Annotated in this window: 96 protein-coding genes, 5 tRNA genes and 6 pseudogenes; 47 read left to right on the forward strand and 60 right to left on the reverse strand. The window is 40.1% G+C overall.

What is annotated here, in order from left to right; all coding sequences use genetic code 11:
• The 7 genes and pseudogenes from tnpB (CZ367_RS04605) to CZ367_RS14820 form a co-directional block, all read right to left on the reverse strand.
• The coding region (gene tnpB, locus CZ367_RS04605) for an IS66 family insertion sequence element accessory protein TnpB (protein ID WP_077195818.1) at positions 1–233 on the reverse strand (233 nt) is incomplete at its 3' end.
• A 279-nt stretch (positions 234–512) separates the two neighbouring features.
• Positions 513–1,346: a hypothetical protein gene (locus CZ367_RS04610; protein ID WP_237581540.1), complete on the reverse strand. Its 834-nt coding sequence runs from the start codon at positions 1,344–1,346 to the stop codon at positions 513–515.
• A 124-nt stretch (positions 1,347–1,470) separates the two neighbouring features.
• Positions 1,471–2,880 (reverse strand): IS5 family transposase, encoded by a 1,410-nt coding sequence (locus CZ367_RS04615; RefSeq protein ID WP_077195819.1) that lies wholly within the window; start codon positions 2,878–2,880, stop codon positions 1,471–1,473.
• A gap of 91 nt (positions 2,881–2,971) precedes the next feature.
• Positions 2,972–4,234, reverse strand: coding sequence for an antiviral reverse transcriptase Drt3b (drt3b, locus tag CZ367_RS04620; protein ID WP_237581541.1), 1,263 nt, complete (start codon positions 4,232–4,234; stop codon positions 2,972–2,974).
• The gene (gene drt3a, locus CZ367_RS04625; protein ID WP_237581542.1) at positions 4,231–5,280 is read right to left on the reverse strand and encodes an antiviral reverse transcriptase Drt3a; all 1,050 of its coding nucleotides are present in this window, start codon (positions 5,278–5,280) and stop codon (positions 4,231–4,233) included. Before drt3a ends, drt3b begins: the two co-directional genes overlap by 4 nt.
• Positions 5,281–5,328: 48 nt before the next feature.
• Positions 5,329–6,207, reverse strand: a pseudogene (locus tag CZ367_RS04630) (IS30 family transposase); the annotation flags it as partial.
• 171 nt (positions 6,208–6,378) lie between these two features.
• A pseudogene (locus tag CZ367_RS14820) lies at positions 6,379–6,798 on the reverse strand (IS1380 family transposase); the annotation flags it as partial.
• 417 nt (positions 6,799–7,215) lie between these two features.
• Here CZ367_RS14820 and CZ367_RS04645 point away from each other — a divergent pair.
• Positions 7,216–7,401 (forward strand): type II toxin-antitoxin system HicA family toxin, encoded by a 186-nt coding sequence (locus tag CZ367_RS04645; protein ID WP_077195821.1) that lies wholly within the window; start codon positions 7,216–7,218, stop codon positions 7,399–7,401.
• Positions 7,402–7,488: 87 nt separating this feature from the next.
• A complete protein-coding gene (locus CZ367_RS04650; RefSeq protein WP_077195822.1) occupies positions 7,489–7,890 on the forward strand; it encodes a pilus assembly protein HicB in 402 nt (133 codons plus the stop codon).
• A 297-nt stretch (positions 7,891–8,187) separates the two neighbouring features.
• On the opposite strand, the pseudogene CZ367_RS04660 reads toward CZ367_RS04650, so the two are convergent.
• A pseudogene (locus tag CZ367_RS04660) lies at positions 8,188–8,610 on the reverse strand (IS1380 family transposase); the annotation flags it as partial.
• A 217-nt stretch (positions 8,611–8,827) separates the two neighbouring features.
• Between CZ367_RS04660 and tnpB (CZ367_RS04665) the strand changes: the two are divergent.
• Entirely contained in the window at positions 8,828–9,172 is a 345-nt protein-coding gene (gene tnpB, locus CZ367_RS04665; RefSeq protein WP_077195478.1) for an IS66 family insertion sequence element accessory protein TnpB, read from the forward strand.
• Between the two features lie 783 nt (positions 9,173–9,955).
• Here tnpB (CZ367_RS04665) and CZ367_RS04675 read toward each other — a convergent pair.
• The 5 genes from CZ367_RS04675 to CZ367_RS04695 all read right to left on the reverse strand — a co-directional run bounded on the left by CZ367_RS04675 (position 9,956) and on the right by CZ367_RS04695 (position 15,861).
• The gene (locus CZ367_RS04675) at positions 9,956–11,002 is read right to left on the reverse strand and encodes a hypothetical protein (protein ID WP_237581544.1); all 1,047 of its coding nucleotides are present in this window, start codon (positions 11,000–11,002) and stop codon (positions 9,956–9,958) included.
• 92 nt (positions 11,003–11,094) lie between these two features.
• Positions 11,095–12,504 (reverse strand): radical SAM peptide maturase, encoded by a 1,410-nt coding sequence (locus CZ367_RS04680; RefSeq protein WP_077197364.1) that lies wholly within the window; start codon positions 12,502–12,504, stop codon positions 11,095–11,097.
• Positions 12,505–12,791: 287 nt separating this feature from the next.
• Entirely contained in the window at positions 12,792–14,141 is a 1,350-nt protein-coding gene (locus CZ367_RS04690; protein ID WP_237581545.1) for a lantibiotic ABC transporter, read from the reverse strand.
• Between the two features lie 33 nt (positions 14,142–14,174).
• Entirely contained in the window at positions 14,175–14,555 is a 381-nt protein-coding gene (locus CZ367_RS16200) for a hypothetical protein (RefSeq protein ID WP_237581546.1), read from the reverse strand.
• Between the two features lie 4 nt (positions 14,556–14,559).
• Positions 14,560–15,861, reverse strand: coding sequence for an ATP-binding domain-containing protein (locus CZ367_RS04695; protein ID WP_077195826.1), 1,302 nt, complete (start codon positions 15,859–15,861; stop codon positions 14,560–14,562).
• A gap of 54 nt (positions 15,862–15,915) precedes the next feature.
• Here CZ367_RS04695 and CZ367_RS15815 point away from each other — a divergent pair, with 54 nt between their 5' ends.
• Positions 15,916–16,146: a hypothetical protein gene (locus tag CZ367_RS15815; protein WP_202613113.1), complete on the forward strand. Its 231-nt coding sequence runs from the start codon at positions 15,916–15,918 to the stop codon at positions 16,144–16,146.
• Between the two features lie 341 nt (positions 16,147–16,487).
• Positions 16,488–17,387, forward strand: a complete 900-nt coding sequence (locus tag CZ367_RS04700) for an Abi family protein (RefSeq protein WP_077195827.1) — start codon at positions 16,488–16,490, stop codon at positions 17,385–17,387.
• A 135-nt stretch (positions 17,388–17,522) separates the two neighbouring features.
• On the opposite strand, the gene CZ367_RS04705 is transcribed toward CZ367_RS04700, so the two are convergent.
• On the reverse strand, positions 17,523–18,317 hold the full coding sequence (locus tag CZ367_RS04705; protein WP_144005936.1) for an IS3 family transposase: 795 nt from the start codon (positions 18,315–18,317) through the stop codon (positions 17,523–17,525).
• Positions 18,278–18,592 carry a transposase gene (locus CZ367_RS04710; protein WP_077195696.1) on the reverse strand — a complete coding sequence of 105 codons (315 nt, stop codon included), beginning with the start codon at positions 18,590–18,592 and terminating at the stop codon, positions 18,278–18,280. Before CZ367_RS04710 ends, CZ367_RS04705 begins: the two co-directional genes overlap by 40 nt.
• A 562-nt stretch (positions 18,593–19,154) precedes the next feature.
• On the opposite strand from CZ367_RS04710, the gene CZ367_RS04715 reads away from it, so the two are divergent.
• Positions 19,155–20,495, forward strand: coding sequence for a DUF389 domain-containing protein (locus CZ367_RS04715; protein ID WP_077197365.1), 1,341 nt, complete (start codon positions 19,155–19,157; stop codon positions 20,493–20,495).
• 65 nt (positions 20,496–20,560) lie between these two features.
• Here CZ367_RS04715 and CZ367_RS04720 read toward each other — a convergent pair whose 3' ends face one another.
• Positions 20,561–21,415: a hypothetical protein gene (locus CZ367_RS04720; RefSeq protein ID WP_077197366.1), complete on the reverse strand. Its 855-nt coding sequence runs from the start codon at positions 21,413–21,415 to the stop codon at positions 20,561–20,563.
• Positions 21,416–21,799: 384 nt separating this feature from the next.
• Here CZ367_RS04720 and CZ367_RS04725 point away from each other — a divergent pair, with 384 nt between their 5' ends.
• Entirely contained in the window at positions 21,800–22,825 is a 1,026-nt protein-coding gene (locus tag CZ367_RS04725; RefSeq protein WP_077195829.1) for an FAD:protein FMN transferase, read from the forward strand.
• A 106-nt stretch (positions 22,826–22,931) separates the two neighbouring features.
• Entirely contained in the window at positions 22,932–23,591 is a 660-nt protein-coding gene (locus CZ367_RS04730) for a Crp/Fnr family transcriptional regulator (RefSeq protein WP_077195830.1), read from the forward strand.
• Positions 23,592–24,132: 541 nt separating this feature from the next.
• Here the strand turns inward: CZ367_RS04730 and CZ367_RS04735 are convergent.
• From CZ367_RS04735 to CZ367_RS04770, 8 genes are all read right to left on the reverse strand, one after another.
• Positions 24,133–26,166 carry a M13 family metallopeptidase gene (locus tag CZ367_RS04735; protein ID WP_077195831.1) on the reverse strand — a complete coding sequence of 678 codons (2,034 nt, stop codon included), beginning with the start codon at positions 26,164–26,166 and terminating at the stop codon, positions 24,133–24,135.
• A gap of 33 nt (positions 26,167–26,199) precedes the next feature.
• Positions 26,200–28,167 (reverse strand): ABC-F family ATP-binding cassette domain-containing protein, encoded by a 1,968-nt coding sequence (locus tag CZ367_RS04740; protein WP_077195832.1) that lies wholly within the window; start codon positions 28,165–28,167, stop codon positions 26,200–26,202.
• A gap of 280 nt (positions 28,168–28,447) precedes the next feature.
• Entirely contained in the window at positions 28,448–29,989 is a 1,542-nt protein-coding gene (gene guaA, locus CZ367_RS04745) for a glutamine-hydrolyzing GMP synthase (protein WP_077195833.1), read from the reverse strand.
• A gap of 45 nt (positions 29,990–30,034) precedes the next feature.
• Complete coding sequence (locus CZ367_RS04750; RefSeq protein ID WP_077195834.1) at positions 30,035–30,829, reverse strand: nucleotidyltransferase family protein; 795 nt, start codon at positions 30,827–30,829, stop codon at positions 30,035–30,037.
• 350 nt (positions 30,830–31,179) lie between these two features.
• Complete coding sequence (locus CZ367_RS04755) at positions 31,180–31,785, reverse strand: transposase (RefSeq protein WP_077195835.1); 606 nt, start codon at positions 31,783–31,785, stop codon at positions 31,180–31,182.
• Positions 31,786–32,112: 327 nt separating this feature from the next.
• Positions 32,113–33,738 (reverse strand): chaperonin GroEL, encoded by a 1,626-nt coding sequence (gene groL, locus CZ367_RS04760; RefSeq protein ID WP_077195836.1) that lies wholly within the window; start codon positions 33,736–33,738, stop codon positions 32,113–32,115.
• Between the two features lie 54 nt (positions 33,739–33,792).
• On the reverse strand, positions 33,793–34,062 hold the full coding sequence (locus CZ367_RS04765) for a co-chaperone GroES (protein WP_077195837.1): 270 nt from the start codon (positions 34,060–34,062) through the stop codon (positions 33,793–33,795).
• A 1,055-nt stretch (positions 34,063–35,117) separates the two neighbouring features.
• Complete coding sequence (locus tag CZ367_RS04770) at positions 35,118–36,398, reverse strand: DUF3078 domain-containing protein (protein WP_077195838.1); 1,281 nt, start codon at positions 36,396–36,398, stop codon at positions 35,118–35,120.
• A 233-nt stretch (positions 36,399–36,631) separates the two neighbouring features.
• On the opposite strand from CZ367_RS04770, the gene CZ367_RS04775 reads away from it, so the two are divergent.
• From CZ367_RS04775 to CZ367_RS04790, 4 genes are all read left to right on the forward strand, one after another.
• Positions 36,632–38,239, forward strand: coding sequence for a CTP synthase (locus CZ367_RS04775; RefSeq protein WP_077195839.1), 1,608 nt, complete (start codon positions 36,632–36,634; stop codon positions 38,237–38,239).
• Positions 38,240–38,242: 3 nt separating this feature from the next.
• The gene (gene yidC / locus CZ367_RS04780) at positions 38,243–40,165 is read left to right on the forward strand and encodes a membrane protein insertase YidC (protein WP_077195840.1); all 1,923 of its coding nucleotides are present in this window, start codon (positions 38,243–38,245) and stop codon (positions 40,163–40,165) included.
• A 7-nt stretch (positions 40,166–40,172) separates the two neighbouring features.
• On the forward strand, positions 40,173–42,338 hold the full coding sequence (locus CZ367_RS04785) for a dipeptidyl-peptidase Dpp5 (protein WP_077195841.1): 2,166 nt from the start codon (positions 40,173–40,175) through the stop codon (positions 42,336–42,338).
• A 78-nt stretch (positions 42,339–42,416) separates the two neighbouring features.
• Entirely contained in the window at positions 42,417–44,039 is a 1,623-nt protein-coding gene (locus CZ367_RS04790; protein WP_077195842.1) for an MFS transporter, read from the forward strand.
• 171 nt (positions 44,040–44,210) lie between these two features.
• On the opposite strand, the gene CZ367_RS04795 is transcribed toward CZ367_RS04790, so the two are convergent.
• Complete coding sequence (locus CZ367_RS04795) at positions 44,211–44,720, reverse strand: IS66 family transposase (protein ID WP_262500742.1); 510 nt, start codon at positions 44,718–44,720, stop codon at positions 44,211–44,213.
• Between the two features lie 358 nt (positions 44,721–45,078).
• Here CZ367_RS04795 and CZ367_RS04800 point away from each other — a divergent pair, with 358 nt between their 5' ends.
• Entirely contained in the window at positions 45,079–45,549 is a 471-nt protein-coding gene (locus CZ367_RS04800) for an RNA recognition motif domain-containing protein (RefSeq protein ID WP_077195843.1), read from the forward strand.
• A gap of 102 nt (positions 45,550–45,651) precedes the next feature.
• Here CZ367_RS04800 and CZ367_RS04805 read toward each other — a convergent pair whose 3' ends face one another.
• From CZ367_RS04805 to CZ367_RS04825, 4 genes are all read right to left on the reverse strand, one after another.
• Positions 45,652–46,599: an aldose epimerase family protein gene (locus tag CZ367_RS04805; protein ID WP_077195844.1), complete on the reverse strand. Its 948-nt coding sequence runs from the start codon at positions 46,597–46,599 to the stop codon at positions 45,652–45,654.
• A gap of 783 nt (positions 46,600–47,382) precedes the next feature.
• The gene (locus tag CZ367_RS04815; RefSeq protein ID WP_077195846.1) at positions 47,383–48,606 is read right to left on the reverse strand and encodes a uracil-xanthine permease family protein; all 1,224 of its coding nucleotides are present in this window, start codon (positions 48,604–48,606) and stop codon (positions 47,383–47,385) included.
• 169 nt (positions 48,607–48,775) lie between these two features.
• Positions 48,776–49,792: an iron ABC transporter permease gene (locus CZ367_RS04820; protein WP_077195847.1), complete on the reverse strand. Its 1,017-nt coding sequence runs from the start codon at positions 49,790–49,792 to the stop codon at positions 48,776–48,778.
• 44 nt (positions 49,793–49,836) lie between these two features.
• Complete coding sequence (locus CZ367_RS04825; RefSeq protein ID WP_077195848.1) at positions 49,837–50,964, reverse strand: ABC transporter substrate-binding protein; 1,128 nt, start codon at positions 50,962–50,964, stop codon at positions 49,837–49,839.
• A 132-nt stretch (positions 50,965–51,096) separates the two neighbouring features.
• Here CZ367_RS04825 and CZ367_RS04830 point away from each other — a divergent pair, with 132 nt between their 5' ends.
• The gene (locus CZ367_RS04830) at positions 51,097–52,563 is read left to right on the forward strand and encodes an SLC13 family permease (protein ID WP_077195849.1); all 1,467 of its coding nucleotides are present in this window, start codon (positions 51,097–51,099) and stop codon (positions 52,561–52,563) included.
• 179 nt (positions 52,564–52,742) lie between these two features.
• On the opposite strand, the gene CZ367_RS04835 is transcribed toward CZ367_RS04830, so the two are convergent.
• Entirely contained in the window at positions 52,743–53,567 is an 825-nt protein-coding gene (locus tag CZ367_RS04835) for a DUF5715 family protein (protein ID WP_077195850.1), read from the reverse strand.
• Between the two features lie 112 nt (positions 53,568–53,679).
• Between CZ367_RS04835 and CZ367_RS04840 the strand changes: the two genes are divergently transcribed.
• The 19 genes from CZ367_RS04840 (at position 53,680) to CZ367_RS04925 (ending at position 74,379) form a co-directional block, all read left to right on the forward strand.
• The gene (locus tag CZ367_RS04840; RefSeq protein WP_077197367.1) at positions 53,680–54,630 is read left to right on the forward strand and encodes a PhoH family protein; all 951 of its coding nucleotides are present in this window, start codon (positions 53,680–53,682) and stop codon (positions 54,628–54,630) included.
• A 25-nt stretch (positions 54,631–54,655) separates the two neighbouring features.
• Positions 54,656–55,606: a phosphoribosylaminoimidazolesuccinocarboxamide synthase gene (locus CZ367_RS04845; RefSeq protein WP_077195851.1), complete on the forward strand. Its 951-nt coding sequence runs from the start codon at positions 54,656–54,658 to the stop codon at positions 55,604–55,606.
• A gap of 59 nt (positions 55,607–55,665) precedes the next feature.
• The gene (gene ubiE, locus CZ367_RS04850; protein WP_077195852.1) at positions 55,666–56,400 is read left to right on the forward strand and encodes a bifunctional demethylmenaquinone methyltransferase/2-methoxy-6-polyprenyl-1,4-benzoquinol methylase UbiE; all 735 of its coding nucleotides are present in this window, start codon (positions 55,666–55,668) and stop codon (positions 56,398–56,400) included.
• 12 nt (positions 56,401–56,412) lie between these two features.
• A complete protein-coding gene (locus CZ367_RS04855) occupies positions 56,413–57,159 on the forward strand; it encodes a shikimate dehydrogenase family protein (RefSeq protein WP_077195853.1) in 747 nt (248 codons plus the stop codon).
• A 32-nt stretch (positions 57,160–57,191) separates the two neighbouring features.
• Positions 57,192–58,355 (forward strand): AIR synthase-related protein, encoded by a 1,164-nt coding sequence (locus tag CZ367_RS04860; RefSeq protein ID WP_077195854.1) that lies wholly within the window; start codon positions 57,192–57,194, stop codon positions 58,353–58,355.
• A 69-nt stretch (positions 58,356–58,424) separates the two neighbouring features.
• Positions 58,425–59,537 (forward strand): peptide chain release factor 1, encoded by a 1,113-nt coding sequence (gene prfA / locus CZ367_RS04865; RefSeq protein ID WP_077195855.1) that lies wholly within the window; start codon positions 58,425–58,427, stop codon positions 59,535–59,537.
• A 104-nt stretch (positions 59,538–59,641) separates the two neighbouring features.
• Positions 59,642–60,466 carry an orotidine-5'-phosphate decarboxylase gene (pyrF, locus tag CZ367_RS04870; protein WP_077195856.1) on the forward strand — a complete coding sequence of 275 codons (825 nt, stop codon included), beginning with the start codon at positions 59,642–59,644 and terminating at the stop codon, positions 60,464–60,466.
• Positions 60,467–60,828: 362 nt separating this feature from the next.
• Positions 60,829–62,049, forward strand: a complete 1,221-nt coding sequence (locus CZ367_RS04875; protein WP_077195857.1) for an HD domain-containing protein — start codon at positions 60,829–60,831, stop codon at positions 62,047–62,049.
• Between the two features lie 49 nt (positions 62,050–62,098).
• Positions 62,099–63,139 (forward strand): UDP-3-O-(3-hydroxymyristoyl)glucosamine N-acyltransferase, encoded by a 1,041-nt coding sequence (lpxD, locus tag CZ367_RS04880; protein ID WP_077195858.1) that lies wholly within the window; start codon positions 62,099–62,101, stop codon positions 63,137–63,139.
• Positions 63,140–63,144: 5 nt separating this feature from the next.
• Complete coding sequence (locus CZ367_RS04885; protein WP_077195859.1) at positions 63,145–64,533, forward strand: bifunctional UDP-3-O-[3-hydroxymyristoyl] N-acetylglucosamine deacetylase/3-hydroxyacyl-ACP dehydratase; 1,389 nt, start codon at positions 63,145–63,147, stop codon at positions 64,531–64,533.
• Between the two features lie 14 nt (positions 64,534–64,547).
• Complete coding sequence (gene lpxA / locus CZ367_RS04890) at positions 64,548–65,318, forward strand: acyl-ACP--UDP-N-acetylglucosamine O-acyltransferase (protein WP_077195860.1); 771 nt, start codon at positions 64,548–64,550, stop codon at positions 65,316–65,318.
• A 38-nt stretch (positions 65,319–65,356) separates the two neighbouring features.
• Positions 65,357–66,256 (forward strand): tRNA (adenosine(37)-N6)-dimethylallyltransferase MiaA, encoded by a 900-nt coding sequence (gene miaA / locus CZ367_RS04895; RefSeq protein ID WP_077195861.1) that lies wholly within the window; start codon positions 65,357–65,359, stop codon positions 66,254–66,256.
• 66 nt (positions 66,257–66,322) lie between these two features.
• Complete coding sequence (locus CZ367_RS04900; protein WP_077195862.1) at positions 66,323–68,860, forward strand: transglycosylase domain-containing protein; 2,538 nt, start codon at positions 66,323–66,325, stop codon at positions 68,858–68,860.
• Position 68,861: 1 nt separating this feature from the next.
• Complete coding sequence (locus tag CZ367_RS04905) at positions 68,862–70,616, forward strand: AAA family ATPase (RefSeq protein ID WP_077195863.1); 1,755 nt, start codon at positions 68,862–68,864, stop codon at positions 70,614–70,616.
• Positions 70,617–70,667: 51 nt separating this feature from the next.
• Positions 70,668–71,213, forward strand: coding sequence for a hypothetical protein (locus CZ367_RS04910; protein ID WP_077195864.1), 546 nt, complete (start codon positions 70,668–70,670; stop codon positions 71,211–71,213).
• 67 nt (positions 71,214–71,280) lie between these two features.
• Positions 71,281–71,610 carry a Fis family transcriptional regulator gene (locus CZ367_RS04915; protein WP_077195865.1) on the forward strand — a complete coding sequence of 110 codons (330 nt, stop codon included), beginning with the start codon at positions 71,281–71,283 and terminating at the stop codon, positions 71,608–71,610.
• Between the two features lie 590 nt (positions 71,611–72,200).
• Positions 72,201–73,766: an acyl-CoA carboxylase subunit beta gene (locus CZ367_RS04920; protein WP_077195866.1), complete on the forward strand. Its 1,566-nt coding sequence runs from the start codon at positions 72,201–72,203 to the stop codon at positions 73,764–73,766.
• Positions 73,767–73,795: 29 nt separating this feature from the next.
• Positions 73,796–73,945, forward strand: coding sequence for a hypothetical protein (locus CZ367_RS15820; RefSeq protein ID WP_202613114.1), 150 nt, complete (start codon positions 73,796–73,798; stop codon positions 73,943–73,945).
• Between the two features lie 5 nt (positions 73,946–73,950).
• Positions 73,951–74,379 carry a biotin/lipoyl-containing protein gene (locus CZ367_RS04925; protein ID WP_077195867.1) on the forward strand — a complete coding sequence of 143 codons (429 nt, stop codon included), beginning with the start codon at positions 73,951–73,953 and terminating at the stop codon, positions 74,377–74,379.
• A gap of 92 nt (positions 74,380–74,471) precedes the next feature.
• On the opposite strand, the pseudogene CZ367_RS16730 reads toward CZ367_RS04925, so the two are convergent.
• The 19 genes and pseudogenes from CZ367_RS16730 to CZ367_RS16425 form a co-directional block, all read right to left on the reverse strand.
• Positions 74,472–74,627: pseudogene (locus CZ367_RS16730) on the reverse strand (IS256 family transposase, variant Zn-binding type); the annotation flags it as partial.
• Positions 74,628–74,658: 31 nt separating this feature from the next.
• Positions 74,659–75,588, reverse strand: a complete 930-nt coding sequence (locus CZ367_RS04930) for an esterase-like activity of phytase family protein (RefSeq protein ID WP_237581548.1) — start codon at positions 75,586–75,588, stop codon at positions 74,659–74,661.
• A 174-nt stretch (positions 75,589–75,762) separates the two neighbouring features.
• Complete coding sequence (gmd, locus tag CZ367_RS04935; protein ID WP_077195869.1) at positions 75,763–76,848, reverse strand: GDP-mannose 4,6-dehydratase; 1,086 nt, start codon at positions 76,846–76,848, stop codon at positions 75,763–75,765.
• A gap of 74 nt (positions 76,849–76,922) precedes the next feature.
• Positions 76,923–77,990 carry a mannose-1-phosphate guanylyltransferase gene (locus CZ367_RS04940; protein ID WP_077195870.1) on the reverse strand — a complete coding sequence of 356 codons (1,068 nt, stop codon included), beginning with the start codon at positions 77,988–77,990 and terminating at the stop codon, positions 76,923–76,925.
• A gap of 104 nt (positions 77,991–78,094) precedes the next feature.
• Entirely contained in the window at positions 78,095–78,424 is a 330-nt protein-coding gene (locus CZ367_RS04945) for a hypothetical protein (protein ID WP_077195871.1), read from the reverse strand.
• A 62-nt stretch (positions 78,425–78,486) separates the two neighbouring features.
• A complete protein-coding gene (locus CZ367_RS04950) occupies positions 78,487–78,765 on the reverse strand; it encodes a winged helix-turn-helix domain-containing protein (RefSeq protein WP_077195872.1) in 279 nt (92 codons plus the stop codon).
• 156 nt (positions 78,766–78,921) lie between these two features.
• Positions 78,922–80,682, reverse strand: coding sequence for an aspartate--tRNA ligase (aspS, locus tag CZ367_RS04955; RefSeq protein ID WP_077195873.1), 1,761 nt, complete (start codon positions 80,680–80,682; stop codon positions 78,922–78,924).
• 146 nt (positions 80,683–80,828) lie between these two features.
• Positions 80,829–81,437 carry a porin family protein gene (locus tag CZ367_RS04960; RefSeq protein ID WP_077195874.1) on the reverse strand — a complete coding sequence of 203 codons (609 nt, stop codon included), beginning with the start codon at positions 81,435–81,437 and terminating at the stop codon, positions 80,829–80,831.
• A 178-nt stretch (positions 81,438–81,615) separates the two neighbouring features.
• On the reverse strand, positions 81,616–82,143 hold the full coding sequence (locus CZ367_RS04965) for a 4'-phosphopantetheinyl transferase family protein (RefSeq protein ID WP_077195875.1): 528 nt from the start codon (positions 82,141–82,143) through the stop codon (positions 81,616–81,618).
• A complete protein-coding gene (gldE, locus tag CZ367_RS04970; RefSeq protein WP_077195876.1) occupies positions 82,130–83,431 on the reverse strand; it encodes a gliding motility-associated protein GldE in 1,302 nt (433 codons plus the stop codon). The genes CZ367_RS04965 and gldE overlap by 14 nt, the downstream gene beginning before the upstream one ends.
• Positions 83,432–83,443: 12 nt before the next feature.
• Positions 83,444–83,860, reverse strand: a complete 417-nt coding sequence (locus CZ367_RS04975) for a single-stranded DNA-binding protein (protein ID WP_077195877.1) — start codon at positions 83,858–83,860, stop codon at positions 83,444–83,446.
• Positions 83,861–83,903: 43 nt separating this feature from the next.
• On the reverse strand, positions 83,904–84,440 hold the full coding sequence (locus CZ367_RS04980; protein WP_077195878.1) for a hypothetical protein: 537 nt from the start codon (positions 84,438–84,440) through the stop codon (positions 83,904–83,906).
• A 37-nt stretch (positions 84,441–84,477) separates the two neighbouring features.
• Positions 84,478–84,550 (reverse strand) — tRNA-Gly (locus CZ367_RS04985).
• A gap of 30 nt (positions 84,551–84,580) precedes the next feature.
• A tRNA-Leu gene (locus CZ367_RS04990) sits at positions 84,581–84,664 on the reverse strand.
• Positions 84,665–84,695: 31 nt separating this feature from the next.
• Positions 84,696–84,776: transfer RNA gene (locus CZ367_RS04995), tRNA-Leu, on the reverse strand.
• 52 nt (positions 84,777–84,828) lie between these two features.
• Positions 84,829–84,901: transfer RNA gene (locus tag CZ367_RS05000), tRNA-Gly, on the reverse strand.
• 27 nt (positions 84,902–84,928) lie between these two features.
• A tRNA-Pro gene (locus CZ367_RS05005) sits at positions 84,929–85,005 on the reverse strand.
• A gap of 395 nt (positions 85,006–85,400) precedes the next feature.
• A complete protein-coding gene (locus tag CZ367_RS05010) occupies positions 85,401–86,627 on the reverse strand; it encodes a transposase (RefSeq protein ID WP_077195879.1) in 1,227 nt (408 codons plus the stop codon).
• A gap of 465 nt (positions 86,628–87,092) precedes the next feature.
• Positions 87,093–87,224 carry a hypothetical protein gene (locus tag CZ367_RS16425; RefSeq protein ID WP_004356874.1) on the reverse strand — a complete coding sequence of 44 codons (132 nt, stop codon included), beginning with the start codon at positions 87,222–87,224 and terminating at the stop codon, positions 87,093–87,095.
• 15 nt (positions 87,225–87,239) lie between these two features.
• Between CZ367_RS16425 and CZ367_RS05020 the strand changes: the two genes are divergently transcribed.
• The 3 genes from CZ367_RS05020 to CZ367_RS05030 all read left to right on the forward strand — a co-directional run bounded on the left by CZ367_RS05020 (position 87,240) and on the right by CZ367_RS05030 (position 90,266).
• The gene (locus tag CZ367_RS05020; RefSeq protein ID WP_077195881.1) at positions 87,240–88,469 is read left to right on the forward strand and encodes a site-specific integrase; all 1,230 of its coding nucleotides are present in this window, start codon (positions 87,240–87,242) and stop codon (positions 88,467–88,469) included.
• Positions 88,470–88,530: 61 nt separating this feature from the next.
• Positions 88,531–89,850, forward strand: coding sequence for a site-specific integrase (locus CZ367_RS05025; RefSeq protein WP_077195882.1), 1,320 nt, complete (start codon positions 88,531–88,533; stop codon positions 89,848–89,850).
• The gene (locus CZ367_RS05030) at positions 89,847–90,266 is read left to right on the forward strand and encodes a hypothetical protein (protein WP_025064808.1); all 420 of its coding nucleotides are present in this window, start codon (positions 89,847–89,849) and stop codon (positions 90,264–90,266) included. Before CZ367_RS05025 ends, CZ367_RS05030 begins: the two co-directional genes overlap by 4 nt.
• A 194-nt stretch (positions 90,267–90,460) precedes the next feature.
• Here CZ367_RS05030 and CZ367_RS05035 read toward each other — a convergent pair whose 3' ends face one another.
• Positions 90,461–91,990, reverse strand: a complete 1,530-nt coding sequence (locus CZ367_RS05035) for an IS5 family transposase (protein ID WP_077195883.1) — start codon at positions 91,988–91,990, stop codon at positions 90,461–90,463.
• A gap of 435 nt (positions 91,991–92,425) precedes the next feature.
• On the opposite strand from CZ367_RS05035, the gene CZ367_RS05040 reads away from it, so the two are divergent.
• Entirely contained in the window at positions 92,426–93,028 is a 603-nt protein-coding gene (locus CZ367_RS05040) for a hypothetical protein (RefSeq protein ID WP_144005938.1), read from the forward strand.
• A gap of 54 nt (positions 93,029–93,082) precedes the next feature.
• Here CZ367_RS05040 and CZ367_RS05045 read toward each other — a convergent pair whose 3' ends face one another.
• Positions 93,083–94,309, reverse strand: a complete 1,227-nt coding sequence (locus CZ367_RS05045) for a transposase (RefSeq protein ID WP_077195884.1) — start codon at positions 94,307–94,309, stop codon at positions 93,083–93,085.
• A 132-nt stretch (positions 94,310–94,441) separates the two neighbouring features.
• On the opposite strand from CZ367_RS05045, the gene CZ367_RS05050 reads away from it, so the two are divergent.
• Positions 94,442–95,110: a hypothetical protein gene (locus CZ367_RS05050; protein WP_025064809.1), complete on the forward strand. Its 669-nt coding sequence runs from the start codon at positions 94,442–94,444 to the stop codon at positions 95,108–95,110.
• A 319-nt stretch (positions 95,111–95,429) separates the two neighbouring features.
• On the opposite strand, the gene CZ367_RS05055 is transcribed toward CZ367_RS05050, so the two are convergent.
• Together CZ367_RS05055 and CZ367_RS05060 are read right to left on the reverse strand one after the other, a co-directional pair.
• A complete protein-coding gene (locus CZ367_RS05055; RefSeq protein ID WP_021670380.1) occupies positions 95,430–95,717 on the reverse strand; it encodes a helix-turn-helix domain-containing protein in 288 nt (95 codons plus the stop codon).
• A 12-nt stretch (positions 95,718–95,729) separates the two neighbouring features.
• Positions 95,730–96,030: pseudogene (locus CZ367_RS05060) on the reverse strand (helix-turn-helix domain-containing protein).
• Positions 96,031–96,065: 35 nt separating this feature from the next.
• Between CZ367_RS05060 and CZ367_RS15825 the strand changes: the two are divergent.
• The 6 genes and pseudogenes from CZ367_RS15825 (at position 96,066) to CZ367_RS05090 (ending at position 101,414) form a co-directional block, all read left to right on the forward strand.
• A complete protein-coding gene (locus CZ367_RS15825; RefSeq protein WP_115367875.1) occupies positions 96,066–96,476 on the forward strand; it encodes a hypothetical protein in 411 nt (136 codons plus the stop codon).
• Between the two features lie 145 nt (positions 96,477–96,621).
• A pseudogene (locus CZ367_RS05070) lies at positions 96,622–97,925 on the forward strand (VapE domain-containing protein).
• 182 nt (positions 97,926–98,107) lie between these two features.
• Positions 98,108–99,112 carry a toprim domain-containing protein gene (locus CZ367_RS05075; protein WP_025064556.1) on the forward strand — a complete coding sequence of 335 codons (1,005 nt, stop codon included), beginning with the start codon at positions 98,108–98,110 and terminating at the stop codon, positions 99,110–99,112.
• Between the two features lie 4 nt (positions 99,113–99,116).
• Positions 99,117–99,575 (forward strand): DUF3408 domain-containing protein, encoded by a 459-nt coding sequence (locus tag CZ367_RS05080; protein WP_025064555.1) that lies wholly within the window; start codon positions 99,117–99,119, stop codon positions 99,573–99,575.
• 362 nt (positions 99,576–99,937) lie between these two features.
• The gene (locus CZ367_RS05085) at positions 99,938–100,363 is read left to right on the forward strand and encodes a plasmid mobilization protein (RefSeq protein WP_025064554.1); all 426 of its coding nucleotides are present in this window, start codon (positions 99,938–99,940) and stop codon (positions 100,361–100,363) included.
• Complete coding sequence (locus tag CZ367_RS05090) at positions 100,353–101,414, forward strand: relaxase/mobilization nuclease domain-containing protein (RefSeq protein WP_077195886.1); 1,062 nt, start codon at positions 100,353–100,355, stop codon at positions 101,412–101,414. The genes CZ367_RS05085 and CZ367_RS05090 overlap by 11 nt, the downstream gene beginning before the upstream one ends.
• A 455-nt stretch (positions 101,415–101,869) precedes the next feature.
• On the opposite strand, the gene CZ367_RS05100 is transcribed toward CZ367_RS05090, so the two are convergent.
• Both CZ367_RS05100 and CZ367_RS05105 read right to left on the reverse strand, forming a co-directional pair.
• Positions 101,870–102,553 carry a hypothetical protein gene (locus CZ367_RS05100; RefSeq protein ID WP_077195888.1) on the reverse strand — a complete coding sequence of 228 codons (684 nt, stop codon included), beginning with the start codon at positions 102,551–102,553 and terminating at the stop codon, positions 101,870–101,872.
• 19 nt (positions 102,554–102,572) lie between these two features.
• Positions 102,573–102,983, reverse strand: coding sequence for a hypothetical protein (locus tag CZ367_RS05105; RefSeq protein WP_077195889.1), 411 nt, complete (start codon positions 102,981–102,983; stop codon positions 102,573–102,575).
• A 119-nt stretch (positions 102,984–103,102) separates the two neighbouring features.
• Between CZ367_RS05105 and uvrA the strand changes: the two genes are divergently transcribed.
• The gene (gene uvrA, locus CZ367_RS05110; RefSeq protein ID WP_077195890.1) at positions 103,103–105,949 is read left to right on the forward strand and encodes an excinuclease ABC subunit UvrA; all 2,847 of its coding nucleotides are present in this window, start codon (positions 103,103–103,105) and stop codon (positions 105,947–105,949) included.
• A 108-nt stretch (positions 105,950–106,057) separates the two neighbouring features.
• On the opposite strand, the gene ahpF is transcribed toward uvrA, so the two are convergent.
• The 4 genes from ahpF to spt all read right to left on the reverse strand — a co-directional run bounded on the left by ahpF (position 106,058) and on the right by spt (position 110,894).
• Positions 106,058–107,620, reverse strand: coding sequence for an alkyl hydroperoxide reductase subunit F (gene ahpF / locus CZ367_RS05115; RefSeq protein WP_077195891.1), 1,563 nt, complete (start codon positions 107,618–107,620; stop codon positions 106,058–106,060).
• Positions 107,621–107,912: 292 nt separating this feature from the next.
• Complete coding sequence (ahpC, locus tag CZ367_RS05120; protein WP_077195892.1) at positions 107,913–108,479, reverse strand: alkyl hydroperoxide reductase subunit C; 567 nt, start codon at positions 108,477–108,479, stop codon at positions 107,913–107,915.
• Between the two features lie 127 nt (positions 108,480–108,606).
• Positions 108,607–109,218 (reverse strand): superoxide dismutase, encoded by a 612-nt coding sequence (locus CZ367_RS05125; RefSeq protein WP_077197368.1) that lies wholly within the window; start codon positions 109,216–109,218, stop codon positions 108,607–108,609.
• Between the two features lie 488 nt (positions 109,219–109,706).
• Positions 109,707–110,894, reverse strand: a complete 1,188-nt coding sequence (spt, locus tag CZ367_RS05130; RefSeq protein ID WP_077195893.1) for a serine palmitoyltransferase — start codon at positions 110,892–110,894, stop codon at positions 109,707–109,709.
• 188 nt (positions 110,895–111,082) lie between these two features.
• Here spt and CZ367_RS05135 point away from each other — a divergent pair, with 188 nt between their 5' ends.
• Together CZ367_RS05135 and CZ367_RS05140 are read left to right on the forward strand one after the other, a co-directional pair.
• On the forward strand, positions 111,083–112,111 hold the full coding sequence (locus tag CZ367_RS05135; RefSeq protein WP_077195894.1) for a diacylglycerol/lipid kinase family protein: 1,029 nt from the start codon (positions 111,083–111,085) through the stop codon (positions 112,109–112,111).
• Positions 112,111–112,809, forward strand: a complete 699-nt coding sequence (locus CZ367_RS05140) for a tRNA1(Val) (adenine(37)-N6)-methyltransferase (protein WP_077195895.1) — start codon at positions 112,111–112,113, stop codon at positions 112,807–112,809. Before CZ367_RS05135 ends, CZ367_RS05140 begins: the two co-directional genes overlap by 1 nt.
• A 101-nt stretch (positions 112,810–112,910) precedes the next feature.
• On the opposite strand, the gene CZ367_RS05145 is transcribed toward CZ367_RS05140, so the two are convergent.
• The gene (locus tag CZ367_RS05145; protein WP_077195896.1) at positions 112,911–114,839 is read right to left on the reverse strand and encodes a polysaccharide biosynthesis protein; all 1,929 of its coding nucleotides are present in this window, start codon (positions 114,837–114,839) and stop codon (positions 112,911–112,913) included.
• Positions 114,840–115,343: the final 504 nt, after the last annotated feature.

The following is a 115,343-nucleotide window of genomic DNA, read 5'->3' on the forward strand; positions in this document are numbered from 1 at the left end:
TTAGGACTCAGGCAACCCTGTGCCATCTGTTTATGATACACGACAAAACCACAGCGTTCCCAGTGCAGCAATTTAATTCGGTTACGGGCTCGATTGTAGAAAACGTAGACAACACCATCAGAAGGATTGAAGTCATTGCTGCGTACCAATTGGGACAGGCGAAGAATACCCTGACGCATGTCCACAGGAGTGCAACAAACCCGAAAAACATTTGTTTCGTTGAGTACAAACATAAGTTTTTCGGGCAAAGGTAGTAAAGCAAGAATGTTACACAAAGGCGGCTAATATTGGATGCTTACGATATTCCCATATTCTATTGTATCTAGCATTGGTTTTACAAGCATAGAAGGTTACTTCTTTTTTATAAGTTTATGAGTTTGAAAAAAGGAAAGATTTCACATTCGGTACAATCCTAACCAACCATTTTGGAAAACGTAACTTCCTGCGTCATTTCGGCTAGCTTGAAGGTTATGTGTGTGAATGTATAGTTGGACCAACAGCTGTTACAGAAGCTACGAATATACCTCCTGTGAAATCTTTGCCTGTAATTCTTTATTCAAATTAAACATTGTCCAACGAGTGAAGATGTACTTTTGCTTTTTAGCAAAGCGCAATATCATTCGTTGATCTTTCATCTCAGCAATGCCCATCAATGTAAGGAGCTTTTGCTTATATGCATCATCCACAAAGGGACAAGTCATCATATCCGCCGTGAGAATCGTGAGTTCTGAATTGCGTTTACGCTCCGCCTCCGCAACAAGCCGATACTTTTTCAAAATCTTATCTTTCAATACTGTCTTTTGCCCATTATAACACTTGTGGTTAGCATAGTAATACATCAATATAATGCATGCGAATAGGTTATACTGCAAGTCACTTTTATCAATAAAAGATTTAATAACTTCAGGTGCGAACAGATATGCAGAACCTAATTCTTTGGCTAATATTAACAGATAGAGAGTTTCATGCAAGGTATTTCGATGTGAATCCGTTGTAGCCAGTACCAAGGCTATTTCATCTTGAATCTTCTTAAAAATAATGTCCTTGCTTATTGTTTGGAATCTAACCTCAGGATTAGTTTTGAAATCACCATGCCGTTTTGCATAGATAACAATGGTATTCATTATCTTCTGCAGTTTCAATGTAGTATTTACCTGTCTGTTGCTATTAAATACGAAGAACGCCACATCGACTATAGATACAAGATAAGTTGTAAGTTTCCTTTGTACTTTTTGTACATGAATTTCTACTTTATTTTTATCTGTATCTTCTTTTGACATCAGACGCTCATATTTCTTGAAGCCCATTTCATATCGATTAAGAAAAGCGTCAAGGCGTTGGCTCATTTTCTCAAGCAGATAGTTTGCTATATCGCGATATTCAATCCCACATTCCTTAACTATTGCTTTTATTTGAGTATTTACCCTATTTGCAGGCAGGTATATATTGAATTTCTTATATAGTCGACCCTCAAAAAGGCGACATCGCATTTTTCATATAGCCCTGCGGGAAGAATTGGTGTTGAAAATTTAATTCTTGTCTTCCACAGCACCACATAATCACTCTTTCAATTAGGCACAAAAGAAGCCTCATGGCTCTTTTGAAGTTAAATGCGGCAGCTGCAAGCATAACATTGATGGAGTCTCCGAAGAGACCCTTGTAGAAGTTCCTCCCCAACCGGTGGTCTGCCTTGCAGTGGCCAATGACAGGCTCTATTCCTGCCCGCTTGCGGAAGAGTTTGTGCTTTTTGTTCTTGGCGTACCGTGAGTCTGTTTTCTTGGGCGTGTCCGGAATTATGATTTGTGTCTGCCCGCTCATGCTTTGTCCTCGGTATCCCCTGTCGCAGGCAAGTGTTTTTATTTTCCTGTCATACAGCCGCCTAACCTGCTCCATTGCCTTGTCTATCGTATGGCCGTCATACTCATTGCGGAATGACAGCGCACCGATGATGAGTCCGTCCCATAGTCTGACGATGGAGACCTTGTTGCCGAACTCGTACTTCTTGCCCTCTTTTCCCTTGCTGATACAAAGCACGTCTGGCTCGTGAAGCGAGTAGATCTTATGGCCGTCCAACCGCTCGCCGTTGACAAGCCTCATGCAGATGTCAATCCGCTCCTGGTAGGCATTTCTATCGGGCAGCAGGCGAAGCAGCTCCCTGAGCAACCTGCCCGCAATGGTGCGCATCCGCTTGTCGGCCTTCCTGACTTTGGCCTTGCTGTTCTTCCTACCCCTGAAACGCTGAACGAGCTTCAGTTCCTTTATCTCCTTGGCATAGCTCTGGCGGACCTTGAGGTTTTCCTTCTCCGCCACGCTGTGGCAAAAGGCTATCACCTTGTTCAGGAGTTTCGAGTCCGTGGGGAAGGTCACGTTCTTCTCCTGCACCGTCGTGTCGATGAATGCGGTATGCTCCGCATCGGGCTTGCGTCCACGTCCATCCTTGCCGTCTTTCCCCTGCGTCTCCTCTTTTCTGTGATCACCGATTAAAAGATTGATGCGGATGCTTTCCTTGAGTATCAGCTCCATGCCAGATTCACCGATGCGATGGCGGAACTCGACAAGCTCGGTGGGAACGCAGGGAGCGTCGGTGCGGAATGCCTCCATCCCGCAAAAATACTGGAAGTAGGCGTTCTCCGAGAACTGCTCCACGACGCTCTCGTCTGAAACGTCACGAAGGTGTTTCAAGATCAGCAGACCGACCATCAGACGGATGGGCTTGGCCATACGGCCAGTGTCCTTGCTGTAAAGAGGGGCAAAAGACTGCTCAAACAGATTCCAATCAATCAGATTGGCTAACTTGTACAGGGAATTCTTGGGAGAGAGCATTGTCTCAAGATCCCAGAATAATGATGCCTGACGGACTTTGGATGGAGATTTATACATCGTTGAATTGCAAGATTTTACTATACAAAGATACAAAACTTTGTAGAAATATGCAAGTTTGAGAACGATTATTTTATTGATAACCAGATGGTTAAATACTTTTCAAGGGGAGACTATATAGTATTTCCCTGTCTTTATCCGAATTTTCGTCTTCGGCTTCATCTTCTTTCTCCACATCCAAATTTGATTCTACTTCTTCCCAAAGTGGAGTCGAAAATATATGGCTAAATAAATATTCTATTCGCTGTTTTGCTATTGTAACCTTTGTTATAAAAGGTCTTTCAAACTCTTCAGTTTTGGACGGACTGATTTGTAATTTGAATTCTTTCAGCCATTTTGTTAGACTTTCCATGAAGAGACTCCTATCCTTTTCATCATTATAGAATAGGAAATAATCGTCAACATACCGATAACACTCATAGTTAGATTTCTGACAAAGCTTTTCTTCCAATAATTCCTGCTCAACCTTTTGGTCTATATACTGAAGTATAATCTCTGCAAAGATTCGAGAGAATTCCGGACCTATTACAATACCATTCGTTTCACGAGCATTGACCGACTGCATTAGATTGTCAAACGCATCACCAACCCATGAACCATAATATCCGGGCAAAACCTTCACCTTGTCCGCACCTCCTGCAGTCGCCCAACTTATAGTGTGGGTGTAAATACTGTCGAAACAGCTCTGTAAATCGAACTTCACAAGATGTTTGAATTTCTTTTCTGCTCGTTGGTATCTGTAATCCTCATAGAACTTGTATATATTTGAATACTTTTCGTAACTGAAGTAAGTTTTTAAGTTCTCATACTCATTGAAGAACAATTCAACTTTGTCGCTTTCATGTCCTAACAACTTTCGATGAAGTCGATCTCTATAGTAAAAGTATTGTGCTATCTTGTGTGGTTTGCGAAGAGAGTATTTACTCTGATTGCAAAGATATAGTATAGAATACTTATACTGATTATAAAACTCTACTACTTGCCACTGGCTATATGGATGTATAATTGATAGGGTTCTGTTCTTATTCGGCTTGTGAGCTATGTTGAAATGATAAGGATAGAATAGAGCATTTAGTCGATGTTGGAGTGTCCCGATTTCATTACCCTTTTCATAACATCCAAATAGCAATGCAGCAAAAGCATTCGCATCCTTTTCATCCAAACGTTTAGATTGCTTCAAGATATTCCACGTGATATTATCAACCTTTTGTTTTTCACCAACCCATAAATACTTGGCAAGAAATCGATACAAATATCGGTTTGAGAATATTATAGGACATTCGTAGGGCAAAACATCGGAAAAGAGAACTCGCTCTTTGCTATAACTAAGTTTTATCTTCTTTCTCTTTCTCATACCCACGATGATTTTATAGTTCGTAGTCTCTGCTTCTTTACTTTGTAACGCTTGTGAGGATAATCAAATCCTTTTGTAAAAGATAGTAAAGCAAGCTTTCGTTTCAGTCTATCCTCTAGTACAGCCCTATCTGCAATTGCAATAGATGTCTTTGAAGAAAGACTCAGCCTACCTATGTTGCGACTCAATTGTCCATCCAAGTATGACAGATTTCTTTTATTATCCAATAGCTGATTGGAATAAAAGATGCCAACCTTAACTCCTTTCTTTACGTTATACAGATTTATGTTGCAGGTCAATACATGAAGTGCATCAAACAAATAGTGTGCTGCTACATCGAAACCTACTATATCAATCATATTGTCAAAAGTAGAGAACGACTTATCTATTCTATTTGTAATACTTTTCAATTTGTCTTGAGAGAGCGAGAATAGCAGACTATCTCTATTCTCATTGCCAATATGAATATTATATCCTAATAGATTGAAGTCTAAATCTATTGCATTAGCCGAATCATACATATAGCATTTTCCTAAGCCATCTGATGGTGTGTGTATTGTCAATCCCTTTTGAGAATAAATTTCCTTAAGTTCTTCAATGTACCAATCTATTGATTTATGGTATTCATCTCTGATATCAGGGTGAATAACAAGCACCATATCGTCCACATATCTACCAAGAAATAAAACACCTGGCAAAAATCTCTTTATCACCTCATCTATTTTGGACAAATAGAATTCAGATAGTAACGAACTGATAGCGCAACCTCGTGGAATACCAGTTTGTAAGGTTGGTACAAGTGGGCGTAGATTCTTGGCTTCAAACTCCTTTCGGATGAGTCCTCGCAAAAGGGATTTACTCTTTACATCAAGCAGATTGTTACCTTCCAAAGACTCAAACAACTTATCATGTGGTATCGACTCAAAACAGTTACAAACATCCGTTCGGATGATATAGTACCTGCTTTTATCCTCCCTCAACAACATCTTTAACTGAGAAAGTATCTCGTCGCGACTTGACATGGATATCTTAAACAGTTTTTTCACATTTCTGCAAAGAACTTGCATTCGTGAATTCAACAAGCAAGTGCAAATTTACTTAATTAGTTCGTAAAAGCACTCATGTGGTGTTCTAAATTCTAATTTCTTTCTTGGTCTCATGTTAATTTTCTTTGAATACTTTGTTATTTGTTGATGACTGACATGCTCAAACGTTTCTTTTTTGGGCACGTATTGTCTAATCAGTCCGTTAGCATTTTCTATAGCCCCTTTCTGCCATGAAGCGTATGGGTCAGCAAAATAGACGGTGACACCAAGGCTTTTGCTTATCATTTCATGGCAAGCGAATTCTGTGCCGTTGTCCGTTGTAATAGACTTGACATACTCTTTGAATGGAGATAGCAAATGTATTACAGTGCGTGCTAACTCCTTGGCATTCTTTCCCTTTTTAAGTTTTCTCATAAATAGCATATTTGTACTGCGTTCTATCAGTGTCACAATAGCACCATGATTTCCTCTTCCAACAATTGTATCCATCTCGAAGTCCCCAAAGCGTTTTCCGTCAACTTCAGTAGGTCTCTCGCTGATACTTGTTCTATTGGGTATGGATATACGTCTGCTACCAACAGGCTTGGCACGATGCTTTAGCTTGTGACGACAGTGTTTATATAGTGTTCCACCTTTTGCCTTGTCCTTACGTATCGTACGATATATGGTTTCATGGCTAATACGTTTACCTTCCTTAGCCAACACGCCAGATATTTGTTCAGGAGACCATTGTTCTGTAATAAGAAGACGTATCGCTTCATCCATAACATCCTTTTTGATTGAATGATTGCCTGGCTTTTTTCGCTTTGTGAGAGCTGCATTTGCTTGGGCAGTTTCCCAATTATACTGTCCTTTGGTCCCACTATTACGTTTTATTTCACGAGATACTGTACTTGGACATACTTTTATCGCTTTCGCAATATCTTTTACCTTAATTCCGCAGTATTTTTTCTTGTTAGAAAACTTTATATGTTGAGATGTCTTTTTGGGGCTCTATATGTTGATATGAGGTGCTTCGGTGTCTCTTGGGTCTTTTCTAAGCATAAAATCCCCCACCCAAACCAATGGGGAAGTATGAAAAACCACAAAAAATGATGTTTATTCAATGAAGACCTCAGCGTAGTAGTTTTTTTTATATAGGTTCAGAACGTTCTGCCTTCCAGTGCGCACCCATTTTGCTGGCACGCTGACAAAATGGAGGATAAAGGCTTTCAGCCTGCTTGTCTTTTTCAATGGCTTGACCTTATCGCTGATATGACGGACGAGATAGAGATAGAAGTTCTTCAGCATGGCGGTAACCATCATGAAAACCATGTTCTCAGCCATAAAGGAAAAGGGCAGATGTGACCATCCGAAGTCATTGTTCTGTATGTCGAAGTTCTTTTCGCTTGCTCCACGCTCATTATAAAATGTAATGATGTCTTTCTCAGTAGATGTCCAGTTATTGGTGAGGATACAGCGGTATGTGTATATTACTCCGAACATATCCGTCTGTTGCTTGCCATCCTTGTCTTTCAAAGCCCAACTTTGAGAAAACGTCCATAATATGATAAATTCCACCGAAAGAAGTGATATTCTCGTTTTTAATTGCTACCTTTGCCATGTCAGTTTTTTGCTTACTTGTTATGTTTACAGCACCAAGATAGGTGAAATTTCTGACATATCCAAGTGTTTTGAGAACTTTGTTTCTCAGGCACTTGGAGTTCTTACAAGAATTTATGCTGCGGAATTAAGGTATATATAGAATGTAAATAGTACTATTTGCAAAACTTTGTGTGGCATAAATAGCCCCTTGATGCGCAAGTGTTATGGGGGGGGTATGCCTGAAATGTTAAAAATGTAACAAAGTAGCAAAAAAGCTACTTATTCATTTTGTTTATTATAGCATTTTCGCTATCTTTGCATTGTCATTAAGACAAAGAGTTCTTTAAAGTTATGAAATACAACCAACTTTACAAAGAGTTGAGAAAGGCGGGATGCCTGCTCACTCAACATAGCGCAGAGCATGATGAATGGTTAAACCCCACAACTGGGGCGAAAATCAGAATACCAAGGCACGGCAGCCATGAAGTCAAGACGGGGCTGTTAAAGAGAATTTACAAGGTACTGCTCGGACGTTAATCGTCTGAGCGTGCCGCCCCTTTTGAACGTTCGGTGTATAGAGTGCTTTAAGAACTCTTTATTTTATAAACAATTATATATAAGGATATGCGAAAGACGATTTTGGTAACGGTTGAATATGGGAAGGACGGTACTTACTCTTGCTACAGCGAAACGCCCATAGGCGATTATGCGCTTGTCGATGGCGATGGCAAAAACGTCCAAGAAGCAAAGGCAGATTTTCTAAGGGCTGTGGAAGAGTGCCGTGAGGCTTACCCCGATGACAAAAGGTATAATGGATTGTCTTTCGAGTACAAATATGATTTGCGCTCTTTCTTCAATTATTTCAGTTTCCTCAACGTGTCTGACATTGCCAAACGAGCGGGTATCAATCCCTCACTGATGCGTCAGTACACCAGCGGAGTGAAAACGGCTAGTGAGAAGACTTATGAGCGTTTGTCTTCTTGCATTGAGCAGATAAAAGCGGAATTACATGCCGCATCTTTCTAAGGTTCGGTGTATTTCATATATTAAACGAACTCTTTGAGCCGTCTGCACGTGAGTGTAGGCGGTTTTTTCGTTATCATCATCTTTTGAACACGAAGAAAAAGCTAATGGCAAGACCATTAATAATAATACCTTAATTCCGCAGTATTTTTTCTTGTGAGAAAATTTTATATGTTGAGATGTCTTTTTGGGGCTCTATATGTTGATATGAGGTGCTTCGGTGTTTTTTGGGTCTTTTCTAAGCATAAAATCCCCCACCCAAACCAATGGGGAAGTATGAAAAGCCACAAAAAATGATGTTTATTCAATGAAGACCTCAGCGTAGTAGTTTTTATTTGTATATAGGTTCAGAACGTTCTGCCTTCCAGTGCGCACCCATTTTGCTGGTACGTTGACAAAATGGAGGATAAAGGCTTTCAGCCTGCTTGTCTTTTTCAACGGCTTGACCTTATCGCTGATATGACGGATGAGATAGAGATAGAAGTTCTTCAGCATAGCGGTAACCATCATGAAAACCATATTCTCAGCCATAAAGGAAAAGGGCAGATGCGACCATCCGAAGTCATTGTTCTGTATGTCAAAGTTCTTTTCGCTTGCTCCACGCTCATTATAAAATGTAATGATGTCTTTCTCGGTAGACATCCAGTTATTGGTGAGGATACAGCGGTATGTGTATATTACTCCGAACATATCCGTCTGTTGCTTGCCATCCTTGTCTTTCAAAGCCCAACTTTGAGAAAACGTCCATAATATGATAAATTCCACCGAAAGAAGTGACATTCTCGTTTTTAATTGTTACCTTTGTCATATCAGATTTTTGCTTACTTGTTATGTTTGCAGCACCAAGATAGGTGAAACTACTGACATATCCAAGGTAAGCATCCAATATTAGCCGCCTTTGTGTAACATTCTTGCTTTACTACCTTTGCCCGAAAAACTTATGTTTGTACTCAATGAAACAAATGTTTTTCGGGTTTGTTGCACTCCTGTGGACATGCGTCAGGGTATTCTTCGCCTGTCCCAATTGGTACGCAGCAATGACTTCAATCCTTCTGATGGTGTTGTCTACGTTTTCTACAATCGAGCCCGTAACCGAATTAAATTGCTGCACTGGGAACGCTGTGGTTTTGTCGTGTATCATAAACAGATGGCACAGGGTTGCCTAAGTCCTAAAATCATACGGGCGAGAGCTGGATTTTATGAACTTCGCTGGGACGAATTGGTACTCTATATTGAAGGTATAAATCCTAATTGCTACCGAAGAAAAAGATACAATAAATCTTAGTATTTTCTTGCCAGTGTCAGATATTTTTTGTAATTTTACATCGTATAAAGAACTGATAATGTGATGGATATGCCTTATTGCACAATGACATCTGACTACCATTCTCTCACTCGGGAAGCTGTTGTTAAACTTCTTGAGCAAAGGGATGCTGAGCTTAAGAACAAGGATACTCAACTCAAGAACAAGGATGCTGAGCTTAAGAACAAGGATACTCAACTCAAGGATAAGGATGCTGAGCTCAAGGATAAGGATGCTGAGCTCAAGGATAAGGATGCTGAGCTCAAGGATAAGGATGCTGAGCTCAAGGATAAGGATGCTGAGCTCAAGGATAAGGATGCTGAGCTNGGTAACAATGAGGGAGCAGAGAACAACGCCATCTTCTATACCTTTATGGCGTGTTGCAGGGAAGCAGGCATAGAGCCATACAAATGGATGAAGGAAGTTCTTTCAAGGTCCCTGCCAGATATGACGGAGGAGGAACTCACGAAAATGCTACCTTCAAACTTCAAATAACAAATAACCCTTATATGCTGCCAGACATATAAGGGTTATTTGTTGGTGTGAAAGGCGGCTAATATTGGATGCTTACGGAACACAAAAATTAGGATTGGGTATATTCTATAAAGAAAAGAAGAAATATCAATCAAGATAAAGGATTCTGTTTGTATGGATAAGTTATATACCAAAAACACGATAGATATTACGTCTGAGAATTTGGACTAAACAATACATGAAGCCTCGTTTTTTGCTAAAAACAAGGCTTCATGTATAATAAAGTGAAGTCTAAACCCTACAAGGACATTTGTATATTTTTAGTTGCTCATAAATTGAAATGGAAGGGCATAGAACCTGAAGTGCACAATCCTTACATTCCAATTTCTTATTTCGTGTGAAATACCAATAGCAGTCTTGTGAACCAACCCAATTATTAATAATACAAGCAAGGTCTCGATTTTGTAAAGACTCAATTTGCTGATTTACACAATAGACCATCCCGTCATAATTGATTGTTATATGACCAAAGTATGATGTATTTATGTAATCTTTCAAATAACAGTCTTTTAGATTTTGATTGATTTTAAGAACCTCGTCTTTGGTTATAACCATTTGTAGCTGTAGGGTAATATTCTTTTCATCCAAGAATATAGGGCATAATACTATATTTTCTTTTGCACCCGTAAGCTTGTCTAAATCAGAATTATTTGTTACAATATATTTTAGGATTAACCTTTCTTCTCTTAGGTTTATAATATCTAAGGGGGTAGCTGAATCGATAAGCAATTCTACCATTATTGTTCTATACTTGCGTAACATATCTTGTATATGTTGAATAGGATAAGCCAAGTAATGGACTCTAAAAACAACAAGTATGTTTCTTGTTTGGGCAAGATTTAAAATTCTTTCCAACTTATCGCATGAAATTTCTCCAGACAAGACAATTCTTTCCAGGTCAAAAGAAATAAGTTGCAGTAATATTGTGTCTATGTCAATCTCTGTATGATTAACGTTTGGATACTCTAATTGCTTGTAAGCAAATGAATTGAGATTTATAGACAATGTATTATTAAGTAAAAAAGTGATAGATTTCAACATCATATTTGTATATGATGCCAAGTTGTGCCCTAAAGCTTTGTTTTCTTTATTTAAGGAGGTCATTATTTGTAATCCTCGTTTGGGGAAATAAGGCATTGACTTGTTTGGCTGTATGAAATATCCGACTCCGTTGTTGGCGATTTTTTGCAAAATAGTCTTGTTGTCATCGCAATCATCTATATAACCGAACTGATTTAATGTATTGACGGCTTTATATGGGACGACAATATTCCTCATATATATGCTACTAAACTTTATTGTATCATATATGAGCAATTCTTTTGATGTTGCCTTGATATAGCAATGTGGAAAAATTATGTACAGTCTGTTCATTTTATTATAATGTTTTCTTCAACCACTTCTATTATGTCAGGATGGGATTCTATGTATGATACAGCATCTGACAATAGTTTTGCGAATTTACTTTTTGAAGTAAACTCATCACATTTACCATTGCTATAACAAAAAGAACATTTAGTGCAACAAAATTGCATGTAGCATTTCTTGCATAAAGATGAAACTTCTGTGATTCTTTTCATAAATCCATTTGCTACCTCATTGCAATCAATATGAACACAGCCACTATTATCAATATATCCTAACGGTGAATCCCTATTGACTTTTTCACATGGATGTATTTTCCCATTATAGCTTACGAAAAGTCGTTTTGAAAATGGAATACATGTACCAGTTGGCAAGGTGCTATTCTCTATACTTTCATCTACGAGTAGCTCACTCTCTTTGCTAACTGAATTGTTCAACAGCCTTGTAGTAAAAACCAAAATTCGATTAAAGAGCGGATTTTGAGTGATTAAACTTGGAACCAACTCTATATCCTCTGGAATTTCAAAAGTTTTAAGCATAGATAGAATTCTGTTTCCATCTTTTGCATCCTCTGTAGGAACATGAAGGGGGCTAAAATTCGGCGTTGTGTTAAATTGCATCTTAAACCAATCAACAATTTCCCTTACATCACTTTTATTTGTGAAAACCGCATTATAGCGAAATGTTGCGAACCATTCTGAATATAAATTCTCAACACACTTCAAGTTCATCATTACGATGTCAAACGAAGGATTCCCTTTAGGAGTTACTCTATAAGAGTCGTTTTCCTTGTTGCCATCAAGACTGATTAGCATTTTGAATTTGTGACGTGACAAAAAATCTGCATATTTTGATAGAAGCATTGCATTTGTTGTCATTGTAAAAAACAATGAACGGTTGCGAAATTCTATACGTTCTGCATATTCTACAATTTGGCGCACTACAGCGAAATTCATCAATGGCTCACCTCCATAGAAACTAATGGCAAAAGGTTCTTTAGGTGCATTTGATAGAGGTTCTTTCTGAAAAAGAATTGCCAAATAATCAATTATGCCTTTGGCTGTTTCAAATTTCAGATTCCCCAACATACCTCTTCGGCTATCAAATGTATCATATCCTTCGCTATAGCAACAATATTCGCATCTAAGATTACAGAGTGTTGTTGTCTCAAATATGATTTGTGATAGTTTTACCAATACTCCTTGTATAGTATTCCCTGTTATATAACTATCAAATGATGAAGTATATTTGTCAAGATATCCATATTGCTTTAACTGACGAAAGGTTTCGTCTCCTTCATTTCTGTCGTTTGAAATTATATCGTACATATTCTTTGATAATGGCAATATTGCCTTTTTCAAAGGACTATACAAATAATAATTTTCGTTTTGAGTTTGAAATACTATAGCTTCCATATGCATAAAATAAGGAAAGCCAAAGTGTTAAACAATGGCTCTCCCTTAATTAGTGATTCTTTAATCAATGTTCCAACTTCCAGCAGAGGCAACATCGTCGCACATTGTAACTTCGCCTTCTCTGATGAAACACTCACAAGGACAATAACAGTTGCTAATGCGAACAATATGTCCTTTTTGTCCAACAACTCTTAATCTATTTTTGAGTTGTTTGTTCTGCTCTTCTATAACAGACAGTTTTAAAACTCCCATAAATATTTCTTTTAACCCCTTTTGTTGTGTACAAGTCAATCGCAGGGGTGTTGCGTTTCGACTTGCTTGTGTATCGCTGTTAAATATTCATCCATAGGAATGTATATATCCGTGTTGGTATAAAGTGCATCGGTAAAAGTCTTTGGAAAGGCTGTATAACCGATTAATGCCCCTCGGAGCATATATCCATACTCTTTACTATCAATGCCTCTATTTTGGGCATATCGGTCAATTTGGTCAAAACCAAAAGGTTTGATAAAGAAAGCCATCAAGGATTTCAATACAACCAAGTTGACGGGAATGCTAAATGATGAGCATTGGTTGTGCTTGTATGACCAAAATTCCCGAAGAGTGCTAAGTATTTGCTTACCTTTTTCTGTGTTAGAGCATTCTAAGCACTTATATTTGTTGGCTGATTCAACAATAAGGTTCAATACAACTTCGTCAGACAAACCTCTTTGTTTGCACATAAGAGCTTCATTCATTATGATATCAAGAAATACTTTTTCTTCATCAGAATTCAGTACATCAATGCTTATAGTTAAGTTCTTTAGCGAGAAACGAGAGTAATCAATGTTTCCGTTTGCCTCACCAGATACTTTTGCTTTACCGATAAGATCATTCATAATATCACTAACACGGACAAACAAAGCTCCTAAAGTCGTATCATACATAGATGAACCTGATTCTATGTTCGTTATCTGTTGTTTTATATCTGCGATCTGCTGCTTTATGGACTTAAATTCGTAATTTTCATCTTCGTATTTTTTGATTTCTTGTTTGAGATACTTCTTACGCTCATATTCCCAAGTTCCCTTTTTGAAATATTCACGTTTTTTCCCCATTTTGATACCATTATCACGTTCTTTCTTTTTTATAGAATTAAGTTCTTCTATCCAATCAGAAATACCATCGTGACATTCCATGCTGTAAAGTTTGCTTTCTAGAGCATCCTTTTGTGTTATTAAGAAATCTCTTTTGTCTGTACTATTTGCTTGTTTATTCTGAGATATTTCTTCTGCACGAGCCTTTGCCAATTTGACAATTTCAGAGAAATGTTGCATAAGAATATCAAACAAGTTTGTCCTTGTCTTAACAGTACCATTATATATCCCTTTAGCTGTTTGGATTAGAGAAATATATTTACTCTCATTTGAAACAGCGATTTCAGAAACCATAACTTGTGTATTTAATCCAGCAAATGAATTTTTTAAATCACGCAATATACACATTAGTTTTTGTTCTTGGGGATTTTTTGCAAACGCCATTGCACGAGTAAAGGCAACAATCATCCCCTTTAATCTGTCATAAATACAGTCTTGTGCAACATATTCTTGAAGTTGAAAAGATATGGCATTTGCTATTTTTCCTGTGGATATAGGCAACGCATTGCTCGTCTTTACGATAAATTCAGACTTTTACTTTTCAATACATTTTACTTCAAACAATATTTGCGATTCTGCAACAAGAGATTCCAGTAAATCTCTTGAAGAGAACTGAAAAGCAACAGCTCCCTTTTTGTAGTAGATTGTCTTATTGTATGTAAATAGAGTCTTACTATTTTTGACAGGAGCTATATTTGATTTGTCTAGAATTTCATCATTGACTCTCAAGACATAATCACCATTAATTTTCTTTGTTGACAAAATTAGATAATTAGCCCTTTCATTTGTTCCATCTAAATAACGGCTCAAATTATTCCCATATCCTCTGACTTGGTAGAAAGAGAATGGTGATATACTTTCTGAAACGAAAGATTCCAGTAAGTTCCATGAGTTTGTACTTATATAATAAAACATAGGTCTAATTATTTTCAATTTCAACTATATTTTCCTTTGAAACATCTTTCAAAAAGGATGTTCGCTTTCCTGTGTAGGAGATATACAGATTGCGTGAAGAACGAGTGCATGCCACATAAAAAGCATTTCTTTTACAAGTGTTCGCCTCATTAGCAAAAGGCACAAAGACATTATCAAATTCAGACCCTTTTGCTGCATAGTATGTCAGGATGCATGGTAGGTCATTGTTTGAAAAGTCCAATGTGTTGACAGTTCTAAACGGAACTACATTTCCAGTTCGATAATGAACTTGTGTATTTACTCCTCTTTGATTCAGAAAATCATTTACTTCACGTACATCACTCTCGTCAGGAACAAGAATTGCGACATCATCTAAATCTTCCATTTTTATTCGATTTAATATGCCTTCCAATTCTTTCTCTCTAGATGAGTATTTCGTGACAATCGGTTTGGGATAATTAGGATAGTCGCTATTGCCACCATCTTTCATGTTATTTGTCAACAAGTCCACCTTGACATCTTGAATTTGCTGAGCAACTTTAGCAATTGTCTTTGGTAGACGATAATTGTAATCCAAAGAGAGACGTTTGTAGACTAAAGTGTTAGCAATCTCATCTATTGAACTTCCTTTAAAATTCATTTGTTGCACAGAATCTCCAAATAAAGAAAGACTCTTCCCCTTATGAGGTATTATCCTTCCTTGATAGTCTGAGATGTTAAAATCTTGAGCCTCATCTATAATAAGATAATCAATTTTATCTTCTGATTGCTTATAAATTGTTCCACTTGGAATCAACTCGAACTTATTAGTATTAGTCACACTAAACCCTGATAGATATGGAACTTCTTTAAACCAACTAACCCTGCGTCCAAAGGCTGAGTAAAATTTGTAATCCACCCAATCTGCAAAATCTATTCCATAAGCCGTTTTATCCTTTTCGGTACGTTCAAACTTTCTGACATTTAAGTCATTTACCAGATAGAGGGTATTCCTATTGTCTTTTTCCAAAAATACATCTCCTGTCAGGTCAAAGCCACGATGAGTCCAAGCCCATTCGTATGCAATGCGCTCTTTGTCTAAACCGAGAGCCTGCATTCCATAAGCTATCATTCTTTTCAAAGCCACAGTAAAAATAACTATGGCGTAACTTCCTTTGTTCTTTGCCTGTAGTGCACGATGGATAGCAAGATTAGTTTTTCCACTACCTGCAGCACCTTGTACTATGATATCTTCGTCTATACTTTGAACGATGATTTTTCTTTGAGAATCATCTAAGTTTGATATAAACCACTTTTCTAATCTCATGCCATTTCCATTAGAACAGCAGCTCCACTCTGTGTTGTTTGACTGATTAATGTTTTGAATACATACGAAAAAGCGCGGAGCCTATTCTGTCACTCGTTCCACGCTATAAAGGCTCTCGCATTGCCCGACAAGTCGAAACGAGCAACGCCGAAAGCCCCACGCCAGTGTAAGTATATAGAAAGCACTCTTAACAACGAACAATGGAATCGTCCGAAGCCAATGAGGGCTGTATATAATACACCTCATGAGGCGTTCTTTGTTGCTTTGTTCTTGACTTGTCGTTGAATTTGCGAGATTCTTATAGCGTCAAAACCAAAGCGTACAAAAACGCCTTTTACCATATGTATGTCTGCCCAACCTCTGCCCATCGGGGCTTCCGGTATGGGTATAGACGTTACAAAGATAACACTTTTATCTTGGAAACCACTTTTTTGGCTGGTAAAATATGATTTTTAAGGTTTGATTTAACATTATTAAATATAAATATGTCAAAGAATTCCACTTTTGCGTGATTTTTCTTGCTAAAAAGTTTGTATTATCAATGATTATTTGTATTTTTGCAGCGTTAGTTCCAGCCGAGCCTCTTTACAATGCTTAAATAGGCTGGGCTTTTTTGTTTATAAGCTATGACAAAGAGAAATTTTGGAAAAGATTACAAGACTCCACGAGAACTTGTAACCTTATTGGAAAATCGTGGATTGATAATTAATGATAGGCAAAAGGCTCAATTGTATTTGGAGAGCATTGGCTATTATCGATTGTCTGCGTATATGCATCCTTTGTTGAAGACTCCAAAGATTCTTCATCTGTATAAGGAAGGTGCTACATTTAACAAAGTGATGATGCTTTATCGCTTTGACAAAAAGTTGCGCTTACTCCTTTTTAACGAGATTGAGAAGATCGAAATTGCTGTAAGAGAAGCCGTAATGAATATGACGGCTGAACGGACTGGTGATATATATTGGCTTACAAATTCTGCACATTTTCGTGATCAGTCCATTTTCGTCAATAGTATGGCAATGTTGTCGAAGGAGTATGAACGTTCTACTGAAGACTTTATAGAACACTTCAAAAGAACATATACAGAACCTTTTCCACCAGCATGGATTCTTGGTGAACTTCTCCCAATGGGTAGCGTGAATATGTACTACAGGAACTTGAAAGATAAAGGACTCAAAAAGCAGATCGCCAAGCGTTTCTGCCTTCATGCTCCAGTGTTTGAGTCTTGGCTTTCTGTGCTTACGCTTACTCGCAACGCTTGTTGTCATCACGCTCGTGTTTGGAACAAAGTCAACAAGATTATTCCAAATGATATGAGAGGCATGACTCGTCCTTGGATTACTATTCCTGCGGACAAGCGAAGAATCTATTATAACATGTGCATCATCAAGTATTTCCTTGACATCATCTCTCCCAACAATGACATGCTTGACAAAATGCACAATTTGTTCAGCAAGTTTCCAGAGATAGACCTGGCAGCTCTTGGATTCCCTGTGGGTTGGGAAAATGAACCTCTGTGGCAATAAAAGACATATGAAGAGACTGTTAACCACCCCACATCACCCATATTTTCTGCAATTTTGATGTGATTGAAAGTTAAATACATTAAATCTTCACCTTTTCGTATCTAAACAGAATCCACATAGCCACTTTTCTACCGTTTAGAGCGTATAACACTGATAATCAACTAATAATAGATACATCCCTTCACGTAGCAGACACACGTCATCCTCTGGATTCAGATAAATATACTCCGTTTTAATAGTACGCCAGAAGCACTCAATCCATATGTTATCCTTGCATCTGCCACGTCCATCCATGCTGATGGTTATACCTAAATCCTCGCAGGTAGATGTCCATTCCTCGTTGGTGTACTGGCTGCCCTGATCAGAGTTGATGATTTCTGGATTTCCGTAAGCATTGACAGCCGTATGCAGCACCTCTATGCTATTGGCCTTTTCAAGAGTGTTATGCAGTCCCCAGGCCATAATACAGCGACTGTAGACATCAATGATAGCCGTAAGATACATAAAGCCCTTCCTCATAGGAATATAGGTGATGTCTATACTCCACACGTGATTTGGATGGTTTATGTCCAAATGTCGCAAGAGGTAAGGCTTCTTGTATATTGTGGAGCCTGGTTTAGAAAGTGATTTCTTAGGATAGATGGGAGTTATACTCATCTTGTGCATCAAACGTCGAACACGTTTCGGTCCAACCGCAAATCCGAGCAATACTAATGCATCACACATACCAATCACCCCCTTGGAGGGATGCTCAGTATGCTGGCGATCTATTTCGCTCATAACCTTGATATTTTCTTCGTTCTCACCCTTGAGCTCGTAGTAGAATGTACCTTTGCTGATACCAAGGACTTCGAGCTGGGCGTTGAGACTAAGTTTACTGTCAGGGGAAACTAATCGTCTTCGGGCATCGGTATCCCCAATGCTTTTGATGCCCTCTTCGCAAAATCCAGCTTCATCTCCAACTCGCCTATCTTACGTAAGTGGCGGTCACGCTCTGCCTGAATATCTTTCTCTGTGCGCTCTGTACTGCCACCGAATGCCGCTGCCGCATTCTTAAGAAACTCAGCCTTCCAACGACTGATCTGAGCTTGCGATAACTCATACTTGGTTGATAACTCGCTTAACGTCGATTGCTCTTTAAGCGCATCGATCGCAACCTGGGCCTTAAACTCGGCCGTGTGCTTTCTTCTTGTTGACTTTCCCATTTCGTGTGCAAAGTTACTAATTTAATATTTGACTTATGCACTGGTTCGGAAATTTGGCAGTAATATACATTAACCCCGAATTGCTCATTAGACCAGTTTAGGTGCTTACTTTATTATTTTTGAAACTTATGAGATGTCTTTTGGATTATTTTGAGATTTATTTTACCTATATCTGCAGTCACATAGCCCGCTATGCTCCTTTGATATATGCAAAATAAATCTCAAAATAATCGTAAAATACATTCTCATTCTAACGACCGATTTGGGATAATGTGGAGTCAAATTGCTCCATAACCCGAAAATAATCCCCAAAAGGAGTGAGTCTCTCAGATTTAATTTGTATCTTTGCTATGTCTATCGTCGGATTCTCTTGTTTTTTTGCAACACTAAGATAAGTGAAAATTCTGATATGGCAAAATCCTGAGCCGCTCGGCTCTGCCGCTTGCCAAAGCAAGAGCTTTTTGTTGCTCAGGTACTTAAAAATTTTAATTTATAATAGTGTTGCGGAATTAAGGGTTTATAATGCGAAATGATAAATAACGAACGTGATACTATGCAATTTATGAAAGAAAACAAACAAGAGTTATGGGTGGTAATAAAAGGGTATTTCAACGCTTTGCCCGATAAGGAGGACGAGCAAGAGACAATCAAGTCGATTAGTAGTGATGCTGTATTTCACGGAGCAAAACTTTGGGTACTTGTCTTTGCAATCTTTATTGCTTCATTGGGTTTAAATGTCAATTCAACAGCTGTAATTATTGGTGCAATGCTTATCTCTCCTCTTATGGGGCCAATTATTGGAATGGGGTTAGGAATTGGCATTAGCGACCTTCGACTACTGCACCGCTCGTTTAAGAACTATTTGATAGCCACCTTGATAAGTGTGCTTACAGCTACATTTTATTTTCTTTTAACACCTTTAACCGCTGCACAATCAGAGCTTTTAGCCCGCACTTCCCCTACCCTATACGATGTGTTTATCGCTCTGATTGGTGGTGCAGCAGGTTTCCTTGCCATCGCTACCAAGGGTAAAGGTAATGTTATTCCAGGTGTAGCCATTGCCACTGCTCTGATGCCACCACTTTGTACAGCAGGATATGGGCTTGCTATGGGGCAACTTTCTTATTTCTTAGGTGCTTTTTATTTGTTTTTTATCAATACCGTATTTATTTGTCTTTCAACATTTATAGGTGTACGAATGCTTAGATTTAAGCAAAAAAAGTTTGTCGAACCTGTCCAACTGCAAAAGGTAAAACGATACATCATTGCAATTGTTGTAATTACAATGCTGCCAGCAACTTATATGACAATACAAATTATAAAGAAGAGCGTGCGAGAAAATAATGTGAGAAAGTTTGTTAAGAACGAGATGAGTTTCAAGGGCACACACATCATCTCTCAAAGTATCAACGAAAAGAATATTAATATTGTGGCTGTGGGAAGGGCAATTACCTCGTCCGACATATCAAGATTGAAAAAGGGTTTAAAAAACTATCAACTTGACGATTACAAGCTCAATATCATACAAGGAGCAATGTCTGACAGCACATTAATCAATAATTTGATGCGTAATGGTACGGCTTCAAACGAATTAACCAACAAGCAATTGATGGAGCAAGCAACACAAATCCAAGAGTTAGAACGCCAAGTTGAAGCATACACCCGATATAGCAGTTTAAGTCAAGGCATACGCAAAGAGGTAACTTCGCTTTGGCCTTCAATTACTAAGATTGCAATTGCACCAATACACGAGGCACGAACAGACACTGCTGTAACCAAACGCTATGTCATCGCCATAGTAGGCAGCAAAAGTCCGATAGAGCACGCCGACCAATTGCGAATGCAACGATGGTTGAAAGAACGTGCAAAAGCTGATAGCTTGCGCCTTATCGTAACACCTTAAAACGATTAAGCCATTAGTAATCAATTTCTGAATACTAATGGCTTATTCTTTTACATTCCAAGCAATTATCTCACAGGATAATCGTATCTCCTTGCATTATAAATCGAATTGCGTTGTGATGGCATGTGGTCAAATTCCATCTGAATGGTGAGCGAATTTTGATTGTTTTCACCCCATTGATAAGTCACCCCACCTCCAATTCTATCCATAAAGCGATTTGCTTCATAGCCTATTGCGGTATAAGGCGAATAGCCATAATAAGGCGAATAGCCATAATACATTGGCATATAGCCCATTCCATAACCACCCCAACCATTGCCGTGTGTGCCATAAGCCATCGCCCAAGGCGTGATATTATCAGAAGTAAAGGCTTTTTGGACAAATGCGTATGCACTCCAATGCTCGTTAAAACGATAACCTAAGAGCGCATTTATACCTGCAGAAGTGTAGTTTGAGCCGCCATACGTGATGTTGTTAAAATAACCACCAATGGCCAATGTAGCTTTCTTTGAGAGATTGCTAACATACATAACCGACACATCTTCTGAGAAGCCAACTCCGTGTCCATAGCCATCACCAAAGTTAGCAAATACCGATGTACCAACATTTACGTTCAGTCCCTTATGCAGTCTCCATCGTGAAGGTCCCCAACCCCAATAAGGAAATATCACATCTGTATTGGTAACAGTTTGTCCATTTTCATCTACAAAAGGGAGGTTGGTGTCTATTTGATATTGTTCAGCTTGTTCTTCAGCCAAACGGCGTGCATACGCTTTTTCAGCCTCTGTTGCCTTGCGCACCCCTTGGAGTCGAGTCGACTCAATAGGTTCTATCTTTGATGTATCAGCAGTTAATACCTCTTGCGCACACATTGGTATGCTCAAAAATACTACTGCCATAATAATAAATATCTTCTTCATATTCTGAATATTAGAGGTTTGCGAAAACTTCTTTAGTTGCAAAGATAACAAACGCCGTCCAAACAGCAAAGAGATTTTAGAAAAATAAAGCCTATCCTCACTTATCTTCATATTTATTTGCAATTCAGGTATAGTGAATACACATATTGTTTTTCGTTTTCGATTAGCGTGTTATATATTTTATTTGCTAAATTCAAATACTTTATAAAAACTATCTACCGTAAAGAAAAAAGCTGTAACTTTGCAAAATATTAGCAGAGTGCGTATAGATATAATCTATTGATATATAACGCTTTAAAGTAGAATTTCACTACTTCTTTCGTTATATTCATTAACATCTATCAATCATTCTACATACATTGAGTTAGTAAAAAGATATAAGTTATGAATTTTAAGTCAAATAAAAAGTTATTATGGCAGTTGCCTTTCTTGCTTGTGCTAATCGTTGGAACTATCTTTATTGTAAAGCAACAACGGGATATGCCTTATCAGCACAACGAGGGATTTGTATTCGGAACGGTTTATCACATTACCTATCAAAGCGATAAAGACTTACAAAAAGAAATAGAAGCCGAACTGCAAAAGGTAGACAATTCGCTGTCAACCTTTAATAAAACATCAGTTATTTCTAAGGTCAATACCAATCAAGTTGTAGAATTGGACGATATGTTTATTGAAGTTTTTAACAAAGCAAAAGCCATCTCAAAAGAGACCGATGGATCATTCGACATCACTGTTGCACCATTGGTAAACTTATGGGGCTTTGGTTTCAAACAAGGCAAGACTCCTTCTAAATATACCATTGATAGCTTAAAGCAAATCGTTGGATATGAGAAAGTTACCCTCTTATCCAAGAATATTAAAAAGAAAGACAGACGCATTATGATAGATTGCTCTGCAATTGCTAAGGGGTATGGTTCAGATGTTGTAGCTCGATTTTTAAAGAATAATGACATCAAGAACTTTATGATTGAGATTGGTGGCGAAATCGTTGTCAGTGGAAACAGCGACAATCGTGTTCCGTGGAAAATAGGTGTAAACAAGCCAGTTGAGGACAGCACCAAAACCAACAACGAAATACAAACTGTACTCAACATAACCAATAAGGCTATGGCAACAAGCGGCAACTATCGCAACTTCTATTATAAAGGAGGCAAAAAGTATGCACACACTATCGACCCTAAAACGGGTTATCCTGTTCAACATTCGTTGCTATCGGCTACAGTTTTAGCCCCCGATTGTGCAACAGCAGATGCCTATGCTACATCGTTTATGGTAATGGGTATGGAAAAGGCAAAACAAGTGTTAGAAAAGCACAAAGAGTTATGGGCTTACTTCATCTATACCGATACAAAGGGAAAACTACAAGTGTGGTATAGTCCAGAGTTAGAAAAGAAAATTATGAACTAAGTATTTATGGGTAGTCTGCTGTACAACTAAATCATAACAGACTACCTATAACCATTTTAACAGAATAACAGCTAACCCTATTTTGATAAATCTTTTAAGGTAAGATATGTTGCAGTTTTATGATACGCTTTTAGAACTTCCAATGTTTATTGGCATTGGTCGCAGCGACTTATCCGAAATTGTTAGCACAACCAAGTTCGACTTTTTAAAGTTAAACCCCAACGAACTACTACTGTCCGAAAGTGATAAAGCAAACAAACTCTATATATTGATAGATGGTATTCTGTGGGTTAAAAGCAAGGCAGACGACCATTCCTACGAACTTATAGAAGAGGTGACTGCCCCCACTGCTATACAACCCGAACGCATCTTTGGTTTAACGCAATACCATTCTAAAACTTATGTTGCTAAAAACGAGTGCAACCTTCTATCATTAGACAAGCAAGAAGTACTCCGCTTGTCGGCTACATATCTTATTTTCAGATTAAACTATTTCAATATGATTTGCACGCAAGCACAACGTGGAAGTCGTTTTTTATGGCTAAAACAACCGCAAGACATCCGTGCAAAGTTCGTCAGTTTTGTTAGAAACCATTGTGAAAAGCCTGCTGGTCAAAAGGTTTTAAACATCAAAATGCAAAAGTTGGCAGACAACCTCCACGAAAGTAGGCTCAATGTTTCGCATCTATTAAATGCGTTGAACGACCAAGGACTGATCCAAATATCACGAAGCAAAATCGTTATACCTGCATTAGAAAAACTTTAACTACAACGTTTTTGATCCGTATCTGTATGTTCTATTAAGAAAACTCACAATAACTTTAACTATGCCCTCTTGAAACCTACCACAAGAACTTATTAATGGACTAAATTAATAAAAAAGTTAATACATAACAATTTAGATCTATACGCTGAAATAAAGACAAAATAAGACAAAAAGACATCTCATAAATTTTAATAATAAATGAGATAAATCTTAAACCCAAATTGGTCGTTAGCCCGCAAAGGCTTTTTAAAGCGTTTAGATGTTATGCTTTTCTTCGTCTTTGCACCTTATTTTGGTTCTTTTCGTTTGTTTTTTCAGTTGTTTAGCTCGCTAAACGTCTTCAAAAACAACCAAAAATAGCTCAAAATAAGCGCGCAAATCTCGAAGAAATCTAACGACCGATTTGGGTTAAACTGGTCTAATGCTCGATTTGGGTTAAAATGTAGGGATAAACAAAGCGCAACCTTGCATACGATATGAATTGCAAGATTGCGCTTATTTTATTATCAAGCTTTATAATCTAAAACTGAGCTTTTGGAGCTTACCAAAGGTCAAGACGTTGTGCTTCAGGCAAATAAAGTTTATCACCAGGCTTAACATCAAAAGCTTCGTACCACGCATTGATGTGTGGCAGAGCACCATTTACACGCCATTCACCCAATGAGTGTGGGTCGCTCTTGGTGCGATTTCTAATTTCTGCCTCTGTAATATTAGCTGCCCAAACAGCAGAATATGCAAGGAAGAAACGCTGTTCAGGAGTGAAACCATAGAGGTTCTTCAATTTCTTAGTCTTCATAGCGTTCTTCAAAGCATTGTAAGCCAACATCAAACCGCCGTGGTCTGCAAGGTTCTCACCCATTGTTAGGTTACCATTGGCTTTAAGGTCGGGCAAAACATTAATATTGCTAAAGAACTCTCCAAAAGGAATAGTGCGAGCCTTAAACTTCTCTGCATCTTCCTTTGTCCACCAATCCCTCATATTTCCATCCTTATCGTAATTGCGACCACGATCATCAAATCCGTGTGTCATTTCGTGACCAATTACCACGCCAATAGCTCCATAGTTGAAAGCGTCATCTGCCTTTGCATCAAAGAATGGATACTGAAGAATACCTGCGGGGAAACATATTTCGTTTGTAGTAGGATTGTAATAAGCATTTACAGTCTGTGGGGTCATATACCATTTGTCCTTATCCACAGGTTTGCCAGCTGTTTCTTCAATGTCTACATCGTGCCAGAATTTGCGACAATTCATCACATTTTCATAATACGATTTAGTTGGGTCTATGGTCAACTTGGTCAAATCTTGCCATTTATTGGGATAACCCACCTTTACATAAAAGGTAGAAAGTTTATCAAGACCAGCTTGTTTGGTTTCTTCGCTCATCCAGTCTTGTGCTTTCAAACGTTCTGCCAAACTTATTTCCAAGTTCTTTATCAACTGCTCCATACGTTGCTTGCTGCTTGCAGGGAAATAGCGTTCGCAATAGATTTTACCCAAAGCCTCACCCATCTGAGCCTCAACCTGTTGTGTAGCAATTTTCCAACGTGGATAATCTTCCTTTGTGCCACGCATTGTCTTACTGAAGAAATCGAAGTATTCAGCACGAACATCATCGCTGAGATAATTCACTGCGTTCAAAATAGCATCCCACTCCATACGTGCACGAAGTTCATCAGCAGTCTCTGTTTCAGTGAGTTTGTCCAATCCCACGAGGAATGCAGGTTGACCTACAACCATCTCTTGTAGATATTCCGACTTCACTCCTTCTGCATTCATCATCTGCTCCAATCTAAGGTTTGGATACTTAGCTTTGAAGTCTGCCAAAGTCATTTTATTATAGTTAGCTTCGGCATCACGCAATTCTGTACGGCTCTTAGAGATGAGTGCAATAGCTGTTTCATAACGTACAATAGCGTTACGCTTCATTTCAGCTTGTTCCTGTGTAAAGCCAAAAAGTTTGAACATCTTTACAATGTGTTGCTTAAAGGCATTTCGAATTTCAGTTGTAGCTTTATCATTATCAAGATAATAGTCCTTTTGTCCCAATGTAAGACCGCTTTGCGATACGTTCAAAATATTCATCTTGGCATTTTTCTCGTCTGCACTAAAGCCATATCCCATTGCCATACCATAAGCACGAGACGCATACTTTACCTGAAGCGCACGAAGGTCGTCAAGCGTTTTTGCATTTTCCATTTCGCTAAGTAATGGCATAACTGGTGCAACGCCTTCCTTGTTACGGCGTACAGAGTCCATTGCAAGCTTGTAAAAATCGCTCAACTTAGCTTCAACAGTTCCTGCCTTTACTTTCTTTGTAAGCAAATCGCTAAGAATACTATTGATACGCTTGTTGTTGTCTTCGCCCAATTGGTCGAATGAACCAAAGCGAGAGAAAGCTGCTGGCAGCGGATTGTTCTTCTGCCAACCACCTGTTGCAAACTGATAAAAGTCGTCAGCAGGGCGTACCGACTTGTCGAGATTGCTTTCCTTAATACCAGCTTGGTTTTGAGCCAAACCGACGATAGGAGCTGATGCAATCATCATCATTGGTAAAATTGTTTTGATATTCATTTTCTTCAATATTTTGATTTACTATTCTCTTTATTAATCTATTTGTAGGGTCTCCAACTCTTCAGAGAGCAACATCCATCGCTCGTTTTCTTCGTCTAACGTTTTTTGAAGGTTGGTGTACTCTGTTATTAACTCCATATTAGACGCATTTTCTGTTTTCATCAACAACTCGTCTAATTCCGCCTTTCGTTCTTCCATCTTGGCAATCTTTTTTTCTGATTCCTCAACCGCTTTTTGCGCCTTTCTCACTTTCTTTTGTTGCTCTTTTCGTTCAGCGTAAGAAAGTGCACCCGTTGAGGGTTCATCTATTTCTTCTTTTTTTATAGTAGACTGACCATCATTGGCTGATGAAACTGAATTTGTACTTGCCTTGCTTAAACTTTCTTGAATGGTATCGGCATTATGCGCACGCAAGTAATCGTAGATGCCTCCTAAGTGTTCACGCACCTTTCCTCCTCCAAACTCATAAACCTTGCTCACCAATCCATCAAGGAACTCACGGTCGTGCGATACGATAATAGCAGTGCCGTCAAAAGCCTTGATAGCTTCTTTCAACACTTCTTTTGAAGTAATATCAAGATGGTTGGTAGGTTCGTCAAGGATGAGTAGATTTACAGGTTCAAGCAATAGTTTTATCATTGCCAAACGTGAGCGCTCGCCACCAGAAAGCACCTTGACTTTCTTTTCTGATGTCTCACCGCCAAACATAAACGCACCCAAAAGGTCGTTTATTTTCAAGCGCATATCGCCTTTTGCCACTTGGTCAATGGTATCAAATATTGTTATCTCTTCATCTAAGAGTTGGGCTTGGTTTTGTGCAAAATAGCCTATCTGTATGTTGTGTCCTATCTTCAGATTGCCATCAAATGGTATTTCGCCCATAATACATTTCACAAGGGTAGACTTTCCTTCTCCATTTTTGCCAACAAATGCCACCTTTTCGCCTCGCTTAATGGTCATTTCTACCTTATCAAAGACCAATCGAGCGGGGTATTCCTTGCGCACATCATCACAAATAACGGGGTAGTCGCCGCTTCTCAAACAAGGTGGAAACTTCAAGCGCATAGCCGAATTGTCAACCTCGTCCACTTCTATGGGTACTATCTTTTCCAATTGTTTCACACGTTGTTGCACCTGTACGGCTTTAGTAGCTTGATAGCGAAAACGTTCTATAAAGGCTTTTATATCGGCAATTTCTTTTTGTTGATTTTCGTAAGCTCTAAGTTGCTGTTCACGACGTTCCTTGCGCAAAACAAGGTATTCATCGTATTTCACCTTATAATCCTCTACCCTACCACACGTAATTTCAAGTGTGCGATTGGTAACATTATTGATAAAAGCACGGTCGTGCGACACCAAAACCACAGCTTTCGCACTTTGCGAAAGAAACTGTTCTAACCACTGGATTGACTCTATGTCCAAGTGGTTGGTAGGTTCGTCAAGCAATAGTACGTCAGGACGACGCAAAAGAATTTTTGCCAACTCGATACGCATACGCCAACCACCAGAGAACTCACGTGTAGGGCGGTCGAAATCGTTACGTTCAAAACCTAAACCCACAAGCGTACGCTCTATTTCGGCTTCGTAGTTCTCACCCCCAAGCATCATATAGCGTTCGTGCTCCTGCGTAAACTTATCTACAAGTGCCGTATAGCTTTCGCTCTCATAGTCGGTTCGTTCAGCCATCTCTTGCTGCATTCGCTCCAATTTTTCTTTCATTTTTGTAGCATCAGCAAAAGCCTTGCGCGTTTCCTCCTTCACCGTTGTATCGTCCGATAGCTTCATTACCTGTGGCAAATAGCCTATCGTGGTATCGTTAGGAATAGCCACAACACCAGCCGTAGGGTTCTGCAATCCGCAGAGTATCTTCAGCATTGTCGATTTTCCCGCTCCGTTTTTTCCCACTAAAGCAATGCGGTCGCGGTCGTTTACCACGAAAGAAACATCTTGAAAGAGTGGTTTCACACCAAACTCAACCTTCAAACCTTCTATTGATAGCATCTTATCTTATTCTCGTTTCTATTATTTTTTAACGTGAGTGCAATCCATTATAGTTGTCTATAACGTTGGGTAATCAGTCAAAAATGTTATGCGAAAAAGTCTTTAAAATCAAAGCCTTACAAACAATTATTGTACTATTTACCGACTACAAAGTTACGCAATTTTTCTTTATAGTAGATGCTTTTTGTATATTTTTTTGATATAAAAACAATAAAGCCTCAACTCGTAAAAAGTTAAGGCTTTATCGTTTTATAGAATATATAGAGAGAATGGAAGTATTCTATTCCCACTCAATTGTTGAAGGTGGTTTTGAAGAGATGTCGTAACATACTCTGTTTACGCCCTTCACCTTATTAATGATTTCGTTAGACACCTTTGCCATAAAGTCATAAGGGAGATGTGCCCAGTCGGCAGTCATAGCGTCGGTACTTGTTACCGCACGGAGTGCCACTGGGTGGTCGTAGGTACGCTCGTCACCCATCACACCCACGCTGCGGATAGTTGAGAGAAGAATCGTACCAGCCTGCCATATCTTATCGTAAAGGATTTCGCCATCTTCACAAACATAATTGAGCATATTCTCAATATAGATGTCGTCAGCGTCTTGAAGAATACGAACCTTTTCGCGAGTAATATCTCCCAAAATGCGGACAGCTAAACCAGGTCCTGGGAATGGGTGACGCTTTATGAGGCGTTCGGGCATACCCAACTCGTAACCTACACGGCGTACTTCGTCTTTAAACAACCATTGTAGAGGTTCGCAAAGCTGCAAGTGCATTTCCTTTGGCAACCCACCTACGTTGTGATGGCTCTTAATAACCATACCCGTAATGCTCAAACTTTCGATGCGGTCAGGGTAGATTGTACCTTGTGCCAACCATTTAGCATCAGTTATTTTCTTTGCTTCAGCATTGAACACCTCAACAAAGTCACGACCTATAATCTTACGTTTCTGTTCTGGATCAGTAACTCCTTCCAAGTCGGCAAAGAACTTTTCTGAAGCATCTACACCAATAACATTAAGTCCTAAGCCTTCGTACATCTTCATAACCTTAGCGAACTCATTCTTACGCAACATACCATGGTCTACAAAGATACAAGTAAGGTTTTTACCGATAGCACGATTTAAGAGTGTAGCACAAACAGACGAGTCTACACCGCCCGAAAGACCAAGAATAACACGGTCGTTACCCAACTGCTCTTTCAATTGCTGAACAGTTGTTTCTACATACGATGCAGGACTCCATTCTTGCTTGCTGCCGCAAATATCTACAACGAAATTCTTTAGCAAAGTCTTACCTTGCAAGCTGTGGAACACTTCTGGGTGGAACTGCACAGCCCAAAGTGGATTTGTGCTTGATGCGTATGCTGCAAACTTCACATCGCTTGTTGAAGCTATGGTATGACAGTCTTCTGGAATAGCAGTAATGGTATCGCCGTGGCTCATCCATACCTGCGAATTAGTTTCAAAGCCTTTGAACAAAGGATTTTCAAAGTCGATAGTAGACAAGTTGGCACGACCATACTCACGTGTATCGGTAGGTTCTACTTTTCCACCGTTAGCGTGCGAGATGTACTGCGCACCATAACAGATACCCAAAACAGGCACTTTGCCCACAAATTGTGTCAAGTCTACTTGGAAAGCCTTAGGGTCGTGAACCGAATAAGGCGAACCCGAAAGAATGACACCAATCACCGACGGATCGTCCTTAGGAAACTTATTGTATGGAAGTATTTCACAAAACGTATCCAATTCGCGCACACGGCGACCAATCAGCTGCGTGGTTTGTGAACCAAAATCCAAAATGATAATCTTTTGCATAAGCTGTATTTTTGTATATTATTTCTGTCTTTATCGCTTTAAAAATCAATAACCAAATTTCTTTGCAAACGCCTCTGCATCGTGCAAGGTGTCGAGTTTGCCAACGTCCATCAGCTGCAAATCGTCCTTAACATAACCTTTAAACTTCAAGGTTTGGGCATATTGCAAATAGAAATCCATAATGGGAAACTTCTTTGGACACATCTCCATCGTCTTGAAAACAGAAGGATTGATAACGTGAATACCTGAGAAAGCATACAATTGGTAGCCATTCTGTTGGTTCGAGTTTCCTTCACCAAATGGCTGAACAAACTTTAAGGCTTTCACTTCCTCAAAAGGTGATTTCACTTCTGCTGTATCTACATTCGTCCAACCCATCAAACGCATAGCATTATCAAAGATAAGATAACGCTTTGTTTTCCTTCTACTTACAAGCAACAACGCATCGCAAGCCTCAGTCGCTTCCATTTTCACTGCACAATCATAAAATGCAGCCAAGTCTACATTGCTAAGAATGTCTACATTGTGAATAAGAATAGGTTTGTCCAAACAAAAAAGGGAAGACGCATTCTTAATACCGCCTCCTGTATCAAGTAGTTCTTCCGTTTCGTCTGCTATACGAATATCAATTCCAAAGTTGTGTTCGTGTAGATAATCCTTAATTTGACTTGCAAAGTGATGTACGTTTACAACCATTCGGTTGCAACCTGCATTTTTCAATCTATTAATAGTATGTTCTATCAGCGGCTTATCTCCCACCCTCACCAACGCTTTCGGCATAGTATCCGTAAGCGGTTTCAATCGAGTGCCAAGCCCTGCTGCAAAAATCATTGACTGCATTATCTACTTTTTTTAATGCGTGCAAATTTACTAATTATATTTTAGACAGCAAAGAAATAAGGATAGATTAAAATACATATTTCATCGACAGAGCCAACCAATAAGTGTAAAATTACAATATCGTATTGAAGAAATCACCCGTTGGCGGGATTATTTTTTAGCTACTATACCAATTGTTACCTTATTCGATAGATAGCGTATTTCTCTTTTATCTTTTTCTATTTTTCCGTTTTACTTCGGATAAGTGTTAAATAGGGTCTGCTAATTTATTTCTTTCATACAACCTTGTGGTGTGGGTAATACAGCCTCCATACTGTCAAAAATGCTCACAATTCTCTTTTGAAAGGTCTTCAAGCCCGATTTTCGAAAATAAGACAAAGAAGTCCCCGTAGGAACTTCATAATGTTCTTAGCGAAGAAGCAAGCTCCTATCCAAGTGTCAGCCGTTTGGTCAAGTTTCGCTCGAATGTCGTTGGCTCGGTAAACTCTCTTGGTTGTTCCAAACGTGCCTTCTATCTCATTTTGCTCGCCGATGGCTCTCTTCTTGTCCTCTGCGTGTGTGACGTTCTCTTCCTTGGGAGGTCTGCCCAGTGGACGGTTGTAGCAATTGATATGGCAGGACTTGATGTGCTTCCTGTTCTCCTTCCCCAGATAGATCTTGTCGGCTTGAATCTCCTTGGGCAACATACCGAAACGCTTTTTGTAGAGTTCCAGCTGCATGCCGAGGTTGGATGATTCGTTATAGGTGTCCCAGCTGACATGGTCCACATAGGTGTAACCGCTCACGATGCTGGCACCATTGTGACTATTCCTCAGACGTTTGTTGTATTCTTTCTCTATTTTACCCCAGGGAAGGTGGTCGGCCAGCTTGACCCAACGGTTGGATTTGCTCAATCCCGAAAGTGACTCCTGAAGTTCAAACAGGTCGTGACTGCGATATTGTGAGCAGTATTTCATCTCGATTCTTGAATGTTTTAACATCCAATGGTAGTCATTTTGGGCGAATTGACCAAATTTTATACAATATAAATAGTTAATTGTCAGATAGTTAAAGTTAATTAGTAGACCCTAAATAAACAAGAAAAAATAAATTATTGAGGTATAAGTATCTTCCTATTCTTTAGATAAACAAAAAAGGCTTACTCCTTTGCTACAAGAGCTAAGGAATAAGCCTATATTTAACCCAAAACGGTCATTAGACCAGTTTGGTTATCTCTTCAATTATTATTGAAACTTATGAGATGTGTTTTTGGTTTATTTTGGGTTTAACTAATTATTAAATCCTTACATCATACCGCCCATACCTGGGTTAGCTGGCATTACAGGGTTTTCTTCAGGTTTGTCAACAACGATACATTCGGTTGTGAGGAACAACCCTGCGATAGAAGCTGCATTCTCCAAAGCTACACGAGCCACCTTAGCTGGGTCGATAACACCTGCTGCACGCAAATCTTCGTATTGGTCGCGACGAGCGTTATAACCGAAGTCGCCTTCGCCTTCATGTACCTTGTTCACAACTACTGCGCCTTCGCCACCTGCATTGGCAATAATCTGGCGAAGAGGTTCTTCGATAGCACGATAAACAATATTGATACCTGTCTGTTCGTCTGCGTTTTCGCCCTTAACATCGCCCAACACAGCTTGTGCACGGATATAGGTAGTACCACCACCTACAACAACGCCTTCTTCGATAGCTGCACGTGTTGCGCAAAGTGCATCGTCCACACGGTCCTTCTTTTCTTTCATCTCTACTTCAGAGTTTGCACCTACATAGAGAACAGCCACACCGCCAGAGAGCTTAGCCAAACGCTCTTGTAACTTCTCTTTATCGTATTGGCTCTTAGTATTAGCTATTTCAGCCTTGATAACAGCTACACGATCAGCAATGCTTTCCTTAGAACCTGCACCATCAACGATGGTTGTGAAATCCTTAGAAACAGTTACTTTCTTAGCTGTACCCAACATTTCGAGGGTAGCCTTATCAAGTGTCAAGCCCTTTTCTTCGCTGATTACAACACCACCTGTCAATACTGCAATATCTTCGAGCATAGCCTTGCGACGGTCGCCAAAGCCAGGAGCCTTAACTGCACAAATCTTCAAGCCACCACGGAGACGGTTTACTACCAATGTGGTCAATGCCTCAGAGTCTACATCTTCCGCGATAACCAACAATGGGCGACCGCTTTCTGCTGCAGGCTGAAGAATTGGGAGGAAGTCCTTAACGTTAGAAATCTTCTTATCGTAGATGAGGATATATGGGTTTTCCATCAATGCTTCCATCTTCTCTGTATCGGTAACAAAGTAGCTTGAGAGATAACCACGGTCAAACTGCATACCTTCAACCACGTCGATTGTGGTATCACGTGTTTTGCTTTCTTCGATAGTAATAACACCATCTTTAGATACTTTGCGCATAGCATCAGCAAGCAACTTACCTATTTCAGGGTCGTTGTTTGCACTTACAGTAGCTACCTGTTCTATCTTATCATAGTTGTCGCCAACGATTTCAGCAGTTTCTTTAATATAGTCTACTATCTTATTGACAGCCTTATCAATACCACGCTTCAAGTCCATAGGATTTGCACCTGCAGCTACATTCTTCAAGCCCTCGTTTACAATAGCTTGTGTAAGGATAGTTGCAGTAGTTGTACCATCACCAGCATCGTCACCAGTCTTGCTTGCAACACTCTTTACAAGCTGTGCGCCTGCATTCTCAAAAGCATCTTCAAGTTCGATTTCCTTAGCTACCGAAACACCGTCCTTAGTAATTTGTGGAGCACCAAACTTCTTGCCGATAACCACATTGCGACCCTTAGGACCGAGTGTTACCTTTACTGCGTTAGCCAACTGGTCTACACCGCTCTTGAGTAACTCACGAGCATCTTTATTGAATTTAATATCTTTTGCCATTTTTCTTTACCTTTTTTATTATGTCAATCTTTTTGTGAACTATGAAGAGATAGCTTATTCTACCACTGCCAATACGTCGCTTTGACGCATCATAAGATACTTTTCGCCATCGTTTTCGATTTCAGTACCAGCATATTTTCCATAGAAAACCTCATCGCCAGCCTTCAAAATCATATCTTCGTCCTTTGTTCCGTTGCCTACGGCTACAACTTTGCCACGCTGTGGCTTTTCTTTTGCTGTGTCAGGAATAATAATTCCACCAACTTTTTGTTCTGCCTCGATAGGGAGGATTAGCACTCTGTCTGCTAAAGGTTTAATTGTCATAATTGTATGTTTTTAAATTTCTGATTTTTCTTATTTAAGATTGCTCCTTAGAGCAGTCAACATAGTTTATACGAAAACTATGCCAAAGCACAATAACTGACATAATGGCACTTTTATATTTGCTAATTTCCGCAATATTGTCAATTTATATTCGACAAGAATAGACTATTGCTTTCCATTTTGTCAGATTGGGCAAATAACGTGCCAAAAACAAATTGTATCATCTAAGATTTAACATTTGAAATAGCGAAATAGGATTGTTTTAGAAGTCCGATATAATAACCTGTTGTTCCATAAATAAAGTTTGGAGAGGTCAAAGTTCAACTTTGGCAATGCCAAACATATATGTTTTATCACCTAAACATTGATGTTTGGCAAAGCTAAAGTTCAACTTTTGCCTTCTGAAATACCACTTAATAGCACTTTTCTTGTTCACATTCTCCTTTTATTCATTCTGTATTTCCGTAATCTAAGCAGTATATTCTTGCACACTTTTTCCTGTTTACTCATTAATCATTATCAATCAGCAGTTTACAATTGCACACCCATTTATACCACTTTTGTGTATCACGCTTCTTTTCAACACATATACAAGAATTATGACCAGTGTATTTAACACTTATCCGCAGTAAAACGGAAAAATAGAAAAAGATAAAAGAGAAATACATTATCTATCGAATAAGGTAACAATTGGTATAGCAGCTAAAAAATAATTCCGCTAACGGATAAGACATAGCGGGCTATGTGACTGCAGATATAGGTAAAATAAAGCCAAAATAATCCAAAAGACATCTCGTAAGTTTCAATAATAATAAAGTAAGCACCTAAACTGGGCTAACGACCGATTTGGGTTTAACAAAAGAACAAGATTAATAAGAAGAGCAGAAAAAAGTAAGCGAGAAAATCATTAGACAATATGTAGGTAACGCAACGGGGTACCTACTAAAAAAAACAACGTGTGTGCCAAAAAAACTAAGAATAGACTTTTTGGCACACACGAGTTTAAGACTTAGAACCAAATTGGTCGTTAGGCTTCTTTGAGATTTGGGTTAAAACTACATTGTATATTGGAAACCGATAGAAGCAAACTCTTTCAACTGCCAATAGCCACGCTTACCATCACGCTTTACACCATCGTCAAAGCGAGGATAAATAAAGATTTGCGCGCCGATATACTTGTTGAATTGAAGTTTGAAAGTATTCTCCCATTCCAATTCAGCACGCTTATAAGTGGTATAGGCATACAAGCGGGTTTTCCAAGTTAAGGCCTCCATTAAGTTCCATTCTAAATCCAAGGTCAATTCAGAACCGAAGTCGTGGCGCACATAGCGTCCTTCCTCTATACCCAAACGCCCTGAAAGGTCTTTCAGACGGGTGTATTTTAGGTTGTAAGCCAATGGCGCAAGGTGCACATTACCCTTCAACTTATGGTTTAACCAATCTACCGAATAATCCATACCGACAGAAAGATTAAGATTGAGCGGTGCGAGGAAGTCAGAATAGAGTTTTGCATCATTCGAACGATACGAATGATAGAACTGTGTATAACCTACAAATTGCACGGTGTAATACCATTTCTTTGTAGCTTGAAGACCAAATTTTGAGGTTAAGCGAATAAGGTCTTCAGTGGTTTTAAAACTATGGAGCGAGTCTGATTTGCTACTCTGCAAACCGAATTTAAGTTCCAATCTGTTGTCCCATTTCACCTTCTGTTTGTTGTTGTAATTCTCTTCCAACAATACCGAACTCAATACAGAATAGTTGCTTTCGCCCCCCTTATACCAGTTGTCCGATACATAACTTTGAAGCAATTGCAATGCAAATTCGCGCTTATGTGTCCAAAAGTTAGGCTTAATCACCATAACATCTACAGGCGTAGCTGAAGTTTCGATAGGAGTTGGGGCAACTTCCTCCACCAAATCCACCTCTTGTTGAATAGGTTTGCTTATCTCTACAGCTGTAGACTGTTGTTGCTGCAAATCCTTATCCGTAGTAACCACTAAGGCTGGTTTTGAGAGATAAATTCCAAGAAGTGTCTTGTCGATTAATTTATGATTAGACAGATTAAACTCTTTATTTATAACATCTTTGTAATACGTTAAGGGTAAGAAGAGTTTAGCTAAATCTATAGGCTTGCTTTTTTGCGCTTTTGCAACTCGTATTTGCCCATCTGCCACACGCATTTTGGCCATTTCTAAAGAGTCGCTATATGCTTTCAAAAAAGCATTATTTTCAACTAAACCCACACTTTTTTGTGTAGTTAAATTCGTATTTTGGGCACTTATAGGAAGTGCCAATCCTAAATAAAAAAATAGTGATAAAAACTTTCGATTCATTACTGCATTTTATATATGCGTACAAACTTACATAAAAAAGTTTGAATGGCGCATAAAAATGCCGAAAAAAGCAAAAATGAGGGCATCTAAACTGAAAGCAGAAAAGTATTTTATACATAATATAAACAAAAAAAGATGATTTCCTCGAACTTTAATAGTTTTTTACTATCTTTGCAGATTGTAATAGTCAGTAGACTTTAAGTAAAGGAAATAAAAATATTAAAATAATCATCGTGACTGAAACAAAGTACATTTTCGTAACTGGCGGTGTGGTTTCTTCCTTAGGCAAGGGCATCATATCATCGTCAATTGGAAAACTTCTTCAAGCAAGAGGTTACAACATCACAATTCAGAAGTTCGACCCCTATATCAACATCGATCCAGGGACACTTAATCCATACGAACACGGAGAGTGTTACGTTACGGTTGACGGTATGGAAACCGACCTTGACTTAGGACACTACGAGCGTTTTACAGGAATTCAGACCACAAAGGCTAATTCGATGACAACGGGACGTATCTACAAAAGTGTTATAGACAAGGAACGCCGTGGCGACTACTTGGGCAAAACTATTCAGGTGGTTCCACACATCACAGATGAGATAAAGCGTAACATTAAGCAGTTGGGGTTGAAGCACAATTACGACTTTGTGATTACTGAAATTGGTGGAACAATTGGTGACATTGAGTCTGCACCATTCTTGGAAGCTATTCGCCAATTGAAATGGGAGTTGGGCAAGAAGGCTATCAACTTGCACCTCACATACGTTCCTTATCTTAATGCTGCTGGCGAATTGAAAACTAAGCCTACACAGCACAGTGTAAAGGAATTGCAAAGTGTAGGTATTCAGCCTGATATTCTTGTGATGCGAACCGAGAAGCATTTGGGCGAAGATATTCGCAAAAAGGTGGCAGCATTCTGTAATGTAGATTTAGACTGCGTTGTACAGAGCGAAGATCTTCCAAGTATCTACGAAGTGCCTATCAATATGCAGCAACAAGGACTTGATGCTGCTATTCTTCGCAAGTGTGGAGAGGAAGTGAAACCTACTCCAGAATTGGGACCTTGGAAAGAATTTTTGGATAGACGCAATCGTGCAACTGAAGAAGTTAATATCGGTTTGGTGGGTAAATACGACTTGCAAGATGCGTATAAAAGTATTCGCGAAAGCCTCTCGCAAGCAGGAACATACAACGACCATAAAACAGTAATTCACTTCGTCAACTCTGAAGAACTCACCAAAGATAATGTAGAGGAGAAGTTGGAAGGATTGGACGGTGTAATGATTTGCCCAGGTTTTGGCCAACGTGGTATCGAAGGAAAGATTGTTGCAGCACATTATACACGTACTCACGATATTCCAACTTTCGGCATTTGCTTGGGTATGCAGATGATAGTTACCGAATTTGCACGTAATGTCTTAGGTTATGCTGATGCCAATTCGCGCGAGTTTGACGAAAAGACTCCTCATAATGTTATTGACATTATGGAAGAGCAAAAGAACATTACCAATATGGGAGGTACGATGCGTTTAGGAGCATACGAATGTGTAATCCGCCAAAACTCTCGTGCTTGTAACATCTACAAGCAAGAATATATTCAAGAAAGACACCGCCATAGATACGAATTCAATAACGATTACGAAAAAGAATTCGAACGCAATGGTATGTTGTGTGTGGGTAGAAACCCTGAAAGCGACTTGGTAGAAATAGTAGAAATACCATCATTGAAATGGTATATTGGTACACAATTCCACCCTGAATATCAGTCTACGGTATTGAAACCACACCCTCTCTTCCTTGATTTCATTAAGACAGCTATCGAAAATAAGAAAAAATAAGAAATGGACAAAAATACTATTATCGGTTTTGTTCTCATCGCTGCCGTATTATTTGGCTTTGCGTGGTGGCAACAACCATCTGAAGAACAAATTAAACAACAGCGTATAGAATTTGTAAAAGACTCTATCGCTAATGCAAAAAAGATAGCTGCACAAAAGAATAAGGCGGCACAAGCTGCACAGCAAAATGCTATGGCTTCGGCTGATAGCTCTGCCCTATTCTATTCTGCATTGAAAGGTACAGCACAAGATATTGTGTTGAAGAATGACAAGGTGGAACTCACACTCAATACTAAGGGTGGTGTGGTGAAGCAAGCTGTGATTAAAAACTACGTTGGACACGACGTTACTTCAAAGAAAGATAGAAGTAAGGACAAGAAGGATGTAACCTTATTTACAGGTGAAGACCAAAACTTGAACTTTATGTTGGCAACTAAGACTGACAACATTGAGACAAAAGACCTTTATTTCACTCCAAGTAACGTTACCGACTCTACAGTTACATTGACTGCTACAGCAACTAATGGCAAAACACTTACACTAAATTACACCTTAGGCAAGTCGTATATGCTACGTCTTAGCTTGCAGGCAAATGGTATGAATGGTATATTCAAACCGGGCGAAAACCAATTGTTGGTAAATTGGCAAGAGAAGTGTAAGCAACAAGAATTGGGCTATACGTTTGAAAATCGTTATGCTACCTTAACTTATAAGAATAGCGAAGGAAGCACCGACTATCTAAGCGAAACAGCTGAAAAAGAGGAAACAATGGAAGAAGCATTGGATTGGATTGCATTCAAAAACCAATTCTTCTCTGCTGTAATGATTTCTAAAGATGGCTTTGCAACGGGTGCAAAACTCAAGAGCACACCACTTCAAAAGGAATCACATTACCTCAAACAATACAATGCAAACCTTGCTACAACATTCGACCCTTCAGGTGCTAAGGTTTCTGAGTTTGAATTTTTCTTTGGACCTAACGACTTCCGTCTCCTTAAAAGCATTGAGGAAGAAAGTAAGTTTGGCAAAGAACTTGAAATGCAACGTTTGGTTTACTTAGGTTGGCCATTGTTCCGTATCATCAACAGATGGTTTACAATCTATGTTTTCGACTGGTTGAGCAAGATTTTCCCAATGGGTGTTGTACTCATCTTGATTACAATGCTTTTGAAGTTTATCACCTATCCTATGGTGAAGAAAAGCTATATGAGCTCGGCTAAAATGCGTGTTTTAAAACCAAAACTCGATGAAGCTACAAAGCAATACAATAAGCCTGAAGACCAGATGCAAAAGCAACAAGCAATGATGCAGATGTACTCTGAATATGGTGTAAGTCCACTTTCAGGTTGTTTGCCTATGCTTATTCAGATGCCTATTTGGATTGCTATGTTCAACTTTGTTCCAAACGCAATCCAGCTTCGTGGCGAAAGTTTCCTTTGGATGGACGACCTTAGCACATACGACCCTATCATCTCGTGGGGTTCTAACTTGTGGCTTATTGGTGACCATATCTCATTGACTTGTATCTTATTCTGCTCTGCTAATATCTTGTACTCTTGGTTTACAATGCAGCAACAGAAAGACCAAATGGTGGGACAACAGGCTGAACAAATGAAGATGATGCAATGGATGATGTACTTGATGCCATTGATGTTCTTCTTTATGTTCAACGACTATTCATCAGGATTGAATTTCTATTACTTCGTTTCTCTATTCTTCTCAGCAGCAATTATGTGGGGCTTGCGTAAGACAACCAATGACAAGAAATTGCTTGCTATACTTGAGGCACGCCGTGAGGAGAATAAAAAGAATCCTAAGAAACAAGGCGGATTGGCTGCACGTATGCAGGCACTTCAGCAAATGCAGCAACAGCAGATGGAAGAAAACCGTCGCAGACAGGAAGAACTAAACCGTAAAAAACAATAAAATAACAATGAACAAAAGCATCTCATTAGCAATTGCCGCAACATTAGCAATGAATAGCGGCGTTGTATCAGCACAGGAAGTGAATATTGGCAAGAGCAAAATGACGCTCAAAAGCGATATTATGACCCCTGAAGTTTTGTGGGAAATGGGACGTGTGGGAAGCGCAACAGCTTCTCCCGATGGTAGCAAAATTGTTTACCAAGTGGGCTATTACAGCGTAAAAGAAAATAGAGGACACCAAGTTCTTTATATTATGGACGCTAATGGCAAGAACGTTCGTCAACTCACAACATCTGCAAAGAGCGAAACAAGTGCAACTTGGCTCGACAATAACACCATTGCCTACCTTTCTGAAGGTCAAGTATGGACAATGAACACTGCAGGTGCAGACCGTAAAAAGCTATCTAATTCGGAAATAGAAATCGAAGGCTTCCTCTTCTCACCTAACAAGCAACAAGTTCTTCTTATAAAGAGCTTACCTTACTACGGCACAATAAAGAAGAACCCAGACGACCTCCCAAAGACAACAGGTATCTTAGCAACAGATATGAATTATCGCCATTGGGATCACTATGTGCAGTCTATTGCTCACCCATTCTTGGCTGATGTAAACAATGGCACAATCTCTGAAGGCTATGACATCATTGATGGCGAACCATTTGAAAGTCCTTTAGCACCATTTGGTGGTATCGAACAATTTGCTTGGAGCAATGATTCAAAGTCTATCGCTTATACTTGTCGCAAAAAAGAAGGTGTAGATTATGCCACATCAACCGATGCCGACATCTACCTTTATAATATAGCAACAAAAGAATCTGTAAACTTATGCAAGCCAAAAGGTTATGTTGCGCCTCAGAAAGATTTAACCAAGAGCCTTCGCCATCAAGCTGTAAATAGTCAAGCAGGCGATTTGAATGTTGGTTACGATGTCAATCCAAGCTTCTCTCCTGATGGAAAATACATCTCTTGGCAAAGTATGAAGCACGATGGATACGAAAGCGACCGCAATCGCCTTTGTGTTTACGAGCTTGCAACTGGTAAAAAGACTTACGTAACTGAATCTTTCGACTCTAATGTAGAAGGCTATGTTTGGGCAGCGAACTCTAAAGACCTTTACTTTATCGGTCCTTGGCACGCTACTACTAATGTTTATCAAACCAATTTAAAAGGTGAAGTAAAACAATTGACCGATGGTAAGCACGACTACGTAAGTATTTCTTTACTTGGAGATAATGGTAAAAAGCTCTTGGGTATGCGTCAATGTCACGCACAACCTTCTGAAATCTATGCTATCACTCCATCTAAAAAAGAAAAGCAAAGCGAACAAGTGCAGTTGAGCTTTGAGAATAAAGACATTCTCGACCAATTGGCAATGGGCAATAGCGAAGCACGTTGGACTAAGACTACCGATGGCAAAGACCTTTTGTATTGGGTAATCACTCCTCCTCACTTCGACCCAAATAAGAAATATCCTACCTTATTATATTGTCAAGGTGGTCCACAAAGCCCTGTTTCACAATTTTGGAGCGTTCGTTGGAACTTCCAAATGATGGCAGCAAATGGTTATGTTGTCATTGCTCCTAATCGTCGTGGCGTTCCTGGTTTCGGTAGCGAATGGAACGAAGCTATCAGTCAGGACTGGGCAGGTCAATGTATGAAAGACTACCTTTCGGCTATTGACGATGCAGCGAATAACATTCCATTCGTAGACAAAGACCGTCTCGGTGCAGTAGGCGCATCTTTCGGTGGCTTCTCTGTATATTGGTTGGCTGCTAATCACAACAAACGCTTCAAGGCGTTCATCGCTCACGATGGTGCATTCAATCTCGAAAGTATGTACACCGATACAGAAGAGGCTTGGTTTAGCAACTGGGAATACGATGATGCTTATTGGAACAAAGACCAAACTCCACAGGCACAACGCACATACGCAAACAGTCCACACAAGATGGTAGACAAATGGGACACCCCAATTCTCTGTATCCACGGAGAAAAGGACTACCGCATCAACGCTAACCAAGGTATGGGCGCATTCAATGCTGCACGCCTTCGTGGTATTCCTGCAGAGTTGTTGCTCTTCCCTGACGAAAATCACTGGGTATTGAAACCACAGAATGGTATCCTTTGGCAGCGCACTTTCTTTAATTGGCTCGACCGTTGGTTGAAGAAGTAATAATCTAATCCCTTGCTTGATAGCACATTCTGTGCTATCAAGCAAGACAAAAAGAAACATTAATCAATAAATTATATTATGACAGACCAAATTCAAAAAACCCTTAGAGACTCGGCTGGCGCACGTTGGACAGCCCTCCTACTCTTGTCTCTTGCAATGTTCTGTTCTTACATCTTTGTGGACATCCTCTCTCCTATCAAGGACTTGATGCTCTCACAACGTGGTTGGGACTCAACAGCATTCGGAACAATGCAAAGTTCTGAAACTTTCCTCAACGTGTTCGTATTCTTCCTCATCTTTGCAGGTATCATTCTCGACAAGATGGGTGTACGTTTCACAGCCCTTCTTTCAGGTGCTGTAATGCTCACAGGCGCATGTATCAAGTACTACGCAATTAGCGAAGGCTTTAAAGGTAGTGGACTCGAAGCTTGGTTTACTGAAAACTTGAACCACATTCCATTGTTCGAACAGCTTGGTGTATCTCCTTTCTATGAAGGTATGCCTGCATCAGCTAAGCTTTCAGCCGTAGGTTTTATGCTCTTCGGTTGTGGTACCGAAATGGCTGGTATTATGGTCTCTCGTGGTATCGTAAAATGGTTTAAGGGCAAGGAAATGGCACTCGCTATGGGTTCAGAGATGGCTCTCGCACGCTTGGGTGTTGCTACTTGTATGATATTCTCACCATTCTTTGCAAAGTTGGGTGGCAATGTAGACGTTTCTCGCTCAGTAGCTTTCGGTGTTGTACTTATCTGTATTGCTGTAATGATGTTCGTAGCTTACTTCTTTATGGACAAGAAGCTTGACTCACAAACAGGTGAAGCAGAAGAACAAGAAGACCCATTCAAGCTCAGCGACCTTGGTCAAATTCTCAGCAGTATGGGTTTCTGGCTCGTATCTTTGCTTTGCGTGCTTTACTACTCTGCAATTTTCCCATTCCAAAAGTACGCTGTAAATATGTTGCAGTGTAACTTAACCTTCGAGACACTTCCTGAAGGTTCATTCTGGAGCTCAACCCAAGTTACTATTGTTCAATACTGTGTGATGTTGGTTGTTGCTGCAACAGCATTTATGTTCAACTTTATGAAGAACAAGAGTGTAAAGTACACCGTACTCTGCATCTCTATCGCATCACTCATTGGCTATTGCTATATGGGCTATATGCGTCAGTCAGCAGAGTCTATCTTTGCTGTATTCCCATTGCTCGCAGTAGGTATCACACCAATCCTTGGTAGCTATGTAGACCACAAGGGTAAGGCAGCTACTATGCTTATTCTCGGTGCGTTATTGCTCATTAGCTGTCACCTCACCTTCGCATTTGTTCTTCCTATGTTCAGGGGCAACGCTATTGGTGGTGTTGTAGTAGCTTACTTGACAATCCTCGTACTCGGTGCTTCTTTCTCACTTGTTCCAGCTTCATTGTGGCCAAGTGTGCCAAAGCTTGTCGATCCAAAGATTATTGGTTCAGCATACGCACTCATTTTCTGGATTCAGAACATTGGTCTTTGGTTGTTCCCATTGCTTATCGGTAAGGTTTTGGACAACTCAAATGTAGGTATCACCGACCCTACAAAGTACGACTACACCAACCCACTCCTTATGTTGGCAGGTCTTGGTGTTGCAGCTTTGGTTATCGGTCTTATCCTCAAGGCTGTTGATAAGAAGAAAGGTCTTGGTTTGGAATTGCCAAACATCACAGAATAATCTTTTTAAAACTATTTATAAAGAGCTGGAATTTTCTAATTTCAGCTCTTTTTTATTCCTTTTAGAGCAAATACCTTAAAGTTTGCGTTTTATTCGTAAGCATCCAATATTAGCCGACTTTCACACCAACAAATAACCCTTATATGTCTGGCAGCATATAAGGGTTATTTGTTATTTGAAGTTTGAAGGTAGCATTTTCGTGAGTTCCTCCTCCGTCATGTCGGGCAGGGGTCTTGAAAGAACTTCCTTCATCCATTTGTATGGCTCTATGTCTGCTTCCCTGCAACACGCCACGAAGGTATAGAAGATGGCGTTGTTCTCCGCTCCCTCATTGTTACCACAGAACAGGTAGTTCTTTCTTCCAAGCGTGATGGGTCTGATGGCCTGTTCCATAAGGTTGTTGTCTATGTTGAAGCGTCCGTCCTGCACATATCTGCCAATGCGTATCCATACGGCGAAGGCATAACGCAGTGCCTTCTCCATAGCTTCGCCTGGGGTGTACTGTTTGTGTACATCCAACATATAGGTCTCCAAATACTTAAGAATAGGGTAAGCTTTAGCCTTTCGTTCTGTCTCCACTTCCTCGGGTGGTGCTTTCTTGTGTTTGAGGTTTTCCTCCAACTCATAAAGCGTGGCTATCGTTTCGATGATATGGGCGGCGTTCTTATCGTCAGCCGCCANTTATTCCAACAATATTGATAATATGTTGATAAATAAGTTGGTTTATCAAAAATAATGCTTACCTTTGCCGCCATAGAAATTTGATGTTTTGTATTGACTCTAATAACAATGCTTTTTCTTCTTTTATAAAGCAGATTTATCATCGTAATGATTCACTCAAAATAAAGTTTCTGATATTCTTGTCTTATCAATGATGAGGATATATTTAGTGAAACGATGATAAAACGACTTAAAGAGATGTTTTGAACAATAATGTTTTTCTCAGTAGTATCAACCTTTATTCATCTTTTACCTCCTTTTTACAGAAGGATACCCCACAACAGTATTTATTTAAGTTTTAATTTTAAACGCAAAAAAAATGAACATTTATGTTTCAAACATCAACTTCCGTACAGAGGAAGCAAGTCTAAATCAATTATTCGCTAACTACGGAGAAGTAAATTCAACACGTATCATTACTGACCGTGAAACAGGTCGATCTCGTGGCTTTGGCTTTGTAGAAATGCTCAATGATGAAGAAGGTCAAGCAGCTATTGACGCACTAAATGGTAAAGAATTTGAAGAGAAAGAACTTAACATTAGCGTTGCACGTCCAAGAGAAGAACACAACAACAATCGTGGTGGTTACCAAAGCCGTGGCGGATACAACCGTGGTGGTGGCTATAATCGCAATAACGACCGCGGGGGTTACAATCGTGGCGGGGGTTACAACCGCAACAACGATCGCTATAACGACCGTGGTGGGTACCAAACCCGAGGTGGATACGATCGTAATGAATACCGCAACAGCCGATATAGCAACGATTTCGAAGGTTTCGACAATAACTAATTGTTAAGGTCTAAAGCAATATAAAAAAGGAGAATAAGCTTGAAATATCAGTAGCTTATTCTCCTTTTTCTTTTAGTTTTTCCAAGCATTTCCAACCTATGCTTACTTCTGCTTCTTCATTATCAATGGTGGGTCGGTAGTCAACAAAAATACTGTTGCAGCGTGGAATACTTGTCCTGGCACAAGTATATCTTTCACCATATTATTCTTGTCGTCAAGTCCCGAATGTATAGGTTGGAACGACACTCCCGTACTCTCCTTTCCATAGGTATTCACTTTGAGAGTAGGTTCGTAGGTGTAAACCGTAAGTGCTCTACCGCTTTGCGCATCAAAAAGTATTGCAGCAGGTTTTTGCACTATTGTAGGGTGACGCAGTTGGTAAAAATGGTTATATCCTGATGGCAATTGCTTAATACGTGCCCCTATCTCGTGTGGCTGTAAGAAGCAAAGCGGAGTATTTTTAGCACTTTGCACTTTGCAACTATGTTCGCTTTTATTATCAAACGTATTCACACGATACGAATCTATCCATAAATGCTGTTTCAAAATAGACTTATATTCATCGCCCGACAAGTTGAATACAATACCATTAGTCAGTTTGTAAGTAGTAGGACAAGTAGACGATATGCGATAATCAATATCCAACGCATTTTGGTCTGTCAATGTATAAACTACCATAAAATTCATTTTCCCTTCAAACTCCTTGCTTTCTTTTTCAGTTACATATCTGAACGAAACCGACTGATTGTCAGCCGAAACCACTTCCCAAGTTTTATCTGCCAATGAGTTTCTCAATTCGCCACCTACATTTACAAGCGTTGCGCCCAAGTATAGATTGCTTTTATACGCATCTATATTGCTATACCCCTTCACTATGGGTTCTAATCTGCCATTCCAATTGTAGGCTTCAAGCGAGACGAGACGTGCCCCATAATTGGTTACAACGGCTTTCATTCCTGAATTGTTGTGGAGCGTATATTGCTTTATATCTTGCGCATTGGCTGTCAAAACCAACAACAAAGATAAAATAGTTAGCCCGTAGTATTTCATTCTTTTTGTTTTTAGGTTCATTATATGCAAATATACAAAAAATATTGTAAAAATCTATTTATTCGTAAAAAACTTTTCCTCATTGCGCTTTTATTAAGTATTCATACAATGCTAAGAACATTATTATGAGCCAATGGTAGTTCACAAAAAGAACAAAAAAAGAAGCAGCCATACACATCGTATAACACAAATATAACCAACTGAAACACAAATACTTACAAATGCTTTCCAAAACATATATGTTTTACCCACCCAAACATATATGTATTACCTTGTCAAAGTTAAACTTTGGCGCTGTCAAACATATATGTTTTACTGCTAAAACATTAATGGTTCAATTCTCAACAATAGGTAGGTTATAAATAGAACAAAAGCATTAGTCCGAACATATAATGGAGGGTTAAGGTAAAATCGATAAGCCCAAATCGAATGATTTGGGATAAGATAAACATAAAAAACGATATAGCTTTTGTGTATAAAAACTATAGGCTGGTTCTATAAATTACCACCGCATATAGTCATTAATTTTTTATGAAATACGTTTTGTTATCTTTTGGCTTCTTTTTATATAAAACAGGCTGCGCCTCAACCATTCAAACAAGTTTGTTCGCATTCGGCTTGCTCCGTTTTGGTTCAAAATGTAAGTTCGTTCAGTCGTGTAGCTCGCTACATTCCTTCACGCTCTTGCATTTTGACCTCAAAAATAAGTTCAAAATCTAACAAAGCTAATTTATAGAACCAGCCTATATCGTTTTTCTAAAATATTGTGCGCTAAAAAGCTACTTATTGCGCTGCTTCTTCAGCAGTTTCTTCTTTCGACTTTGGCAAGATAAGATTTAGAAGAACACCAACAATAGCCGACAAACCAATACCGCTCATAGCAAAATTGCCAATATTCAACATTGCACCACCAATACCAAGGGTCAATGTTATCGAAATGATAATTGTATTGCGAGTATGGTTAAGGTTTACCTTATGCTGAATAAGATTTTGAACACCCACAGAGGCAATTGTTCCGAATAGTAAAAGCATAATACCACCCAATACAGCTGAAGGAATACTCTGCAACAATGCACTCAATTTACCGATAACAGAGAATACTATGGCAGTAGCAGCTGAAATACGAATAACCTGAGGGTGGGTAACTTTTGTGATACTCATTGCACCCGTCACTTCGCTATATGTGGTTACAGGAGGGCCTCCAAAGAAACTTGCAGCAAGACAAGCCAAGCCATCGCCCAACATAGTGCGGTGAAGTCCTGGTTCTTGTGCAAAGTCTTTGTTTGCCACAGCTCCAACAACATACACATCGCCAATATGCTCGATGACTGGAGCTATAGCCACAGGTATCATATAGAAGAAAGGTTCCCAAGCAAATTGAGGCAAATGGAAGTCGGATAATGCTGGAGGAAGAGCTATCCAAGCGGCTGCCTGTACAGGCGCAAAGTCGACCACGCCCATAAAGATGGCAACAATATAGCCTGCCACAATGCCACAAACCACGGGTACTAACTTGATTAAGCCTTTGCCTAAAGACAATACAAGCACAGCCACAGCAAGCGAGACACAAGCCAAAATCCAATTGGTTTTAGCCATATCCACAGCTGAACTTGACAGCGAAAGTCCAATAAGGATAATCACAGGTCCAATAACAACAGGGGGAAAGAGGGTTTTAAGCAATCGTTGACCTTGCCAACGAATTAACATCGACATAACGAAGTAAACCAACGATACGCCAATGATACCTGCCAATGCGCCAGGCATACCCCACTGCTTCGATGCAGCAATGATGGGAGCAATAAATGCGAATGATGAACCCAAAAAAATAGGAACTTTACCTTTCGTCACTAAATGAAAGATAAAAGTTCCTATACCTGCTGTAAATAACGCTGTTGCGGGGTCTAACCCCACAAGTAAGGGGACGAGAACTGTTGCTCCAAAAGCAACAAAAAGAAACTGAACGCCTACTATCGTTCTTCGGAAGGGTGATAAATTTGTTGTGTCCATATTATTAAAGGTGTATTATCAAAAGCATAAGACCATTGCCTTAAATTTTGGCTGCAAAATTACAAAAAATATTCCATTCGCTTTATAAGATTTTAATATTTTTTTATAAATTTAGAAACCTTCTCATTGCGATCTTTTTACAGTATAGCCGACATCTGTAATTTCTTATCTAACCCCTATTCGACTTTAGCAATACATAGATTACCACGGGTGCCCCAATAAGTGGAGTAACCGCATTGAGTGGCATAATACCATCTTCGCCAGGCAAATAACAAATGATGTTACACAATAAGGCGATAATAGCTCCGCTCAAGATAGTAGACGGAAGCAAAAGACGATGATTTTCGGTAGTAAGAATAAGGCGTGCTATATGCGGAACGGCTAAACCTATAAAGGCTATTGGCCCACAAAAAGCAGTAGTAATGGCTGCCAAAAGCCCTGTAACTACTAAGAGATAATTGCGTACTCGACGAGTGTTAATGCCCAAACTTTCAGCATATTGAGGGCCAAGGAGTAAGGCGTTAAGGGGTTTCATCAGCAACAACGAACAGAATATGCCTATCGAAACTATGCAGACAAACACAGGGATATGCTCCATAGATACACCACCAAAATTGCCAAGTCCCCATATCATATAACTCTTTACACCTTCTTCGGTTGCAAAAAAATTGAGCAAAGATACAACAGACGATGAAACATAGCCCACCATAATTCCGATAATGAGCAAAAGAATACTGTTGCGAATGATTAAAGAAAAGAAAAATACCAATGCCGTTACTGCCATTGCACCAATAAAAGCAGAAATGAGGATGGCTAAAAAGCCTGAAACCGAAAACAAAACAGTGGAAATATTGCCGCCTAAAAGCAACATTACCAATGCCACACCTAAGCCAGCACCAGCGTTAATACCAAACACATCGGGTCCAGCAAGAGGGTTGCGAAAAGCTGTTTGCAACATTAAGCCACTTACAGCCAAAGCCCCACCACAAAACATTGCAGTGATGGCTTGTGGAAGACGATTTTCGAGAACTATGAATTTCCAACTTTCTTTGCCTTCAAACTTACCAAGAACAATATTGAAAACATCATTGAAAGGTATGCGTACCGAACCTATATAAAGATTGAATACGAATAATACCACAATACATAGTGCAAGTAGGAGAAATATACAACTGTCTTTCTTCATCTTTAAGAGCGCATTTACGGATTTGAGAAATAGAGCCTTACACCTTATAAATGATGGTAATAGCGCATCTCACCAAGTTTCAAGTCAGGGTGAAAGAGCTGAATAAGGTCTTGTAAAAGCCAATCGGGACGCCAGCTTACCTCCTCAAAATAAGGTGTTTTATCAACCATACAACCATAAATTTCACCTGTTTTGAAAGGCTTTAGTGCGGCATACCCAGAGTATTCGGCCAAGAGAAGCGACTTGTTCATTGTGGTGTAATAGCTCATTATCCAAAAGTCGGCTTGTCCAGCCTTGTCTAACACAGTTTCGAAAGGTAATGCCAAGCTACCACTCTTTGTATCATTGCTGAAAGCATATTTGCCATTTGCATCTTTATAGAGCAGTCCTACGCTGCTATTACCACCAGGCATATACCACACACTACCTGTCTTACGGTCGGGAAGAACCGAGCGTGTTTGTTTTGAAGTTTTAGCTTTAGCCTTCAATGCTAAATAGTTGGTTTCCATAACTTTAAACAGAGAGTCTGCCTTCGCTTCGCAACCAAAGAGAAGACCATAAAATTTCATCCATTCGGCACGACCCAAAGCTGAAGTTTCCATATAGTCGGCACATTCAATAATTGGGATTTTCACCTCGTCAAGTTTACCATAACCCCCGCTATTTTCGAATGGCGAGAGGAATAAACCATCGGATTGAATGTCGATAATCTTCTCAATATTAGGCTTCATTCCATCGCCACAATCGGCAATAGCACCTGGCTTACCTTGCATTTTCAGTCGTTTGTGTACATCGGGGATAAGCATATATTTTGCATCGGCTACACCTGCAATAGCTTTTTCTTGACCTAACATTTCCAAAAGGTTGGCGTGTGCAGCTGTAAATATCACACTGCGTTTGATAGGAATTTGCACAATTGTACCATCAGAATGATTTTCTGCCTTCTCAGCATCATTTACCAAATAATAGGTATGCAATATCTCGCCTTCCTTCCACGGATTTTTTAAGCAGACTTTCGTGCCCTCTTCGGTACGTTCCATCATTATATTCTTTGCATATTTGAACACTAAGGTGCTATCATTTGAAACTTTTTGTGTGCTATCGCTTTGTTTTTGATTACAACTAATCAAAAAAAATAATATAAAGAGGTAGAATATACTTATTTTACGCATAATGATAACAAATTTTCTACAAAACTACAAAAAAACTTCCATATAAGTATAAGTTTGAAAAATTTTTAGTATTTTAGCAAATGTATTATACAAATGACATATTATCGTTAATTCATTTAATTTTTAAACACCATGACTGAGAACGAAACAAATCGAATGACAAATCACTTTGAAGCAAAGAAAGTTTGGCAACTTTTAGGCATCGCCTTGGTAACATCAATTGTTTGGAACCTTCCAATTACTGCTTTTGGAATTGACGGACTTACGGTAGTACAACAACGCATCATTGCAATTTTTGCGTTTGCAACCCTTGCTTGGCTCACAGAATGTATTCCTGCGTGGGCAACATCATTGGCGATTATGACAATAATGTGCGTAACGGTTTCGGAAAACTCATTAGAATTTTTCAAAGGTGAAGGAATAGGCGATTTACTTCACTCTAAAGATATTATGGCATCGTTTGCCGACCCAATTATAATGTTGTTCTTGGCTGGCTTTATTTTGGCAATCGCCGCATCAAAATCAGGTTTGGACACGTTATTGGCTAAGAATATGATTCGCCCATTTGGTAAGAAGAGCGAGAATGTATTGCTTGGTTTCCTCATTATTACGGGTCTTTTCTCTATGTTCATTTCAAATACTGCCACAGCAGCCTTGATGTTAACTTTCTTGACACCTGTATTTGCGGCTCTTCCTGCGAATGGTAAAGGGCGCATAGCACTCACGATGTCGATACCATTGGCAGCCAATTTGGGCGGAATGGGTACACCTATCGGAACTCCTCCAAATATGATTGCATTGAAATTTCTCAATGACCCAGAAGGCTTAAATCTTGGTATTGGCTTTGGCGAATGGGCAATGTTTATGATACCGCTTGTTATCATTATTATTTTCATTGCGTGGCGAATGCTGTTAATATTCTTCCCTTTCAGCAAAAAGACCATCGACTTGGAAATTGATGGTGAAATTCATAAGGGTTGGCGTATGTGGGTTGTGATTGCAACATTCGTCGTTACCATCCTTTTATGGGTCATTCCAAGCAAGTTGACAGGCATCAACACAAACACGGTGGCAATGATTCCGATGGGCGTATTTGCTATTACGGGCGTAATAACAGCAAAAGACTTGCAACAAATAGATTGGAGTGTGATTTGGATGGTTGCAGGAGGATTTGCCTTAGGATTAGGAATGAATGGTTCGGGATTGGCCGATGTAGCCATAGAGAGTATTCCATTTGCCAATTGGAGTCCAATAGTTATTCTCCTTATTTCAGGGCTCATCTGCTATTTCCTCTCTAATTTCATTTCAAATACTGCTACAGCAGCCCTCTTAATGCCTATTTTGGCTGTAGTATGTAAGGGTATGGGCGACAAGCTTAGCGTGATTGGTGGTACAAGCACAGTGCTCATAGGTATTGCCATTGCAGCTTCTACAGCTATGTGTTTGCCTATCTCTACCCCACCTAATGCCATTGCTTACTCAACAGGATTGATTAAGCAGAAAGATATGCTAAAGGCAGGACTTACTTGTGGTATCATTTCACTCGTATTAGGCTATATTCTCCTCTTTACCATTGGAGAGCTTCATTTATTGGGATAAACTATAATACACAAAAGCCAACAAGGAGAAACTTGTTGGCTTTTGTTTTTCAAGCACTATTGGACTTGTTTTAAACCCAAATCGGTCATTAGCCCGCAAAGGCTTTTTAAAGCGTTTAGAAGCTATATTGACTACGGATATAAAAACAAGAATGAAGCCTAAGAACGCATAAGACAATCTTAACGCACAGTGATATGGAAACAACCTTGGCGTTTTTCGTACTTTATATAGCAACGCCCTTGTTTTCGCAAATCGTTAAGCACTTCGCTTAATACCCATTTTAACGTATCGTCACGAACAGGACGAGTAATGGCAGAATACTTATTATAGGCTATATCAAACGTTGTGCCGTAAAGATGGCAGCTGTTTTCAGTGGCATTGCCATTGCGTTTCTGAAGTGCAGCAACATCTTCCTTTGTACGAAGCACGCTTGTTACAATAATTTTATTTAAAGGAATGTGCTTAATCTGCAGACTATCAAAGAAGTTTCGCCCTATGTCTTGCAACAAAATAGAGGCACGAGGTACAAGATAAGCCACGCTATTATGAAGTTTTTTTACTTCAAAGAAAGGGTTACTTCCCACATATACCAACTCCTTCTTCCTCGACTCTGCATCTACACGATTTTCAACTGCACGTACTGCATACTTTAATGCCGACTCTAACTGCACCGATTGAGAGTCAGGGAAGCTCTCATCATAATCCACAACTCCGCGAATACGATGTTTTAAGATTTCACCCTTAGCGTCATAAAATGTAGTAAGGGGTAAGGGAGATACATAAGATTGTTGCACAACCTTTAGCGAATCGTCTTTTCCGCCATCGATACCAAAAGCAGTTAAAGTTTCAGTTACATTATTTTCTATTTGCAGCGAATCGCTATTCAAGCCAGTCTTACCATTTGCAATTGACGGAAACAATAGCCTTACAACAGCAAGACAAGACGTTACTGCCATAAAACCAAGTAAAAAATTATTTTTTGTTATCTTTCGCTTACTTTTCATTGGTACAAAGATAGCAATTTTTTAAGATATTCAAGCTATAAGAACTAATATTTATTTGCGAGGTTCAGCTATTTATATTAACTTTGCACCATTAATATAATAGGTGAAGAAATTGATAGAAAAGCATATTATCCTTGAAGACATTGACCCCGTAGTATTCTACGGCGTGAGCAACGTGCATTTGCAGATGATAAAATCGCTCTTTCCAAAAGTAAGAATAGTGGCACGCGATAACGTTATTCGAGTATTGGGTGATGAAGAACAAATAGCAAAGTTGGAAGAAGATGTTGAAAAACTCCGCAAACACATCGTGAGGTATAATACTATCAGTGAAGAGGATATACTCGACATTGTGAATGGTCGCCAAGCTAAGGCAGACAGCGTAAAAGGAGTATTGGTTTATTCGGTTTCGGGCAGACCTATTAAAAGCCGTTCTGAAAACCAACAACAGCTTGTTGATGCTTTTAATAAGAATGATATGGTGTTTGCTGTTGGGCCTGCAGGAACAGGTAAGACTTATCTAAGCATTGCCTTGGCAGTAAAAGCATTGAAAGAGAAATCTATCAAACGAATTATTCTTTCTCGACCCGCAGTAGAGGCAGGCGAAAAGTTAGGCTTTTTGCCAGGAGATATGAAAGATAAGATAGACCCATATCTACAACCGCTTTACGATGCATTGGAAGATATGATACCTACAGTAAAATTGCAAGATATGATGGATAAACATCAAATTCAGATTGCACCGCTTGCCTTTATGCGTGGACGCACACTGAATGATGCTATCGTTATTCTTGATGAGGCACAAAATACAACTACAGCCCAAATAAGAATGTTTCTCACTCGCTTAGGGTGGAACTCCAAAATGATAATAACGGGCGATATGACTCAAATAGACCTTCCACACAATCAGAAAAGTGGACTAAAAGAGGCATTAAGCATTCTTTCTAACACGGAAGGAATTGGAGTTGTAAATCTCGACCAAAAAGATATAGTTAGACATAAGCTTGTTACACGCATCGTTACAGCATACGAGGCGTTCGACAAAGCTAAACAAGAACAATAACAATCGACTCCTAAAAATAAAAAAAATGAAAGCATTGACAAAGACCGAATTCAAGTTCGAAGGACAAAAGAGTGTTTACCACGGCAAAGTACGTGATGTTTACGACATCAACGATGACCTTATCGTTATGGTGGCAACCGACCGTATTTCAGCTTTTGATGTAGTTTTGCCTAAAGGTATTCCATTCAAAGGTCAAGTATTGAACCAAATTGCAGCCAAATTCTTAGACCAAACTACAGATATTTGTCCTAACTGGAAACTTGCTACACCAGACCCAATGGTGACAGTAGGCTTGAAGTGCGAAGGCTTCAAGGTAGAAATGATTATTCGTTCTATCCTTACAGGTTCGGCTTGGAGAGATTATAAGAATGGCTGCCGTGAGATTTGCGGTGTTAAACTTCCAGACGGAATGCGTGAAAATGAACGTTTCCCCGAACCAATCATCACTCCTACAACCAAAGCTGACGAAGGTCATGATATGAACATTTCAAAAGAGGAAATCATTAAACAAGGTATTGTTTCTGAAGAGGATTATAACACAATTGAAGATTGGACACGTAAAATTTTTGCACGTGGACAGGAGATTGCAGCAAAGCAAGGTCTTATCCTCGTTGATACAAAATATGAATTTGGAAAGCGTGACGGTCAGTGTTATCTCATTGATGAAATTCATACACCAGACTCAAGTCGCTACTTCTATGCTGAAGGCTATGAAGAAAAATTGGCAAAGGGTGAACCTCAACGTCAGTTGTCAAAAGAGTTTGTGCGTCAATGGTTGATAGAACACAACTTTATGAACGAGCCAGGACAAACTATGCCTGAAATTACAGACGAATATGCTGAAAGCGTAAGCGAACGTTACATTGAGTTGTACGAGCATATCACTGGCGAGAAGTTTGATAAAGCTACTGACAACACAGATATAGCAGCAAGAATAGAAAAGAACGTGAGCGAATACCTTGCAACAAGAAAGTAAAAAGGAATAAGCTCATTACCGAAAATAGAATACTTCTAACGGCAAATAAATATTAGCACGTGTATAATCAAGAAAAGATTAAACCTTACAACAGCCAAGAGGAAAAGGGAAAAGTGGTAGAAGCAATGTTCGACAACATTGCTCCTACCTATGATACACTTAACCATCGCCTTTCGTGGAATATAGACAAAGGGTGGCGAAGAAAAGCTATCCAACAGCTCGTGCCTTTCAAGCCTGAAACAATGCTCGACATTGCAACAGGAACTGGCGACTTTGCAATTCTTGCAGCAAAGATGCTGTCTCCTCGTGCGTTGATAGGTGCTGATATTTCGGAGGGAATGATGGAGATTGGGCGTGAAAAGGTGAAGAAAGAAGGCTTAGAGGGCGTTATTTCGTTCCAAAAAGAAGATTGTCTGAACCTTACTTTCCCAACTGACACATTCGATGCCGTTACCGCTGCTTTCGGAATAAGAAACTTTCAAGACCTTGAAAAAGGACTTTCGGAAATGTATCGTGTATTAAAACAAGGTGGACACTTATGTATCATCGAGCTTACCACGCCCATACATTTCCCAATGCGCCAATTGTTTGGGGTCTACTCTAAAGTTGTACTGCCGTTCTATGGACGCTTAATTTCAAAGGACAGCAGTGCATACGATTATTTGAACAAGACAATAGCGGCCTTTCCACAAGGAGAGAAGATGATGGAGATACTTCGGCGTGCAGGCTTTAGTAAGACTTCGTTCAAACGACTCACCTTCGGAATATGTACAATGTATTTGGCTGAAAAATAAACTAAACGGCTTATGGATAAATATGGACTTATAGGTGTTACCTTAGAACATTCGTTTTCAAAAGGTTTTTTCAATGAGAAATTCCAAAACGAAGGTATCGATGCCGAGTATATCAATTATGCTATACCGTCAATAGATAACCTCTTAGAAATTCTCAACACCAATACCGAACTTAAAGGGTTAAACGTCACCATTCCATACAAGGAACAAGTGATGAAATATCTTGATGCCATAAGCCCTGAAGCCAAAGCCATTGGAGCTGTTAATGTAATCCGTGTGGAACATAAGGGCAACAAACCTTATCTCAAAGGTTTCAATAGCGATGTTATAGGCTTCACCCGAAGCATCGAACCATTGCTCGAGCGTTATCACAAAAAGGCATTGATACTTGGTACAGGTGGAGCTGCAAAAGCTGTAAACTATGGTCTGAAGTCGTTAGGCATCGAAACTCAATATGTTTCAAGACGACGTTCACTCAATAGTCTTATCTATGATGATATTTCGCCAAAGCTGATAAAAGAGTTCAACGTAATCATTAACTGCACTCCATTGGGTATGTATCCTAATGTAGAAGAATGTCCAAAGCTGCCTTACGAGGCAATGGACAGCCACACACTCTTGTACGATTTGCTGTACAACCCTGACGAAACGCTTTTTATGCGTAAAGGTAAGGAACACGGAGCTGTGGTAAAAAACGGATTAGAGATGCTTCTCTTGCAAGCCTTTGCAAGCTGGGAGTTTTGGAATAGTAAGGATTAAAAGGAATAATAAACCAATATATAGTCATAACAATGAATAACAGATACGCAATGCGTGGTGTAAGCGCAGCAAAAGAAGACGTACACAACGCAATTAAAAACATCGACAAAGGCATTTTTCCACAGGCTTTTTGCAAAATCATTCCCGATGTATTAGGAGGTGATGAGGAATATTGTAACATTATGCACGCCGATGGTGCGGGTACAAAGTCATCACTTGCTTATATGTACTGGAAAGAAACGGGCGACCTCAATGTATGGAAAGGCATTGCACAAGATGCCATTGTTATGAATACTGACGACCTCTTGTGCGTAGGAGCAGTAGACAATATCTTGGTTTCATCAACCATTGGACGCAATAAGATGCTCATTTCGGGTGAAGTAATTTCAGCTATCATCAACGGAACTGACGAATTGCTATCTGAAATGCGAGAAATGGGAATTGGTATCTACCCTACTGGCGGAGAAACAGCCGACGTGGGCGACCTTGTTCGCACAATTATTGTCGACTCAACAGTAACCTGCCGTATGAAACGTACTGATGTTATAGACAATGCAAATATTCGCCCGGGGGATGTGATTGTAGGTTTGAGTTCTACGGGACAAGCTACTTACGAGAAAAAGTATAATGGCGGTATGGGCAGTAATGGTCTTACAAGTGCGCGCCACGATGTTTTCGCAAAGTATTTAGCAGAAAAATATCCCGAAAGCTTCGACCACGCCGTACCTAACGATTTGGTTTATAGCGGCAAATACAGATTAGACGACAAGGTAGAGAATAGCCCTATCAACGCAGGCGAATTAGTACTCTCTCCTACTCGCACATACGCACCAGTGATAAAGCGCATTCTTGATGAGCTTCGTCCTGAAATCCACGGTATGGTACATTGCACAGGGGGCGCACAAACCAAGGTATTACACTTTGTAAACGACAACTGCAAGGTGGTGAAAGACAATATGTTCCCAGTGCCACCATTGTTCCAAGCCATAAAAGATTGCAGCGGAACAGACTGGAAAGAAATGTATCAGGTGTTCAATATGGGTCACAGAATGGAGATATATGTACGTCCGGAAATTGCAGAAAAGGTTATCGCAATCAGCAAGTCGTTTAATATTGATGCCCAAGTGATAGGACACATCGAAGAAGGACAAAAGAGCCTTACCATCAAGAGCGAATTTGGAGAATTTAATTATTAATAAAAGCAGTCGTTAAGGCAACTGATAAGTTCCCTTAAAAAAGATAACGACTGAAAATAAAAACCATATATGCCAGATAATAATAGTATATTGCAAAAGCTTGACGGCCTTGAGGCTCGCTTTGAAGAAGTTTCTACTTTGATAACCGACCCAGATGTCATTGCTGACCAGCAAAGATATGTCAAGCTAACAAAGGAATACAAAGACTTGGGCGACATAATGAATGCTCGCAAACGTTATATCAACTGCCTCACTACCATCAGTGAAGCAAAGGATATAATTACCAATGAGAGCGACCCAGATATGAAGGAAATGGCTCGAATGGAGTTGAGCGAAAATGAGGAACTCCAACCTAAACTGGAAGAAGAAATCAAGATGTTGCTCGTTCCTAAAGACCCTGAAGATGACAAGAATGTACAGATGGAAATTCGTGCAGGAGCCGGTGGCGATGAGGCTGCCCTCTTTGCAGGCGACATCTTTAATATGTACAAGCGTTTCTGCGATAAGAAAGGTTGGACTTTAGCCATCACGTCCGTGTCAGAAGGTGCTGTGGGAGGCTTTAAGGAAATAGACTTTGCTGTTTCGGGCGATGGAGTTTACGGCATATTGAAATATGAATCGGGCGTACACCGTGTGCAGCGTGTACCTTCAACCGATACACAAGGACGTATGCAGACATCAGCAGCAACGGTGGCAGTGCTCCCTGAAGCCGACAAGTTTGAGGTAAATATCAATGAAGGCGACATCAAGTGGGACACTTTCCGCTCAAGTGGTGCAGGTGGTCAGAACGTAAATAAGGTAGAGTCGGGTGTGCGTTTGCGCTATCCTTGGAAGAATCCTAATACAGGCGAGACAGAAGAAATCCTCATCGAATGTACCGAAACGCGCGACCAACCTAAGAATAAGGAACGTGCATTGTCGCGCCTTCGCACATTCATTTACGACAGAGAGCATCAAAAGTATGTAGACGATATAGCAAGCAGACGAAAGAGTCTTGTTTCTACGGGCGACCGCTCAGCTAAAATTCGCACCTACAACTATCCACAAGGACGTGTAACCGACCACCGCATAGGTTATACCACACACGACTTGCCAAACTTTATGAATGGCGAAATCCAAGATATGATAGATGCACTGACCGTAGCCGAGAATGCTGAAAAGCTGAAAGAAAACGAATTATAATATAAGGGAATGCAGCTAAAGTAGTTTGATAATCAACTACTTTAACTGCATTTTTTTTATCTAATAAATTAAGATTTTACACCTTATATAAATATATCAGAACGATGAACAGACAAGAATTAGTAGCACAGATATTCGCTAAGAAATCGTTTCTTTGCGTAGGTTTAGACACCGACCTTAACAAAATCCCCCCTCACCTCCTAAAAGAAGAAAATCCTATCTTTGCGTTCAATAAGCAAATTATAGATGCAACCGCCCCTTACTGCGTAGCTTATAAGCCTAACCTTGCATTTTACGAATGTTATGGTTCGAAGGGCATCATTGCTTTTGAACAGACTGTAACTTACCTCAAAGAAAACTATCCTCACCACTTCATCATCGCTGATGCAAAGCGTGGCGACATAGGCAACACATCGAAGATGTACGCACAAACTTTCTTTGAAGAGTACGACCTCGACTCACTCACCGTTGCTCCTTATATGGGTGAAGACTCGGTAAAGCCATTCTTAGAATATGAAGGTAAATGGGTTATCCTCCTTGCACTGACAAGCAACAAGGGAAGCCACGATTTCCAATTGTGCGAGGACAAAGAGGGAGTTCGCTTATTCGAAAAAGTAATCAAAAAGTCGCAAGAATGGGGCACTCCCAACAATCTAATGTACGTTGTAGGTGCAACCCAAGGTTCTATGTTTACCGATATTCGCCGCATAGCTCCCGAAAGTTTCCTCCTTGTTCCTGGCGTAGGTGCACAAGGTGGCAGCTTGCAAGAGGTGTGCAAGTACGGCATTATAAAAGATTGCGGACTATTGGTAAATTCTTCACGTGGCATCATCTATGCAAGCAAGGAGGAAAGCTTTGCAGAAGTAGCTGCACAAAAGGCTAAAGAATTGCAAGAAGAGATGGCTATCGAACTCGATAAGTTGGCATAAAACTCTGTTTTAAAGTTGAGTATAAAAAGAAGAATAGAACAATCTAAAATAGCTAACAAACATGCTGCTTTAGATTTATAAACAACTGACATACAACAACTTACATATACACTTGTAAAACATATATGTTTGACACCCCAAAACATATATGTTTTACCCTCTCAAAGTTCAACTTTGGGAACTCCAAACATCAATGTTTTGCTTTTCAAAGATTGATGTATAAAAAGCAATTGTTCGGTTATGGAAAAATAGAACAATAACTAACGATGGCAAAAAGATTGTATTGAAGATAAGAAAACTGCATCTAAAAGAAGTGAAAAGTTTTACCTTATTATATACAGATACGAGAAAAAAGACGCACAATGAATGAATGTAAAATTATAAGCGACCCAGTTTTTGGGTTTATCAAAATACCAAGAGGCTTGCTCTTGGACATTGTTAAGCACCCTTTGATGCAACGCCTCACTCGAATAAAGCAATTGGGCTTAGCATCAGTGGTTTATCCTGGGGCTCAACACACTCGCTTCCAACATTCATTGGGCGCATTCCATCTGATGAGCGAAGCCATTCTTTCGCTCCAACAAAAAGGGATATTCATTTTCGATAGCGAGGCTGAAGCCATTCAGGCAGCCATATTAATGCACGATATAGGACACGGTCCATTCTCACACGTACTTGAAAATACCCTCATTAAAGGCATTTCGCACGAAGAAATATCGCTGATGTTAATGGATAAAATCAATCACGATATGAATGGAGCATTGACCCTTGCTATCAAGATATTCAAGAACGAATACCCCAAACGTTTTCTACACCAACTCATTAGTAGTCAGTTGGATATGGACAGAATGGACTACCTCCGCCGTGATAGTTTCTTTACGGGTGTAACCGAAGGAGTGATTGGGTCGGCACGCATTATTAAGATGCTCAATGTGGTAGACGATGCTTTGGTGGTTGATGCAAAAGGCATCTACTCTATCGAGAACTATCTCACCTCACGCCGTTTGATGTATTGGCAAGTATATCTACACAAAACCACCGTGGGTTATGAAAAGATATTGGTTAATGTGCTACTCCGCGCCAAAGCACTTATTCGCCAAGGCGAGCAATTATTTGCCCCTCCTGCCCTCGCCTATTTCCTTGAAAATGAAGTAGATGCTGCTTTCTTCAAATCACATACAGAGGCATTAGACCATTATATTCAGTTAGACGATAACGATGTATGGAGTACGATAAAGGAATGGACAAAAAGTAAGGATAAAATACTGTCGCTTTTAGCTTCCGACTTTATCAATCGCCAACTTTTCAAGGTTGAAATCCACGATGAACCTATTTCAACCCAAGCCATTGACGACTGCAAGCAGACGCTCAGTAAAGCCTTAGGGATAGCCATTGACGACACAAAATATCTGATGGGAATAGACACCATTCAGAAAGATATGTATGATGTAAACGACGACCACATTAGCATTTTGTCAAAGGATGGTACGTTAAAAGATATTGCAGAAGCGTCCGAACTTCTCAATGTGGAACTTCTTTCCAAAAAAATTCGTAAATATTACTTTTGTTATCATCGTATCTAACAAAAGTTTGCTATCTTTGCAGATATAAGCTATCATGATATAATAGAATATGGAATTTACCGCAAAACAAATCGCACAGTTCATACAAGGTAGTGTGGAAGGTGATGAAAATACAACGATTAACACCTTTGCTAAGATTGAAGAAGGTAGAGCAGGCGCAATATCTTTCCTTGCAAACCCTAAATATACACATTATCTGTATGATACAGAGTGTTCTATCGTTCTCGTAGACGAAAGCATCAATATAGATAAACCTACCAAAGCTACGCTCATCAGAGTGAAAAACGCACGCGATTGTGTTGCAAAATTGCTCCAACTCTATGAGAATATGAAGCCTAAAAGGCAAGGAATTGATACCTTAGCTTTTGTTTCTCCTAAAGCTACAATTGGTGAGAATGTATATATCGGAGCTTTTGCTTATATTGGCGACAACGTAGTGATAGGCGATGGCACTCAGATTTACCCACACGCCACCATTATGGAAAACATTTCTATAGGTTGCAATTGTATTATCTATCCTAACGTTAGCATCTACCACGGAACTAAGATTGGCAACAATGTCATTCTCCATTCGGGTTGTGTAGTTGGTGCAGATGGCTTCGGCTTTGCTCCAAATGCAGACACTAATAGTTACGACAAGATACCACAAATAGGTATTGTAACCATTGAAGACGATGTAGAAATTGGCGCAAATACGTGTATCGACCGCTCAACAATGGGTAGCACCTACATACGCAAGGGCGTAAAACTTGATAATCTTGTGCAGATAGCGCACAATACCGACATAGGATCGAACACTGTGATGAGTGCTCAAGTAGGAATTGCAGGCTCTACCAAGGTGGGAGAATGGTGTATGTTCGGCGGTCAAGTGGGCTTAGCTGGACATATAAAAATAGGTAATAAGGTCTTCTTAGGCGCACAGTCTGGAATTATCAGCAACCTTAAAGACGAACAGTCGCTTATGGGAAGCCCTGCTATCGAACCACGTAACTTCTTCAAGTCGCAAGCTATTTTTAAGCGACTTCCAGAGATGTATAAAGAAATTGACACACTAAAAAAAGAAATAGAAGAACTGAAAAAGAATAAATAAGATATATGGAAACAGCAAAACAGAAAACACTAAAGGGGAGTTTCTCGCTCTTTGGCAAAGGCTTACACACAGGTCTAAGTCTTACTGTTACTTTTAATCCTGCTCCAGACAACACGGGTTATAAAATACAACGTATAGACCTGGAAGGTCAACCTATTATAGACGCTATTGCAGAAAACGTAATCGACACACAGCGTGGAACGGTAATTGCAAAGGGCGAAGCACGTGTGAGTACTATCGAACACGGATTGGCTGCCCTCTATGCAATGGGAATAGACAACTGTCTTATTCAAATCAATGGTCCTGAATTTCCTATCCTTGATGGCTCTGCAATAATGTACGTAGAGAAGATTAACGAAGTTGGAATTGTTGAACAGAACACACCAAAGGATTATTACATCATTCGTAAGAAGATGGAATATAAAGATGCCAATGGCAGTGTGATTACCATTCTTCCTGACGAACATTTCTCTATCACAGCAATGTGTTCGTTCGATTCAAAGTTTATTAGCAGTCAGTTTGCAACGTTAGATAATATTGATAAGTTCGCAAAAGAGATTGCCCCTGCCCGCACATTCGTATTTGTACGCGACATTATGCCATTGTTACAGGCTAATCTCATCAAAGGTGGCGACTTAGACAATGCTATTGTAATTTACGAAAGACAGGTAGAGCAGGAAACACTCGACCAGTTGGCAGACCTCCTTCGTGTACCACGTATGGACGCATCGCAAATAGGATATATCCAAACCAAACCTTTGATGTGGGATAATGAATGTACACGCCACAAGTTGTTAGACATCATTGGCGACGTGGCATTGATTGGTAAACCTATCAAAGGTCGCATCGTGGCTACTCGCCCTGGTCACACAGTAAACAACAAGTTTGCCCGAATGATACGCAAAGACATTCGCAAACACAAAATACAAGCACCTATCTATGACCCAAACGAAGAGCCTTTAATGGACAATATTCGCATTAGAGAGTTACTTCCACACCGCTACCCTATGCAGCTGATTGACAAAGTTATAGCTATGGGTTCAAATAGCATTGTCGGTGTTAAAAACATCACAGCCAACGAACCGTTCTTCCAAGGTCATTTCCCACAAGAACCTACTATGCCAGGGGTGCTTCAGATTGAAGCAATGGCGCAGTGTGGCGGTTTGTTGGTATTATCGCGATTGGAAGAGCCTGAACGATGGTCTACCTATTTCTTAAAGATAGACAATGTAAAGTTCCGCCAGAAGGTTACACCAGGTGACACCCTACTCTTCCGTGTCGAACTTTTAGGTCCTGTGCGTCACGACATCAGCTCAATGAGAGGCTATATATTTGTTGGCGACACCGTAGTGGCTGAAGCAACATTTACAGCCCAAATAGTAAAAAATAAGTAATTATAGATATTGAAATGAATAATATTAGTCCATTAGCATTTGTGCATCCTAATGCAAAATTAGGTGATGGAAACATTATAGGTCCGTTTTGTTACATTGACGACAATACGGTTATTGGCAATAACAACAATCTACTCAATAGCGTAACCATTCACACAGGAGCACGTATTGGCGATAATAACGAGTTCTTCCCTGGAGCAAGCATCTCTACTAAACCACAAGATTTGAAGTTTAAAGGCGAAGTAACGACTTGTGAAATTGGCAATAACAACTCTATTCGTGAAAATGTTACCATCTCACGTGGCACAGCTTCAAAGGGAAAAACCATTGTAGGGAGCAATAACTTGTTGATGGAGAATATGCACATTGCACACGATTGTATCATTGGGTCGAATATTATCATTGGCAATTCTACAAAGTTGGCAGGTGAAGTAACAGTAGAAGATTTTGCAATCATCTCAGCAGCAGTGCTTTGTCACCAATTTTGCAACATTGGACGCAATGTGATGATACAAGGCGGAAGCAGATTTTCACAAGACATACCTCCATATATAATTGCTGGGCGTGACCCTATTCGCTATATGGGGCTCAATTTGGTAGGCTTACGCCGTAAAGGTTTTTCTAATGAACAGATAGACCAAATTCATAATGCTTACAGATTGCTTTATGGAGAAGGCACACGAGAAGAAAACATTCAAAAGATAAAGGAAACTATGCCTTTAACGACTGAAATTGAACACATTATAGAGTTTGTCCAAGCTTCTTCACGTGGTATTATTAAATAAATGGTGAAAGCTAACTCATAGTCTTAAACTATTTTATTTTGAAGAAACAAACCCTCATTGTTATAACTGGTCCTACGGGAGTGGGGAAAACCGAACTCGCACTCCGTATGGCTGAACATCTTTCAGTACCTATTGTCAATGCTGATTCGCGTCAGATTTATGCGGAATTGCCAATAGGTACTGCTGCTCCTACCCCCGAACAACTCAAGCGTGTAAAACATTACTTTGTGGGTAGCCATAGCGTTACCGACTACTATTCTGCAAGTATGTATGAGCAGGATGTACTCAGCATTCTGGCGGCTCACCCTCAGTCTAACTTTCTTCTTTCTGGTGGCTCAATGATGTATATTGATGCTGTTTGCAACGGCATTGATGACATTCCAACCATAAAAGACGAAATTCGCACGTTGATGATGCAACGCTATGAAGAGGAAGGACTTGAACCTTTATGCGACGAACTTAGAAAGCTTGACCCTGAATATTGGGAAATAGTAGACCGAAAGAACCATCGTCGTGTTATTCACGCTTTAGAAATATGCCATCAAACAGGCAAGACCTATACTTCATTCCGTACCAATGAGAAGAAAGAAAGACCCTTTGATGTGATAAAGATAGGACTAAACCGTGAGCGTGAAGAACTTTACCACCGCATCAACCAACGTACACTGCAAATGATAGCCGATGGTATCATTGAGGAAGCAAAAGAGATGTACAAATATAGACATCTTAATGCGCTGAACACGGTAGGCTACAAAGAAATGTTTGAGTATCTTGATGGACTTACAACACTCGATGAAACCATCTTTAAGCTGCAAAGCAACACACGCAGATATGCACGCAAACAACTCACTTGGTTCAAAAAAGACGCCCAAATGAGATGGTTCAACCCCGATAACATTGAAGAAATATTAAATTATACCACATCTCTGCTTGCATAAACAAGTTATTTCTTACTTTTGTAGTTTAAGAAGTAGCGAAGCAAAGCTATATAAGCAAACATCTAAATGAAAACTATTATCAAATTCTTCAAGAATATCTGTAAAGGATTTATCAATTTCTTTCCTTGGTACGTTCGACTTTATAAAGGTCGTGCGTGGTACACAAAGGGATTAATAGGCATTGTTTCATTTTTTGTTTCTATCTTTCTGTTCTTTGGAATGGTAGATATTAACTTCTTGTGGCTTTTTGGTAAGTCGCCAGGATTTGCAGAAATACAAACTCCACCTACATACGCAGCTTCAGAAATATATAGTGCCGACTCGGTATTGATAGGCAAATATTTCAAAGAAAACAGAAGTCCAGTAAACTACAATGAGGTAACTCCCGACTTTTGGAATGCACTCATTAGCACTGAAGACGAACGCTTTTATAGTCATTTTGGTGTTGACTTTATGGGTATTGGAGGTGCTGTAAAAGACGCAGTTACACGTGATGGCGCACGTGGAGCTTCAACTATTACACAACAATTAGCCAAAAATATGTTTCGTCTACGCAACAAAGAATATTCTGGCATCTTAGGTCGTGTTCCTGGTTTGCGTATGCTTATCGTGAAAGCTAAGGAGTGGATTATGGCATACAAGATAGAGCTACTTTACTCAAAAGAAGAAATTCTAACAATGTATGCCAATACCGTAGACTTTGGAAACAACTCGTTTGGTATCAAGATAGCTGCACGTACTTACTTCAATAAATTGCCTAAAAACCTCACAACCAATGAGGCTGCAACGCTTGTTGGTATGCTGAAAGCCACAACTTATTACAACCCTATTTCCAATCCAACCAACTCTTTTGGAAGACGAAACACTGTGTTGTACAATATGGTAACTCACAATTTGTTGAGCAAAGACAAGTATGACGTACTATCAAAACAGCCTATTAGACTTGATGTTCATTATGAAGAAAACTACGATGGACGCTGCCAATACTTCAGAGAATACGTTGCCGATTACCTAAAAGATTGGGCAAAAGACAACGATTACGACCTCTATAGCAGTGGTTTAAAGATATATACCACCATCGACACCCATATGCAGAAGTATGCAGAAGAAGCTGCAACAAAGCAAATGCGCAAGATACAGCACGACTTCGACAACCATTGGCGAGGTCAAGACCCTTGGCGTGATGAGAATGGAAACCTTGTTCCAGGCTTCATAGAAGGCATTGCCGAGCGTCAACCGTTCTACAAAGCTCTTGTAAGAAAGTACCCTAACCAGCCCGATAGCGTGTTGTACTACATCAACAAACCACACAAAGTAAAGCTATTCGACTTTGAAAAAGGAACAATAGAGAAAGAAATGTCGTCAATGGACTCTATCCGATATATGGTGAAGTTTATGCACTGCTCTATGGTTGCTATGGAACCACAAACAGGAGCTGTACGAGCTTGGGTAGGAGACATAGACTTTAAGTCGTGGAAGTATGATAAGGTAACGGCTCAACGTCAGCCCGGCTCTACTTTCAAACTATTTGTTTATTCAGAAGCGATGAACCAAGGCTTAGCTCCTTGCGACAAACGCCGAGACGAGTATATAAGTATGCAGGTGTTAGACAAGAAGACTGGAATAATGAAAACTTGGACACCACGCAATGCCAATGGCAATTATTCAGGCGATTCCATCACCTTAAAGGCAGGTTTTGCTCGAAGTGTCAATACAATAGCTGTGCGTTTAGGTCAGGAAATGGGTATCAAAAACATTATTCGCACCGCACAAGATATGGGTATAAAGAGCCCATTGGAAAACGAACCTTCATTGGCATTAGGTTCGAGCGACGTTAACTTGTTAGAGATGACCAATGCTTATTGCACTGTAGCTAACGATGGCGAGTTTCACGAACCTGTAGTTGTAACAAAGATATTGGACCAGAAAGGCAACGAAGTTTATGTAGGGCCGACCGAAACCAAACAAGTGTTACCATACAAGAGTGCTTTCTTTATGCAAGAACTCTTAAAAGGGGGCTTAACAGAACCAAGTGGTACAAGTCGCACGCTCAATCAATACATCTTCAAAGACACCGATTGGGGAGGAAAGACAGGAACTTCTAACAATCACTCTGATGCGTGGTTTATGGCAGTAAGTCCAAACCTTGTTGTTGGAGCGTGGGTAGGTGGCGAATACCGCAGTATCCATTTCCGAACAGGAGCATTAGGACAAGGTTCTAAAACAGCACTTCCGCTCTGTGGAAACTTTATCTATGCACTTATGTGCGACAAAGCTTTCCAAAAGTATCACGCTAAATGGACAATAAATCCTGAAGAAGAAATAGAACCTTCGATGTATGATTGCCAATCGCACGTTACATCTACTCAGTTGCCTGACAGCTTGTTATACTATTATCAACAACAACGTAGAAACGCACGCCAACAAAGCGAAGGCGAAGATGAGGAAAACAATAATTCAGAAGAGGACGGAATGGGAAACGAGGAAAACCCCATAACTGCCCCGTCGGAAAACAACAGGCAAAATCAGCCAAACCCAAATACACCGAATAGGAATACCCCCACACACGCTCCTAAACCAAGGATAGAACCTGTGGAGATTTAAAATGGCAAGCAGAGGCATTGATATTAAGCACATAGACTTGGACAACGAAGAGTTTCAACAAGCTCTTCAAGTTGTCCAATTCACCCATAACTCGCTTTTCCTCACAGGCAAAGCTGGCACAGGTAAGTCCACATTCTTGCGCTATATCACTGCCACAACAAAGAAAAAATACGTAGTACTTGCCCCAACAGGTATTGCAGCCATCAATGCTGGAGGCGTAACCCTGCATAGCTTTTTCAAGCTCCCTTTCCACCCCCTATTGCCCAATGACGTGCGCTATTCGGCACGTAACATTAGAAACACGCTGAAATACAACAGCGAAAAATGCAAACTCTTGCGCGAACTCGACCTTATTATTATAGACGAGATAAGTATGGTTCGTGCAGAAATTATCGACTTTATAGACAAGGTTCTCCGCATTTACAATCGCAATATGCGCGAACCTTTTGGTGGCAAACAGCTCTTATTGGTAGGCGATATTTACCAACTTGAACCCGTGTTGAAGGAAGAAGACCGCCAACTCCTTCAACCTTTCTACCCCAGCGGCTACTTCTTCGATGCCAAAGTGTTCCAACACTACCCCTTAGTGAGCATCGAATTAAGAAAAGTATATCGACAATCCGACCCCAACTTTATTTCTATCTTAGACCATATTCGTGTCAATCAAATTACCGACACCGACCTACAACGCTTGAATACTCGTGTAACAACCGAAAAACAAGCAAAGAGCGAGGGCGATAGTTTGGCAATAACCCTTTCCACACGCCGTGATACCGTAGATTGGATTAACAATAAAGAGTTAGAAAACCTCTCTGGCGAAGTCATAACCCTATATGGCAATATTACAGGCGAGTTTCCTGAAAGCAGTTTACCCACACCAATAGAACTCTCTATCAAGGTAGGGGCGCACATTATGTTTATCAAGAACGATGTGGAAAAACAATGGGTAAACGGAACATTAGGAATTATCATTGGCATTGACGAGGAAGCGGGCATTCTTTACGTTAGAACCGAAGATGGCGAAGACCTACAAGTGCAACGTAAATTGTGGGAAAACATTCGCTATACCTTCAACGAAGTAGAGCAAAAAATAGAAGAAGAACAAATAGGAACTTATGTGCAATACCCCATAAAGTTAGCTTGGGCAATTACCGTACACAAAAGTCAAGGGCTAACGTTCAAGAATGTTGACATCGATTTTAGTGGTGGTGTGTTTGCAAGCGGCCAAACCTATGTAGCCCTGTCGCGTTGTACAAGTCTTGAAGGCATCACGCTACACAAGCCCATTAGCCGTAGAGATGTATTTGTAAAAGCAGAAGTAACCAACTTTGCCAAACATTACAACAACAACCAAACTTTGCAAACAGCACTAAAACAAAGCAAAGCCGACAAGGAATATTATGATGCTGCACGTGCCTTCGATAAAGGTAATTTTGATGCCTTTCTGCACAATTTCTTCTTAGCTATCCATAGCAGATACGACATAGAAAAGCCTGTGGTAAAACGTTACTTGCGCAAGAAACTCAGCACTATAAATGCACTGAAAGCAGAAAATAAGGTCTTAAAAGCCGAACATAAAAAACAGCAAGCCTACTTAAAAAAGTTGGCGACCGAATATGTACTAATGGCAAAAGACTGCGAACGTGAAGGTATGCGAGAGGCGGCTGCTAACAACTATAAGAAAGCACTTGAGCTATGCCCTGAACACGTTATAGCGCAAAAACGCCTCAAGGCTTTACAAGCTAAAGACAAGTAGATTGCAGCTCTAACACTCATATTCCCTACCCAAAAATTAAATAACAATGATATGAAACATTTACTTCATAAAATACACGTAAACACATTAATATCTGCAACTTACATTCTCTTTTCTATAGTCTTTATAAGTTGCAATGGGCACAATACTGCCACGCCTTCTGATGGCGACACCGTAGCTGCCGAAGTGTTTGCCCCTCACGTTCAAGACACCCTTATTCCCATCAATCTGAATAAGATAACCAACTTGCGTTTTCCAAAGTATAAAATTATAAAAGAAACGCCCATCATTCCCGATACCATTTCGTTAGCGATGGACGAGGAAAACGTTTCAGGAGGCAACTATTCAGCTATACTTAATTTTGATACCATCCCAAGCAAAACATTCTATGCCTCTATAGATGAAATAGCTAAAACCGATAGCTGTTGGAGCATCAATAAGTTTGCTTACACCTATAAACGAAAAGACCACAAAGGCGGACTTTACACTATCTCGTTTAGCAAAGGAAGTATGCAAATACTTGTAACCCATATCAATGCCGACTTGGTAGTGCCTGAAAAGAAGACAGAAGAACCAAAGAAAAAGAAACGTAAGTAAAAGGTGCTAATACCTGTCACAAATTATAACAACAAATATTATTCACCCCCAAAAACAAGAAAAACGTATGGCTGACAAAGAATTTGAAGCAATTTGGAAACAAAACAAGAACAAAGTTTTAGCCAACGATGAGGAGTATCAGCGCATACTTAAAAGCTATACGCAATGGAATTGGGTTGACTATGTTGTGCTCATAGGCGGTTTTGTTATCGCTGAAAACTTTGCGCAATCCTTCCAACTTGATTCGCTCTTAGTCTATCTTATAGCTATTGTCGGTATGCTGCTTATTTGGTTAGGCTATCGACTCATAAAAGGCCGATTGGTAGGTAGAAAGACATTAAAAGAAATAGAACAGAAGGTAAAAGAAAGGTATCACAATACTTTAAACACCCAATAAGCTCAATAGCATAGTTGCATTGAAAGGCAATAACGCATACAGCGTATTCGCTTTTGTTCGATTATTCCAAATAGCAATACTTCTTCACCCTAACAATTATGTTCTAAATTCAAGAGTATCTGCCTTACCCTACAAAACATATAGGTCTGACACTCCCAAAGTTGAACTTTAACCGCGCCAAAGTTCAACTTTGGGAGTGTCAACGTTGATGTTTAGCTTTCTTAAAGTATACACTACAATAAATAACTGATAACCAATAGATTGCAAAAACCAAAAATAAAGAATAAGATTGTTCTATTCTTCACATTCAGACACTATAATGACAACCTATTATTTGTCCTTTTTCAGAATAATATGCAAGCATTCTTATTAACTCAAAGACAAAGAACAAACAAAATTAAAGGCGTATAGACCGTATATAAAATGCAGCTTTTTTACAATTCAAAAATGTAGCTTCAGACCTTAACAAACTTTAAAGACGATACGGAGATAATTTCGTCTTTTTTTTCGTATTTTTGCACGATATTTAGTGGGAACATTATATTCCTATACTTCGAATAGAACAAGAAAAAGAATAAAATACACTTTTTATGAGTAAGCAAACTGAAAAAATCAAAGAGCTCGTAGCTAAAAGAGAGCAAGCTCGCTTGGGTGGTGGCGAAAAGGCTATCGAGAAGCAGCACGCTCGTGGTAAATATACTGCACGTGAGCGCATTGAAATGTTAGTAGACAAAGGTAGTTTTGAGGAATACGATATGTTCAAACTGCACCGCTGCCACAACTTTGGAATGGAGAAGAAACAATACTTTGGCGATGGTGTAGTGGCAGGTTCTGCAACTATTGATGGTCGCTTGGTATATGTTTATGCTCAAGACTTTACAGTAAATGGTGGTTCGCTTTCAGAGACTATGGCGCAAAAAATCTGTAAAATTATGGATATGGCTATGGTTAATGGTGCACCTGTTATCTGTATGAACGACTCGGGCGGTGCTCGTATCCAAGAAGGTATCACCTCTTTGGCAGGTTATGCTGAAATTTTTGAACGCAATATTCTTGCATCGGGCGTTATCCCACAGATTTCAAGCATTCTTGGTCCTTGTGCTGGTGGTGCGGTTTACTCGCCTGCACTTACCGACTTCATCATTATGAAGGAAGATACAAGTTATATGTTCCTTACAGGTCCTAAGGTTGTAAAGACCGTAACAGGCGAAGATATTGATGCTGAAGGACTTGGCGGTGCAAGTGTCCACGCTACAAAGAGTGGTGTAACAGGTTTCACAGCTAAGACAGAGGAAGAAGCAATGGACGTTATCAAGACTTTGCTTTCTTATATTCCATCTAACAACCGTGAAGAAGCACCACGTGTAGAGTGCACCGACCCTATTGATCGCAAGGAAGACTTATTGAACGAAATTATCCCTGACGACCCTAATCAGGCATACGATATGTATAAGGTGATTAAGGCTGTTACCGACAATGGCGAGTTCTTTGAAGTACAACCTAAGTTTGCTAAGAACATTATCACAGGTTTTGCCCGCTTCAATGGTCAAAGTGTAGGTATCGTGGCTAATCAGCCATCGGCTTACGCTGGTGTTCTTGATGCCAATGCCAGTCGCAAGGGCGCACGCTTTGTTCGTTTCTGCGATGCTTTCAATATTCCTATTGTTTCGCTTGTTGACGTTCCTGGCTTCCTCCCAGGTACAGGTCAGGAGTACAACGCTGTAATTCTTCATGGTGCACAATTGCTCTACGCATACGGCGAGGCTACTGTGCCAAAGATTACCATAACCCTCCGCAAGAGCTATGGTGGTTCGCATATCGTTATGGGCTGCAAGCAATTGCGTTCAGACCTCAACTATGCTTGGCCAAGTTCTGAAATTGCAGTTATGGGGGCTTCGGGTGCTGTTGCTGTGCTTTGTGGAAAAGAGGCTAAAGCTGTGAAAGATGCAGGCGGCGACGTGAAACAATTCCTTGCCGAGAAGGAAGAAGAGTACACAGAAAAGTTTGCAAATCCTTATCAAGCAGCACAATATGGCTATATTGATGATGTGATTGAGCCTCGCAATACTCGGTTCCGCATCTGCCGTGGTTTGGCACAGTTGGCAAATAAGAAACAAGACTTGCCTGCCAAGAAGCATGGTTGTATGCCAATGTAATTTAGGGTATCACAAATAAAATACAGATAATGAGCGATAATAAATATGCGGCTATTGCAATGGCACTCTACGAGTTTGCTGGCAATAACGTTCACGACATCGAATCAGGTATCATTACAATCCAACCTAAGCAGACCCTTTGGAATGCTAAGTTTGAGATTATGACCAAGAAACCATAAGACAAATGAAAGAATTCAAATATACAATAGACGGCAAAGAATATAATGTCGCAATTGGCAATATCAGCGAAGACAACATTGCTGAAGTTACAGTAAACGGCGAGGAGTTCAAAGTGCAGATGGAAAAACCTGCTGAACCTGAAAAGAAAAAGGTAGAGTTGGGCAAACCTATTGCCGACAATGGTGGCGACAACGCTGCTTCTGCTGCGAACGTAAACACATCGAATGCTGTTAAAGCTCCACTTCCTGGTACTATCACTTCTATAGAAGTAGCAATAGGTCAGGAAGTTAAGGCTGGCGATACACTCGTTGTGCTCGAAGCAATGAAGATGCAGAACAACATTGAAGCTGAAAAAGACGGCAAAGTAACAGCAGTTGTTGTGAAAGTTGGTCAAGCTGTTCTTGAAGACGAACCTCTTGTTGTAGTAGAATAAGCAACTATATCAACATAATAAAACCGCTATCCACAAGATAAAATCTATAGGATAGCGGTTTTTTTTATTTGTAAATTTTGGCGTATAGGTCAAAAAACATCTTCAGATATTATTGTGAGTTCGTCTATAAGAGAACGTAACACTCTTGCAGCCTTAAGTCTTGGATTTAGAGTAATATATCTTCGTATGATTTGCTTCATATGGTATTGGCACATTTGTATTTTATAATGAGAAAACTCACGAAATAATTTTGCGTTAGAAGTATCTCTGAGTTTGACTTTACTCCTTTATAATAATTGTTCGAAACCAATCGCGCAATACTCCGCCATATTGGTTTTGACTATCGGCACAAAGTAATAATACTTGTGAGCCTTCGCACAATTTAGGTCCTAAACATATACCTTCATAATTGGCAAAGTCTTGATGTAATAGGGTTATAGCTGTACTCCACTCCGTCAACAAATGCTTTTCTAAAGGCGTATTGTGAGCAGTTTCTGCTGAAAAAGTTGGTGTAACACAATATAGTTTATTGTAAACACGTGAGCCAAGTTTCGATTTCGAAACATAAAGTTCACGCTCTAAAACTAAGAGTTTACCACTATCTAAGGCTACTAAGTCGGCAACGCCCATAGCAAAACTTTGCCCTTCTTTTCGTGTTCGTGGTTTATCCATCACATAAAGAAATTCTGCTATTGACGCTAAAGAACTGTCGAAAGCCAATAGGCGCAATTTATTACAGACATTATTTGTAGCAGTAGCTTGCATACCATCTGCAGGGAGGGTGCTTTCGGTAGTTGTCCAATAAAGTTTTGTATGTGGATTATAAGTTAAAGACTCTAACCCATAAGCAGCCGTTGCCGACTTAAACAGCGATGGTAGCGCAAGTTCTACGCCTGTCAACTGCCCATTACGGTCGTACTCTTTCACACTATTATCCGCTTCACGAGCGATAAAAAACGTATTTCGTTGAGGAATAAAAGCTATTCCCTCTTCGTCTTGATTGGAATCGGTGGAAGGATAGAAACCGTTCGCTACTACATTCTGAATATCACCTTTAAGACTATCAATGTCAATGGTAAACAAAAAGTAGCCACTCTTTTCAGCTTTATCAGATACTACTGCATATTGATTGCTTCCTATATACGCAATTCCGCTATAATTTCCCTTAGGTACAGAATGTGGGAAATGATGTTGTGGATGCAATTTCATCACTCTTGGCACTGACTGACCAAAAGTGAACAAAGAAATAAGTAACAAAAGTGTGATAAAAAAATGTCGCATTACATTGTAAACAAAAAAAGAGCACAACGAAAAGGTTGCGCTCTCATTAATAAATCATAGTAAAAAAGTGATGAAAAGTTTTTTTCTTCACCCAATATCTTATTATTCAGGGAGTTGTGCCTTCAAGTAGAGTTTCTTAACAAACTTCATATCGTATTCTACCATCAGCTTAACCAACTCTTTGAAACTGGTTTTTCGTGGGTTCCAACCCAATTTTGTTTTTGCCTTAGTAGGGTCGCCAAGAAGTTGTTCCACGTCAGCAGGACGGAAGTATTTAGGGTCTACTTCTACAAGTACCTCGCCTGTAGCTTTATTAATGCCCTTTTCGTCTACTCCTTCACCTTTCCATTCTAATTCAATGCCTGCTTGCTTGAATGCTTCGGTACAAAATTCACGCACAGTGTACATCTCTCCTGTTGCAATAACATAGTCTTCAGGCTCAGACTGCTGGAGCATCAACCACATACATTCCACATAGTCTTTTGCATAACCCCAATCGCGACGTGCACCAAGGTTGCCCAAATACAACTTATCTTGCAACCCCTGTGCTATGCGAGCTGCAGCTAAGGTAATCTTACGTGTTACGAAATTTTCGCCACGACGCTCGCTTTCGTGATTGAACAATATACCATTGCAGCAGAACATATCGTATGACTCGCGATAATTCTTTATAATCCAAAAACCATAGAGCTTAGCAACAGAATATGGAGAACGTGGATAGAAAGGCGTAGTTTCCTTCTGTGGAACTTCTTGCACCTTACCAAAGAGTTCGGAAGTAGATGCTTGATAGATTTTACAACTTTTTTCAAATCCACAAATACGAACAGCCTCCAACAAACGAAGCACGCCAACAGCATCTGTGTCGGCTGTATATTCAGGCACATCAAAACTTACTTTAACGTGACTTTGAGCTGCTAAATTGTAAATTTCAGTTGGTTTCACCTCGCCAATAATGCGGATAAGTGAAGAAGAGTCTGTCATATCTGCCCAATGTAGATTGACCAATCGCTCTTTCTTCATATCTCGTACCCATTCGTCAAGATACAAATGTTCTATTCTGCCTGTATTGAATGAAGAACTACGGCGCAATAAGCCGTGAACTTCGTATCCTTTTTCAATCAGGAACTCTGCTAAGTAGCTTCCGTCCTGACCTGTAATACCTGTAATAAGTGCTATTTTCTTTTCCATTTTATCTATGTATGCTTCCCTTTCTATGAAGCTTTTTTCACCTTTATAATATATGTTTTTGCACAGAGCAATCGTTATTTTTCACCTGCAAATTGTTTGATACGCTGCTCTTCAGAGAGTTGACAAATAAGCAATGTATTCCCTTTTTCAGCTACGATGTAACCATCAAGCCCCTGTATGACCACTTTCTTTTCGTCTGTAGTATGAACGATGCAGTTTTTACTATCAAACACTTGTATGTTCTCACCTATCAGTGCATTACCAAAGAAATCTTTCTGTGATTGTACGTGTAACGAGCCCCAAGTTCCTAAATCGCTCCAACCAAAGTCAGCAGGCGAAACAAATATCTCTTCTGTTTTCTCCATAATGGCATAGTCTACCGAAATGCTTTCACATTCAGGATAAACTTTGTTAATCATAGCCTGTTCTTCAGCTGTACCAAGGACATTGGTTATGTTTTCAAAAATACGAGCAATGCAAGGTTGATAAATGCGGAAAGCATTAACAATGGTTGAAACATTCCAAATAAAAATGCCTGCATTCCAATAGAAACTCTTTTGACTAATATACTTTTTTGCAGTCTCTAAGTCAGGTTTCTCACGGAACTTATCAACACGGAATATCTCTTTATTGCGTGCAGAAGGTGCTGTGAGGTCGGCTTGAATATAACCATATCCCGTCTCGGGACGTGTTGGCTTCATACCAAGGGTTACAATAGCATCTGTTTCAGAAGTAAATTTCAAACAGTTTTTAATAACTCTTCTAAACTCTTCTTGGTCAGTAACAATATGGTCGCTTGGAGTTACAACGATATTAGCTTTGGGGTCTGTCTTCTTAATTCGAAAGCTAACATACGCAATGCAAGGAGCTGTATTGCGGCGACAAGGCTCGCTCAAGATATTTCCAATAGGAATATCAGGCAATTGTTCGTGAACTATATCGACATATCGTTCGTTTGTCACTACCCAAACATTCTCTGGATTGGTAATTCCTTTAAAACGATCGTAGGTCAATTGCATCAACGACTTACCTACACCAAGCACGTCAATAAACTGCTTGGGCTTTTCAACAGTGCTCATCGGCCAAAATCGACTGCCAACACCGCCTGCCATAATTACGAGATGATTGTTATTGTGCATCATATATTAATCTTAGGTAATATTTATTTCTGCAAATATACAAATAAAAACTAAATAAATTGGTTAACCTTATCACTTTATTTGCAAATATCTAATAGAAAGAATAATCAAAATAGACTTAAACTATTATCCTCTATTGGTTTAGGCTTTTCTCCTTCTTCCTTATCATCTAAAAGCAACAAGTAAAGCTGTTGCGAATTCTTATTCTCTGCATTCAACCGATAAATACCCCTGCGTGGAGATTCTATCATAGAATTTCTATCTTTGCTCATTTTTCTTAGATAATTTTGCACATATTTGTAAACCTCACTACTATCAATAGGTGTGAAAAATGAATTGCAAGCATTGAAAACATTACGTGCAATATGTTGAACAGATAGACCATCGCTACCCGCTTCTATAAGTATTCGCAATATTTCTTTATCGTAGTAATTCATAGTATCAAAAAAGAGTCTATACACTAAATACAGACTCCTCTCTTTATTGTTGTTTCAAGGGATTAAGCTAAAACCACCTTGCTTTCTTCATTCTTTACTTTGCCTTCTTTTAACAGCCAACCAATGCCTAAAAATGTATCTTCAATGCTAATAGAAGCCATTTCTGAAATTTCAGCAGCTGAAAGTGCACATTTAGCAGCTGCTAAAGCATTATACACATCGCCTGCTCGAAAGCCTACATTCTCAGGGCTAAAGTCTGTTGTAGATATTTCCGTTGAAACCATCTTCTTCGTTGGTGTCTTCTTTGTTGCCTTTGCAGCAACAGTTTTTTTCTCTGCCATATTTTTAAATTCTACTCAAGTCAAAATAACAATTTGCTATTATATTATGCAAAGATACACCAATTATTTTGAGAATTAGAATTTATTAATAGAAAAATTATCTACTGACTCTATTAAAAGAAACCAAATGCTTTTTTATTGATTTATATCAACAGATTAAGATTTCAAGTCCAACTTTAACTCCAATTCTTCCAATTGCTTATCTGCAATTGTTGAAGGTGCATCAAGCATAACATCACGTCCGCTATTGTTTTTAGGGAATGCTATCACATCACGAATAGAGTCTAAGCCTGCCATAATACTAACATAACGATCGAGACCAAAAGCAATACCAGCGTGTGGAGGTGCACCATATTTGAATGCATTCATCAAGAAGCCAAATTGTTCTTGTGCCTGTTCTTTGGTAAAGCCAAGTACTTCGAACATCTTTTCTTGCAAAGCTGTATCGTGAATACGGATAGAACCGCCACCAACTTCAATACCATTACATACAAAGTCGTAAGCCTTAGCACGTACTTGTTCTGGGTGTTCGTCAAGCAAATGCAAGTCGTCAGGATTTGGCATTGTGAATGGGTGGTGTGTAGCCATCAATCGTTGTTCTTCATCACTCCACTCAAACAATGGGAAGTCAACAATCCAAAGACATTTAAACACATTCTTATCGCGCAAGCCCAAACGATTACCCATTTCCAAACGAAGTGAGCATAGCTGTACACGGGTCTTATTTGCCTTATCACCAGACAAAATAAGCACCAAGTCACCATCTTTTGCACCTGTTGTTTCCTTCACCTTCTGCAATTGTTCAGCTGTAAAGAACTTATCAATAGAACTCTTTACTTCGCCATCAGCACCATACTTAATGAATACCAGGCCATTAGCACCTACTTGTGGACGTTTCACAAAGTCTGTCAATTCATTGAGCTGCTTGCGGCTGTAGTCTGCACAACCAGGTACGACAATACCACCGATATATTCTGCTTCATTGAATACAGAGAACTCTGAAGTACCCTTCAATTCATCCATCAATTCCACAAACTCCATACCGAAACGCACATCTGGTTTGTCAGAGCCATAACGCTTCATTGCCTCGTGCCAAGTCATTTGCTCTAACTGCTCTGGCAATTCTATGCCTCTGATTTCTTTGAATAAATGGCGAGCCATATCTTCAAAAACCTTGAGTACGTCTTCTTGATCTACATACGACATTTCGCAGTCGATTTGCGTAAACTCAGGTTGACGGTCAGCACGCAAGTCTTCATCACGGAAACACTTAGCTATCTGGAAGTAACGGTCGAAACCGCCCACCATCAACAATTGCTTCAAGGTCTGTGGACTTTGTGGCAAAGCATAGAACTGCCCTGGGTTCATACGTGAAGGCACAACAAAGTCGCGTGCACCCTCTGGAGTAGAACCAATAAGAATAGGTGTTTCTACTTCTATGAAGTTGAGATTGTCCAAGAAGTTGCGAATTAATATGGTCATTCTATGGCGAAGTTCCAAATTACTACGCACTGCTGGACGGCGCAAATCCAAGTATCTATATTTCATACGGAGGTCGTCTCCACCGTCTGTATTGTCTTCTATTGTAAATGGAGGCGTTTCCGATGCACTCAATACATTGAGTTCCTTAGCGATAATTTCAATATCGCCTGTTGGTATTTTATTATTCTTACTCTGTCGTTCGTTTACAATTCCTTTTACTTGAATACAATATTCACGTCCAAGTTTGTTAGCTTCTTCACAAAGCTCTGCATTATCCGACTCGTTAAAAACAATCTGTGTAATGCCATAACGATCGCGAATATCTACGAACGTCATACCACCCATCTTACGTGCACGCTGTACCCAACCTGCAAGTACTACTTCTGTACCAGCATCAGTCAAGCGTAACTCTCCACAAGTTCTTGTTCGATACATAATATCTAATTTTAATATTTTTCTTCTTGCAAAGGTACAATTTTTTTGCGAGAATGAATAAAAGAGATGGCTATTATTAAGTATAAAAACAAAAGCACCGCTCTAAATTAAGCGATGCCTTATTGTTTTATAAAAATCTTTTAGGATTAGAGGTCGAACTTGTAACCAAGTGTCAACTGGAATACGCTGTTCTTAGACTTACCTACTTCGAATGCATTAGTTACACCAAAGTTGTAACGAGCGTCAAGCTGGAAGTTAGCATATTCGTAAGAGATACCTACTGGAATAGAGAAATCGAATGCTTTTACTTTATCGAGGTCTGCATCCTTGTTACCCTTAGCGATAGGAGTATTAACGTCTGTATTGAGTTTGCTGCTTACCTTGAAACCTGGCTGAATACCGAGCTTAACTGCCAAGCCTTTAACAACATAAACGTTAGCCATAATTGGAACATTTACATAGTCAAGCTTAACTGTGTTTGTAACTTTTGACTTCAAGGGGTTAGATGCAACTTCGTACTTGTTACCTTGCATAGAATAAAGAACGCCACCGCTAATAGAGAAAATATCAGAAACCTGATACTCACCTTCAACACCTACTGCCAAACCAATACGTGGATCAGCCTTTTCCGTATCTGTAAGCATTGCAACGTTCATACCAATCTTTGGTTGAAGGTTAAATGAACCTACTGCGTGTTGTGCATAAGCACCAACCGATGCGAGCATTACTGCTGCCATGAGAATTAATTTCTTCATTTTTTTGAGTTTTAAATTATTACTTTAATAGTTGTTATTCACAATCTTAATGCAAATATATCTACTATTCAATTCACGTGCAAATATTTTACATCAAAAAATGTAATAAAACGTTAAAATTAAAGATTTACCGTCCAAATATAGCAAAAAATACGACGTAGGGATAGAATTTTAAACATTAAGTCCAAGTTATTACCATTGCATATTTATCGTTCATCGTAATACGAAGGGGTACAAATTGGTGCCCTAACAATATTATATCGTGCTGCAATAGTTCGGCTTTTTCTGTTAACAAGTCTATTTTAGCATCTTGAAAACCAAGATGATAAGCAGAAAAAAGTTTATAAATAGCTTCTTTAGCGCACCATACTTTCAGCAAATCGTCTGTTGCTGTATAGCTCTCATCGGCACGCAACAATCGATGAGCCACTCTATGTATTCTATCTGAAACATATTCTATGTCGATGCCTACACTATGTTTTTTAGAAAGCAAAATGGCTAAAAAACCTTTTGTATGGGTGATGCTTATATTATAATAAGGTATAAGGGGCTTCCCGTCTGCATTATGGTTTATCTCTACTTCATAGCCCAACATTGCTTTTAGCAATTCAGCAGCTCCACAGCGTTCCTCTGCTCTCCCTACCCCAATTTCGCATATACCAAGCTGTATATCATCGAAAACTTGCGCAATACTACACAACTCCATTCATCGTCACTTTTATTTTACTAATGCGAAGATTATCTATCTCGGTTATCTCAAAAATGAAGTCATTGAATACTATTTTTTCATTCAGCGTAGGAAAATCGCCTTTTATCTCTAACAATAAACCTGCCAAAGAGTCGGCTTCACCTTGTACTTGGCTAAACGTATCATCGTCCAATCCCAATACTTTCGTAAAGTCGCCGATCGTTGTTTTGCCCTCAAAAAGATATTGGTTAGTCGCCAATTTGGTGAACATCTTTTCATCTTCATCAAACTCGTCGTTTATCTCACCCACGATTTCTTCCATAATATCTTCGAGCGTAACAAGTCCGCTTGTTCCTCCAAACTCGTCCACAACAATGGCAATATGCACCTTATTGTCTTGAAACTCACGCAAAAGGTCGTCTATTTTCTTTGTTTCAGGCACAAAATATGGAGGACGAATAAGACTTTGCCAACGGAAAGTAGCAGGTTTATTCAAGTGTGGCAAAAGGTCTTTTATGTAAAGTATGCCTCGAATATTATCTGCATTGTCTTGATAAACAGGTATGCGCGAATAATTATTCTCCACAATACATTGTATCACATCAGCAAACGATGAACGAATATCAAGGTCTACAATATCTTGTCGAGAGGTCATCACCTCCTTTGCGGTTTCGTCAACAAAGCGAATAATGCCTTGCAACATCTTTGCTTCGTTCTTTATTTCATTCTTATTGGTCAGCTCCAACGCCTGCTCTAAGTCGTCCATAGAGAGTTGTCTACTCTCTTTTTGCACCATTTTTTCAGCCAATGCGCTACTTTTCAACAAGATGTTTTCAACACCCCAAAACAGCTTTCTACATACCATAATGCCTCGTACCGCACGGCGACAAAAGTTCAAAGGATTAATGCTGCTGTACACCTTAGGCATAATTTCGCCAAAAAGCAACAGGAGAAAGGTAAGCAAAACGGTAACACACAATATTTCCAACCACGCTACATTGAACACACAAACTTTGCTCAACACGTAATTGGAAAGCATAATGATTGTAACATTCACTAAGTTGTTGAGAATAAGAATGGTAGCCAACGTTCGTTCACTATCCGCACGAAGCAATTCGATATGCTTATCAGTAGTTCTTCTTTCGGGTTCTAACTTATCAATATCGTTTGGCGTAAGACTAAAAAAGGCTATTTCCGAACCGCTTGCAAAGCCAGATAATAATAGCAATAAAGCGGCCAATACAGCCGCTAAAAACACACCTATGGTAGGTGTATGAAATTCTACGTATGTAGATAAATCTATCATTGAGCTTATAGTTTAGAAAGGTAAACCTTTACTTTCACTCTGCTCATTTTCTTCTTCAGACTGAGCAGATGCAGTATTTTCGGTTGCCACATCAGCTTTCTTGGGAGCAGCAAGCCATTCTAAGCAGTCTGCATATATCTCCGTTACCATTCGTCGCATACCCTTCTTATCGTCAAAACTACGATAACGCACACGTCCTTCTATATATACCTTATCGCCTTTGTGAATATATTTCTCTGCATACTTGGCTAACCCTTTGAACAACACGATGTTGTGCCAATCGGTATGATCGGGTACAACAGTACCATTGGGCAATGTGTATCCTCGCTCTGTTGTTGCCAAAGAGAAAGAAGCCACACACTGGTCAGCATCATAATAGTGCACTTCAGGTTCTTTACCCACATGCCCGATTAACATCACCTTGTTCATAGCAGTATAGTTTTAAAGTATGAAAACAGGAAAAAATATATTCTTACTTCCACATTCCTAAGTAGCGGAAGTTAAAGTTTTTACCTTTAGCAGATGGGAATTGGCTGCGACTATCCACTCTATCTTTCAAGTAGTCGATAATGCGGTTGTAGCAATCGAGGCCTGAAATAGACTTACACTGTGCCACAAAACGAGTATCACGATATTCGTGCTTACCAGTAGCAGCCACAAATACCACACGCTTAAAATCTAACGAACCTTCATACCATCCGTCACGCTCTTCGGTAAGGTGCATCAGCACAGGATTTTCTTTACGCATCATTGTATCATTACTGCGTACAGCCTTTTTCTGCTTGAAATCCATCATTGAAGCAGCTTCGGTCTTGATAATGATAAAGTAAATACGAGGACGCACCTTATATCGCTTTGGATAATAAACATCGCTTTCAGCATACTGACGAATATCGTCTTCGAGCTCTGGTGTGAGCATAATATCGGGTATGGAAGCAAGAAAATCTAAAGCTTGTTCAACATTATAAACTAATGTCTCGTTATCGAAATATCTTAAATATAAATTCATTAAGTTATCGTATGTTTCTCTATAAAAAATAAAAATGAGCGGAAAACGAGACTCGAACTCGCGACCCCAACCTTGGCAAGGTTGTGCTCTACCAACTGAGCTATTTCCGCAGTAGAGTAAGAAATGTCTTACTGAAAAAGTGAAGAGGAGGAGACTCGAACTCCCACGAAGCAATTTTCACTACCCCCTCAAAGTAGCGCGTCTACCAATTCCGCCACCTCTCCAAATATTGTCAATATTCGTATATAAGCAATGTGCCCAGAACAGGACTCGAACCTGCACGTTATAAACACACGCACCTGAAACGTGCGCGTCTACCAATTCCGCCACCTGGGCAAAGTAGTTGAGAAAACAGGTCTCAATTTTTACTTATATCAGAATTTCAAAGAGCGGAAAACGAGACTCGAACTCGCGACCCCAACCTTGGCAAGGTTGTGCTCTACCAACTGAGCTATTTCCGCAATAAAAACATTTCGCTTAATGTTTAATGGTCGGGGCGACAGGATTCGAACCTGCGACCACCTGGTCCCAAACCAGGCGCGCTACCGGACTGCGCTACACCCCGCTGCTTTTCTTCATTTAACAGCTTTAAGTTTTTCAAAGAACTGCATCATTTCTGAATTGCGAGTGCAAAGTTAGCGCATTATTTTCATTCCACCAAATATTTTTAGAAGTTTTTTTGCAAGAAAAATCTATATTTTGTCCTTTATTATTACTATATTCCTAATTCTTAATTAGTTAGATAAAATAAAAAAATAACATAGAGAAGCATCTTTTTCACCTCAGCTCTTCCTTCCTATCATTTTTAGCAGAAAAGCAAGTGATATTTTTATGCTGAATATTCAGATAAAACAATACAACGCAGGAAATAAGAATGATGATAAAAGAAAAAATAAAAGCTGTGCGTCTTATTTTCGCTTATTATATATAACAATAGTTCGTTAAAATTTGAGATAATTGCTACGCAGCTTTCCTCTGCCAGCCAAAGAGTTCTTTGATAGTATGACTAATTAACTTTCGGTTCGGTATGCTCCGACACCTGTCGAAAATTAATTTTGCAATGTATGTGCTCGCTATGAGCTCCTTGAAAGAAGCCATGGAATACGGTAGCCCGTTTTCCTTCATCATCACCTTTGCCACATTCTGTGATGCGAATGATGCGTTGTAGGAGAAGTCCAACTGATTCTTGTGCCTTGCCTGGCAATGCGCGAGTCCGGTATACTGCTTGGCATCGCGGAAGCAAAACTCGATTTGGAATCTTGAGCGGTATGTGCGCAACACTTCCTCACCTGATATGGATGTCTTTGTAGAGAAGAAAAGTTTGTGCTTGCCGTTCGGCATCACCCAAATGACAAGACGCACTTTCTGCTTCAGTGCCTTTGAATAGGCGATGAGTGTGTAAGCTGTGCCTTCAAGTCCTTCGATATGCATCTTCGCCATACGCATGAGGTCGAGTTTCTTGTAATTGATTTTCCCGTCAAGTGTTTTGGGACGCCCGGGCTTATTGGAACGAGGTCCCGTGTACACATAGTATAGGCTCGCCGTATCCCTGAAACGGCTGACAAGATGAAAGCCTTGCTCCTTGATTCCCTCCACAAACGGACGGATAGAGAAGAAAGCATCAGCGACAACAATATCGGTGACCTTCAACAATTCTTTCCTGTAGCGTTTGATGACGGCAATGTAATGCTGCACAAGAGTCATGCTACGCAGTTTCAACTCTCTTGTAGAAGGGGTTTGATGGGCACGAAGCATCATACAGTTGTTGGCGTAGACATCGACAAGGGCAAGTCCCATGATTTCAAGTCCGTGTTTCATGGAACCTGCACAGCCGGACCAGAAAGTACCAACATGCGGAGTCTTCTTGCCTGACTTACTGATGTAGCTCGGATCTATGGCTATAGCCAGCAGTCCGTCCATGTTCAGATAACGCTGGGAAAGGTAGAGGTTGAACTTAACCCAGTTGATGCACTTAGCCCGGCTGCGGTTGAAATTCGTTCTGTAGGTCTGCTCGCAATGGGTGCCGTAACGCTCCATTTGAGTGAAATTTATCTTTCTTTGTATCGCCATGTACAATAAGAGTATTTCCAAGAGTAGATTCTCAAAAGTTTTGCCTAATTTTGCAGATGAGCTTTTGATGGCATCTCTGCAGATTTCTGTATATTGGTCGAGTGGTTCTGATGTCATTTGCTTTATGTTTTTGCTACTATAAAGTTACTGATAATCAGCCACTTGGCCAAATTTTATTAGTTATATTAAGTTAATTAACTCTCTCATTTTCAAACGATTACGTTGGAATTAACGAAGTATTGATATAAGGTGTGAAATAAAAAGCAGGCTAAACTATCTGCTCTTAGGGATTAACTCCCAAGTGGGCTTGAATATTGTTCTAAATACGAAGTGGCAAACATGCAAGCGCAATAGATAGATGTTTGAAAAGCAAAACATATATGTATGGGGTTGTCAAAGTTGAACTTTGGGAGCGCAAAACATATATGTTTATGCTGCAACTAATCAACGAAAATGAAGAAATATTGAAGTTGGTGTAAACTGACTGATAATGAGCAGGAAACGGAATAATTTGCATAGAAATTCCCTTTTCAAAAAAGGCAGGTATATGCAGATTTAAGCAGAAGTTCAGTTACCAAAACGTTACCCGATTTCGTCATAGGTAACGATGAAGTAATGTTCAGTAACTGAATTATTTTCGCTCGTGTGGCTGTTGCTGCGGTCGGCAGTTTTCTGCATAAGTGATGAACGCTTTGAAATTGGTAATTTTGCCACAAAACATCAAAGCGTATGAAAACAGAAAAGATGAAGGTGTTGCTCTACCTCAAAAAGAGCGGACTTGACAAGTCGGGTAAGGCTCCGATTATGGGACGCATTACCATTGGGCGTTCCATCGCCCAGTTCAGTTGTAAGCTCTCCTGCAATCCTGACTTGTGGAATCCCCGTGAGAGCAGAATGGACGGAAAAAGTCGTGAGGCGGTGGAGGTGAATGGCAGGTTGGAGAACTTGCTGCTGTCCATTCAGTCAGCCTATCAGTCTTTGCTTGCAAGAGGTTGCCCATTTGACGCAACCGATGTGAAGGAACAGTTTCAAGGCAGTGTGCAGACACGGTGCATGCTCATCGAAAGGCTTGATATGCTCATAAAGGAGAAAGAAAGTCATGTCGGTGTAGACATCAGAAAAGAGTCAATGGCAAGCTATCACTCCACGAGAATCCACTTGCAGGGGTTCATCCAAGCGAAGTATAAGGTTTCTGACTTAGCCCTCTCACAACTGACAGAGAACTTCATCCATGAGTTTCAGCAGTACTTCTTGGGAGAGTGTGGATTTCAGGAAAGCTCATTCTACAATGTCGCCACCCATCTGAAAACGGTATGCAGGCTGGCTTACCGTGAGGGGGTGGCAGATATTCTGCTTTTCGACAAAGTCAAAATCAGCAAGGGTAACAAGAAACTCCCCAAAGCACTTGACAGAGGGGCATTTGAGAAGTTAAAGGCTCTCCACTTTGAGGACTTGGAGGAGGAAATGGAAACGGCAAGGGATATTTTCCTCTTTGCCTGTTATACGGGTGCTGCATATTGTGATTTGATGGAACTGGACAAGTCCCATCTTGTGCGTGATGACGAGGGTAGCCTTTGGCTGAAGTTCAACCGTCAGAAGACAGGTGTGCCTTGTCGTGTTAAACTGCTGCCCGAAGCCATATGGCTGATGGAGAAGCTCCACAGCGATGAAAGGGAAACATTGCTCCCTTTCATGGGATATGCCACTTACCAATCTTATTTGAAGGCCCTGCGGCTTCGTGCAGGCATCTCGTTTCCTTTTACCACACATACAGCAAGGCACACATTTGCCACGCTCATCACGCTTGAACAGGGTGTCCCCATTGAGACCGTGAGTAAGATGCTGGGGCATTCCAACGTGAGCATGACCGAGCGTTATGCAAAGGTAACGCCGCAGAAACTTTTTGAGGAATTCGACCGTTTCCTTTCTTTCACTGAAGATATGCAGTTGGCTATCTAATCCTTATTAAGTCATTTGATTTCTTATCTATTCATTTAATTAACTTCAAACCACCAAGACAATGAGAAGTACATTCAAGATACTATTCTATATCAACAGACAGAAGACAAAGGCAGACGGCAATACCGCCATTCTCTGCCGTATCACCATAGACGGAAAGAATACCGCCATTACCACAGGAGAAGAGTGTAAATTCTCCGAGTGGAACACCAAGCAGGGTTTGACGACTGACAGGAAGACCAATCAAAGAATCAGCGAGTTCAGGGATTTGGTAGAGCAAACCTATCGGGACATACTGACGGGGGATGGAGTGGTAAGCGTGGAACTTATCAAAAACCGCTTGCAAGGTATTGCCACCAATCCCACCACGCTCCTTGCCATGAGCAGGGCGGAACTGCAATCCGTCAAAGAGTCAGTAGGCAAGTCAAGGGCAGAGGGAACTTATCTGAACCTGTTCCATTCTGACAGAAATCTCCGTGAGTTTGTCGAAAACAAAGGAGTGCAGGACATACCCATCGGAACAATTACGGAAGACTTGTTTGAGGAATACCGCTTCTTCCTCAAAAAGCGTGGCTATGCAGCACCTACCATCAACCGCCATCTCTGTTGGCTGAGCAGGTTGATGTTTCGTGCGGTCAGCCAAAGGATAATCCGCTGCAATCCGTTTGAGAACGCCAAATACGAGAAGGAGGACAGGAAGATACGCTTCCTGCAAAAGAGCGAAGTCACCAAACTTGTGGCAATGAAGATGAATGACAGGGAAACAGAGTTGGCACGGCTGATGTTTGTCTTTTCCTGCTTCACAGGGTTGGCTATCTCGGATATGGAGAATTTGGAATACAGGCATTTCCAGACGGCAGCGGACGGACAGCAGTATATAAGAAAGGAACGTCAGAAGACCAAGGTTGAGTTCATCGTGCCGTTACATCCCATAGCTGAAGCCATCATCAGCCATTGTAGGAAAGAGCAGGAAAGAAGCGAGGAACATCTGATGGTGAAAGAAAAGGGCGACCGCCTTGTCTTTCACCGTGATTGCAGCCGTAGTGTCATGGATACCAAGCTGAGCATCGTGGGAAAGGCTTGCGGTATCAGAGAGCGTTTGTCCTACCACATGGCTCGTCACACATTCGGCACGATGAGTCTGAGCGCAGGAATCCCTATCGAGAGTATAGCCAAGATGATGGGACACGCCTCCATATCAAGCACTCAAATTTATGCGCAGGTGACGGATAGTAAGATTTCGGAGGACATGGACAGGCTTATCGCCAGGTACAAGGCGAAGGACAAAAATACCGTAAATGCAGATGTGGAAGCAACAACAGACACAAAGACAATTCCCTTTGCTGTCAATTCAAATGGCAGAAAGGAGGAAACGGCATGAATACGAGCTATAAATCAAAAACAAAGACCAGCACGGACAATAATCGCAGTTACTTTGATTGGGGTTGCAATATGCAAGTCATCCGCAAGGGAATCGGAGACATAGCCATGACGGAGGGAGAACTTACAAGGTTCTTCGGAGTAACGTGGAGAAAACTTAATCATAGACTGCAAACACTTATGAAATCCTCCACCTTGCATCCCGATGAGAGGGGTGCAGGTGAAGAGCCTGTTTTCATCAGCGGACAATTGAAAGGCTATGCGCCACTCTATCCGCTTCCTATCATCATTGCCCTGTCCTTTCTGTTGGACAGCACGGAAGCACATTTGTTCAGAAAGTACATCAGTAGAAAATTGCAGGCAGAGACTGCCATTGTAACGCCAATCTTCCTGTTGAGCAATACCAAGAACCGATGAATATATTTCCTTTTTTTTCACCGATATTATCCTACTACATAACTACAATATGAGGTAATATAGTGAAAGAAAAGGATTAGAATGTAGTTAGAAATTATCCTACATGTTACTACTTTTTGACTACATATTAATGTTGAAATATTTTCAAATAAACTCTATTGTGGTATTGTGTATAATTAGGGTCTGCTGAATTATTATCTTTTCACCGACAGAGGGTAGCAGACATAGACCCTCATAGTGACAATAATGATGAAAAAACGCCAGATTTCGGTCAGGGCAAGACAAAGTTCCTTCAGGAACTTCATCACGTTTTTAACGAAGTAGCACATTCCTGTCCAGCATCGTGCTGTATCTGGAAGCTTGGCTCTTATGTCATTGGCTCGATAGATTCTCTTGCCAGTACCGAATGAGCATTCGATTTCATTGCGTTCCCCGATGGCTTTGGCCATTCTGGATTTCATCTCATCTGAAGGAGAATCCTTCGGTGGTCGCCCTAACGGTTTGCAGTATGAATGGATTTCAAAATCCTCAAGTATATCTCGGTTTGACCTGTTCAGGTAAATCTTATCCGCAAGGATGGTGGCCGGAAGATAGCCGAAGCGTTCTTTGAAAAGTTGAATCTGTAGCAAGAGGTCCTGGCTTTCGTTGTAGGCATCCCAACTGTGGTGGTCGATGAACGTATAGCCCTCGACTATGCTTGCACCTATCTTGGCCCCGAACTCAGTCCTTGCCTTAGCCTTTCCACGGACAATGGCACGGACGTGTGGCTGAAAGATGCTCAGTATGCGGTTTGCACAAGTATGAGTCTTTGATCTGTACATCTCCTCCTGCTGATGGTACATCTTGAGGATGGCAGTCAAGGTGCGTTTCTCATATAGGAATAGGCTCTCGTAGTACGTCTTGTTCTTTGCAAGCAAGTTCATTAAGATGCGGATATCCTTGCGCAAGTGGTTGAGCATCAACCCGATAGTATCACGCACCATCTTGCCTTTCTTCTTGGCTTTCTTGACAAGTTGAAGGTATGCCTGACGTGCATGCTTGTAGTTCGTTCGTGGCTTGTGCAGCTCAAACATATCGCACACCTTTATAATATAATCGGTAACCTTGCGGCAACCATCATGTATTATATCAACGTCAACAGGATAACGCATCTCTGCATCGGCACAGGTAGCATCAATCTTCAGCACTCCCTTGTGCTCGCGACCTTTTGAGTCGGTGAAGGAAGCGGCATTCGGATCCTCTGGTTTTAGAGTCGGTGGTTCCTCATCATTCTTCTTCGCCTCTTCTTCCTCACGCTTGCGTTTCTCTACAAGAAGGCGCTTCTGCTTGTCGAGAAGCTTGACTGTCATCTTGTTTAGTTCTTCCTCTGAGATTCGCTTGCGTATCGTGACGAATAGGCTTGGGTCGAATATAGGCTTGTCGGTGAACCCATGCAATCCACAAAAGTACTGCATATAGGGACTCTCTCTGATAATCTCGATGGTCTCGACATCACTTAGGTTTAGTTTGTGCTTGATAATCATTGCGCCGAGAATCATGCGTGCCGGCTTGTTCCCTGCACCTTTCTTCTGATTGTCCAACCTTGAGTTGTATTCCTTCTCAAGTTCTGTCCATGGAAGAAGGTCACCGAGAGCCACCCATCGGTTTGTCTTGTCCAACTCATCAAGGGATGAGCGGAGCAAACCGAGGTCAAGTTGCTTGTATTTTGGAGCGTAAAACTTCATCTTGCTATGGATTTAACTATATAAAGGTACGATTTTTTTGTTAAACAAACAAAGAAATAAAGTTATATAAACTTAAATATCAGAGAGTTATAAATTATTCAGTAAACACTAATTAAGGGACGGTATTTGATGACGCATTTCAGACCATAACACGGTTGCTGTAACTATTCAGCGGTTATTAAAGTTGAATATCAGCAACTTATAAGCACAACATTGTGGTTAAAAACCTCAAAATGACATTATTCGCTTGATTTTGTTTATATCTAATTCTGTAACTTGCTGATAATCAATGATAATTTATATGCCTTACCGCTGAATAGTTACACGTGCTGCTCTGCAGTTAAATTTTCAAAAAAAATGGAAAAATAATTGTTTGCTTTGTTTTTTATTGTTATCTTTGGCGCGAAATACAATTTTTGAGGAGGAATGATTTTTATGAAATATGTTTTTATTTCGATATTAACAATTCTTTTGGTTAGTTGTCAAGAAGAAGACGCTAATCATCTTTTGCGTTATTCCATGAAAGATGGAATGATTTTGTATACACAAGAAGATGTGTGTAATTATGAAAGCGCAAACTCTTTTTTAAATGCAGAGAGCAATTTTAGAAAAAAGCCCGAAGATGTCGTAATAAATCAAGACTCTAAGAAAGATTCGACATATGGATATGACGAAATATTGTCAGTTTCTTGGGAAAGAGCAAAATTTGGGAAATGGATAGAAAAATATAATTTGGACAAAAAAAAGACATATTTTGTGCAAACCATTAAAGTTATTAAACTTATTCCGTCTTCTGGTGAATATGCTCTAACAGAAGGTTTCTATAATGATTATAATAAAGATTCTATTGGAGTAAATCTAAATACAGGGAAGAGGGGATTCATTGTTTCTTCTAGCAACACAAATGGTAGATATGAAGCGTATACTATTATGAAAAAGATTGGATATGATGATAATGGAAACAGTGTCGGTTTTTACTATCCAATTAAACCATCAAATATTAAATGGAAATATTTTAAAATCAAAACAATATGGTGATGAAAAAACTTTTCTTATTATCAATCAATAGTTCGTTAAAATTTGAGATAATTGCTACGCAGCTTTCCTCTGCCAGCCAAAGAGTTCTTTGATAGTATGACTAATTAACTTTCGGTTCGGTATGCTCCGACACCTGTCGAAAATTAATTTTGCAATGTATGTGCTCGCTATGAGCTCCTTGAAAGAAGCCATGGAATACGGTAGCCCGTTTTCCTTCATCATCACCTTTGCCACATTCTGTGATGCGAATGATGCGTTGTAGGAGAAGTCCAACTGATTCTTGTGCCTTGCCTGGCAATGCGCGAGTCCGGTATACTGCTTGGCATCGCGGAAGCAAAACTCGATTTGGAATCTTGAGCGGTATGTGCGCAACACTTCCTCACCTGATATGGCTGTCTTTGTAGAGAAGAAAAGTTTGTGCTTGCCGTTCGGCATCACCCAAATGACAAGACGCACTTTCTGCTTCAGTGCCTTTGAATAGGCGATGAGTGTGTAAGCTGTGCCTTCAAGTCCTTCGATATGCATCTTCGCCATACGCGTGAGGTCGAGTTTCTTGTAATTGATTTTCCCGTCAAGTGTTTTGGGACGCCCGGGCTTATTGGAACGAGGTCCCGTGTACACATAGTATAGGCTCGCCGTATCCCTGAAACGGCTGACAAGATGAAAGCCTTGCTCCTTGATTCCCTCCACAAACGGACGGATAGAGAAGAAAGCATCAGCGACAACAATATCGGTGACCTTCAACAATTCTTTCCTGTAGCGTTTGATGACGGCAATGTAATGCTGCACAAGAGTCATGCTACGCAGTTTCAACTCTCTTGTAGAAGGGGTTTGATGGGCACGAAGCATCATACAGTTGTTGGCGTAGACATCGACAAGGGCAAGTCCCATAATTTCAATGCCGTGTTTCATGGAACCTGCACAGCCGGACCAGAAAGTACCAACATGCGGAGTCTTCTTGCCTGACTTACTGATGTAGCTCGGATCTATGGCTATAGCCAGCAGTCCGTCCATGTTCAGATAACGCTGGGAAAGGTAGAGGTTGAACTTAACCCAGTTGATGCACTTAGCCCGGCTGCGGTTGAAATTCGTTCTGTAGGTCTGCTCGCAATGGGTGCCGTAACGCTCCATTTGAGTGAAATTTATCTTTCTTTGTATCGCCATGTACAATAAGAGTATTTCCAAGAGTAGATTCTCAAAAGTTTTGCCTAATTTTGCAGATGAGCTTTTGATGGCATCTCTGCAGATTTCTGTATATTGGTCGAGTGGTTCTGATGTCATTTGCTTTATGTTTTTGCTACTATAAAGTTACTGATAATCAGCCACTTGGCCAAATTTTATTAGTTATATTAAGTTAATTAACTCTCTCATTTTCAAACGATTACGTTGGAATTAACGAAGTATTGATCAATTATGGCTTTTGCCATATCAGTAACATCATGTACTAACGATTCACAAGACGAATTGGTTTCAAATGGTACTGCATTATCAAAGCGAACTGCAGAAGATGCAAATACAGTGATTACGGACAAAGGTGAGTTGATTCACCTTGAAGACACAACTGTATACACGGCTAAACTTTCTGACTTTATTTCAACTACTAATTCTGAGCCCGACGCTTGGAGTTCCAATCAAACACGAGCTTCAAACGATTCGTATCCCAAGAAAATAACGGTAAAAGGGTTTGATCGCAAAGAACAATTTGGTGGGTATAAAAAAATGATTTTTTCAGATGCAGAAAAATATGGTTTATACAAAGGCAGTATATATTTAGTATGCTTTTATAAGATATATAAAGACTTAGCCCAAAGTAACAATGAGAGTATTAAACCTAGAAACTATAACACAAACCCAGATGATGTTGCAATGGGATGGGCACCAGATGAATATGACAAAAACGGTAAATTAATAAAAGGCTTCACAAATACAACGAATAGTATAAATGGTTTTGTAACAGCATCAACCATCTTACGTTATGTGAAGTGTGACATAAGTGGGGCTTCTTATGATAGATTTATCCCTTATACTCCTCAAAATTTAGTTTGGCAGTATGTTTTAAACTATTCTGAGAGTTGGGATTAATTAGATATTTATGTAAGGATTAATGTATAAAAAATGATATTTGTATTTTTACGAATATCATTTTTTATACAACCTGTTTCGTAATAGTTTTATAAAATTAAAGTAATCGTCTGAATTAAGTCCTCATTCATAGTGTAAGCCTCGTACTCCTTTCCTTTATGCTCAAACACCACATTTAATTATCCACATATTATGTTTGCAGGAAGACTGTCAAGAGTCGTTGCATTTTAATTGCAGCTTTTATCGCCTCAAAACACTATAAATAAGACGACTTCGTTCGGATGTTACATACGGAGGATTCTCCTTGATTTATTTTCCATCACTTATAATTATCTTCCAACATCTTCTCCAAATCCGAAGCCTTGTAGAGAATCTTCCCTGCAAATTGTGTGTAGGGAATAATTCTCCTGTCCCGATAGTCTTGCAAGGTGCGAGGGCTGATATACAGCCGCTCGCATACTTCCTTACCCGTCAGGAAATGCTCACCGCCAAACAGCGGTTTGTGTGTCTGTGCCACTTCCTTTATCCGTCTGTTCACTCCCTCAACTGCGGAGAGCACCACCAGCATATCGTCCGCATCCATGTTCAAGTCTCTTACCTGTTCCATATTTCTCTTTCCTTATTTGTTATTTTTAAATTTGTCTTTTCGATTTATCCGATTTGGTTTGGAGCAATAGCTCCACATCCTCACGCCTGTAATAGCACTTATGCCCGATTTGCGAGAAAGGCAACACACCTGTATCCCGATGGTGCTGCAATGTGCGCTTGCTGATGTTAAGCAACTTGCATACATCACCGTTGTGCAGCCAATCGGTGTGCTTGCTTTGTTCCCCGAATACCTTGTGGCAGGTCTCGGCAAGACAGAGAATCTCATTCTTGAGCCTTGTCCAATTTGAATCCGTAATGATAAAATATCCCATAGTTTTATAATTGTTTTGTTTGTAATTCCGTCTTATTGGTATTGACAATACCTTTGCCTGTTCTGCGTTTCACCGCACGTTTATGCCTGCAAAAATATGATGAGTTTGTCATACTTCAAAGCAGCAGGGAACAGCAGGGAAATATCGGGAATTTCAAGGAAAAGCTAACGCATTTTATCGGCAGCCGTTTGCACCTTCTTACCCTGTTTTCTTCTTTCACCGTCCGTTGGGTACAAAGATACGGTGATGCATCTCCTATTCAATCGTTTTTCGCCCAAGTGGCAGCTTGTGGCACTCTTGGTGTAAACAAACGCTACCTTATTTCTGTGCTGATACTATTGTTTGCAATATCGGTGCAGAATACCGCATACATGCGCAAAAGGTACACTCCTGCCTCTGCCTTTTCTTGTTATTTTATCATCTTCTTTGACTTAGTTTTAGTTTAAATCAGTCTTTTCTCTCTCTATTTCCATAAAAATCCATGAGAAATTCATAGCCAATGAGTGCAACATTATGCAAGCACTCCCCGAATGCTTGGAACTTTCCCATTCTCTTCGTAACTTCACTCTTGGAAACCAAACCAAGCAGATAATGAAAAAGAATGCAGATAAAGGCAAATCGGAGGGCGAAAACAATATGCCCAAGCAAAGGAAGACTTCCTCAAAAAACGGTGAGATAGAAACCTATCTTTCCTCTCGCTATGAGTTCAGATACAACACGGTGTTGGGAAGAACTGAATACAGGGACAAGGACGATACTCACTTCTCAAAAGTGGGTCGCTATGAAATCAACACGCTCCGCAGGGAACTTGACAACGATGTGGGGATTATCACATCTTCCGACAACCTCTATTCCATCATCGAGAGCAGCTTCTCGCCACGCATCAACCCCATACAAGAGTATTTCAAAGCGTTGCCCTTGCTGGATATAGGCAGTAGTTGTAGTAACACTAACGAATACAATAGTTGCCGCAATGCTTCCTCCCTTTCACTGAAAGCCATTCCTGACTTGGCAAGTTGCGTAGTTGTTCGCAACTCTGACAAGTGGCTGCCGTACCTTACTAAATGGCTCGTAGCAGTGGTTGCCAATGCCATGGATAACCGTGAGTGCCGTAACCATACCTGTCTTGTACTAACAGGCGAGCAGGGCAAGTTCAAGACAACGTTCCTTGACTTGCTTTGTCCTCCTGCTTTGCATGGTTACAGCTACACGGGCAAGATATATCCGCAGGAGAAGGACACACTTACCTATATCGGGCAAAACCTCATCGTAAACATCGACGACCAACTTAAAGCCCTCAACAAGCGTGACGAGAACGAACTGAAAAACCTCATCACCTGCCCGATGGTCAAGTATCGTATGCCCTATGATAAATATGTGGAGGAACACCCCCACTTGGCAAGTTTCGTGGCATCGGTAAACGGCAACGACTTTCTTACAGACCCTACAGGAAGCAGACGCTTCCTGCCCTTTGAAGTGCTTTCCATAAATATTGAGAGAGCAAAAGCTATCTCGATGGACAATGTTTATGCGGAAGCCAAAGCCCTGTTAAAGTTAGGTTTTCGCTATTGGTTTGATGATGACGAGATTGCCGAACTATATAGAGAGAGTGAAGACTTTCAAGTACAAACTGCAGAGATGGAGCTTTTGTTGCGTTGTTTTAAAAGCCAACGGAGGATGAAAGTTATTCGTTAATGACCACTACGGAGATACTCACTTATTTGGGTATTTATACTCACCAATCACTTGTTGCCAAGCGTATGGGCGAAGCCTTGAAGAAAGCAGGATACATAAAGGTGAGCAAACGAAGAAACGGAGGTAGCCCCATCTATGTCTACAAAATTAGGAAAATCTTGCCCTGCCCGCTCCTTAAAACTTGTAGTAGCCAAATGTAGTAGAATGTGTAGTATTGTCTTATACTACAAAGTAACACTGATTATCAATCACTTATCACAAAATAGTATGTAGTAAGAAGAAAGATGAAAAAGTTTGGAGGGGGAAAACTTTGGAAACAGTAAAACCATAAAAACAGACAAATATAAATAATTATCATTCAACCCATTAAAGTATCAAAGCAATGAAAGAAGAAGATTTATCACGCATCAAGCAATACCCCATCGTGGAGTATCTTGAAAGGAAAGGCATCAAGCCTGTACGTAGGACACCTTCCTATGTGCTGTACCGCTCACCACTCAGAGAGGAAACGCATCCGAGTTTTAAGGTGGACACACAGAAGAACCTCTGGATAGACTATGCCGAAGGTAGGGGCGGAAGTATCATTGACCTCTGTATGCGTTTGGAGAGCTGCACGCTATCGGAAGCCATTTGCCGTTTGGAACAAAACGCTTCCGATAATATAACATATAGTTCTCGTAAAGACTTCGTGCCAAATAATTCCCAGCCTGTGATGGCTGTAAATGGAGCAAGGAGACTGATAGAAATATCAGACACCCTGCCACCACATTTGCAGGAATATCTTACGAAGGAACGCTGCATTGACATGGAAAAGGCTATACCTTTCCTCAAATGTATCAGCTATGAGGTAAGGAGCAGACTCTATCAAGCCATCGGCTATGCTAATCTCTCTGGCGGCTATGAGCTTCGTGACGACAAGACGTTCAAGGGAACGATAGCTCCGAAGGACATTACTCTGATATTTACGGACAAACAGACAAAACACGCAATAGACAAGCCACTGCCTGTATGCGTGTTTGAGGGCTTTATGGACTTCCTCTCCTTTCTTTCAATGAAAGAGGAGATAGCCAGCCACTGCCTTGTGATGAACTCCGTGAGCAATGTGGCAAGGACAGTTCGCTATCTGAACGATCAACACCTGCCCCATATCCTTGCCTTCCTTGACAATGATGAAGCAGGGCGAAGGGCTACTAACGATTTCATCAGAGCTGGTTTCAAGGTGGAGGATATGTCCCGATATTACAAGGACTTCAAAGACCTCAACGAGTTTCATGTCAGCCGTATGCGTAAACAGGAGCAGCAGAAAGTGCAGGAACGGATACGGATGTCGGTTAAAGAACAAAATCAAAACATGAAATCAAAACAAGTCAAACATAAAATGAGATAAAAACATAGAAAAGCAAAAAGTCAGTAACGAGGGAATGAAGAATACAATCCATTCCGACAAGCAGTATTTTGGACTAAATCAGATAGAAAATTCGTCTGAACATATCATTGCCGAACTTCGGGCAAGGAAAGCAAGACTTATTCAAGAGCCTAACGAACAGAACACAGAGAACACTACGCACTCTGAACCTGCGCAGCATACAGAGAACGCAACCGTTCAAAGGCGCATCAGTGCCAAGATGAGAAGGGAAACGCTCGAAGCCTACAAGCAAACCTACCTTGTCCCAACAAGACTGAGCAACCGAAAGGCGGTCTATCTGAGCCGAGAAACGCAGGAGCGTGCCGACTTCATCGTGCGCAGATTGGGCGACAGGGGCAGCAACCTTTCAAGTTTCGTGGAAAACATCGTGCGCCTCCATCTGGAGGAGTATGGTGAAGACATAGAGAAATGGAGGAGATTGTAAATCACAGGAAAAGGGTCGAGGACTTTTGGGAAAAGGGGCTATTATTCCACTCAAAACCCTCAACCCTTTTTTAGAGAACATAGCAACAGAAATTGGTCAAACATACTGAATGATGGGAACACCACGAACGCAGTTAAACACAGAATGCGCGGCATTTACTTTTCTGCAGCAAAACGCCTTGTGCGTAAACGTTTCGTTAGCTGATATTGCAAGACGTCAGTTTGTACCCACAAACTGCTCTTGCTCCCCTCGTCAGACTGTCGGGGAGATTAGACCGTAATCACTACGTTCTCATCGGTCAGCATTCAGAAATTAAGCAACAACAAATCATCTATAATGATTAACTCTTAAAGGAAACTTATATGAATAGATACAAAGGAAAAGCTGCCCGATGGCAGTCAAAGGATAAGGAAGAACAGCGGATGAACAAGACAGAGTTCATCAAGATAAGATGCACCTTAGAGGAGAAGCATCGTATCAAGTCAAAAGCGGAAAGTACAGGGCGGAAGTTCTCAGAGTACTGCCGTGAGATACTCCTTAACGGAGAAGTAACAGCTGTTCCCAAGATGACAGACAATGAGAGGGAAGCCATTGCCATTCTTCAACATACAGGAAGGTTCTACGGGCAGGTTTCCAATCTCATCAAGCTCAAGGACGAGGATTGGCTACATATCACCAAGAACCTTTCGCTATGTGCCAAAGAGGCATTTAAGCGGTTTTACGACCCGCATTTTCGTGTGGATGATGAGGTATATAAGGTCTTAAATCTAACAAGAAATGATAGGTAAATGCAAGGCGATAGCGCACGGAAGCACAGCTTTGGACTATATTTTCAGGGAAGGCAAACTCGGTAGTCGGCTTGCATTCCACAATCTTTGCAGCAGAGATCCAAAGACCATCTACGAGGAAATGAAAGTAGTCAGCGATTACAACAGCCGTTGCAGGAACAAGTTTCTCCGTATCGAAATCGGCATCGCACCGCAGGACGAGAAAAAACTGCCCGTGTCCGAACTGATGCGGATCGCCCATTTGTTTGCCAAGCTAATGGGACTTGACAACCATCAATGGGTGGCGGTAACGCACAAGGACACTGACAACACACACATTCACATCATTGCCAACCGCATCAGTCTGTACGGAGAAGTCTATGATACCACTTTTGTGAGCAACAGGGCAGCAAGGATGGCGGAGGAAATCAGTCGGGAGAAAGGCTTGACCATCGCAAAGGAGGTCAAGGCGAAAAAGCAGCATCAGGAGCCAAAAGCCAGTCCAATAAGAGAGCAGACAAAACAGCAAGTACAACAAATCTGCTATGCCCTGCTTGACAAGTACAAAGGTATAGGTATCACCAGGCATTCCATGTTCCTTTACGAGTTGAACAAGAACGGCATCACCATAGAGCGTATGAAGAACAAGCAGGGCAAGGTCTATGGCTTGAAGTTCTCATTTGGTGGACAATCGTTCAAGGCTTCCGAAATCGGCAGGGAGTTCGGCTACCATTCCTTGCAGAAGAACTTTGAAACAACCAACAAGGAAGAATCAAGGAAACCACATCTAACAGTACAAGAGCCAACAGACAAGAACAAATATCCCGATACAGGTTATCAACTCATACCTCCAAGCCGCTCCTCAATTTCACGAGACAATGACACACCACAAGTGCAGAATCCCATTGGTGCGGTGGCAGACACCATCGTTAGCGCAGCCGATGAAGTTGTGGAAGAGTTAGGCGATTTGATTACACCTACTACGCAAGGCAATGACTATGTCGAAGCTGCATGGCAGCGCAAACTCAGATACCAAGCTAACAGAAAGAAGAAACGTGGAAGGGGATTATAACTCACGCCTGAACAAAATGCAGAAAGAAGAATATCTCATTAAAAATGCTTGTTATTCGGTAACAAAGTATTATCTTTGCAAACGGAATAACAAGCGTTCTTTGTTAGGCAGAAAGCAGCGAAGCCAAGTAGCTCGCTCGTTTCCAAATCGTTACCTGTTTAGTTATACCAACAAGGTAACTTCTTTATTTTCAGATAGATATATTTTTATAATTATCTTGGAATGCAAAACATATATGTTTTACAAAGCATCTATAAACCTTTGATTATCAAGGATTTAAATTTTAGCAAAACAATCTTTTGATCTTTTCGCAGTTTGTTCTATTCTTCCCCTACCCCACAATGTTCTATTGGTTATTACAAACAAAAAAGAGCTTTAACAACCCATTTGGTTTATCAAAGCTCTCTTATTCTTTGTTTTTCCTATACCTTAATTTATAGGGTTGGGAGAGAATACTATCTACACCCCGTTTTTTCTACTTCTACCCCTTCGGTAGTCAGCATAACAACCTTTCCATCATATTTTGCTTCAAAATAAGGTGGTTCTTCACGCAGCGAAATGCTATCATACTTGAATGGTGTTACGAGTGTATCGTTGCCATCGGGCAATACTAAACCTAATTTGCCATCAAGTTGGGCTATGATAGGCATTGTGCGAAGGTCGTCCACATACACATAGCAAGTACGCAAAAACTCATATTTAGGCGAAAGAAGGGTGTTGCCGTGATAGTCGAGTATTCCAAACTTGCCGTCCTCTTCTATCACCTTATGATATTGTATATAGGTATCGCGCAATATATTGAGATAACGTACAATGCGGCGCTTATCATTGATTAGGGTCACAAGAAATTCGTACGTATCAGAGTAATTTGCCATTGCACGCGCCAAAACGAGCTTGAAATCTAACCCGTCTAACACTTTTCTATTCAAGTCAATGTAAAGTGCTATGGCTCTTTCCTTATCTTCTAAGGACATACTTTGTAGTGTTTCTTCAAATCGAAGCATGTGTTCCTTCGACCCTCTCATCGCTTTTATGTAGCGATGTATCTGTCGTTCCATTTCCTTACAAGCAAAATGGCGTATCTGAAGTTCTTCTATAGGGTCAGCATAATTGTTTATTATGTTTTGATAGTCGGTCATAAGCAGTCCTCCATTGTTTTTAATAAATCTTTTTCAATAAGTAGTTCAATCCGTTAAGTTGTTCTTCCCACATTATTATTTTATTCTCCACCTTTTTTACATCAAGGTTTTGGTTCAATTCATCCGAGTCGCGTTGCTGCTTTAACAATGTTATGTATTGCGTTACTAATTCTATTTTCTTTTGGATGGTCTTTTTCTTAGGGTAGCCATACTTATTTACTTCCAACTGATATTGGTCGGATACGGCATTAATAGCATCGCCCACCTGCTGATACCTTGCCAACCACTCCTGATACATAGGGCTTACGGTAAGGTTTTTTAGGTTAGACACATTCACAGGCGTTGCTTCTATCCGCTCTATAGTGCTTTGTGCAGCTGCCATCATCGAGAGTGACAGACAGGCTACTAATACTAAATATTTTGATTTCATATTATCCTCCTTTTATTTTGTTCATCTTATAATTGCAAATATAAATGAAATTACGGAAGATACCAAATCTTTTTTTGTAATTTTGTAGTTCTAATTCAAAAATAGGCATACCCGTACAGATGGATAATAGAAGAATAAAAGCAGACGAATATATAGAGGTAAAAGGAGCTAAGGTGAACAACTTAGCCAATATAGATGTGAAAATTCCTCGCAACAACTTTGTTGTCGTTGCCGGAGTATCGGGTTCGGGTAAGTCGTCGTTGGCTTTTGACACGCTTTACGCCGAAGGGCAACGCCGCTATGTGGAGAGTTTGTCGGCATACGCTCGCCAATTCTTAGGCAGAATGGCAAAACCTGAGGTAGATTTCATTAAGGGACTTCCCCCTGCTATTGCCATCGAACAGAAAGTTATCTCGCGCAATCCTCGTTCTACAGTGGGCACCTCAACCGAGATTTACGAATATATGCGCTTGCTCTTTGCACGCATAGGGCGCACATATAGTCCTAAAAGCGGTATGGAGGTGAAGCAACATACTGTAGAAGATGTGATAGAGAAGGCGCAAAGCTATTCTAAGGGAACAAAGTTTTGCGTACTTGCCCCACTCCACCTTAACGAGGGGCGTACCATTGCTACACAATTGGAGATGGAAGTGCAAGAGGGGTATGCTCGAATTTTTGTCAACGGCGAGATTGTACGAATAGAAGACTGGTTGGAAACGCATCGTGACGATAGCGAAACCAATGCTGAAGATATTTGTTTGGTAATCGACCGTATGTCGGTAGACGATGCTAAGGAAACCATCTCTCGTCTTACCGACTCTTGCGAAACGGCTTTCTATGAGGGCGATGGTGTACTGAAACTTGTCTTTATGCCATCTAATATCATCTACGAGTTTTCTACTCGCTTTGAGGCAGATGGCATTAAGTTTAAAGAACCTAACGACAATATGTTTTCATTCAATTCGCCTCTCGGTGCTTGTCCTACCTGTGAGGGTTTTGGACGTGTAATGGGCATTGACGAACGTTTGGTTATCCCTAATTCTTCGCTTTCGGTTTACGAGGGTTGTGTGCAGTGTTGGCACGGCGATAAGATGAAAACGTGGCAAGAAGATTTCTGCCGACGTGCAGCAAAGGACAATTTCCCCATATTCAAGCCCTACTTTGAACTTACCAAAAAAGAGAAGCAACAGTTGTGGCACGGCTTACCAAGCGAGGCGAAACAACCTTTATCAGAGCGCATTTGTATAGACTCGTTCTTCGCAATGGTAAAGGAGAACCAATACAAAATTCAGTATCGTGTGATGTTGAGCCGTTATCAGGGTAAAACAACTTGCCCTGACTGCCACGGAACACGATTGAAAAAAGAAGCTACGTGGGTTAAAATCAACGGAATGGCAATAACCGACTTGGTGGAAATGCCTATCGGAAAGCTGAAAGAGTGGTTTGACAATATAGAATTGACCGAACACGAACAAGGTGTAAGTCGCCGTTTGATGCTCGAAATTAATAATCGCTTACAATTCTTGCTTGATGTGGGATTGGGCTATCTTACACTCAATCGCCAATCCAACACATTGAGTGGTGGCGAAAGTCAACGCATCAATCTTACAACATCGTTAGGCTCGTCGCTTGTGGGGTCGCTCTATATTTTAGATGAACCAAGTATCGGACTTCATAGTCGTGATACCGACCGTCTTATCCACGTACTGAAAGAGTTGCAAGCCATAGGCAACACGGTTGTAGTGGTGGAACACGATGAAGAAATCATACGCACGGCAGACTATCTTGTCGATGTTGGACCTGATGCAGGCAGATTGGGCGGACGCATTGTGTACGATGGGAAAGTGCCTGAGATAAACGATAAGAACCGAAATGAGCTGATAGCTGCCCACCCCGAGTCGTACACCATAAAGTATTTGACAGGCAACGAAATCATAGAAGTACCTAAGAGTAGACGTTCGTGGAATAGGTCTATCCAACTGAAAGGTTGTCGAATGAACAATCTTAAAGGATTGGACGCTACTTTTCCGCTCAATGCGTTCACGGTAGTGACGGGTGTTAGCGGTAGTGGGAAGTCGTCGCTCGTTAAAGGAACTTTGTATCCTGCATTGAAAAGACGGCTTGACGAAGTGGCTGACATCCCTGGCGAGTATAGTTCAATGACAGGAGATGTTGACCAAATAAAGCACGTTGAGTTTGTGGATCAAAATCCTATAGGTAAGAGCACACGTTCTAATCCAGCTACATACGTGAAGGCATACGATGAAATTCGTAAACTTTTTGCCGACCAACCATTAGCAAAACAGTTGGGCTTTACACCTCAGTTCTTCTCATTTAATGTAGAAGGAGGACGTTGTGAGGAATGTAAGGGAGCAGGAGTTATCACCATAGAGATGCAGTTTATGGCAGACTTGCTTTTAGCGTGTGAAGAATGTCACGGCAAACGTTTCAAGCGTGAGGTGTTAGATGTGCAGTTTCAAGGAAAAAACATCAATGAGGTGTTGGATTTAACTGTATCTGAAGCCATACAATTCTTTGGTAAGCATAAGAAAAAGGCCATCGTTGACCGCTTAAAGCCTTTAGAAGATGTGGGATTGGGTTATATAAAATTAGGGCAAAGTTCGTCTACGCTTTCGGGTGGAGAGAACCAACGTGTGAAATTGGCTTACTTCATAGGACAAGAAAAGCAAGAGCCATCGCTCTTTATCTTTGACGAGCCTACCACAGGTTTGCATTTCCACGACATCAAACGTCTATTGAAAGCCTTCGATGCGTTGATAGCAAAAGGCCATTCGGTGCTTGTTATTGAGCACAATATGGACGTGATAAAATGTGCAGACTACATCTTAGACATTGGTCCTGAAGGAGGTGAAGAGGGCGGAAGATTGGCTGCTTGTGGCACTCCAGAAGAGATTACAAAAAACAAAGATAGCATTACAGGTAAGTTTCTTGCCGAAAAGTTATAAGACAACTCAATAGCTCTAAGAAACAAAAAGCCCTCATTGCTAAGGTAAGACCTTGACAATGAGGGTAAACTTTATCAAATTATGTCACATCAAAAAACTTATACTTGCTTATGAAATAATGCCTCGGAGACGGTCATCAAAGGCAGAGAGAGCTGCTTTTGCACCTTCGCCCATTGCCACAACTATTTGCTTGTAAGGTACGTTGGTTACATCGCCTGCAGCGTAAACACCTGGAATTGAAGTGCGGCAGAACTCGTCAACGTTAATTTCACCTCGTGGAGTAAGCTTCAATTCTTCCTTAAAAGGATCGCTATTTGCAGCAAGACCAATCTGTACAAACACACCATCGAAGTTGTAATCTTTTTCTTCTTCGGTCAGTCTGTCCTTTACTGTAAGGGCAGTAAGTTTAGTTCCGTCACCCTTAACATTGGTAGTTTGAGCGTTCTTAAATATCTGTAAGTTGGTCAAGCTCTGTGCTTTCTCTTGCAAAACGGTATCGGCACGTAGCGTATCACCAAACTCAAATACGGTAACTTTATTACAAATACCAGAAAGATCGATAGCTGCCTCAAGTCCTGAGTTGCCTCCACCAATCACAGCCACGTTCTTTCCTTTATAGAAAGGTCCGTCGCAGTGTTGACAGAAATGAATACCGTGACCGATGTACTTCTCTTCATCGCCTACATTAAGTCGACGCCAATTTGCACCAGTTGCAATAATTACGGCAGGAGCTTTAAACACTTCACCTCCCTTTACACTTATCGCTTTCAGTGCATCATTAAGTTTTACGCTTGTAATTTTACGATGTTCGAACAGCTCAATAGGGTAAGTATTGAGGTGTGTTTTAAGGTCGGAAGCAAGTTGTGTTCCCGTTGTTTCAGGAACCGAAATAAGGTTCTGAATACCCGTAGTATCGTTCACCTGACCACCAATACGTTCGGCTACCAAACCTACACGCAAGCCCTTACGAGCCGAATAGATGGCAGCTGAAGCACCAGCAGGTCCACCGCCAATGACAACGACATCAAATTTGCGCTCGATAGGTTCAATGTTTTCGTCTGTCTGACTTCCTACTGCATCTTCTAATTCTTGAAGTAAAACACCTAAATCACCACGTCCTACGTGTAGCGACTTACCATTGCAGTAAACAGCAGGTACGCCTTGAATGTTAAGATTGCTCACCTCTGTTTGGAAAACTCCACCATCTACCATTTCGTGCTTGATGTTGGGATTGATGAGCGACATAAGATTGAGTGCCTGAACCACATCGGGACAATTGGTACACGTAAGTGAAACGTATGTAGAAAGTGATATTTCACCCTTCAACGACTTAATTCGGCGTTGTATAGTTTCGTCGGGGATATTCTTTCCTTGTCCGTCTGTGTTTAATATAGCGAGCAATAACGATGTAAACTCGTGTCCGTTAGGAATACCACGAAAACGTATGCCCGTTGGGTTGTTATCCTTTAAAATATCGAAGTGGAATTGCTTATCGTCTACTTCTGTGTATTCTACGCTTAAATGTTCTGATGTTGAAGTGAAATCGTTTAAGAAATCTTTCAGCTCAGTTGCGTTTTTATCTTCTTTGTTGTATGTTGCTGCAAGCGTAATGCTTGACTTTAAGGTTGAGAAAATTCCCTTTACCTGCTCTAATATATTTTTATCTAACATTTTTCAGTGCGTTATGTAGGAATGAAGTCTATATCATAGAAAAATCTCTTGCTCATCTGTTACTTCCGAATGCTCTCCACTCAAGGGTAAGACTTCGAAGACAGGAGAGCAAGAGACTATCCATAATGTTTTGTTTTTGTGATGATTTGAAACTGATCTACAAGATAATTATATTTTCTAATATGCTATGGAAAGAGAGAAATTCTTATACTTTTTAGTTTCAAATATGTAAACTCTGTCTTGGTATTATACAACGATAACACCAAGAAGAGTTGTTTATTATTGAATAGAATTAAATTTTACCTACGAGATCAATGCTTGGTTTCAATGTTTCAGCACCTTCGTTCCACTTTGCAGGACAAACTTCACCAGGGTGAGAAGCTACGAATTGTGCAGCCTTAACTTTGCGTACAAGTTCGTCAGCGTTACGACCAATGCTGTTATCTTGAATTTCAGCCAACTTAATCTTGCCTTCTGGGTCAACGAGGAATGTACCACGATAAGCCAAACCTTCATCTTCTTTGTAAACACCGAAGCCCTTAGCCAATACTGCGAGTGGGTCTGCAAGCATTGCATAGTTAATCTTCTGAATGCTTTCTGATGCGTCAAACCAAGCCTTATGTACAAAGTGAGTATCGCAACTTACAGAGAACACCTCTACACCCATACCCTTCAACTCTTCATACTTAGCTGCAAGGTCAACCAACTCAGTAGGACAAACAAATGTAAAGTCAGCTGGGTAGAAGAAGAAGATAGCCCACTTGCCCTTGATGTCTTCAGATGAAACTGTTTTAAATTCACCGTTTTGGAATGCCTGAACTTTAAATTCAGGAAGATTTGCATTGATAATTGTTTCCATATTACTTATTTTTCTTTTATCAGACTACTTGGTGTCTTGCCCTCGAATAGCACTAACCAAACTATATCGCCGGCAAGCTTACCTCGCAGTCTTTTATTGTTATTGTTTGATTTATTAATATTTGCTTTTACTTAAGTCTACTTTCAACAACTTTCCAATCTACTATCTGCCACGCAGCAGCGATGTGATCAGCGCGTTTGTTCTGATAATCAAGATAGTAAGCGTGTTCCCAGACATCCATACCAAAAATTGGATTTAATCCTTTACGTAATGGATTGCCTGCATTAGTTTCTTTTGTAATCACTAATTTACCATCTTTATCTTGTGATAACCAAGCCCAGCCAGAGCCAAAAAGCGTTGTCGAAGCTTTTGCAAATTCAACCTTGAAAGCATCAAAACTACCAAATGACTTATTGATAAGTTCAGCTATTTTGCCTTCAGGACGGTTGTTTTCTGTTGGCTTCTTGAATTGTTCGAAGTACAACTTATGATTGAGAATTTGTCCTGCATTGTTATAAAGTGGTCCTTCAGGTGCAGTTTTTACAAGTTCTTCTAATGTTTTGTTTTCGTATTCTGTTCCCTTAATGAGTCCATTCAATGTATTTACATATCCTTGAAGATGCTTTCCATAATGAATGTTCACTGTCTGTTCGCTTATCACAGGTTCCAATGTATTGCTTGCATAAGGCAAGGTTGGCATTTGAATTGTAATTGCTAACAATAATTTTGCTATAAACATCATGTTCGTATATCTTATTGAAATTAGTTCTTATTTTTTTCTGTTGCAAAGTTATAACTAATAAAAGAACGCTACAACAGAATAAATTTATCGCCCAATAGATAAAATCAATAATCACATAAAACGTGCTGTTTATCAATGATATACAAATAAAGAAAAAATATTAAAGGAACGAAAAAAATCTTTGAGCTTTGTCTTTGATTGTTAAACCCAAATCAGTCATTAGCCCGCAAAGGCTTTTTAAAGCGTTTAGCTGTTATGCTTTTCTTCGTCTTTGCACCTTATTTTGGCTCTTTCCGTTTGTTTTTTCAGTTGTTTAGCTCGCTAAACGTCTTCAAAAACAACCAAAAATAGCTCAAAATAAGCTCGCAAATCTCGAAGAAGTCTAACGACCGAGTTGGGTTAAACCCAACACAAATAAAAAGACAAAATGTGGAATTTAGGCTATCGAAACTCCACATTTTATTTATAGTTCACAGAACATAATCTTAAATAATGCCCTCCTCTTTGAAGATAGCTTTCAATATTTGAACACCACGTTCTACCTGTTCTTCTGTGTGTGTAGCCATCAATGCAAAACGAACGAGCGTATCTTGAGGTGCACACGCTGGAGGAATAACAGGATTGATAAACACTCCTGCCTCGTAAGCCTTCATAGTAACAATGAATGTTTTGTTAATATCACGCACGTAAAGTGGAATAATTGGGCTTGCTGTATCTCCAATCTCAAAACCTTCTTCACGGAAACGTTGCAAAGCATAGTTGGTTACTTTCCACAAATTTTCTTGACGTTCAGGCTCTGCAATCATAATGTGGAGTGCCTCTAAAGCTGCAGCTGTAGCTGAAGGAGTATTGCTCGCAGAGAAGATATAAGTTCTACACGTGTGACGCAAATAATTGATTGTATCCTTATCAGCCGCTATAAATCCACCGATTGAAGCCATACTTTTTGAGAATGTTCCCATAATCAAGTCAACCTCATCAGTCAATCCGAAGTGGTCGCAAACTCCTCTACCCTGCTTGCCAAACACACCCAAACCGTGTGCTTCGTCTACCATAATAGAGCAATTATACTTCTTCTTTAATTCAACGATAGCTGGAAGATTTGCCAAGTCGCCTTCCATAGAGAAAACGCCATCAACAACAATTAACTTAATAGCCTCTTGTGGTAATTTAGCAAGAATACGTTCCAAGTCCTCCATATCGTTGTGCTTGTAACGCAATTGGGTTGCAAAGCTGAGACGTCTACCATCAACAATACTTGCGTGATCGCGGTCATCGCAGATGATGTAATCGCCACGACCAACAACCATAGCTAAAACACCTGCATTCACCGAGAAACCTGTTGAGAAGCAAAGCACCTCATCTTTGTGTATAAATTCAGCTAATTCTTTCTCTAACTGTACGTGCAAGTCGAGTGTTCCGTTGAGGAAACGACTTCCCGCACACCCTGAACCATACTTATCGAGGGCATCTTTACCAGCTTGAATAATACGTGGGTCGTTTGGCAAACCTGTATATGCGTTTGAACCAAACATCAAAATTGAATGACCATCAATATCGGTAACTTCTGTACCCTGTTTGCTTGTGATTTCACGAAAATATGGATACAATCCTGCTTCCATAAATTTCTGAGGCTCACAGTAATTCTTGTACTTTTCTTGTAACTGTCCCATTATTATATAAGGTGTAGTTATTAACTACAATTTTATTAGGCTTGCAAAGATACAACTTTTTGTTGATATTCAGCATCAAATGACAAGAGAAGTGGAAATTAATTTTTTTTCACGTACAATTTGTTCAAAAACAACTATAAATATTTAATTTTGCCTTATTTTCGGTTAATATCCGAAACTATGAAGGTATGAAGAAGAAGGTTTTATTCATTATGAACCCTATTTCAGGAGCAAAGAAGAAAGCTGCTATTCCTGAAATGATAGAAAAGTACATCGATAAAGATGTGTTTGAATACGCTATTGCTAAAACTGAATACGCAGGACACGCTACCGAAATAGCAGCCAAGGCTGCCCAAGAAGGGGTAGACATTGTGGTTGCAATAGGTGGAGACGGCACTGTTAACGAAGTAGGCAAAGGCATTGTAAATACCAACACAGCACTTTCTATCATTCCTACAGGCTCGGGCAATGGCTTAGCTCGCCACCTTGCCATACCTCTAAATGTCAAGAAAAGCATTGAGATACTTAATCAAAACACCATCAAGTCGTTAGACTATGGACTTATCAACAACATACCTTTCTTTTGTACTTGTGGAATGGGTTTCGATGCCTTTATATCAATGAAGTTTGCAGAGGCAGGCAAGCGAGGCCCTATCACCTATGTGCAAAAGATATTAGAAGAAGGACTTTCGTACGAACCACAGACTTACGAAATAGAAGACGATGAGGGTATTCACAAGTACAAAGCCTTCCTTGTTTCGGTAGCCAATGCCTCGCAATATGGCAACAATGCGTATATAGCTCCTCAAGCCTCAATGAGCGACGGACTATTGGATGTCATTATAATGGAGCCTTTCGACATATTAGAAGCATCGCATGTTGCCTTTGAAATGTTCAATAAAACCATTGATAAGTATCAGAAAATAAAGACTTTCAAAGCCAAAAGAATACTCATTCACAGAAAGCAAGCAGGCGTTATACACTTTGATGGCGACCCCATAATGGCAGATGCAGACATAGAAGTGAAAGTGATAAACAAGGGAATAAAGGTTGTTGTAAACCCTTCGGACAAACGCATAAGCCGCAAACCTAACATTATTCAGACCGCATTCTCAGAGTTGTTCTGCAATATAGATGAGATAAGATACAACATCAACAAACAGAGTAGGAAGATGCAGGCGATAAACAAGAACCTACTCCGCAAAATTAAGATATAATGGGATTTGCTTTCAAACAGTTTACCATAGAGCAAGACCGCTGCGCAATGAAGGTTGGCACTGATGGCGTGCTACTTGGCTCGTGGGCAAAAGGAGGCACACGCATTTTAGACATAGGCACAGGCACGGGACTCATCGCACTTATGATGGCACAACGCTACCCCACGGCGCATATTGATGCGATAGAAATAGACAAAGAGGCAGCACAACAAGCCAAAGAAAACGTTGCTCAATCGCCTTTTGCGAATAGGGTAAACATTGTCAACATTGCGCTACAAAACTATAAGGAGCAAAGTCAAGGAAAACTTTATGATGCCATCGTGAGCAATCCGCCTTACTTTGAGAACTCATTGAAAAACCCTGACAAGAACAGAGCCCAAGCTCGGCACACCGATGCCCTACCCTTCAGAGAACTTATGCACAATGCTTACTCGCTTTTAAGCGATGAAGGCATATTTTCAATTATAGTTCCCAACGAGGCAAAAAGTACTATCGAATATGAAGCCATTGTGGCAGGACTCTCCATAAGTAAGATGGTACATATTAAAACAAAAAGCAATAAAGCACCTAAACGCTTATTAATGGAGTTCAGAAAACAACTTTCGGTAGTCGAAATTACCACCGAATGTTTGGAGCAAGACGACAGCACAAAGAGCCAATGGTACAAAAACCTTACTTCACCCTTTTATATTAAATAAGGTGTAAAGACGAAGAAAAGCATAACACTTAAACTCTTTAAAAAGTCTTTGTGGGCTAATGACTGATTTGGGTTAAAATAGCAACGTACAACTTGCTATCTTTATTTTTTATCTAACACCGAGTAAACGCTGTTGTTACTAATAAACTCGGGCACAATTTCTTTCATCATCTTCACAATATTCATACTATCGTAAGTGTGACTTAAGGCAACCAACTTGTCTATCTGCTGGCTTACCACATCAAAATCGTACTCACGCACTTGCGCAATACGTATTTTCTCGTGCTCGCTTGGAAGCGTATTCTCTGTTGTGCTCAACACTTCCTCGTACAACTTTTCGCCTACACGTAGTCCCGTGTACTTTATCTCGATACCTTCAGCACCCGATAGCTTTATCATACGCTTAGCCAAGTCGGCTATCTTTACAGGTTTACCCATATCGAATACAAATATCTCGCCTCCACGACCCTGTGTTCCTGCTTCCAAAACCAACTTACAAGCCTCAGGAATAAGCATAAAGAAACGAATAATATTAGGGTCGGTTACAGTAACAGGACCTCCAGCCTTGATTTGTTTCTCAAACAACGGAATAACAGAGCCGTTAGAGCCCAACACATTACCAAAACGAGTAGTAACAAACTGTGTTGCTCCCTTAACATTGCCCTTGCTTGCGTCTTCGTTTATCTTCTTGTTCAAACTCTGACAATATATCTCGCAAATGCGTTTCGAACAACCCATCACGTTTGTTGGATTAACCGCCTTATCGGTAGAAATCATCACAAACTTCTTCACGTTATGTTTCACGCTCAAGTCAGCAATAACCTTTGTACCCCAAACGTTGTTTTGAATACTCTCCGAAGGGTTATATTCCATCATTGGAACGTGCTTGTATGCTGCAGCGTGGAACACGTATTCAGGCTTATACTCGTTAAAAATAGTATCCATTCGGTCGTAATTCGAAATGCTTGCAACAATCGTTTCTACCTTGATATGAGGAAATTGGGCGTGCATCAATAGGCGAATGTCGTGCTGTGGCGTTTCGGCTTGGTCGATAAGAATAAGGTCAGAAGGATTGTAAATAGAAATCTGACGCACCATCTCTGAACCAATAGAACCAGCCGAGCCTGTTATCATAATGCGCTTTCCTGTTAACAAGCTACCTATAGCATCCATATCTACCTTTATCTCATCGCGAGGCAAAAGGTCTTCGATACTTATCTCTTTTAATTGTACTTTGCTGAAATCGTCGCCTTCTTCCCACTCGCGTGAACGCTCAGTAAGATAAATTTTTACGTTATTATTGATAAGTATATCTTGCAACGCAGTATCATTTCTGAAATTTTCTACTTGAATAGGTGAAACCAATACAGCCTGAATATTCATCTCACTAATATAGTCGGCCAACTTTTCGTTGCCCACGTATATCTTTTTGCCCATCAAGAGCTTGTCAGTAAGATTGGCATCATTAGAGATAAATCCCTTCAGCTTAAACTTGCTATTATTCTCATTTCTAATGTTTTTAGCCAAACCTATACCGCCCTCTTGCACGCCATAAATAAGCGTAAGCACACCTTTATCAGTATTGAAAACAGTATCGTAAATCGACTTTACCAACACACGAAAAGCTATCATACCAATGGTTGCCACCAAGTACATAGCTGCAATTTGCCTACCTTCAAGGCGCACAAAGTTCAAGTCCCAACTATAAATAATGTAGTGCATCAGCTCGGCAATGGTCAACGAGAGCAACATAGCAAAGCTTACCCGAAGTAAGTCTACAAAAGAGGAATAACGTATAATGCCCGAATAGGTACGGAACACGCGGAAGCCAATAAAATTGAATATCATATAGACGCATATTGTCTTTGTGAGCAAAGCAATATTATCAAAAGTTATAGCCCCATGATAGTACAACCAAAAAACAAAAATACCTGAAAAATAGCATATCAAGCTATCGAAGACAAGAATTGCCCAATAAGGCAGAGCTTTTTTAGAAAAATACCACTCAAGTAGTCTTTTTATAGTGTTCATAAAAACGTAATTCAATCAAATAATTTTATTGTTAAAATACTTCAATGTATCCAAGTGCAAAAGTACATAATTTTCCTTAAAGAAAACTTATATTGTACTAATTATTTTTGGGAAGTCGTAAAACTATTCAAACTTTTGCGTTTTTTATTACAAAACGATAGGAAGGGCGGAAGAGAGGGCGAAACTTTGTAAAATAAAACCGTAAAAAGTGGTTCTTCCGAAATAGAACAATGGAAGATAAATAACACACCGCTGCAATATGAAAAATAGAACAAAAACAAGCAGAAAAACAACTTTACAAAACCAACTGATTATCAACACATTGCAAACGCACAAATTATCGTCGCTCAAAGTTAAACTTTGACCGTCCAATACATATATGTTTTACCTTGTCAAAGTTCAACTTTGGCAACGCAAAACATAGATGTTTGGCAACCTAAAGATAGAACTATGAAAAACAGAACATTAAAAGAAGAATACTACAAATATCAGCAACCGAAATAC

The sequence above is a fragment of the Prevotella ihumii genome, from assembly GCF_900155655.1.
In the GTDB taxonomy this organism is placed as follows: domain Bacteria; phylum Bacteroidota; class Bacteroidia; order Bacteroidales; family Bacteroidaceae; genus Prevotella; species Prevotella ihumii.

Coding starts and splice junctions, on each gene's coding strand:
- CZ367_RS04610 (WP_237581540.1), bottom strand. CDS start 1,346: ATGAGCCAACGCCTTGACGCTTTTCTTAATCGATATGAAATGGGCTTC.
- CZ367_RS04615 (WP_077195819.1), bottom strand. CDS start 2,880: ATGTATAAATCTCCATCCAAAGTCCGTCAGGCATCATTATTCTGGGAT.
- drt3b (WP_237581541.1), bottom strand. CDS start 4,234: ATGAGAAAGAGAAAGAAGATAAAACTTAGTTATAGCAAAGAGCGAGTT.
- CZ367_RS04645 (WP_077195821.1), top strand. CDS start 7,216: ATGAAATACAACCAACTTTACAAAGAGTTGAGAAAGGCGGGATGCCTG.
- CZ367_RS04650 (WP_077195822.1), top strand. CDS start 7,489: ATGCGAAAGACGATTTTGGTAACGGTTGAATATGGGAAGGACGGTACT.
- tnpB (WP_077195478.1), top strand. CDS start 8,828: ATGTTTGTACTCAATGAAACAAATGTTTTTCGGGTTTGTTGCACTCCT.
- CZ367_RS04675 (WP_237581544.1), bottom strand. CDS start 11,002: ATGAGGAATATTGTCGTCCCATATAAAGCCGTCAATACATTAAATCAG.
- CZ367_RS04680 (WP_077197364.1), bottom strand. CDS start 12,504: ATGGAAGCTATAGTATTTCAAACTCAAAACGAAAATTATTATTTGTAT.
- CZ367_RS16200 (WP_237581546.1), bottom strand. CDS start 14,555: ATGTTTTATTATATAAGTACAAACTCATGGAACTTACTGGAATCTTTC.
- CZ367_RS04695 (WP_077195826.1), bottom strand. CDS start 15,861: ATGAGATTAGAAAAGTGGTTTATATCAAACTTAGATGATTCTCAAAGA.
- CZ367_RS04700 (WP_077195827.1), top strand. CDS start 16,488: ATGACAAAGAGAAATTTTGGAAAAGATTACAAGACTCCACGAGAACTT.
- CZ367_RS04710 (WP_077195696.1), bottom strand. CDS start 18,592: ATGGGAAAGTCAACAAGAAGAAAGCACACGGCCGAGTTTAAGGCCCAG.
- CZ367_RS04715 (WP_077197365.1), top strand. CDS start 19,155: ATGAAAGAAAACAAACAAGAGTTATGGGTGGTAATAAAAGGGTATTTC.
- CZ367_RS04720 (WP_077197366.1), bottom strand. CDS start 21,415: ATGAAGAAGATATTTATTATTATGGCAGTAGTATTTTTGAGCATACCA.
- CZ367_RS04725 (WP_077195829.1), top strand. CDS start 21,800: ATGAATTTTAAGTCAAATAAAAAGTTATTATGGCAGTTGCCTTTCTTG.
- CZ367_RS04730 (WP_077195830.1), top strand. CDS start 22,932: ATGTTGCAGTTTTATGATACGCTTTTAGAACTTCCAATGTTTATTGGC.
- CZ367_RS04735 (WP_077195831.1), bottom strand. CDS start 26,166: ATGAATATCAAAACAATTTTACCAATGATGATGATTGCATCAGCTCCT.
- CZ367_RS04740 (WP_077195832.1), bottom strand. CDS start 28,167: ATGCTATCAATAGAAGGTTTGAAGGTTGAGTTTGGTGTGAAACCACTC.
- guaA (WP_077195833.1), bottom strand. CDS start 29,989: ATGCAAAAGATTATCATTTTGGATTTTGGTTCACAAACCACGCAGCTG.
- CZ367_RS04750 (WP_077195834.1), bottom strand. CDS start 30,829: ATGCAGTCAATGATTTTTGCAGCAGGGCTTGGCACTCGATTGAAACCG.
- CZ367_RS04755 (WP_077195835.1), bottom strand. CDS start 31,785: ATGAAATACTGCTCACAATATCGCAGTCACGACCTGTTTGAACTTCAG.
- groL (WP_077195836.1), bottom strand. CDS start 33,738: ATGGCAAAAGATATTAAATTCAATAAAGATGCTCGTGAGTTACTCAAG.
- CZ367_RS04765 (WP_077195837.1), bottom strand. CDS start 34,062: ATGACAATTAAACCTTTAGCAGACAGAGTGCTAATCCTCCCTATCGAG.
- CZ367_RS04770 (WP_077195838.1), bottom strand. CDS start 36,398: ATGAATCGAAAGTTTTTATCACTATTTTTTTATTTAGGATTGGCACTT.
- yidC (WP_077195840.1), top strand. CDS start 38,243: ATGGACAAAAATACTATTATCGGTTTTGTTCTCATCGCTGCCGTATTA.
- CZ367_RS04785 (WP_077195841.1), top strand. CDS start 40,173: ATGAACAAAAGCATCTCATTAGCAATTGCCGCAACATTAGCAATGAAT.
- CZ367_RS04790 (WP_077195842.1), top strand. CDS start 42,417: ATGACAGACCAAATTCAAAAAACCCTTAGAGACTCGGCTGGCGCACGT.
- CZ367_RS04800 (WP_077195843.1), top strand. CDS start 45,079: ATGAACATTTATGTTTCAAACATCAACTTCCGTACAGAGGAAGCAAGT.
- CZ367_RS04805 (WP_077195844.1), bottom strand. CDS start 46,599: ATGAAATACTACGGGCTAACTATTTTATCTTTGTTGTTGGTTTTGACA.
- CZ367_RS04815 (WP_077195846.1), bottom strand. CDS start 48,606: ATGGACACAACAAATTTATCACCCTTCCGAAGAACGATAGTAGGCGTT.
- CZ367_RS04820 (WP_077195847.1), bottom strand. CDS start 49,792: ATGAAGAAAGACAGTTGTATATTTCTCCTACTTGCACTATGTATTGTG.
- CZ367_RS04825 (WP_077195848.1), bottom strand. CDS start 50,964: ATGCGTAAAATAAGTATATTCTACCTCTTTATATTATTTTTTTTGATT.
- CZ367_RS04830 (WP_077195849.1), top strand. CDS start 51,097: ATGACTGAGAACGAAACAAATCGAATGACAAATCACTTTGAAGCAAAG.
- CZ367_RS04835 (WP_077195850.1), bottom strand. CDS start 53,567: ATGAAAAGTAAGCGAAAGATAACAAAAAATAATTTTTTACTTGGTTTT.
- CZ367_RS04845 (WP_077195851.1), top strand. CDS start 54,656: ATGAAAGCATTGACAAAGACCGAATTCAAGTTCGAAGGACAAAAGAGT.
- CZ367_RS04855 (WP_077195853.1), top strand. CDS start 56,413: ATGGATAAATATGGACTTATAGGTGTTACCTTAGAACATTCGTTTTCA.
- CZ367_RS04860 (WP_077195854.1), top strand. CDS start 57,192: ATGAATAACAGATACGCAATGCGTGGTGTAAGCGCAGCAAAAGAAGAC.
- prfA (WP_077195855.1), top strand. CDS start 58,425: ATGCCAGATAATAATAGTATATTGCAAAAGCTTGACGGCCTTGAGGCT.
- pyrF (WP_077195856.1), top strand. CDS start 59,642: ATGAACAGACAAGAATTAGTAGCACAGATATTCGCTAAGAAATCGTTT.
- CZ367_RS04875 (WP_077195857.1), top strand. CDS start 60,829: ATGAATGAATGTAAAATTATAAGCGACCCAGTTTTTGGGTTTATCAAA.
- lpxD (WP_077195858.1), top strand. CDS start 62,099: ATGGAATTTACCGCAAAACAAATCGCACAGTTCATACAAGGTAGTGTG.
- CZ367_RS04885 (WP_077195859.1), top strand. CDS start 63,145: ATGGAAACAGCAAAACAGAAAACACTAAAGGGGAGTTTCTCGCTCTTT.
- lpxA (WP_077195860.1), top strand. CDS start 64,548: ATGAATAATATTAGTCCATTAGCATTTGTGCATCCTAATGCAAAATTA.
- CZ367_RS04900 (WP_077195862.1), top strand. CDS start 66,323: ATGAAAACTATTATCAAATTCTTCAAGAATATCTGTAAAGGATTTATC.
- CZ367_RS04905 (WP_077195863.1), top strand. CDS start 68,862: ATGGCAAGCAGAGGCATTGATATTAAGCACATAGACTTGGACAACGAA.
- CZ367_RS04910 (WP_077195864.1), top strand. CDS start 70,668: ATGAAACATTTACTTCATAAAATACACGTAAACACATTAATATCTGCA.
- CZ367_RS04915 (WP_077195865.1), top strand. CDS start 71,281: ATGGCTGACAAAGAATTTGAAGCAATTTGGAAACAAAACAAGAACAAA.
- CZ367_RS04920 (WP_077195866.1), top strand. CDS start 72,201: ATGAGTAAGCAAACTGAAAAAATCAAAGAGCTCGTAGCTAAAAGAGAG.
- CZ367_RS15820 (WP_202613114.1), top strand. CDS start 73,796: ATGAGCGATAATAAATATGCGGCTATTGCAATGGCACTCTACGAGTTT.
- CZ367_RS04925 (WP_077195867.1), top strand. CDS start 73,951: ATGAAAGAATTCAAATATACAATAGACGGCAAAGAATATAATGTCGCA.
- CZ367_RS04930 (WP_237581548.1), bottom strand. CDS start 75,588: ATGAAATTGCATCCACAACATCATTTCCCACATTCTGTACCTAAGGGA.
- gmd (WP_077195869.1), bottom strand. CDS start 76,848: ATGGAAAAGAAAATAGCACTTATTACAGGTATTACAGGTCAGGACGGA.
- CZ367_RS04940 (WP_077195870.1), bottom strand. CDS start 77,990: ATGATGCACAATAACAATCATCTCGTAATTATGGCAGGCGGTGTTGGC.
- CZ367_RS04945 (WP_077195871.1), bottom strand. CDS start 78,424: ATGAATTACTACGATAAAGAAATATTGCGAATACTTATAGAAGCGGGT.
- CZ367_RS04950 (WP_077195872.1), bottom strand. CDS start 78,765: ATGGCAGAGAAAAAAACTGTTGCTGCAAAGGCAACAAAGAAGACACCA.
- aspS (WP_077195873.1), bottom strand. CDS start 80,682: ATGTATCGAACAAGAACTTGTGGAGAGTTACGCTTGACTGATGCTGGT.
- CZ367_RS04960 (WP_077195874.1), bottom strand. CDS start 81,437: ATGAAGAAATTAATTCTCATGGCAGCAGTAATGCTCGCATCGGTTGGT.
- CZ367_RS04965 (WP_077195875.1), bottom strand. CDS start 82,143: ATGGAGTTGTGTAGTATTGCGCAAGTTTTCGATGATATACAGCTTGGT.
- gldE (WP_077195876.1), bottom strand. CDS start 83,431: ATGATAGATTTATCTACATACGTAGAATTTCATACACCTACCATAGGT.
- CZ367_RS04975 (WP_077195877.1), bottom strand. CDS start 83,860: ATGAACAAGGTGATGTTAATCGGGCATGTGGGTAAAGAACCTGAAGTG.
- CZ367_RS04980 (WP_077195878.1), bottom strand. CDS start 84,440: ATGAATTTATATTTAAGATATTTCGATAACGAGACATTAGTTTATAAT.
- CZ367_RS05010 (WP_077195879.1), bottom strand. CDS start 86,627: ATGACATCAGAACCACTCGACCAATATACAGAAATCTGCAGAGATGCC.
- CZ367_RS05020 (WP_077195881.1), top strand. CDS start 87,240: ATGAAAACAGAAAAGATGAAGGTGTTGCTCTACCTCAAAAAGAGCGGA.
- CZ367_RS05025 (WP_077195882.1), top strand. CDS start 88,531: ATGAGAAGTACATTCAAGATACTATTCTATATCAACAGACAGAAGACA.
- CZ367_RS05030 (WP_025064808.1), top strand. CDS start 89,847: ATGAATACGAGCTATAAATCAAAAACAAAGACCAGCACGGACAATAAT.
- CZ367_RS05035 (WP_077195883.1), bottom strand. CDS start 91,990: ATGAAGTTTTACGCTCCAAAATACAAGCAACTTGACCTCGGTTTGCTC.
- CZ367_RS05040 (WP_144005938.1), top strand. CDS start 92,426: ATGAAATATGTTTTTATTTCGATATTAACAATTCTTTTGGTTAGTTGT.
- CZ367_RS05045 (WP_077195884.1), bottom strand. CDS start 94,309: ATGACATCAGAACCACTCGACCAATATACAGAAATCTGCAGAGATGCC.
- CZ367_RS05050 (WP_025064809.1), top strand. CDS start 94,442: ATGGCTTTTGCCATATCAGTAACATCATGTACTAACGATTCACAAGAC.
- CZ367_RS05055 (WP_021670380.1), bottom strand. CDS start 95,717: ATGGAACAGGTAAGAGACTTGAACATGGATGCGGACGATATGCTGGTG.
- CZ367_RS05075 (WP_025064556.1), top strand. CDS start 98,108: ATGAAAGAAGAAGATTTATCACGCATCAAGCAATACCCCATCGTGGAG.
- CZ367_RS05085 (WP_025064554.1), top strand. CDS start 99,938: ATGAATAGATACAAAGGAAAAGCTGCCCGATGGCAGTCAAAGGATAAG.
- CZ367_RS05090 (WP_077195886.1), top strand. CDS start 100,353: ATGATAGGTAAATGCAAGGCGATAGCGCACGGAAGCACAGCTTTGGAC.
- CZ367_RS05100 (WP_077195888.1), bottom strand. CDS start 102,553: ATGACCGACTATCAAAACATAATAAACAATTATGCTGACCCTATAGAA.
- CZ367_RS05105 (WP_077195889.1), bottom strand. CDS start 102,983: ATGAAATCAAAATATTTAGTATTAGTAGCCTGTCTGTCACTCTCGATG.
- uvrA (WP_077195890.1), top strand. CDS start 103,103: ATGGATAATAGAAGAATAAAAGCAGACGAATATATAGAGGTAAAAGGA.
- ahpF (WP_077195891.1), bottom strand. CDS start 107,620: ATGTTAGATAAAAATATATTAGAGCAGGTAAAGGGAATTTTCTCAACC.
- ahpC (WP_077195892.1), bottom strand. CDS start 108,479: ATGGAAACAATTATCAATGCAAATCTTCCTGAATTTAAAGTTCAGGCA.
- CZ367_RS05125 (WP_077197368.1), bottom strand. CDS start 109,218: ATGTTTATAGCAAAATTATTGTTAGCAATTACAATTCAAATGCCAACC.
- spt (WP_077195893.1), bottom strand. CDS start 110,894: ATGGGACAGTTACAAGAAAAGTACAAGAATTACTGTGAGCCTCAGAAA.
- CZ367_RS05135 (WP_077195894.1), top strand. CDS start 111,083: ATGAAGAAGAAGGTTTTATTCATTATGAACCCTATTTCAGGAGCAAAG.
- CZ367_RS05140 (WP_077195895.1), top strand. CDS start 112,111: ATGGGATTTGCTTTCAAACAGTTTACCATAGAGCAAGACCGCTGCGCA.
- CZ367_RS05145 (WP_077195896.1), bottom strand. CDS start 114,839: ATGAACACTATAAAAAGACTACTTGAGTGGTATTTTTCTAAAAAAGCT.